This is a genomic window from Streptomyces inhibens, from assembly GCF_022221585.1.
Classification (GTDB): Bacteria; Actinomycetota; Actinomycetes; order Streptomycetales; family Streptomycetaceae; genus Streptomyces; species Streptomyces inhibens.
The window spans coordinates 7,172,220-7,287,562 of sequence record NZ_CP084681.1 but is presented as its reverse complement, the minus strand read 5'-3'; the positions used below and the strand labels follow the sequence as shown (position 1 = coordinate 7,287,562).

The following is a 115,343-nucleotide window of genomic DNA, read 5'->3' as shown; positions in this document are numbered from 1 at the left end:
GCCCGGCGCTCGGCCAGATAGGCGAAGCCGGTCCCCAGCAGCGCCTGGGAGAGCGGCGGCGCGGGCCGGTGGTGAAGGCGCTCGCCGTTGTTGAACGCGCCACGGCCCAGGACAGCCTGGTAGGTCTCGCCGCGCATCGGGGCGGCGACGACCCCGACGACCGCCTCGCCGTCCTTCTCGGCCGCGATGGACACGGCCCAGGACGGCAGGCCGTAGAGGTAGTTGACGGTGCCGTCGATGGGGTCGATGACCCAGCGGATGCCGCTGGTGCCGTCGGTGCTGGCGCCCTCCTCCCCCAGGAAGCCGTCGTCCGGGCGGCGCTCCCCCAGGAAGCCGGTGATCAGCTTCTCCGAGGCGATGTCCATCTCGGTGACGACGTCGATGGGGCTGCTCTTGGTCGCGGCCACACCGAGGTCGGCGGGCCGGCCGTCGCGCAGCAGCGCCCCGGCACGGCGGGCGGCCTCCAGGGCCAGCTCGAGGAGTTCGTCGTAGAGCGCTTCGGTCTGCGTGGGGTCGGTCGGCGCGGCGTCGGGGTGCAGCGGGTCGGACACGATGCTCCTTGCTCGGACGAGCGGTGGTCGGGCGTACGGCCGGCGCGGGCGTGCGGGCTTCACGCGGGCGTACGTACGGGCGTGCGGGCGGCGTACGGGCTTACGCGGAGGCTTCCGCGACCGGGCCCCGCCAGTCGGCGCCGGCGGCGGCCGGGCGCGGTGCCCGCGCGGGGCAGCAGCCGACCGGGCACAGGTCGTGGCCGGCGGCGAGCGCGCCCAGTGCGCAGCGTTCCGGGGCGAGGCCCCGTTCGGTCGCCGCGCGCTCCAGGAGGAGGTCACGGACGGCCGCGGCGAACCGCGGGTCGGCGCCCACGGTGGCCGACCTGACAACCGGCAGGCCCAGCTCGGCGGCCTTGGCGGTGGCTTCGGTGTCGAGGTCGTACTTGACCTCCATGTGGTCCGAGACGAACCCGATGGGGGCCATGACGACGGCGGGGACACCGGCGGCGTGCCGCTCCTCCAGGTGGTCGCAGATGTCCGGCTCCAGCCAGGGGATGTGCGGGGCACCGCTGCGGGACTGGTAGACGAGCCGCCAGGGGTGGTCCACACCTGTCTCCGCACGCACCGTGTCCGCGATCACCCGCGCCACGTCCAGGTGCTGAGCGACATAGGCGCCGCCCTCACCGTCCTGGGTGTGGTCCGCGGGCGTACCGGAGGTGTCGGCGGCGGCCGTAGGGATGGAGTGCGTGGTGAAGGCGATATGGGCGCCGTCCCGTGCCTCCTGGGGCAGTTCGGCGAGGGATGCCAGCACGCCGTCGATCATCGGACGGACGAAGCCGGGGTGGTTGAAGTAGTGCCGCAACTTGTCGACCTGCGGCACCGGGAGGCCCTCGGCCTGCAGGGCGGCGAGCGCGTCGGCGAGGTTCTCGCGGTACTGCCGGCAGCCCGAGTACGAGGCGTAGGCGCTGGTCGCCAGGACGGCGATGCAGCGGTGGCCGTCCTGGACCATCGTGCGCAGGGTGTCGGTCAGGTAGGGCGCCCAGTTGCGGTTGCCCCAGTAGACCGGCAGGTCCAGGCCGTGTTCGGCGAAGTCCTTGCGCAGCGCGTCCAGCAGTTCCCGGTTCTGGGCGTTGATGGGGCTGACGCCGCCGAACAGGAAGTAGTGCTGACCCACCTCCTTGAGGCGCTCACGGGGGATGCCGCGGCCACGGGTGACGTTCTCCAGGAACGGGACGACATCGTCGGGGCCTTCGGGGCCGCCGAAGGACAGCAGCAGCAGGGCGTCATAAGGGCGGGGGTCGCACTGTTCGGGCATGCCATCGATCCTGCCACCCCTCCCCCGGATGCGGCGGGCAGGTCCCGGTGCGGAGGCGGCCGGCGGGCCGGGTGCGGAGGCGGGCCGGCGGACCCGGTGCGGCGACCGAAACTCGGAGGCGCCGGATGTCGCACCGCCCGTAAGCTGTATCGGCCATAGACATTCCTTACCGATCTTCGGTCCTCGATCCGGCGGAGCGCCCCCGTTGCCCAGTCCCTATCGCGCCATTTTCGGCCGCCCCGGCACCAAGTCGTTCTCCGCCGCCGGACTGCTGGGCCGGATGCCCCTGTCGATGATGGGCATCGGGATCGTCACGATGATTTCCCAACTGACCGGCCGCTACGGCCTGGCGGGCGCGCTGTCCGCGACCCTCGCACTGTCCGCCGCGGTCATCGGCCCGCAGATCTCCCGGCTGGTGGACCGGCACGGCCAGCGCCGGGTGCTGCGCCCGGCGACCCTGGTCTCGATCGCCGCGGTCGCCGGTCTGCTGCTGAGCGCGCAGCAGCGCTGGGCGGACTGGATGCTGTTCGTCTTCGCGGCCTGTGTGGGCTGTGTGCCGAGCGTCGGCTCGATGATCCGGGCGCGCTGGGCAGAGCTCTACCGGGGCTCCCCGCGCATGCTGCACGCGGCGTATTCGTGGGAGTCGATCGTCGATGAGATGTGCTTCATCGTCGGGCCGATCCTGTCGATCGGCCTGTCCACGGCGTGGTTCCCGGAGGCCGGGCCGCTGCTGGCCGCCGGCTTCCTGGCGGCCGGTGTCTTCTGGCTGACGGCGCAGCGTCGTACGGAGCCGGTGCCGCATCCGCGTGAGCAGCACGCCAAGGGCTCGGCTCTGCGCTCGCGGGGGCTGCAGGTGCTGGTGGTGACGTTTGTGGCGACCGGCGCGATTTTCGGGGCGATCGACGTGGTGACCGTGGCGTTCGCCGAGGAGGTCGGGCACAAGGCCGCGGCCAGTCTGGTGCTGGCCGTCTATGCGCTGGGCTCGTGTGCCGCCGGTGCCGTCTTCGGACTGCTGCACCTCAAGGGGCATGCCTCCCGCCGCTGGGTGGTGGGCGTGTGTGCGATGGCCGTGAGCATGGTGCCGCTCCAACTGGTGGGCACGCTGCCGCTGCTGGCGGCCGCGCTGTTCCTCGCGGGGCTGTCCATCGCGCCGACGATGGTGACCACGATGGCGCTGATCGAGGAGCATGTGCCGCGGGCGAAGCTGACCGAGGGCATGACCTGGACCAGCACCGGTCTGGCGGTGGGCGTCGCGCTGGGTTCGTCGGCCGCGGGCTGGGTGGTGGACGCCGCCGGGGCCGCCCGGGGCTATCTGGTACCGGGTGTGGCGGGTGTGCTCGCCGCACTGGTGGCGTTCGCGGGCTACCGATGGCTCCGTCCGCGGCCCGCCTCTCCGGTGGCGGGTCCGGCCGCGGCCGGGGGTCTGCCCGCCCAGGGCGGTCCGGTCACCGAGCGGCAGGGCGAGGAGCGCGTCGCGTAGCGCCGCCCGGCCCGGTGCGCCGACTCGCGCCGCCCGCCGGCGAGTTACCGGCGGTACGACATGTCCGGGAGCCGGGCGATTCCGGCCGATTCCTTGATCATGTGATTCCCGTCACCCCCTCTGGATGTCGCGTCGGTGACTGACATCATGCGCTCACACCAACGGCGGCCGAACGCGGCCGGCCCGCGAGGGAGGGGACGTCACCATGGCAGTCAGCAACGCCGTCGGCGGCTCGGGAGGGCGCGGCTCGTCAGCCGGGCCCTGGCGCAACTGGGCGGGCAATGTCACCGCCCGCCCCGCCCGCAGCGTGGCCCCGGCGAGCACCGAGGAGCTGGCGGCCGCGGTCCGCGCCGCCGCCACGGACGGGCTGACGATCAAGGCCGCCGGCACCGGCCACTCCTTCACCCCGGCGGCCGCCACCGACGGACTGCTGATCCGCCCCGACCGGCTGACCGGGGTACGCAAGATCGACCGCGAGGCCGGGACGGTGACGGTGGCCGCCGGTACGCCGCTCAAGCACCTCAACGAGACGCTGGCCACGCACGGGCTGTCGCTGACCAACATGGGCGACATCATGGAGCAGACCGTCTCGGGGGCGACCAGCACCGGCACCCACGGCACCGGCCGCGACTCGGCATCGATCGCCGCTCAGATCACCGCTCTCGAACTGATCACCGCCGACGGTTCCGTCCTGACCTGCTCCGCCGAGGAGAACCCGGACGTCTTCGCCGTGGCGCGGCTGGGCCTGGGCGCGCTGGGTGTGATCAGCGAGCTCACCTTCGCCGTGGAGCCGGAGTTCTTGCTGACCGCCCGCGAGGAGCCGATGCCCTTCGACGAGGTGACGGGCCGGTTCGACGAGCTGGTCGCCGAGAACGAGCACTTCGAGTTCTACTGGTTCCCGCACACCGGCAGCTGCAACACCAAGCGCAACAACCGCAGCCAGGGCCCCGCCGCGCCGCCCGGCAAGGTCAGCGGCTGGGTGGAGGACGAGCTGCTGTCCAACGGTGTCTTCCAGCTCGCCTGCACCGTAGGGCGGGCGGTACCGGCCGCCATACCGGGCATCGCCAAGATCTCCAGCCGCGCGCTGTCGGCCCGTACGTACACCGACATCCCCTACAAGGTGTTCACCTCACCGCGCCGGGTGCGGTTCGTGGAGATGGAGTACGCGCTGCCGCGCGCGGCCGCGGTCGCTGCGCTGGGTGAGCTGAAGGCGCTGGTGGAGCGCTCTGACTTCAAGGTCAGCTTCCCCGTGGAGGTGCGCACCGCGCCGGCCGACGACCTCGCGCTGTCCACCGCCTCGGGCCGGGACACCGCCTACATCGCCGTACACATGTACCGCGGGACACCCTTCGAGGCGTACTTCGCAGCCGCCGAGCGGATCATGACGGCGCACGATGGGCGCCCGCACTGGGGGAAGCTGCACACCCGCGACGCCGGCCATCTGGCCGACGCCTATCCGCGGTTCGGCGAGTTCACCGCGGTACGCGACCGGCTGGACCCGGAGCGCCGGTTCGCCAACGCGTATCTGCGGCGGGTGCTGGGCGACTGACCGACGACGACGGCCGCGACCCGGTGCCCTGAGGGGACACCGGGTCGCGGCCGTCGCACGTGGCGGGTCCGCCCCGGGTCAGGAAGCGTCGGCGCCGGGAGACTGCTGGGCGCCGGACTCCTGCTGCTGGCTTCCCTGGTTCTCGCCGCCGGTCGAGCCGTCGCCGGTGTCGGTGCCACCGCCGCTGTCGGTGGAGCCGCTCGGGGAGGGGTTCGGGGACGGGGACGTGGAGGGGTCCGGCGAGTTCTTGCCGCCGTCGGACGGACTCGGGGTCGGCGAGGGGGTGCCCTGCTCATCGCCCTTGCCGTTACCGCTCTCACCGGACCGGCCGGGGTCCGGGGTCGGCTCGTCGCTGCTGCCGTGCCGCCTGCCGTCACCCGTGGAGTGACCGGGGTCGGGCGACTGCGGGGTACTGGGCTGGTGCCGGCTCGATCCCCCGGTACGGGTGAGGTTGCTCAGCGTGGTGCCCTGTTCGCCGCTCGGCGTCTCCCCGGCGATCAGCTCGGTACCGGTGACCGCCCCCATGGCGAGCACGAAGACCGCGAGCGCACCGAGCGCCGGCCGCTTCCAGCCGCGCAGCCGCGTGCCGTACGTCGTGGTGCTGAGCTCCTCGGGCTGTCCGGCCATGGGCCACGCACCGGCGGCGGCCGGGCGGGCGGGCGCCTGGTCCACCAGCGCCATGGTCCGCTCGTCGAGACGCGGCACCAGCTGCGTCCTGTCCGTGGGCCGGCCCGGTCCGGCGCCGTCCGCCGTGCGCAGTGCGCGGGTCGCGTCGGCGTCGGCGGGGTGCAGCATCCGCGTCGCCTCGTCGGCCGGCGGAACGGGGTGGGCACTCGCCGGGTCGCGGCGGCGGGCCTGTTCGGCCCGCGGAATCAGCTGGGTACGGGCCGTGCCGGGCCCGGAGGTCTTCGCGGCGACGGAGGTGACCTTGTCCTCCGTGCCCTGCTTGTCGAAGGTCGGCAACACCATGGTGGGGCCGGCCTGCGGTGCGTGCGGTGTGGTGGATCGATGACGGGTGGAGGAGGAGCGGCGTGGCTTCGGCCGGGTGGTGACCGTCGCCTCCTTGATCTGTTCGCCGGTGCGGCGGAACAGGTGCTGGAATATCGAGCCGCCGGTCGTGGCCACGACACTGACCACACCCGCGCCGATGATGGTTCCGTAGACGCCGAGGCGTCCCGCGAGGAACGCGGCGACGGCCGCAGCAAGGGCGCTGCCTGCTACCTGAGCAACGCTCAGGTCTATCCGCTTCTCCTTCTTCTTCGTGGCGCTTTCGGTTTCTTCGTCCATCTCCAACCTTTGATAGCCCCTTCGATCCATCTTGCATAGAGAAGTGACCAATTGGCGGAGTGATTAGTTCCGAATTTGGGGAATCTGTGAAACTCGCCACCCGTGTGCCTGGTAGAGAGGTCGACAAGGCGACTCAACTCCGTTGTCCGCCCATAAGTTCAGCGGCGCGGCGGTCCACCTCGGTGGCCCGAATGGAGTACTGTGGCGAGCCCTGGCCCCGGTTCCCGTCCGGCTGCCCGGAACCCGCGGGAGGGGCCCTTGAGGCGGCACTCACCCGGGGCGCCGCCGCTCGGCACGGGTGATCGGCACAGGACAAGCGGCATGGTCACTGAGCGTTGCGAACAGGTAACCGTGTCATAACGGCGTTTCAGGGCCAAGCCCCGACACGCCGGGCAACTCGGCAATGTTGTGGCAGGCTGCACCCGGGCAGGCCACACTCGACTAGCGGAAGCAGCGACGCACGTGACGTCGGCAGGCACCACCCGGGAGGTCCCCATGCCCGAACTGCGTGTCGTGGCCGTCTCCAACGACGGCACACGGCTGGTGCTCAAAGCTGCGGACAGCACCGAGTACACGCTTCCGATCGACGAACGGCTGCGCGCCGCCGTCCGCAACGACCGTGCGCGGCTGGGCCAGATCGAGATCGAGGTCGAGAGCCATCTGCGCCCGCGGGACATCCAGGCGCGGATAAGAGCCGGAGCCTCCGCCGAAGAGGTCGCCCAGCTCGCCGGCATCCCCGTCGACCGGGTGCGCCGCTTCGAGGGCCCGGTGCTCGCCGAGCGTGCCTTCATGGCCGAGCGGGCCCGTAAGACCCCGGTGCGCCGGCCCGGCGAGAACACCGGTCCTCAGCTCGGCGAGGCGGTCGCGGAGCGGCTGCTGCTGCGCGGCGCCGACAAGGAAAGCGTCCAGTGGGACTCCTGGCGCCGGGACGACGGCACCTGGGAGGTGCTGCTGGTCTACCGCGTCGCGACCGAACCGCACTCGGCGAGCTGGACCTACGACCCGCCCCGGCGACTCGTCCAGGCCGTGGACGACGAGGCACGGGCGCTGATCGGCGAGAGCGACGACACGCCCGAGCCGAGCTTCCCGTTCGTACCCCGGATCGCGCGGCTGCCGCGCGACCGGCCGCTGGACCGCGCCCTGGACCGGCAGACGCCCGAACGCGGCGAGCGTGCGCAGCAGTCCGGCGGGGACGACGGCGAGCCGCGGGTCGCCGAGGAGGCCGTCGGTGAGCGGGAGCGCGAGCGGGATTCGCTGACCAGCCTGCTGGAGGCGGTACCGAGCTTCCGTGGCGACATGGTCGTACCGGACAGCGCCAAGGCGCCGCAGACCGACGAGGAGCCCGCGGCCGAGGTCGAGGAGCCGCCCGCCCCGGCGGCGAGTGCGGGCGCGGGTTCCGCGTACGCCGATGTACTGATGCCGCGGGCCGTGGCCGGCCACCGCGACCGGCTGACGGGGACGACGGACCGGCAGGCCGAGGCCGACGGCGTACGGCCCGGACGCCGGGCCGCAGTGCCCAGCTGGGACGAGATCGTCTTCGGCACCCGGCGAAAGAAACCGGAGTAGCGGGGCGGCCTGCCCGGCAGCTCCCCACGGCAAAGACCCGTCCGCCCGCCCCCTGCTTCCAGGGGGCGGGCGGACGGCGTCGTACGGGGCCCGTTACCGGCCCCTTACGGGCCCCGGCTGGGGCTCAGCCGGGCTGCGGGCCGGTGGCGACCGGACGGGACGGGTCGGCGGACCATTCGCTCCAGGAGCCGACGTACAGGGCCGCGGGGATGCCCGCGACCGCGAGGGCCAGCACCTGTTGGGCCGCCGAGACGCCGGAGCCGCAGTAGACGCCGACCTCCGCGTCCGGCGTGGCGCCCAGCGACGCGAACCGCTCGGCCAGTTCGGACGCGTCGCGGAAGACCGTGTCGCCCTCGGCGATGTTCTCGGTCGTCGGCGCGGACACGGCGCCCGGGATGTGGCCGGCGACCCGGTCGATGGGCTCGACCTCGCCGCGGTAGCGCTCGGCGGCCCGCGCGTCCAGGAGGACACCGCGGCGGGCCAGCGCGGCCGCGTCGTCAGCCGTCAGCAGCGGCAGCGCCCCGGGCGCGGGCGTGAAGTCACCTGCCGACGGAGTCGACTTGTCGATGCTCATGGCTCCACCGGATGCCTGCCAGGCAGCGAGGCCGCCGTCCAGGACACGCACATCCGGGTGACCCGCCCAGCGCAGCAGCCACCAGGCGCGGGCGGCGGCCCACCCCTGGCCGCCGTCGTAGACGACCACGGAACGGTCCGCGCGGACACCGGCGGCCCGCATCGCCGCGGCGAAGACCTCGAGGTCCGGGAGCGGGTGCCGGCCGGCCGGGCCGGGGGGTGAGGCCAGTTCGCCGTCGAGATCGACATAGACCGCGCCGGGCACATGGCCGGCCTCGTACTCGGGGCGGCCGGGCGGGCCGCCGAGTTGGTAACGGACGTCCAGGAGCACCGGAGCGGTGGGCTGTGCCAACTCGCTCGCGAGTTCGGTAGCGGTGATGATGGCATTCATGGGACTCATCCTTGCGTAGCGACGACTACGTACAGAAGGCGGGTGCCCACCCTCCGTATGACGCAGTTACGCCGTGGCGTAACGTCGCCGAAACGGATGGGAAACGTCAAAACGGGCATTCTCCCTCGCGAACGTGCCGTGGACGGCGCGGCCGGGGCGCACAGCAGGTCACAGGGTGCGAGCATCTGCTCGGGACCCGCGCCCGTACCGCACGTACCGCACATGGTCAGCACACCGACGCTCCGAGGAGAGAGTGACAATGACGACCGAGGCAGCGACTCGGCGGATGCCCGGCGCGCCCTGCTGGGTGAGCCTCCTGGCAAACAGTCTGTCCACGACGCAGGAGTTCTACGGCGCGCTGTTCGGTTGGGAGTTCCGCCCGGGGCCGCAGCATTTCGGTCCGTACGCCCGGGCCTTCCTCGACGGCAGAGAAGTCGCCGGGGTCGGCGAACTGGCGCCCGACCGCCATCTCCCGGTCTCCTGGACCACGTATCTGGCCAGCGATGACGCGGATGTGACCGCCGAACAGATCCGTTGCTGCGGCGGGACGGTGGGCGTCGGCCCGTTGGACGCGGACGACGACGCCGGGCGGATGGCGATCGGCTCCGACCCGCAGGGCGCGATCTTCGGCATCTGGCAGGGCAGGTCGATGATGGGCACCGCGATCACCGGGGAACCGGGCACCCCGGTGTGGAACGAACTGGTCACTCAGGACACCGAATCCGTCGGGCCGTTCTACGAGCATGTCTTCGGCTTCGAGGCGGAGCCGTCGGCCTCGGCCGACTTCGACTATCTGACGCTGCAACTCAAGGGGCAGGCGGTGGCCGGCATCCACGGGGTGGGCAACGCGCTGCCGCGCGACCGCGGATCCCACTGGATGACGTACTTCGCCGTCTCCGACACCGACGCGGCGTCCCGCCGGGTCACCGAACTGGGCGGCCATGTGCTGCAACCGCCCCGGGACTCCGCACACGGCCGGCTGGCGACGGTCGCCGACAGCGAGGGCGCGGTCTTCACGATCCTCCAGCAGCGCTGACCGCCGGTCACGACAGCTTGTACCCCGCTTCGGCGGCCGCGCCGTCGGTGTGCGGCCTCTTGCCACGAGCCTCTCCGCCGATGCCGACGGCCTCGCCGGCTACTTCGTGCTGTCGACCGGCAGTACGTCCGGCGAGAGCGCGGCCGCGCGGGCGGTCGCCGAGGTCTGGCGGCGGCGGTGGTGGCGCCGGCACAGCACCTCGTAACCGACCTCGGCCGGCGGGCTGTCCACGTCAGCGACGACATCGCCGACGACGACCTGTGCGCCCTCGACGACCATCCGGCCGTCCACCGTGCGGGCGTTGTGCGTGGCGCGGGCGCCACACCAGCACAGCGCCTCGACCTGCAGCACCTCTATCCGGTCGGCGAGTTCGACCAGGCGCTGGGAGCCGGGGAACAGCTTGCTGCGGAAGTCGGTGGTGATGCCGAAGGCGAAGACGTCCAGTTCGAGGTCGTCGACCACGCGGGCGAGCTGGTCCACCTGTTCGGGGGCGAGGAACTGCGCCTCGTCGGCGATCACGTAGTCGACCCGGCCGCCGGAGGAGAGCTGGCCGACGACGTGGGCGTAGAAGTCCATGCCGTCCGCCGCCTCGACGGCCTCGGTGACCAGGCCGATGCGGGAGGAGAGTTTGCCGCGGCCGGCCCTGTCGTTGCGGCTGTATATGAGGCCTTGCAGTCCACGGGATGAGCGGTTGTGCTCGATCTGCAGAGCGAGTGTCGACTTTCCGCAGTCCATCGTTCCGGAGAAGAACACCAGCTCGGGCATGGGAAGTTGCGGGCCTTTCGGGCTCGTGGGGAGGGGCGGGGCGGGAGGCCATCGGCGGGGCTGGGGGCCGGTGGTCGGTGGGCGGGCGGCGGGAGCCGTAGGGGTCAGGTACGGACTTCCAGGAGCGGCACCAGCTGCTCCATCGGCGTCATCGAGCCGTGCATCCCGACCATCTCCGACTCCCGGGGCTCCTGTTCGGTCGCGATGATCACCATGTCGGCGTGCGCGGCCGCCACCACATCACCGATCCGGGCGCGCACCCGGTCGTCGACATGCGGTCCGAACCATCCCGCGGCGATGGCCTCTTCACGGCTCGCCACCCACATCTGCTCACCGACCACCTCGCGCCATACGGCGAGCACATCGGCGGCCGCACCCTTGTGCGCGTACACATGCCGGGCCCGGCCCTCGCCGCCCAACAGGCGTACGCCGGCGCGCAGTTCCCAGTCCTCGTCGAAGTCGATCCGGGACTCCGGGTCGAAGGGGATGTCGATCATGCCGTGGTCGGCGGTGATGTAGAGCGCGCTGCGCGGCGGGAGCTGCTCGGCCAGCCGCTGCGCCAGCCGGTCGACGTACATCAACTGGCCGCGCCAGGCATCGGAGTCGACGCCGTAGCGGTGCCCCTTGCCGTCGACCTCGGAGTAGTACGTGTAGACCAGCGAACGGTCGCCGACGGCGAGCTGCTGGGCGGCGAGGTCCATCCGGTCCTCGCCGGAGAGCCGACCGTGGAAGGTGCCGCCGCTGAGCGCGACCTTGGTGAGCGGGGTGTGCTGGAAGTTCGGCGCGGAGACCTGGCAGGTGTGGATGCCGGCGGCGTCCGCGAGCTGGAAGACCGTCGGATACGGCTGCCAGACATACGGGTCGGTCCACGGATACCAGCGCAGCTGGTTCATCAGGGCGCCGGTGGCCGGGTCCTCGCAGGTGTATCCGGGCAGTCCGTGGGCGCCCGGCGGCAGGCCGGTGCCGACCGAGGCGAGCGAGGTGGCCGTGGTGGAGGGGAAGCCCGCGGTGAGCGGGCGGCCGGTGCCGTTGAACGACGTCCCCAGGAGCGAGCCGAGAAACGGCGCCTCCTCCGGGTGGGCGCGCAGCAGCTCCCAGCCGAGGCCGTCGATCAGGAAGACGCAGGCCCGGTCTGCGGGGGCCAGCTCCATCGTCGTGGCGAGGTCGGCCACCCCCAGCCCGGCGACGATGGTGGGCAGCAGATCGGCGAGTGAGGCGGTGCCGTACTGCGGCACCGGGGCGCCGAGGGGGTCGAGCGGTTCGGGTTCCGGCCAGGCGGGGGCGATGTGGACCATCAGCGGGCAGTGGTGGTGGCCGCGGTGGCCTCGGAGAGCGCCTGGGCGAAGGTGAGCGTCTCGCGCACCGAGTCCGGTCCGTCGCCGGCCTCGCTGACCCGCAGCGAGAGATCGTCGGCGGTGGAGGAGCCCGTGTAGCCGTGGTCCGCCTCGCAGTTGGGGTCGCCGCAGGCGGCGGGCTCCAGGTCCAGGCGGGCGACGGCGCCCCAGCCGATGGTCAGCACGACTTCGCGGGGCAGCTGGCCCGGGGTGTACGACTCGGGGTTGGCGACCACGCGGCTGAGCACCACGGAGGAGATCCGGCCCAGCTTGACGGACTCGGTGGAGGTGGTGGCGTACGGCGACGGGGAGGTGGCGTCGGCTGCCTGCTCGTCGGTGTGGCTGACGATGAAGCGGGTGCCGGTCAGGACCAGGACGGTGACATGGCGGCGGACCTCGTTGGCGTCGAAGGTCGTCTCCTGATGGACGAGGTACGACACCACCGGCTCCCCGCCGACCGCGGCCTGCACCGCCTCGGCCACGAGCGTCGGGTAGTAGCCACTGCGCTCGATCGCCGCGCGCAGCCCCTGGGTCGTCGTACCGGTCTTAGCCATGAGGTCCATCCTACGGGGCCTGCCGGCCTCTACGGCCCCCAGCGGTAACGGCGACGGGCTCCTCAGTACGTGGGCAGCCGGCGGGGGCCCAGGTCGGTCGTGGCGGGGGCCCGGGCCAGCCGGACGGTGGCTCCCAGGACGGAGAGGCCGTGCGGGGCGACGACGACCGGTTCGAGGTCCACACCGACGACCTCGGGATGATCGTCGACGAGCCGGGAGACCCTCAGCAGCAGCTCCTCCAGGGCGGCGGTGTCCACGGGCTGGGAGCCGCGCCAGCCGAACAGCAGGGGCGCAGCCCGGATCGAGCGGATCTGCTCGGCGACCTCACGGTCGGTGGCGGGGATGAGGCGATGGGCGATGTCGCCGAGCAGCTCGGAGGGGGCTCCGGCCAGGCCGAAGGAGAGGACGGCGCCGGCGGCCGGGTCGATGGCGGCGCGGATGACCGTGTCGACGCCGCGCGGCACCATCGACTGCACGACCGGGCGCAGCTCTTCGGGAGAGCCGAGGAAGTCGGTCAATTCGCTGTACGTGCGGCGGAGTTCGGCCTCGCCGGCGATGTCCAGGCGGACGCCGCCAAGGTCGGCGCGGTGGCGTAGATGGGGGGCGGTGGTCTTGAGGGCCACCGGATAGCCGAGCCGGGCGGCGGCGCGGACGGCGGTGTCCGGGTCGGGGGCCGGGAGGACGGGTCGGGTGTGGATGCCGTAGCGGGCGAGCAGGGCCTCGGCGTCCAAGGGCGGCACGGGGACGGAGCGGCCGGTGGGGGCATCCGGGGTGAGCCGGTCCAGGAGGCGTTCGATGTCGGCGCCGGCGGCCGCCTCCTGGATGTCGTCGTACTCGGGCACCCGGCCCGGTTCGGCGGCCTCCCTGCGCCAGGCGGCGTAGCGGACGGCCTCGGCGAGCGCGCGCACGGCGCGCTCGGCGGCGGGGTAGGCGGGGATACGGAGGGGGGCGAGCCGGCGCGGGGCCGGGGTCTCGACCTCGCGGGCCGGCGGCGCCTGGGCGGCGGCAGAGGGGGGCGGCGGGCCCGGGGGCACTACGGGGCGGGGGTGAGTGACCGGGTTCGGGGAATGCGGCGGGGGTGTCTGGGCCGGGCCCTCGGGGCGGGCCGAGGCGTCGGGGCGGGCGGCTGCCCGGGGGCCGGACGAGGGTGCCGGTGCCGGTGCCGGTGCCGGTGCCGGTGCCGGTGCCGGTGCCGGTGCCGGTGCCGGTGCCGGTGCCGCGAGTGTCTCGGCCAGGTCGTCCATCGCCAGGTGGACGACCGTGACCGGCTTCTCCGGGTGGGCCTCGGCCGCGGTACGCAGAGCGGCGGCGAGCGCGGCGCCCTCGCCGGCACCGGGGGAGGCGGTGTCCCCCTCCCCCACCCAGGGAATGGCCGTGACGACCACGGCATCGCAGGCGTCGCCGGACAGCGTTTCGGCGAGCGCGGCACGGAAGTCGTCGGGCGCCGCCGCGGAGGGCAGCACATGGGGGCGCTGCGGGCGCAGCCCTTCGGTCAGGCAGGCGTCGTACGCCAGCAGGGCCAGCGACTCGGAGTTGCCGAGGATGGCGATGCGCGAGCCGGCCGGCAGCGGCTGGGAGGCCAGCAGCAGACCGGCGTCGATCAGCTCGGTGACCGTGTCGACGCGGATCACGCCGGCCTGGCGCATCAGGGCGGCGACGGTGCTGTCCGGGACCCGGACCGTGGGCACGGCGTGGCCGGGCGGGGCGGTGCCGTTGTGCCGGGCTCCCTTGGCGACCACGACCGGTTTGACGGCGGCGGTACGGCGGGCGAGCCGGGCGAACTTGCGCGGGTTGCCGATGGACTCCAGGTAGAGGATCACGACATCGGTGTCAGGGTCGTCGTACCAGTACTGGAGCAGGTCGTTGCCGGAGACATCGGCGCGGTTGCCGGCCGAGACGAAGGCGGAGATACCGGCGATGCCGCCGTCACCGGGGCCGCGCGCATGCAGTCCGCTGAGCAGGGCGATGCCGATGGCACCGGACTGGGTGAACAGGCCGATGTGGCCGGCGCCGGGCATCTGCGGGGCGAGCGAGGCGTTCAGCCGGACGTCGGGGGCGGTGTTGATCAGGCCGAAGGCGTTGGGCCCGATGAGCCGCATGCCGTACGAGCGGGCCTGGCGGAGCACGGCGCGCTGCTGCTCACGCCCCTCCGGGCCGGCCTCGGCGTAACCGGAGGACAGGATCAGCAGGCCCTGGACCCCGTGTTCGCCGCAGTCGCGGACCACGTCGGGGACGCTGTCCGCGGGGACGGCGATGACCGCCAGGTCGACCGGCTCGGGGATCTCCCGCAGGGCACGGACGGCCGGCACACCCTCGGGGTCGAGCCGCTGCGTGCCCTCGGGGAAGGCGTGGTTGACGGCGTGCACACGGCCCGTGAAGCCGGAGTCGAGGAGGTTGCGCAGCGCGGTGCGGCCGACGCCGCCGGGGGCGCGGCCGGCGCCGATGACGGCGACCGAGCCGGGCGCGAGCAGCCGCTGCACGGAGCGGGCCTCGGCGCGCTGCTCGCGGCCGCGCATCACGGCCATGGACTGCTCGGTCGGCTCCAGGTCGAACTCGAGCCGGACCACGCCGTCTTCGAAGGTGCGCTTCTGGGTGTACCCGGCGTCCGTGAACACCTTGATCATCTTGGAGTTCGCGGGCAGCACCTCGGCGGCGAACCGGCGGATACCGCGCTCGCGGGCGACGGCCGCGATGTGCTCCAGGAGGGCGGAGGCGACGCCGCGCCCCTGATGGGCGTCCTGGACCAGGAAGGCGACCTCGGCCTGGTCGTCCTCGGGGTCCTTGGCGGGCAGCCCCTGGTCGTTGATCCGGTCGTAGCGGACGGTGGCAATGAACTCGCCGCCTACGGTGGCGGCGAGCCCGACCCGGTCGACGTAGTCGTGATGGGTGAAGCGGTGCACATCACGGTCGGACAGGCGCGGATACGGCGCGAAGAAGCGGTAGTACTTCGACTCGTCCGAGACCTGCTCGTAGAAGGAGACCAGCCGGTGGGCGTCGTCCGGGGTGATGGGGCGGATCCGCGCCGTACCGCCGTCGCGCAGCACCACGTCAGCTTCCCAGTGGGTCGGGTATGCGTGGTCCGGCGGCTTCTGCATGCGGACAGCGTACGACCGGGCACTGACAACCGACCCCGCGCGCGTACGCTCGGGATGCGGGGCAGGCCGGGAACGCCGTGGGAACCATTACGGTACCGACCTGGCCCGCCTGGCCTCCCTCGGGACCAAAGGCCGGAAGGCCTGGACAAATGGGCCGCCGGAGCACTCCCGACACCGTGAGAGACTGGTCTAGACAACAGTCACGACTTTGAAGGGCAACACCATGGCTGAGCGCCGCGTCAATGTCGGTTGGGCCGAGGGCCTGCACGCCCGCCCCGCGTCGATCTTCGTCCGTGCGGCCACCGCCTCCGGCGTGCCGATGACGATCGCCAAGGCTGATGGCAACCCCGTCAACGCGGCCTCCATGCTCGCGGTGCTGGGCCTGGGTGCCCAGGGTGGCGAGGAGATCGTGCTGGCCTCCGACGCCGAGGGCGCCGAGATCGCGCTCGACCGCCTGGCGAAGCTCGTCGCCGAGGGCCTCGAGGAGCTCCCGGAGACCGTCTGAGTCCGCCAGGACCTCTGCTGTACGCGGCGGCCCCGCCGCGGTGACCGGGACACGGTTGCCGCGACGGGGCCGTTTCGTTGCGTCTGAAAAAATCGGGTGGCGGTTTGCCCGGTCGATGCATGGATGGTCGCCGGATGCGCGGATGCGGGATGCCCGGTCGCCGGATGAATGGTCGCCGGATTCGGCGTACGGGTATTGCCTACACCCTTCGGACATTACTTCAGGGACGCACACCGAATTTCCGGGTGCCCGATATCCAAGAGGTGCCAGAAAAACGCGCGCACTCATTAAGCACCCTGGACGGCATAAAGCGGAGCGCCGAATAGGGGATGCCACCCCCATCGGCCCCCGCCCCGCCGAAGCCCATTCCGCGCCTCTTTGTATACGGGGTGATTGTTAAGGGCGGACGCGTGCCGTGTTGACGGACCGTTTCGGATCCCTCACCTCTGTCGTGGCGCTGCGCCGCAGCCGGTACACCGGTAGGGAGCGCTCGATATGAGCCGCCATCAGGGCGCGGGCCCGTTCCGCATCGCCCCGGGCCACCGCGTCCAGCACCGCGCCGTGTTCGTCCCACGACTCACCCACCCGGGCCGGCAGTTCGACGACGTACATCCACTCGATCTTGCGCCGCAGTTGGGTCAACAGCGCCGTCAGGCTGGGGCTGCCGGCCGCCTGGGCGAGCGTTTCGTGGAACCAGCCGTCCAGTTGGCGCAGGTCCGCGGGGTTGCCGTGGCGCGCCCGCTCGCGGCCGAGCCGGACCAGGCCGCGCAGCACCTTGAGATGGGCCGGGCTGCGACGGGCGGCCGCGCGGGCGGCGCCCAGCGGCTCCAACAGGCCGCGGACGTCCAGGAGATCGGCGGCCTCCTGCTCGGTGGGCTCGGCGACACAGGCGCCCGCGTGGTGGCGGGTGGTGACGAACCCCTCGGACTGCAGGGTGCGCAGCGCTTCACGGACCGGCACTCTCGAGACGCCGTAGCGGGCCGCCAGGATCTCCTCGATCAGCCTGCTCCCCGGCGCCAGCGCACCGGACACAATGTCCTCGCGAATCGCCGTGCACACCGCATGCGCGGAAATATGGCCTCGCATCGTCCGTGCCTCCGCCGTAATCTCCTGGAAACGCCGCCGGTCGGCGACTTTTCCGTGACTCTATTCGACCGGGACGGCTTTTCCGGCGGACTCCTGTTATTCATGGTTATTTTTTGGCCAGTCGCAGGCCGTCATCGATGTATCCGGCGTGCATGGACCGCTCGCCGGATATACCGAAGCCCCGGCTGGGGGACCGGGGCTTCGGAAGACGGTGCGAGGCGGGGTGCCGGACAAGGCCGACACCGACGAGGCGGCGCCTCGGACACCGACGAGGCGGCGCCTCGGACACCGACGAGGCGGCGCCTCGGACAGTGACGAGGCGGTGCCTCAGGCGTCGGCGAGGCGGCGCCTCAGACGTTGACGCCGTGGGAGCGCAGATACGCGATCGGGTCGATGTCCGAGCCGTAGTCGGGGCCGGTGCGGGCCTCGAAGTGCAGGTGCGGGCCGGTGACGTTGCCGGTGGCGCCGGAGAGGCCGATCTGCTCGCCCGGGGCGACGGTCTGGCCGACCGAGACGCCGAGCGACGACAGGTGGCCGTACTGGGTGTACGTACCGTCGTGCATCTTGATCACGATGTTGTTGCCGTACGCGCCGCCCCAGCCGGCCTCGACGACAGTGCCCGCGCCCACGGCGTGGACGGAGGTGCCGGAGGCCGCGTGGAAGTCGATGCCGGTGTGGCTGCCCGAGGACCACAGGCCGCTGGAGGCCTTGTACGCGGTGGAGACGTAGGAGTCGGCGATGGGGACGACGAAGGCGTTGAGGCGCTTGCGCTCCGCGTCGCGGGCGGCGCGGACCTTGGCCTCGTGGGCGGCCTTGGCCTTCTTCCGGGCCTCCTCGGCGCGCCGCTCGGCCTCCTTCTTGGCGACGGCCTCGGCCTTCGCCTTGGCGGCGGCGACCTCGGCGGCGGCCTGCTGCGCGTCGGCCTGGGCCTCGATGCTGTTGGCGAGCTCGTCACCCAGCACGACGGCCTGCTGCAGACCGGTGTCGTGGGTGCGCGCCTCGTCCGTGGCGGCCAGCGCCGGCGAGGCCACGGAGGCGACAACGCCGCCGGCCGCGAGGGTGGCTATGCCGGCGATCTTGCGGGTCGTCCGAGCGGTGCGGCTCGCACGACGGTGCTTCCCGGTGGCACGGGTGAACGCCATGTGCTGGCTTGTCCTTTCCTTCCTTCTCGCCTACCGGGTTAGCTGACGGGTTCGGAGCAGGAAGGTCTCCTACGGGCTCCTCCGAAGAGGAGTCCGATTCACCCCAGGGGACATGTGGGTCCCCGGCTCCCCTGGCTCGCGCCGTACGGGGACTCGGCGATGACTGTTCGGTGCCACTGTTGTGGCGGACTTGTGACGAACAGCCGGACCGACGCTAATCGGGGCAACTTTCAATCGGCAAACAGAACCGCTTTTTTGTGCGGGATGCCACAAGAATCCGGCAACCAGCCGTGATAAACCGGACATACAGCGGCTCCCGCGGTGAACGAGCACCACGGGAGCCGCTTTGTCGATATGTGACCATCCGTCACATGACGGGCTAGCCGCTGACGACCGTCACCTCACCGATGCCCAGCGCCTTGACGGGCTCGGCGATCTGCGCCGCGTCACCCACCAGGACCGTGACCAGTCGGTCCACCGGGAAGGCGTTGACCGCCGCCGCGGTCGCCTCGACCGTGCCGGTCTCCGCGAGACGGACGTACAACTGCGCCTGGAAGTCGTCCGGGAGCTGCTGCTCCACCTGGTCGGCGAGAGTGCCCGCGACGGCCGCCGCGGTCTCGTACTTGAGCGGCGCGACCCCGACGAGGTTCTGCACGGCGACATCCCGCTCCTCGTCCGTCAGCCCCCCTGCCGCGAGGGTCCGCAGCACCTGCCACAGGTCCTCCAGCGCCGGGACGGTGGAGGCGGTGTCCACCGAGCCACTGATGGCGAGCAGCGAGGCGCCGGTGGCTCCCTCGGGAGACGTGGGGGCGGTGGAGCGCAGCACCTGGCCGAAGGCGCGCACCCCGTAGGTGTAGCCCTTCTCCTCACGCAGCACGCGGTCCAGCCGCGAGGTGAGGGTGCCGCCCAGGCAGTACGTGCCGAGGACCTGCGCGGGCCACACCCGGTCGTGCCGGTCTGCACCGATACGGCCGATGAGCAGCTGCGTCTGGACGGCACCGGGGCGGTCCACGATCACCACACGGCCGGTGTCGTCGGCGATGATCGGCGAGGCCTTCAGCGGCTCGGCGGTGGAGCCGCTCCAGGCGCCGAGGGTGTCGGCGAGCGCCGCGCCCAGGTCGATGCCGGTGAAGTCACCGACGATGACGGCGGTGGCCGTGGCGGGCCGTACATGGGCGTCGTAGAAGGCGCGGACGGCCGCGGCGTCGACGCGGGCGACGGTCTCCTCGGTGCCCTGACGGGGCCGCGACATGCGAGAGGTGGCCGGAAACAGTTCCTTGGACAGCGCCATCGCGGCACGCCGGGCCGGGTTGGCGAGCTCGTGCGGGATCTCGTCGAGGCGGTTGCGCACCAGCCGCTCGACCTCGCTGTCCGGGAACGCGGGGGCGCGCAGCGCGTCGGCGAGCAGGCCGAGCGCGCGGTGCAGCCGGGAGGCCGGCACCTCGAGGGAGACCCGTACGCCGGGGTGGTCGGCGTGTGCGTCCAGGGTGGCGCCGCAGCGTTCCAGCTCGGCGGCGAACTCCTCCGCGTCGTGCTTGTCGGTGCCCTCGGACAGGGCGCGCGCCATGATCGTGGCGACGCCGTCCAGGGCCTCGGGCTCGGCGTCCAGAGGGGCGACGAGATTGATCTCGACGGCGACGACCTGCTGGCCGGGGCGGTGGCTGGTCAGCAGGGTGAGCCCGTTGGGCAGTTGGCTGCGCTCGGGGGCCGGGAAGGCCCACGGCTTGGGCGCGCCGCCCTGGGGCTGCGGGTGGAAGTCCATGGTGCTCGCGGGGGAACCCGCGTGGGTGGTGGCGTCGCTCACTGGTCCGCCTCCCCTTCCTCGGTGTCGGCGGCGTCGGTCGGCTCGGTGGGCTCGTAGACGAGCACCGCGCGGTTGTCGGGGCGCAGCCGGGCCTTGGCGACCGCCTGCACCTCCTCGGGGGTGACGTCCAGGACCCGCTGGACGGCGGTCAGCGCGAGCTGCGGGTCGCCGAACAGGACGGCGAAGCGGCACAGTTCGTCGGCGCGGCCGCTGACCGTCGCCAGACGGTCCAGCCATTCGCGCTCCAACTGGGCCTGCGCCCGCTCCATCTCCTCCGGGGTCGGCCCCTCGGCGGCGAAGCGGGCCAGCTCCTCGTCGACCGCGCGCTCGATGTCGGGGACCTCCACCCCACCGGACGTCTTCACGTCCAGCCAGCCCAGCGAGGGCGCGCCGGCCAGCCGCAGCAGGCCGAAGCCTGCGGCCACGGCGCTGCGGTCGCGCCGCACCAGCCGGTTGTACAGGCGGGAGGACTCGCCGCCGCCCAGGACGGTCAGCGCGAGGTCCGCGGCGTCCGCCTCACGGGTGCCGTCGTGCGGCAGGCGGTAGGCCGCCATCAGGGCACGCGAGGGCACATCCTCCTCGACGACCTCGCGCAGCTCGCCGCCGATGTTGTCGGGCAGCGTGCCGTCCCTCGGCGGCTGCTTGCCGTCGTGCGAGGGGATCGAGCCGAAGTACTTCTCCACCCAGGCCAGCGTGTGTGCGGAGTCGATGTCACCGACGATCGACAGGACGGCGTTGTTGGGCGCGTAGTACGTGCGGAAGAACGCCCGCGCGTCCTCCAGGGACGCCGCGTCCAGGTCGGCCATCGACCCGATGGGCGTGTGGTGGTACGGGTGGCCCTCGGGGTACGCCATGGCCGTCAGCTTCTCGAAGGCCGTGCCGTAGGGGACGTTGTCGTAGCGCTGGCGGCGCTCGTTCTTGACGACGTCGCGCTGGTTCTCCATGGACTCGTCGTCGAGCGCGGTCAGCAGCGAGCCCATCCGGTCCGCCTCCAGCCAGAGCGCGAGCTCCAGCTCATGGGCGGGCATGGTCTCGAAGTAGTTGGTGCGCTCGAAGCTCGTGGTGCCGTTGAGCGAGCCGCCGGCGCCCTGCACCAGCTCGAAGTGGCCGTTGCCCTTCACCTGCGCGGAGCCCTGGAACATCAGGTGCTCGAAGAGGTGAGCCAGGCCCGTACGGCCCTTGACCTCGTGGCGGGAACCGACGTCGTACCACAGGCAGACCGCTGCGACCGGTGTCAGGTGGTCTTCGGAGAGCACCACGCGCAGGCCGTTGGCCAGCCGGTGCTCGGTTGCTGTCAGGCCGCCGGAGCCGGCTTGTTCTGTGGCCGTGTGACCCATGGGCATGTACGTCCCTTCGATCCGCTTGCGAGGAAGTTCTGTCACTGTATGCAAGCGCGTCGGCATCTGGCGAAGTTCCCGTGCGACCGGCCCCGAACGTGCCCCGCGCTCGGCGCCCGGAGTCGCCGAAGGGGGAGTCGCGGTCGGCGTTGTCAGTGGGGCGGTCCACAATGGTCCGCGTCAGACTCAGAGATACTCGCGGGTTGATCCCACAGCTGGTTGACCCGACCGATTGACCGACGTCGTCCCGACGTCGCCTCCCCGACCTCGGCAGTAGACGCAGCAGAAGGAGCCGCAGCCGCGATGGCCCGCCGCAGCACGAAGACCCCGCCGCCGGACGACTTCGAGGAGAGGATCCTCGACATCGACGTCGTCGACGAGATGCAGGGTTCCTTCCTCGAGTACGCGTATTCGGTCATCTACTCGCGCGCCCTGCCGGACGCCCGCGACGGTCTCAAGCCCGTGCACCGCCGGATCCTGTACCAAATGAACGAGATGGGCCTGCGGCCCGACCGCGGCTACGTCAAGTGCGCCCGGGTCGTCGGCGAGGTGATGGGTAAGCTCCATCCGCACGGCGACGCGTCGATCTACGACGCCCTGGTGCGCATGGCGCAGCCGTTCTCCATGCGGGTCCCGCTGGTGGACGGCCACGGCAACTTCGGCTCGCTGGGCAACGACGACCCGCCCGCCGCGATGCGGTACACCGAGTGCCGGATGGCGTCCGCGACGTCCCTGATGACGGAGTCCATCGACGAGGACACCGTCGACTTCGCGCCGAACTACGACGGCCAGGAGCAGGAGCCGGTCGCACTCCCCGCCGCGTACCCGAACCTCCTCGTCAACGGCACTTCCGGCATCGCCGTCGGTATGGCGACGAACATGCCGCCGCACAACCTGGGCGAGGTCATCGCCGCGGCCCGCCACCTGATCAAGCATCCGAACGCCGATCTCGACACCCTGATGCGCTTCGTGCCGGGTCCCGACCTGCCGACGGGTGGCCGGATCGTGGGCCTCGGCGGCGTACGGGACGCGTACGAGAAGGGCCGCGGCACGTTCAAGATCCGCGCGACGGTCACGGTGGAGAGTGTCACCGCCCGCCGCAAGGGCCTGGTTGTCACCGAACTCCCCTTCGCAGTCGGCCCCGAGAAGGTCATCTCCAAGATCAAGGACCTGGTCGGCTCCAAGAAGCTGCAGGGCATCGCGGACGTCAAGGACCTCACCGACCGTGAGCACGGCCTACGGCTGGTGATCGAGGTCAAGAACGGCTTCAACCCCGAGGCCGTCCTGGAGCAGCTCTACAAGCTCACGCCGATGGAGGAGTCCTTCGGCATCAACAACGTCGCGCTGGTGGACGGCCAGCCGCTGACGCTGGGCCTCAAGGAGCTGCTGGAGGTCTACGTCGACCACCGCTTCGAGGTGGTGCGCCGGCGCAGCGAGTTCCGGCGGACCAAGCGGCGTGACCGTCTCCACCTGGTCGAGGGCCTGCTGACGGCCCTGGTGGACATCGACGAGGTGATCCGCCTCATCCGCTCCAGCGAGAACAGCGCACAGGCCAAGGAGCGGCTGATCGAGCGCTTCTCTCTCAGCGACATCCAGACGCAGTACATCCTCGACACCCCGCTGCGCCGGCTGACCAAGTTCGACCGTATCGAGCTGGAGTCGGAGCGTGACCGGCTGCAGGACGAGATCGAGAAGCTGACGCAGATCCTCGAGTCGGACGCGGAGCTGCGCAAGCTGGTCTCCAACGAGCTGGCCGCGGTCGCGAAGAAGTACGGCACGGACCGGCGGACGGTCCTGCTGGAGTCGGCCGGCACCACGGTCGGCGCGGTGCCGCTGGAGGTCTCCGACGACCCGTGCCGGGTGCTGCTGTCCTCGACGGGCCTGCTGGCGCGTACGGTCACCGGCGAGGTGCCCTTCGACGCCGAGGCCAAGCGCGTCAAGCATGACGTGATCATCTCGGCGGTGCCGGCGACGACCCGTGGCGAGGTGGGCGCGGTGACGTCCACGGGCCGGCTGCTGCGGATCTCGGTGATCGATCTGCCGCAGCTCCCGGAGACGGCGGCGGCGCCCAATCTCTCCGGTGGCGCGCAGCTGTCCGAGTTCCTGACGCTGCAGAACGGCGAGGAAGTGATCTGTCTGACGACGCTGGACGAGTCCTCGCCGGGCCTGGCGCTCGGTACGGAGCAGGGCGTCGTCAAGCGGGTGGTGCCCGACTACCCCGCCAACAAGGAGGAGTTGGAGGTCATCACCCTCAAGGACGGCGACCGCATCGTGGGCGCGGCCGAGCTGCGTACGGGTGAGGAGGACCTGGTCTTCATCACCAACGAGGCGCAACTGCTCCGCTTCCCGGCGTCGCAGGTGCGGCCGCAGGGCCGGCCCGCGGGCGGTATGGCGGGCGTCAAGCTGGGCGAGGGCGCGAAGGTGATCTCGTTCGCGGCGGTCGATCCGGCCGCCGACGCCATGGTGTTCACGGTCGCCGGCTCGCACGGCACGCTGGACGACTCGGTGGCGACGGCCAAGATCACCCCGTTCGATCAGTATCCGCGCAAGGGCCGGGCGACCGGCGGTGTGCGCTGCCAGCGGTTCCTGAAGGGCGAGGACTGCCTGACCCAGGCGTGGGCCGGGCCGGCGCCGGTCCGGGCCGCGGATGCCAAGGGCTCCCCGGTCGAGCTGCCGGAGACGGATCCGCGGCGGGACGGCTCGGGTGTGCCGCTGGCGAAGCCCGTGGCGTCGCTGGCGGGGCCGGTGTAACCGGTAGTCGCTGTTGCGTGGAGGCCGACGCCGTCGGGCCGGTGAAGAACCGGCCCGACGGCGTCACTCGTCGTCCTCGCGCGCGGCCACATACCGCAGCACGCCCCACATGCTGTTCACATCGGCATCCGACGGTGCGGTCTCCCGGCAGTTCTCCAGCTCCTTGCGCAGCGCCGGTGCGTCGATGCCACTGCCGATCATGACGAGTTGGGTGCAGCGTTCCTCGCCCTTCGGCCACGGTGCGGGGTAGAAGCGCAGGAAGTCGCCGACGGCGTGCAGCGTGAACTTCTGGCGGTTCTCCGGAACGTCGAAGTGGACGAAGCCCTTGATGCGGTAGAGGCCGGCCGGGCGGCTGTCGAGAAAGTCCATGAGGCGGCGCGGGTGCATCGGCTCGGAGGAAGTGAACTCCACGCTCTGGTAGGCGGCGTGGAGGTGGCCCGCGTGGTGGTGGACATGGTCGGGGTGGTCACAGTCGGGGCCGTGCTCGCCCTGGGTGCAGGACGTGCCGGGCGTGCTGTCGTGGTGGCTGTCGGCGATGTCGCGGCCGGGCTCCCGGTTCGCTGCGGCCTCGCGCAGCAGGTCCTCGAAGGACAGCTGACGCACGGCCGGGTCGTAGTCTTCCCCCGGTCCCCGGTCGAAGAACAGCTCCGGGTCGACCCGCCCGTATGCCGTGCAGATCACCGGCCTGCCGGGAGCGAGGTCCGCGAGAGTGTCCATGAGTTCCTGGCGTGCCACATCGGCGATGCGGTCGGCCTTGTTGAGCACCACGATGTCGGCGATGCTCACATGCCGGTCCAGTTCGGGGTGCCGGGCCCGCGTGTCATCGAACTCGGCGGCGTCCACGACCTCGATCAGCCCGCCGTAGACGATCCGCTCGTTGTCGCTGGCGAGGATCATCCGGATGAGTTCCTGCGGCTCGGCCAGCCCGCTGGCCTCGATGACGATCACGTCGATACGGGCGGCGGGCCGGGCCAGCCGCTCCAGGTAGGTGTCCAGTTCGCTGGTGTCGACCGCGCAGCACAGACAGCCGTTGCCGAGCGAGACCATCGAGTCCACCTGGCCCGCGACGGTCATGGCGTCGATCTCGATGCTGCCGAAGTCGTTGACGATCGCGCCGATACGGGTGCCGTCGCCGGCGCTGAGCAGGTGGTTGAGGAGGGTCGTCTTGCCCGACCCGAGGAAGCCCGCGAGGACGACGACCGGGATCTGTGGCGTGGCCAAGGGGGCGCCTCCATGGTGCGGGTGGCGGGCCGCGCGGACCGGCGGCGGACGAGCTGTCGATCGTAACGGACCGCCGGCGGTGCGGGCTCTGTCGCCCCGCACCGCCTCAACGCCTCCCGTCTAGCGGGCTGCGACAGCAGGCAGCGGCTGCGGCGGGCGCGGGCCGACGTACCGGGCCGCCGGGCGGATGATCTTCGAGTCCTCCGCCTGCTCCAGGATGTTGGCGCTCCAGCCGACCACGCGGGCCGCGCAGAAGGTGGGCGTGAACATCTCGCGCGGCAGTCCGCACAGCTCCATGACGACGCCCGCATAGAACTCCACGTTGGTGTGCAGCTCGCGGCCGGGCTTGAGCTCGGCCAGCAGCGCCTCGACCCGGGCCTCCACCTGGACGGCGAATTCCACCAGCGGGCCGCCGAAGCCCTCAGCGATACCGCGCAGCATCCGGGAGCGCGGGTCCTCGGTGCGGTAGACGGGGTGCCCGAAGCCCATGATCCGGTCACCGCGCAGGACACGGTCGCGGATCCAGGCATCGATCCGGTCCGGTGTGCCGATGGCGTCGAGGGTGTCCAGCGCACGGCTGGGTGCGCCGCCGTGCAGCGGCCCGGAGAGCGCACCGACGGCGCCGACGAGGCAGGCGGCGAGATCGGCGCCGGTGGAGGTGATGACGCGGGCCGTGAAGGTCGAGGCGTTGAAGCCGTGGTCAATGGTGGAGATCAGATACGCCTCGATCGCCCGGACCCGGTCGGGCTCCGGCTCCTCGCCGGTGAGCATGTAGAGGTAGTTGGCGGCGTAGCCGAGATCCGCGCGTGGCTCCACGGGCTGCTGCCCCTGGCCTAGCCGGTGGAGCGCGGTGAGCAGGGTCGGTACAGCGGCGCAGGCGGCGAGGGCGTCGGCTCGGCGGCGGTCGGCGTCGATGTCGTACAGCGGCCGGAAGCCGGCCGTCGCGCCGAGCAGGGAGAGCGCGGTACGCAGCCCGGCGAGCGGGCCGGAGAGTGCGCCGGCGTGGGCGATGGCGGGCAAGGCGTCGCGTACGGCCGCGGGCAGCGGGCGCAGGGCGGCGGTCTCGGCCCGGAAGGCCGCCAGCTGCGCCGCGTCCGGCAACGCGCCGTGAAACATCAGGTACCAGACGTCCTCGAAACTGCGGGTCGTGGCCAGCTCGACGGCGGAGTACTGGCGGTAGTGGTAGAAGCCCTCGATGCCCCGGACGTCGCCGAGTTGGGTCTCGGTGACGATGACGCCCGCGAGTCCGCGGGGCGCGTCGAAGGGTGCGTTCGCCTCGGCGATCGGCATGGCGGATCTCCTTGTTCTTCCTCCCTGAATATTGATTCGACTGTCTATGCTTGACTCAACATTGTCAATGTTGATTGAATCAATATGGATGAGCCTGGATACGGTGGCCCCATGGCGGATCAGGAAACGGCGCAGGACACGGGCGGGCAGCGGCTGAGCACCCGGGAGGCGGCCGACCGGCTGGGCGTGAAGCCCGAGACGGTGTACGCCTACGTAAGCCGCGGCCAGCTCACCAGCCGTCGCGAGCCGGGCGGCCGGGGCAGCACCTTCGACGCCAAGGAGGTCGACGCACTCGCCCGCCGAGGCGGCCGGCGCGAACCCGCGGCCTCGGGTGGCGAGTTGGCGGTCCGTACCGGCATCACACTGATCGACCGCGACCACTGCTACTTCCGCGGCGTCGACACATCGGAGCTCGCCGCCCACTACAGCTACGAGGAAGTCGCCGAGTGGCTGTGGACCGGTGACCTGCACCGCGGCACCCACTTCGCAGCACCGCACGACGCGCTGTCCGCTGCCCGCCGCGCCGTACAGGCACTGCCGGCACACAGCGGTCCGATGGACCGGCTGCGGGTCGCCCTGATCGCCGCGGCGGCCGCCGACCCCCTGCGCTTCGATCTGTCCGAGGACGCCGTCCTCAACACCGCCCGCAGCCTCATCCCGACCCTCGTCGACGCCTTGCCGTCACAGTTCCCTGAGCAGCACGCCGCGGACTCGCTAGCGCCGCGCCTGTGGTCGCGACTTACGTCCGAGCCGGCCGACGCTGCGTCATTGCGCGTCCTGGATGCCGCACTGGTCCTGCTCATCGACCACGACCTCGCCGCCTCCACACTCGCGGTCCGGGTCGCCGCCTCCGCACGCGCCCATCCGTACGCGATCGTCTCGGCCGGCTTCGGGGCACTGGACGGCACGCTGCACGGCGCGGCGAGCGGACTCGCCCACCGGATGCTGGTGGAGGTGCTGGAACGCGGCAGCGCAGCCGCCGTCGTCGCCGACCACCTGCGGGCAGGTCGCCGGGTGCCGGGCCTCGGCCACCGTCTCTACCCGGGCGAGGACCCGCGGGCCCGCACCCTCTTCCGGCTTCTGCAGGACGTACCGCGGGCACACCCCGCCCTGCAGGCCGCACGCGAAGTGATCACCACGACGGCCAGACACACGGAACTGCACGCCAACGTCGACCTCGCGCTGGCCGTGCTGACGGTTTCGACAGGCATGCCGACCGAGGCGGGCGAAACAATTTTCGCCATTGCCCGGACGGCCGGCTGGGTCGCGCACGCACTGGAGGAGTACGGCGAACGCCCACTCCGCATGCGCCCCAGCGGGCAGTACCACGGCCCCCGCCCGCCGCAGCCGCTTCCCTGATAGGAAGGCTGCGGGTTGCCCACCGGCTCCCTTGGGAGACTCCCGCGATCCGACTGCGGGCGAATGAGGTTAGGCTCACCTTTGTGAGTACCTGCGCCACCACTTCCCGTGAATCGGCCGAACCTCTCGCCGGGACCGCCGCCACCGCCCGGACCTGGCTGCTCATCGAGCAGACAGGGCCCTGGGGAGCCAAGGCACTGACGGACAGTCACCTCGACCCTGACGTCGGCCGGGCTCTGGAAGCCGCGGCAGAGGGGACGGGCGTACGCGTCGCCCTCATCCGCAGGCCCGGGCGCCACGCCGACTGTCACGGCGTCTCCCGGCGCCGGCTGTTCCTTGCGCACACCACCCCGGGGCGCTCCTGGATCCGCACGACCAGCGTCACCGACCCGCGAGCGGCCCTCGGCCTGAACTTCTCCGCCCTCGGGGCAGGAGAGCATGACGGCCTCTGGGAGCCGTACACCGGTGAGCCGCTGGTCCTCGTGTGCACCAACGGCAAGCGGGACCGCTGCTGCGCCCTCCTCGGCCGCCCGCTGGCCGCCGAGCTCGTCGCCGGCGGAACCGAGGCCTGGGAGGTCACCCACATCGGAGGACACCGCTTCTCCCCCACCCTCTTCGTCCTCCCCTACGGCTACGCCTACGGACGCGCCGCGGCCCCTTTGGTCAAGGACGCCGTGGAGGCGGCGCGCGACGGACGGATCACGAGGGACCACTGCCGCGGCCGCTCGGCGTGGGACCGGCCGGCCCAGGCCGCCGACCTCGCGGTCCGTGCGCTGATCGGAGAGGACCGGGCGGACGCACTCGACGTCGTACGGACCGACACGGTGCGGCCCGAACCGGTGGCGACCGACAGCCTGGCGCCCGTCAGCGGGACGGCTACGGGAACCTCCCCCGCGTGGACCGTTACCGTCGGGCACGCGGACGGCCGCATGTGGCGGGTGGCTGTCGAAGAGCGGGCCGATGGTGCTCCGGCGCCCGCTAGCTGTGGTGCGCCGCTCGGTCCACCGGCGCGAATGGCGGTTGTCTCCTTGACCGAGATGAGCGGCGTGTTGACCGAGATGAGCGGCGTGCCTCCTGTGAGGGCAGCAACAGCAATGAGTCGCTCTTGAGGACTGCCGCTCGTCGAGTCGCTCTTGGCGGGGCGTCGCTTGCCTTGCCTTGCGACCTGCGACGCTGAGCGCCACGCCCCGTAGCCAATCCCCCGCCGCCCACATAACGGCTCCTCTCCGCGCGCCCCTCGCACGCATCCCCCTGCACGTCATCGGCCCTGGCGGCCCGCGCAAGACCCGGCTTCACAATGCGAGGCTAAGCGCACACAATCCGCGACCGACAGGCCTGTGGATAACTCCTCGCGGCCCTCTCTCGTCGTTCGCACCCCGCTGCGCGTCGCCGCCCGGACACCCTCCGCATTCGGTCCGTCGAGGGATTACCCGCCCGACCGGCGCCGCCCTTACTGTTCGTTCGTATGGGCGAAAAGGAAGCGTCGGCTCCGCGCCCGAGCGCCGCAGGGCTCTCGGGTTCCGCGACGTTTCCGGCCGACCGCAGACCGGCCGCCACCAAACTGCGCGTGCCCCTGCCGCGCCTGGGCTGGCCTCGGCGCGTGTTCTCCCAGGTGCTGATGGTGCAATTGGCCATCGCCACCGGTGTGACAGCGTTGGCCACCGGCCTGTTCCTCGCCCCTCTCAGCGCCCAGCTCGACGATCAGGCGATGCGCCGCGCCCTCGCCATTGCGCAGACCACCGCCGCCCAGCCGCGGCTCGACGACGCCCTGGAGTCCTCCCGCCCGACACGGCACGGCCCCGTCCAGAACGAGGCGGAACGCATTCGCGCCGCCACTGGTGCCGAGTACGTAGTGATCATGGACAAGCGAGGAGTGCGCTGGTCCCACACCGACCCGGACGAGATCGGCCACCATGTCTCGACCGACCCGAGCGTCGCACTCTCCGGCCGGGAGGTCATGCAGATCGACGAGGGCACCCTCGGCCGTTCCGCGCGCGGCAAGGTCCCGCTGCGCGACGAGAACGGCGAGGTCGTGGGCGCCGTCTCCGTCGGTATCGCGTACGAGAGCGTCCAGGAACGGCTACTCTCCACCGTCCCCCAGCTGCTCGCCTACGCGGGCGGGGCGCTCGCCGTCGGCGCACTCGCCGCCTATCTCGTCTCCCGCCGCCTCCAGCGCCGTACGCACGACCTGGCGTTCTCCGACATCTCCGCGCTGCTCACCGAGCGCGAGGCCATGCTGCACGGCATCCGTGAGGGCTTCCTCGCGCTCGACAAGAACGGCCGCATCCGCCTCATGAACGACGAGGCGCAGCGCCTCCTCGACCTGCGTGCCGAGGACGCCGGCCGCCCCTTGGACGCGGCCCTCCCGCCCGGCCGTACGACGGACGTGCTGGCCGGCCGGGTTTCCGGCGCGGACCTGCTGGCCGTCAGCGGGCACCGGGTCCTGGTGGCGAACCGCATGCCGACTGACGACGGCGGCGCCGTGGTCACCCTTCGCGACCGCACCGAGCTGGAACGGCTCGGCCGCGAACTGGACGGCACCCGCGGCCTCATCGATGCCCTCCGCGCCCAGGACCACGAGCACGCCAACCGGCTGCACACCCTCCTCGGCCTGCTCGAACTGGGGCTGCACGAGGAGGCCGTGGACTTTGTGACACAGGCCGTGGGTGTGCACCGAGCGACGGCGGAACAGGTCACCGAGCGCATCCACGATCCGCTGCTCGCCGCCCTCCTGGTGGGCAAGGCCACCGTCGCCACCGAGCGCGGCGTCTCCTTGAGCATCTCCCCCGATACGCATCTGCCCGACCGTCTGGTCGACCCGCACAGCCTGGTCACCGTCCTGGGAAACCTCGTCGACAACGCCCTGGACGCCACGTCGGGTGAGCGCGACGCGCAACTGGAGGTGGCGGTCCGCGCCGACGGCCGGACCGCCGTTGTACGCGTGAGCGACAACGGGCCGGGCGTGCCCGAGGCACGTCGCGCGGAGATCTTCACCGAGGGCTGGACGACCAAGGAGCCGCCCGCCCACGGGCAGCGCGGCATCGGCCTGGCGCTCGTACGGCGTCTCGCCGAGCGCTACGGAGGTGGCGTCGAGGTCGGCGACCGCCCCGGTGGCGGCGCGATGTTCACCGTGACGGTCCCCGACGCGCTGTCCGAGGAGCTGCCCGGGTCACGTTCAGCGACCCGCCAGGAAGCGGTCGCAGACAGCCACGCCACCGGGCGAGCCGAAGCCGCCGAGGGCTCTCGCCACCCCGAAGACGCCACGGAGGCCGGCCGATGATCGACGTACTGGTCGTGGACGACGATGTGCGGGTCGCGCAGATCAACGCGGCATACGTCGCCAAGGTCGAGGGATTCCGGGTCAGTTGCCTCGCGTACACCGCCACAGAGGCCCTTACCGCCCTGGAAACACACCCCGTCGACCTGATCCTTCTGGACCACTATCTCCCCGACAGAACCGGGCTCCAACTGGTCGGCGATCTGCGGCGGCGCGGTCTGCTCACCGACGTGATCATGGTGACGGCGGCCCGGGACATCGCCACCGTGCAGGCGGCCATGCGCCACGGTGCGCTTCAGTACCTGGTCAAGCCGTTCACCTTCGCGGGTCTGCGCTCCAAGTTGGAGGGGTACGCGGCGCTGCACCGTACGTTTGCGGGTGGCGGGCAAGCGGAGCAGTCCGAAGTGGACCGGATCTTCGGGGCGTTGGGAGCCGCCAACGCAGGCCCCGCCGAGTTGCCCAAGGGGCACTCCACCGCCACCGCCGACCGGGTGCGCTCGGTGCTGCGCTCCGCGGAGGCCCCGCTGTCCGCCCAGGACGTCGCCCTCCGGGCAGGGCTGAGCCGGCAGACCGCCCAGCGCTACCTCAAGCTCCTGGAACGCACCGGGCGGGTGCGCCTCACCCTCAAGTACGGCGAGACCGGCCGCCCCGAGCACCGTTACGAGTGGGTCTAGGAACCGTCCGACGGAGCAGCATCGGCAACGCCCTAAGCCGCTCCTGCCCCCGTGAGCGCCCGTACCTCCGTCTCTGCGTGCCGGGCCTCGTCGGCGGGCTCTGGGGAGAGCACCGTTCCCAGCCAGCCCATCAGGAAGCCCAGCGGGATGGATACGACCCCGGGGTTGTCGAGGGGGAAGAGGGCGAAGTCCAGTCGGGGGAAGAGTGACTGCGGACTGCCGGAGACCACCGGTGAGAGGACGACCAGGGTGATCGCCGGGATCAGACCGCCGTACACGGACCAGACCGCGCCCCGGGTCGTGAAGCGGCGCCAGAAGAGGGCGTACAGCAGAGCCGGCAGGTTGGCCGACGCGGCGACGGCGAATGCCAGGCCCACCAGGAAGGCGACGTTCAAGTCCTGGGCGAGCAGGGCGAGGCCGATGGCGACCGCGCCGACGGCCACCGCCGCGATGCGTGCCACGGCCACCTCACGACGTTGTGCGTCGCGCGCCGTGCCGCGTGGGCGTCGCAGCGAGGCGTACAGGTCGTGTGCCACGGAGGCCGACGAGGCGAGCGTGATGCCGGCGACCACGGCCAGGATGGTGGCGAACGCGACCGCGGCCACCACGGCGAAGAGAACTGTTCCCCCCGTCGAACCGGCGCCGCCTCCCAGGTCGAGGGCGAGGAGTGGGACGGCGGTGTTGCCGGCCGTGTTGGACGTGCGGACGGCGTCGCTGCCGAGCACCGCGGCGGCGCCGAAGCCGAGCACGATGGTCATCAGGTAGAAGCCACCGATCAGGCCGATGGACCAGACGACGGAGCGCCGGGCGGCGCGCGCCGTGGGGACGGTGTAGAAGCGGGACAGGATGTGCGGCAGCCCGGCCGTCCCCAGCACGAGCGCCATGCCGAGGCTGATGAAATCGAGCCGCGAGGTCCAGTCGCCGCCGTATTTGAGGCCGGGTGCGAGGAAGTCCCGTCCGTGGCCGCTGCGTTCGGCTGCGGTGTTCAGCAGTGCGTTGATGTCGCCGTGGAAACGGATGACCACCAGGACGGTCAGTGTGATGGCGCCGCCCATGAGGAGCACGGCTTTCACGACCTGGATCCAGGTCGTGGCCCGCATGCCGCCGAGGGCGACGTAGACCACCATCAGCGCGCCGACCCCGATCACCATCCAGGTACGGGCCTGCGGGCCCGCTCCACCGAGGAGAAGCGCGACCAGGCTGCCGGCGCCGACCATCTGTGCCACCAGGTAGAGCACGGACACGGTGACGGACGCCGCGCCGGCCGCGATGCGGACGGGGCGTTCGCGCATCCGGGCGGCGACGACATCGGCGAGGGTGAACCTGCCGCAGTTGCGGACCAGTTCGGCGACGAGGAAGAGGACGACGAGCCAGGCGACGAGGAAGCCGACCGAGTACAGCAGGCCGTCGTAGCCGTAGAGGGCGATCAGTCCGGAGATGCCGAGGAAGGATGCGGCGGACATGTAGTCACCGGCGATGGCGAACCCGTTCTCCATGGGCGAGAAGAGCCTGCCGCCCGCGTAGAACTCCTCGGTGGAGCCGCGCCTGCGGCGGCTCACCCAGGTGGTGATCGCGAGGGTGACCGCGATGAACACGCTGAACAGGACCAGCGCGAGAGTCTGGTGGTCGCCGGTCACCGGGCGTTCCCTCCGGTCAGTTCCTGGGTCTCCCAGCGGAGGTCGAGCGCCGCACGGTCCCGGCGCAGCCGCGCATGGCGTGCGTATGCCCAGGTGAGCAGAAATGTTGTGGCGAACTGGCCGAGCCCGGCGAGCATCGCGACGTTGAGGGCACCAGCAACGCGGTGCGCCATGAGACCCGGCGCGGCAATCGCGGCGGTCACGTAGGCGAGGTACCAGGCCAGGAAGGCTGCCGTGGCGGGCACAACGAATCGTCGGTAGCGGCGGCGCACCTCCTGGAAGGCCGCGCTCCGCTGCACCGCCAGATAGACCTCACCGTACGGCGTGGGCCGCGGTTCCGGTTCCGGTTCCGGCAGCGGCGCCTGGGCGCGGTCCCGCTCACCCGTTGCGTCCGCCGTGCCGTCCAGATCGCCCCACCCGGAGGCGAGAGCGTCGTACCAGGGCTCATCGAGCCGTACGGCCCCTGGTTCACCGGCCGAGCGGCCGTCCTGCTTGTCCACCGAACTCTCCTTGGTGCACGGGTCTGTTGTCCGTGCGGCCCAAGGGTGGACAGAAAGGAGGATCTCGGATGCTCCATTCCGGACCCTTCACCCCATCAGGTGATGAATCATCCGGGCGGCTGTGCGAGTCCGTGGCGGTAGGCGTAGTGGATGGCTTGGGCCCGGTCCCGCAGCCCCGCTTTGGCGAAGAGATTGTTGATGTGGGTCTTCACGGTCGCGGTGGAGACATGCAGCGTGCGTGCGATCTCCGGATTCGACCGGCCCTCGGCGACCAGCCGCAGCACCTCCACTTCGCGGGCGGTCAGCCCGTCCGGGGGCTCGGCCGGCGGCTGTGGCGGGGTCCGTACGGGCTCCGTGAAGCGTTCCAGCAGTCTGCGCTGGATCTTCGGCGACAGTCCGGCCTCGCCCGACAGCACATCGTCGATGGCGCGGACGATCTCGTCGCCGTCCGCGTCCTTGGTCAGATAGCCGCGGGCACCGGCCTGCAGGGCCGGGAAGAGCGAGTCGTCGTCGGCGTAGGTGGTGAGCACCACGATCTGGGTGCCGGGGTGATCGGTGCGGATCCGGCGGGTGGCCTCGACGCCGTCGCAGCGTGGCATGCGTAGGTCCATCAGGACGACGTCGGGGGCGAGTTCGGCGACCATACGGACCGCTTCCTCGCCGTCCGGGGCCGATCCGACGACCTCGATTCCCGGCAGCAGCCCCAGCAGCATCACGATTCCCTCGCGCACCACCGTCTGGTCATCGGCGACCACGACACGCGCCACCGTGCGTGCCGTCATGCAGGCACCCGCAGCCGCACCACGAAACCCTCCTCGTCGGGGCCGGACTCCAGCGTTCCGCCGAGGAGTTCGGCGCGCTCGCGCATCCCGAGCAGACCGTACCCGGAACCGCTCTTCGCGAGTTCACCGGGCTTGCCGCGGCCACCGGAGTCACGCACCTCGAGTCCTACGTCGTCCACCGCGTACTCCAGCCGCACATGCACCCGGGCGCCCGGGGCGTGCTTGCGTACGTTCGTCAGCGCCTCCTGGACGACCCTGCGGACCGCGAGCCCCGCTTCGGCCGGCAAAGGGCGGGCCTCGCCCGAGACGTCCAGCTGAGCGCCCTCAGCGCTGGTCAGACGGCGCAGAAAGTCTTCGACCGGGATCACCTCCCCGCGGAGGGCGGAAAGCGCCTCACGCGTGCCGTCCAGCCCTTCTCGGGCCATTCCCCGGCACGCCACCACCCGCTCCAGGAGATGGTCACGGTCGGCCTCGAGGTCGGTGCTGCGCTGGATCAGCAGTCGCGCCGCCTCCAGGTGAACCAGCTGGGCGCTGAGGCTGTGGGCGAGCACGTCGTGGATCTCGCGTGCGATGCGCCCCCGTTCGGTGAGGGCCGCCGTTTCGGCTTCGGCCTTACGGGCCGCGCGTTCCTGGGCCAGCAGCCGATGGGCGTTGCCACGTGCCTCGGCGTCCAGCCGTGTGACATAGCCCGCCAGCGCCAGGCCCACGGTGGTCGCGGCGGTCGCCATCCAGTTGTCGGTGTTGACCGCTGCGTACGCGCCGAGGGCGGCGGCGGAGCAGGGCACGGCGACGCTCAGCGGCAGCCGCCCCATGGCGGTGATGGCGCAGGCGCACCACAGGACGATCGCAGGTGTCCGTGCCCCGGCGAACTCGAAGCCGAAAGCCGCGGCCTCCAGTACGGCGAACAGTGCGACGGACGGCCACAGGCGGCGTTCCAGCGTCGTACGGAAGAAGCCGCGGAAGGCCAGCACGGTAATGGCCATCCCGGCGACGGCCGCCACCAGGCCCCACCCTCGGAAGCCCGGCCCCGCCAGGGTGGTCCACACCAGCCCGGCGACCACCAGGACACGCACCGACCGGCCGATCCACAGCCGGGTGCCGCTGATGCCTTCATGGGACAGTGACTCCCGCAGGGGCCAGCTCGTCCAGGAGTTCAGCGGCACGTACGGTCCCTCCGATGGCGCGCGCCGGGCATCAGCCGGCGACAGGAACACGGTACGTCTGCTGCACCGCCTGGGCCCGCCAGGCGGTGACGCCGGCCCGGGTCATCAGCATCGCGGCGACGGAGAGCATGATGGCCGCGCTGCTCTGGTGGATGCCTATGACCGCGGCGATGCCCATGAGTCCGACGCGCAGCGCCATACCGCAGAGCCATACGCCGGCCGCGGCCCAGCCGCCCTTGGTCCACACCGCGCCGTCCGCGTCCGTCCAGATCTGCGTCGTCCAGGCCCAGCCGGCGCCGCAGGCCAGCCCGATCAGTAACTCCACGGCGAGCAGGGCGGCGGATGCCGTGGGGTGCCCGGCGTCCAGGAGGCTGCCCTGCCGCACCGCCATGACCGTCAGGACGGCAGGGATCAGCCACCACTTCTTGCCCTCGGAGGTGATGCGCTGCGCCTTGAACTGCCGGATGAACACGACCGCGACAGCCGCGATGATCACAACGATGTTGAGCAAGCCGCTCATGACCTGAGCCTCCTCGGGGCGGGGATTCGACGCTTTTGACGCTATGGAGAGCGGCGGTCGCGCGGATCGGAGCCAGGGTGGGGCCCGGGTGGAAATGGCGACGGGCGCCTGTCCACCCAGGGGTGGAGAGGCGCCCGTCGGGAGCTGCGGTCTGCTCAGGTGTCGATGCGGGAACGGTCCAGGGTGGCCGCGGAGTTGGTGATGAACTCCTTACGGGGGGCGACTTCGTTGCCCATGAGGAGGTCGAAGGCCTTCTCCGCCGCTTCGAGATCGCTGATGTTGATGCGGCGCAGGGTGCGGTGCCGCGGGTCCATGGTCGTCTCGGCGAGCTGGTCAGCGTCCATTTCACCCAGGCCCTTGTAGCGCTGAATGCTGTCCTTGTAGCGGACCTTCTTGCGCTGGAGCTCGAGCAGCGTCTGGCGCAGCTCGTTGTCCGAGTAGGTGTAGATGTACTTGTCCTGGCCCTTTTTGGGGTTGATCAGTTCGACGCGGTGCAGCGGCGGGACGGCCGAGAAGACCCGGCCCTGCTCCACCATGGGGCGCATATAGCGCTGGAAGAGGGTCAGCAGCAGACAGCGGATGTGGGCGCCGTCGACGTCCGCGTCGGCCAGGAAGATGACCTTGCCGTAGCGGGCGGCGTCGATGTCGAAGGTGCGGCCGGATCCGGCCCCTATGACCTGGATGATGGCGCCGCACTCGGCGTTCTTGAGCATGTCCGAGACCGACGACTTCTGGACATTCAGAATCTTGCCGCGGATCGGCAGCAGTGCCTGGAACTCCGAATTCCGCGCCAGTTTCGCGGTGCCCAGCGCCGAGTCGCCCTCGACGATGAACAGTTCGCTGCGGTCGACGTCGTCGCTGCGGCAGTCCGCGAGCTTGGCCGGCAGCGAGGAGGACTCCAGCGCCGTCTTCCGCCGCTGGGCCTCCTTGTGCTGACGGGCGGCGATGCGCGTACGGGCCGCGGCGACGACCTTCTCCAGGACGGAGCGCGCCTGCTGCTTGGCATCCCGCTTCGTGGAGGTCAGGAACGCCTTGAGTTCCCTGCTCACCACCTGGGCGACGATCCGGGAGGCGGCGGAGGTGCCGAGCACTTCCTTGGTCTGCCCCTCGAACTGCGGCTCCGCGAGCCGTACGGTCACGACGGCGGTGAGGCCCTCCATGGCGTCGTCCTTGACGACGTCGTCCTCGGCGACCCGGAGCAGCTTGCTCGACCGCAGCACCTCGTTGACGGTCTTGGCGACCGCGCGCTCGAAACCGGAGACGTGGGTGCCGCCCTTGGGCGTCGCGATGATGTTGACGAACGACTTGACCGTCGCGTCGTAGCCGGTGCCCCAGCGCAGCGCGATGTCGACGCCCAGTTCCCGGGTGACTTCGGTCGGTGTCATGTGACCGCGGTCGTCGAGGACCGGCACGGTCTCCTTGAAGGTGCCCTGTCCGGTCAGCCGCAGCACGTCGCAGACGGCCTTGTCCTGGGCGAGGTACTCGCAGAATTCGCTGATGCCGCCGTCGTAGCGGAACATCTCTTCCGTCTTGCCGGCGCCGTCGATGCCACGCTCGTCACGGACGACGAGGGTGAGGCCCGGTACGAGGAAGGCGGTCTGGCGGGCGCGGGCGTACAGCGTCTCCAGGGAGAGCTTGGCGTCCTTGAGGAAGATCTGCCGGTCGGCCCAGTAACGGACCCGGGTGCCGGTCTTCAATTTGTTGATCCGCTTGCCCTTGAGCAGCCCGTTGCCCGGGTCGAAGGGGGCGTCGGGCCCCGATTCGGTGAAGATGCCGGGGACGCCGCGGCGGAAGCTGATCGAGTGTGTCCTGCTGTTGCGGACCACCTCGACGTCGAGCCGGGCGGAGAGGGCGTTGACGACCGAGGCACCGACGCCGTGCAGGCCGCCGGAGGCCGCGTACGAGCCGCCGCCGAACTTTCCGCCGGCGTGCAGCTTGGTCATCACGACCTCGACGCCGCTGAGACCGGTCTTGGGCTCGACGTCGACGGGGATGCCGCGGCCGTTGTCGCGGACCTCCACCGACCCGTCGTCGTGGAGGATCACCTCGATGTGGTCGCAGTAGCCGCCCAGCGCCTCATCGACCGAATTGTCGATGATCTCCCAGAGGCAGTGCATCAGGCCGCGACTGTCCGTCGAGCCGATGTACATGCCGGGACGCTTCCGGACGGCCTCAAGGCCCTCGAGGACGAGCAGATGCCGCGCGGTGTAGTTGGAACCGTCCCGGTCTGCCCCGGTCAGCACTGCGGTGGACGGCACGGACATCTCGGCGGTCACGCGGTTCGCTCCTCGCTGAATTTCTGGCAGTCCGCATTCCGCGGACTCGGTTGTGGCGGTGTCGCCGGTCAGAGGGTACCGAGGCCTAGTAGAGCCGATGTGACGCCACCCGTAAGCATGCCCATGGTAGTAGAATTTCGCTCGTACGTTCGATCCCTCGAAGAGGTGACGTCCGAGTGACGTGCACATCACGTTCCCTTCGAGGCATGAACCATTTAGGCTCCGGGCACGTCCTCATCAACAACCGGCAAGCCAGCCGGGGGGACAGACCAACAACCAACGTGAATCAGACCACCAAGCAATACGGCTCATTCGCCGCCACCCGGCAGCACCCGGCCCCCTCCGAGAATTTTTTTCGAGGAAAAGGCACGAGCGGGAACGTTTTCGGCCTGGTTGGATGTTGACCCTGGTACGACAGCTCGTCGAGCTAGAGAAGAGGCGACGTGACTACTGTTCTGACACCCGCGAGCCCGCTGACGGCCGCTGACCGCTGCGACCGCTGCGGCGCCCAGGCATACCTGCGCGTCGTCCTGATGTCCGGCGGAGAACTGCTCTTCTGCGCCCACCACGGTCGCAAGTTCGAGCCAGAACTCAAGAAGATCGCCGCGGAAATACAGGACGAGACGGAGCGGCTGACCGCCCCTCCGGCGTCTGCGTCCGATGAGGAACGCTGACACTTCGCATCCACGACGAGCGAGCAGCGGCCCAGCGCCGTGCAGCGGGCGGTCACCCCGGCACCACCGGGAGACCGCCCGCACTCGTACGCGCACCCATGCGGGTCGGCTCCCCGTGCCGCTCAGCCGGCCCCGTGTGCGGACACGGCCGGGACCAGCGCCGACGCCCGCGTATAGACCCCGGGGCTGCCTGCCTGACCGCAGCCGGTCCCCCATGACACCAGCCCCACCAGCCGTCCACGCACGACCAGCGGCCCGCCACTGTCCCCCTGGCAGGCGTCCCGGCCACCCTCAGGCTCCCCCGCGCAGACCATCGACCGCGGCCTGTATTTGCCGTCGGCGTTGCCCGGGTAGGCCCGCGCGCAGACCTCGTCGCGCAGCACGTTGACGTGCGCCGACCGCAGCCGTGACGCGTAGCTGCCGCCGCCGGTGGTGTCCCCCCAGCCGTAGACCGTGGCCCTGCTGCCCGGCTGATAGGCGCTGTCATGCCGTCCCGCTATCGGGATGGGCCGGTTGGGGACGGGCTTGTCCAGCGTGAGGACTGCCATATCGCCCTCGTTGGTCCAGCTGTCGTAGCGCGGGTTCACCCATACCTTCGCGGGCTTGAGCTCCTGCCCGCCACCGCCGGTGAGGTTGTCGCGTCCGATGACCACCCGCAGATCCCGCACCTGCCGCCAGGGGACGCCCAGTACCTCCTTGCTCAGGCAGTGCGCGGCCGTCACCACCGTCGAGTGCCCGACGAGCACGCCGCCGCAGAACTGTCCGGAGCGCTGGGCCCCGAAGCGGTCGTGGGAGGCCAGCGCGACCGCCCAGGGACTCCGTGACAGCGCGACGGGCTTTCCGCCGATCACTGCCTCGTCCGCGGCCGCCGACGTCGGCAGGGCGAGAGCCACCGCAAGGGCTCCGAGGGCAGCGTGTGCGGTCGAACGCATGCGAACTCCTGACTCTGGGGCAATGCTCGCCTACTTAGAGTGACCCAAACGGCGGCCCGGCGCACCCGGACGGCCGTGAGCCCGGCCCCTCCACCAAGGAGAGACCGGGCTCACGGCGTTGTCCGGGCCGGCTGGACTAGTCGAGGTAGTCGCGCAGCACCTGGGAGCGCGACGGGTGACGCAGCTTCGACATCGTCTTGGACTCGATCTGACGGATCCGCTCACGGGTGACGCCGTAAACCTTGCCGATCTCGTCCAGCGTCTTGGGCTGGCCGTCGGTGAGGCCGAAGCGCATGGACACCACGCCGGCCTCACGCTCGGAGAGGGTGTCCAGCACCGAGTGCAGCTGCTCCTGCAGAAGCGTGAAGCTGACCGCGTCGGCCGGGACGACCGCCTCGGAGTCTTCGATGAGGTCACCGAACTCGCTGTCGCCGTCCTCACCCAGGGGGGTGTGCAGCGAGATGGGCTCACGACCGTACTTCTGGACCTCGATGACCTTTTCAGGGGTCATGTCGAGCTCCTTGGCCAGCTCCTCCGGGGTGGGCTCGCGGCCCAGGTCCTGGAGCATCTGGCGCTGGACGCGCGCGAGCTTGTTGATGACCTCGACCATGTGCACCGGGATACGGATGGTGCGGGCCTGGTCGGCCATGGCGCGGGTGATGGCCTGGCGGATCCACCACGTCGCGTAGGTCGAGAACTTGTAGCCCTTGGTGTAGTCGAACTTCTCGACCGCACGGATCAGACCGAGGTTGCCCTCCTGGATCAGGTCCAGGAAGAGCATGCCACGGCCGGTGTACCGCTTGGCCAGGGAGACGACCAGTCGGAGGTTGGCCTCCAGGAGGTGGTTCTTCGCCCGGCGGCCGTCCTCGGCAATGATCTCCAGCTCGCGCTTGAGCTTCGGCGCGAGCTTGTCGGAGTTCGCCAGCTTGTCCTCGGCGAACAGACCCGCCTCGATGCGCTTGGCGAGCTCCACCTCCTGCTCGGCGTTGAGGAGCGGAACCTTTCCGATCTGCTTGAGGTAGTCCTTGACCGGGTCGGCGGTGGCGCCGGCCGCGGCGACCTGCTGCGCGGGGGCGTCGTCCTCGTCGTCGTCGGACAGGACGAAACCGGCGCTCTCCGCGCCCTCGGCGGCCTCGGGAGCGTCACCCTTGCCGGGCGCCGAGGTCTCCTCGGTCGCCTCGTCGTCGAGCAGCTCGTCGACGTCCTTCTTGGAGCCGGTCTTCTTGGCCGTGGCCTTCTTGGCCGTGACCTTCTTCGCGGTCGCCTTCTTGGCGGTCGTCTTCTTCGCCGCTGCCTTCTTTGCGGGCGCGGACTCGGACTCACCGGCCGACGGGTCCCCCACAGATGCGGGGGCGGCGGCGGTGGTCTTCTTGACCGTGGCGGCCTTTGCCGCGACGGTCTTGGTGGCGGTGCGCTTCGCCGGACTCTTCGCTGCGACGCTCTTGCGGGTGCGCTTGGGCGCCTCTGCGGCACTGACCATCAGCGTCACACCCTCCTCGTCGAGGATCTGGTTGAGGCTGCGCAGAACGTTCTTCCACTGGGTTGGCGGAATCTGGTCAGCCTCGAAGGCCCGACGCACGTCATCGCCGGCGATCTGCCCATCAGCCTTTCCCCGCTCGATGAGCGCCATCACAGACTCGGACTCGGCGATCTCCGGCGGGAGCGTACGGGATGTGCTGGCCGACACGAACAACCTCTCGGAACGATGGAAACGGCTTCCGACCCCGTCCACTGTGGATCGGGGCCGACGACCGCCGGTGGGGATGGACCGACGGCGCAGGGGCAACCGGGGAGTTGAACAGCGTCACGAACGCCGTCCGTATTCCCTCCTCGGCTATCACCTCTTAAGTCATCGCGCTTCCCGGAAGAGCGTTACGCCCAATCTGCGTGGCCCGAGTCACACCCCATAACGACCCATTCCCAGTCATATGACATGCAACCCTCCCAAGGTCTCTCGCCGGATCCGGTCGACGCCCCGGATCCGGCGATCTTGTGCGCCTTCGCCGCGTACGGCGTGCCCCGCCCGAGGGGGACGCGGGGCACGGGGGCCGCGCGGCGCCTACGGTCCGTACACGGTCGAGTACGGGCCTTCAGTGCTCGCGGGGCGCGGGGACGACGTGGTCCACGGGCGCCCCGGGGCCGTGGCCGACGGCCTCGCCGTGAGCGGCGAGGAGCTGGCGCATCGCGGATTCGGCCGCCGTGGCGTCGCCGGAGCCGATGGCGTCGACGACCCTCATGTGCTGACCCACGGACGTCTCGACCGGCCGCTCGCAGCCGCCGGCAGAGCCGCCGGAGACGTGCAGGGCGGCGGAGACGATGCCCGAGAGGTGCTCGAGCATGCGGTTGCCGGCGAGCTGCAGGAGCAGCGAGTGGAACTCCGCGTCGGCACGGGAGAAGGTCATGGTGTCGCCCTGGGCCGCGGAGTGGCCCATGATCTCGACCATGTCGGCGAGCCGCTGCTGGATGTCCTCGCGGCCGTGGCCGGCGGCGAGGCGGGCGGCGAGTGGCTCGATCGTCCAGCGCAGCTCACACAGCTCGCGGCGCTGATCATCGCGCTGTGGGCCGTAGGCCCGCCATTCGATGATGTCGGGGTCGAGGAGGTTCCAGTCGCTGACCGGGCGCACCCGGGTGCCCACGTTGGGTCGGGCGCTGACCAGGCCCTTGGCCTCGAGGACGCGCAGCGACTCACGGACGACGGTGCGGGAGACCTCGAAGCGCTGGCCGATCTCCTCAGGGACGAGCGGGCGGTCGGCGCCGAGATCGCCGGAGACGATCATCTGGCCGAGCTGTTGGACGAGTTGGCCGTGCAGGCCGCGGCCGCGACTGCCGGCCGCGCGACGGCCGACCCGGCCGATGTCTGCTTCGGAGCCGTCCCAGACCTGCGAAACGCGCTCGGCACGGTCCGGGCCTGCTGCGTTGGTGGCGTTCGCGGCGTTGGCGGCGTTCGCGTAGGGGTAGCGGTCAAGCTCGCCCGGGCCTGCGAGGCCGGTGTCGCCAGGGCGAGCCGCGGTCATCATGGTGTGCGCAAGGGTACTCACGCATCCTTTGTCGGCGACACCCTGAACACCCTTGAGGTCTTTGGTGAAAAGCACACGAAAGGGTGATCGCCCCCCATCCCCGAATTGACGCTTTATCGGAAAGAAATGCGCTCTCCGTGGCGAGTTATGGGCAGCAGCCATAACAACACTGCGCCGAAACAGGCGCCTTACTCGATCAGAACATAAAACCAGGCCGCACCGCACCCACATCACCGCAGGCCAGGACGGCTGGCGGCAACATCGTTGCGCTGCCCACGGATTGGATCGCGCACTACCTCACGATCGATACGCGTCGGTCGATTCCGGACTGGCGCTTGACGGCCGCCGGATGACCACTTGACGGCCTCCGACCCGGATTATGGCGAGACTCCGAGGCATTGGCGGTAACCCTGTTGCGGTGGACTCGAGTACGTAGCAGGGCGGCACCTTCCGTCCAATATGGAGCGCCGCCGCACCCATCGCCCAACCGGCGACAAGAGGAAGCCATTCGATGGCGTCGGCGGCGGCAGGCGGACCGAACAGGGCAGGGATCGCGGCCTCGTTACCCGCGGGGGCCGTACAGCCGGCGAATACAGCCAGGCAGGGAAGGTCAGTTGATCGGGCCGGGCCGCCCCGTGAACGCAGCGGGGCGTCGAACCGTCACCGGATCGCGCCAACAGCGGTGCGGGGGCCGGGGGTTCGAGGATCGGGGCGGCAATTATGGGCGGGCGGGCCGGCGCGGTCGCTATGGGGCCGCGCTTCGGACGGGCACCCTCGCGGGGCGTGAGGCCGGTGGGGAGCTGTCGGGGATATGAGGGGACCCGCACGACCAAGGTACCGCGATATGTCCTATTTTCTCGTTATTGTTCAATCATGACGGTTCGTCGTGTCCATGCGAGCGCCTTCCGGCCCCTCCGGCAGCTCGACATGCGGCGTCGGCTCAGACTTCCGGACGCAGCATCGGCGGATTGAGCAGCGTCGCGCCGCCGGCCCTGAACAGTTGTGCGGGGCGGCCACCCTGGCGGGTTGTCGTGCCGCCCGTGGGCACCAGGAATCCGGGGGTGCCGGTCACCTTGCGGTGGAAGTTGCGGGGGTCCAGGGCGACACCCCAGACCGCCTCGTAGACCCGGCGCAGCTCGCCCACGGTGAACTCCTGCGGGCAGAAGGCCGTGGCGAGCGAGGAGTATTCGATCTTGGAACGGGCGCGCTCCACGCCGTCGCCGAGGATCCGGGCGTGGTCGAAGGCGAGCGGGGCCGTCAGCTCATCCTCGCGGGCGTCGTCCTGCTCCAGGAGGGTCTCCACCGGTGCCCAGCGCGCGCTGTGGGCGTCACCACCGGCCGTGGGGGCGGGCAGGTCGGGGGCGAGGACCAGGTGCGCGACGCTGACGACCCGCATCCGGGGGTCGCGCTTGGGGTCTCCGTATGTGGCGAGCTGTTCGAGGTGTGCGCCGTAGGCGGGTGCCGGGCCCGTCGGGGACTGGGCGTGCAGACCGGTCTCCTCGGCGAGCTCCCGGGCGGCCGCGTCCTCGAGGTCCTCGTCGGCCCGGACGAAGCCACCGGGCAGCGCCCAGCGGCCCTGGAACGGCGGCTCACCGCGGCGCACGGCCAGCGCGCACAGGGCGTGGCGGCGCACGGTGAGCACGACCAGGTCGACGGTTACGGCGAAGGGCGGGAAGGCCGACGGGTCGTAGGGAGGCATGGCGTGATCATAGTCGTCCGCTTGACGATAAACAGGCCCCGAAGCGCTTCAGGAGCCCAGTTGCAGACCATCCGCCGCCGCCTCCACCATCCCCATGCCGAGTCTGCTGATCCGTATGGCGAACGGCTGCTCCGCGACGCTCAGGCCGGTGAGCTGTATCGCGCCGAGCGGGGCCGTGCCGAGCGGCCGCAGGGCCACCGTCCCGGCGGGGACGTCGGGGCGCAGACCGGCGAGCGCGAGCAGTATGTGCACCGCGCCGGCCGCGGCCAGCGCCGCGGGACGGCAGGCGGCCGGGTGCGGGACGGGGGCGCCGTGGGAGGTGCGCTGCTCCCCCGCGTACATCTCCGGGAGCCGGTGCCCGAAGTTGTCGGCGGCGTCGAGGACGCCTTTGGTCAGGACGCCGGCTGCCCGCTCGTGGCCGGCCGCGGCCAGTCCGGCGGCGGCGATCACCGTTTCGTGGACGCGGACCGCGCCGCTGCGGTGGCCGAACGGGTTGTAACCGCTCTCCTTGGCGCCCAGCCCCCGCAGGCCCCACCCGGAGTCCATGGCCGGGCCACCGAGCAGCCTGGCCAGCTGGTCGGTCTGTGCCGCGTCCAGCAGGCCGGGGGCGAGGGCGCCGCCGCCGAGCAGTCCGGTGTCGAGGAGATGCGCGGTGGTGGAGCCGAACTGTGGGACGGGCCGCCCGTCGGCGGTGAGCAGGGCCGCGGGGCGGCCGCCCGCGCGGTCCTCCAGCCAGAAGTCCGTACGGAACCGGGTGCGCAGGTCCGCGGCCCAGTCCCGTAGTGCCGCCGCGTCGGACGATCCGATGGCGTCGAGGAGATCGCCGCCCAGGAGGGCGGCACGGTGGGCGTGGGCCTGGGTCTCGCAGCGGTACGGCCCGTCGGGCGCGGGGTCGGGGACGTAGCCGCGTCCGCCCCCCGCTGGGTCGGTGGCGATCCTCAGCCATCTCAGGCAGCGCTCCGCGGCAGGCAGCAGCCGCTCGGTCTCCTGGTCGGGCAGTCCCCAGCGGCGCGCCTCCGCGAGCACGGTGGGGAACAGAAGGGTTGCCTCGATGCCGGTGCAGCTCGGTGGGGCGTGCGGTCCCGCGTCGCGGAGAGCGCCGGGAATTCGGCCGAAATCCGCCCCTGGTGCGGCTTGTTGGCTGCGGGCGAGCGCGCGCAGTGTGCCCGCGGCGAGCCGGGTGCCCAGTGGTAGCAGCATCCGGGCGGTCCACAGTGCCTCGGCCGGTGCAAAGCCGCAGCGCCAAGGGAATCCACCGGCCACGTACATGTCGGTGGGTGCGACCGGGTCGCGCATCACCAGGCCGTGCAGATCGTCGAGGCTGCCCGCCATGAGGGCATCGGCCCGCCGGTCGTCGCACTCCAGCCGGGCGGCCGTCCAGGGGCGCGGTGGCCGGTCGGTGCGGGTCCGCGGAGCGAGCGTCCCGGAGCGCGGGCCGGGGATGCGGGCATCGCCGGGGCGCCGGTGGTTGCCGGCGGGTCCGGTGCCGGGCCGTCGGCCGGCGTCGTGTTCCAGCGCGACGCGCAGTTCGATGGTGCGGCGGCCGCCGGGTGGCAGGTCCACTTCCCAGCGCAGCAGGCCTGCCGAGGCCAGCGCATCCTCGGGCGTCGGCGTTGCGGACACCACGGCGTGCACACCGGGCCCGGACCAGCGGAGCCCGGAGCCGTGGACCGCGGCCCGCAGTTCGGGGCCGCGGAGGCCGACCGCGACGGCTCCGAGTTCCGCGAGGTCCGTGCCCAGATGGATCTCGACCGGCAGCCGGACGGGCCGTGTGGCGCTGCTGCACAACGTGATCCGCTCGGTGCCGTCGGCGGACCGCAGCCGCTCCATGCGGATCTCCGGGTCCGGTCCGCGCTCGCCGGTCCTGCGGATCGTCCCGACGAAGCGGGCACGGTCCGCGCCGGTCAAGCGCCCCTGGAGGACGAGCGGTTCGCCGCCCGCGACCCGCAGTTCGCAGCGGGACAGGACCCGTCGGCCGTCACGGTAGAAGCCGTCCAGGCCGTGGCCGGTCAGCTGCCCCGAGGCCGGGGATACGGCGAGGGCCGGCAGTGCCACGCAGACCAGTGAGGAGTGGACGGGTTGCGGTTGAGGGGCCGGAGGTGGTGCCGGGCGCCGCTCTCCGGACGGCCGGCGGACCGGTTGAGTGGTGCGGACGATGCCTGGCACGCTCTGCGCTCCCTGGTGAGGTCGGGGCTCCGTACGGCCTGCGCCATACAGGTGAACGGTCCGGCCGGCGCCCAGGTCACGCCAGCCACGCAGCGCCGGCGCGCTCACCGCCGGCTCCGGTCGCTGTCCCGCCCGGCCCGGCGCCGGCCGCGCCCGTCGGTCGTACGGGTGCCGGGACCGGTGCCACCGCGGGGGCCGCGGGGACGGCCGGCAGGTCCGGGCCGGGGCGGTCCCGTTCGCTTCGCGGGCTGCGGTACCTCCTTTGCCGCGGGTGCGGGCCCATCGTCGGCGCTCGCCGCTTCCCGGTGCTGCTCGCGCAGACAGCGGCGCAGCGGCTCCGGATCGAGGCCTTCGTTGATGGCGCGGTGCAGCAACTGGGCGAAGGTGTAGTTGGGGTCGATGGCCAGGGCGCAGCCGAGGGCGACGCGCGCCGAGGGCCCGTCATCGGTGGACCAGCAGACCCACCCGGTGAGGGTGAGCGGTGCCACCGCGTGTTCGGAGTAGCTGCCGGCGCAGCGGCGGGCGAGGGCACGCCAGAGCCGGAGGGCAGGGGCAGCGGCGGGACCGTCCATCCACTCGGCCGCCCGGTCACGGGTGACCCGGTCCTGGAGCCCGAGGATGAGATCAGCAGCCTCGGCGTCGGTGATCAGCGCGTCGTCGCAGGCGTCCCTGGCCCGGTTGCTGCCCGAGGGGGTGTCCTGACGGAATCGGTGGATCATGGCCGCGGCCAGGTCGAGGGTCTCCCGGCGGACGGCCATCGCACCGTCCCGCCGGAGCATCCGCGGGACGAGCGCGCCGGCTGCCGCGTCCAGCGTCTGCTCCTGTTCGGCGGCCCGCGGGCCGGTGCGGGGCGCCAGCCTGGCCTCCATCTCCTTGAGCGAGCCGCGTACCTGCATTCCCGCGTACGCGGCGGCCGCGGCCATCACGGACGTGCCCGGCATGACCATCGGTGTGCCGTCGACGGGGCAGCACCGGAAGTCTGGACAGCAGTAGGACCAGAAGCGTCCGTTGGAGAGGCACAGGGCCTCTAGGACGGGTACGTCGAGCGCGCCGCAGGCGGTGCGCAGCCGCTGGGCGAGCGGCCGCAGCCGGTCCTTGACGTCCTTGCCGCTCTCGCCCGCCGCGGGCTCCTGGCAGAGGTAGACGATGATCGCCGCGGGCCGGGCATCACGCTCCTGACCTGCCGAGATCAGACAGTCGGCGAGTTGGTCGGCGACGTCCGGCCACTGCGCGGTGTCCGTCGGGATCCCGAGCCGGACCCTGCCTCCGAAGCGTCCTCGCTCGCCGTGCAGCGCGACCATCACGATGCTGTCGTCCGGATAGAAGCCCATGAGATACGGCAGGGCGTCGGCGAGCTCGGCCGGGCCGCGCAGGGTGACCCGGGGTTCGGCGGGCGGGGTCGTGGCCGCGCCGGAGGGGGCTGAGGAATGGGAGGAGTGGGAGCTGCCGGAGGGGTTGGACTCATTGGGCGGGGTCGGGGAGCTGGTGATGTGGTCGGGGCCGGAGGAACCAGAGGGGTTGGAGTGAGGAGAGGAGGTGGAGGGATTGGTGGCTTTGGCAGGACCAGTGGGGCTGGAGGTTTCTACACGGTCTGTGGTGCTGGTGGGGCCGATGTGTTCAGTGAGGCCGGATGAGCCGGATGCGTTTGTGGGGTTGTCAGGGGCCGACGGCTCGGTGGTGTGGGAGGCGGTGGGGGAATGCAAGGTGTTCGCGTTGTCCGGGGTGGAGGAGGCGGACGAGGCGGACGAGGCGGACGAGGCGGACGAGGCGGAGGGTGTCGCGGCGGAGTCGGAGTCGATGTCAGTGATGCGCTTGCGCGGTTCGCTGTGCGGATTCATGGCTCGAAGATCCCGCGTCCGGCCGCCGAGCCGCGACCCCTGTGGATAACTCGCGGGCGACGAGGTTATCCACAGCTTCGGGCCGGGGTTCGCGCGATGTCAGTGGCATCGGGTTGCATGGGGGCATGAGCAACGAAGAGCTGCGTGCCGCAGCCGATGCCGTCCTGACCCGTCTCGTCGGGGATTCCAGCGGCACGGCCCGGCTGCGCGAAGATCAGTGGCGGGCGATCGAGGCGCTGGTCGCCGACCACCGCCGCGCGCTGGTCGTGCAGCGCACGGGCTGGGGCAAGTCCGCGGTCTATTTCGTCGCGACGGCGCTGCTGCGGGAGCGCGGCAGCGGACCGACCGTGATCGTCTCCCCGCTGCTCGCGCTGATGCGTAATCAGGTCGAGGCGGCCGCGCGGGCCGGGATCCGCGCGCGCACGATCAACTCCGCCAACACCGAGGAGTGGGACACCGTCCAGGCCGAGGTGGCGGCCGGCGACGTGGATGTCCTGCTGGTGAGCCCGGAGCGGCTGAACAACCCCGATTTCCGTGATCAGGTGCTGCCCAAGCTCGCGGCGGCGACCGGCCTGCTGGTCGTCGACGAGGCGCACTGCATCTCGGACTGGGGTCATGACTTCCGGCCGGACTACCGACGGCTGCGCACGATGCTCGCCGACCTTCCGCCGGGTGTGCCCGTGCTCGCCACCACGGCCACGGCCAACGCCCGGGTGACCGCCGACGTCGCCGAGCAGCTCGGTACGGGTGAGGGCTCCACCGAGGCGCTGGTGCTGCGCGGGCCGCTGGACCGGGAGAGTCTGAGCCTGGGCGTGCTGCCGCTGCCGGACGCCGCACACCGGCTCGCCTGGCTCGCGGACCATCTTCACGAGCTGCCGGGCTCGGGGATCATCTACACACTCACCGTCGCCGCGGCCGAGGAGGTCACGGCCTTCCTGCGGCACCGGGGGCACACGGTCTCCTCGTACACGGGCAAGACGGAGAACGCCGACCGTCAGCAGGCGGAGGACGATCTGCTCGCCAACCGCGTCAAGGCGCTGGTGGCGACCTCCGCGCTGGGCATGGGCTTCGACAAGCCCGACCTGGGATTCGTGGTGCATCTGGGCTCGCCGTCGTCCCCGATCGCGTACTACCAGCAGGTGGGCCGCGCCGGCCGTGGGGTCGAGCACGCCGAGGTGCTGCTGTTGCCGGGGCGTGAGGACGAGGCGATCTGGAAGTACTTCGCGTCGTTGGCGTTCCCGCCGGAGGAGCAGGTGCGGCAGACGCTGGACGTCCTGGCGGCCGCCGGGCGGCCGGTGTCGCTGCCGGCGCTGGAGCCGCAGGTCGAACTGCGCCGCTCGCGCCTGGAGATCATGCTCAAGGTGCTCGACGTGGACGAGGCCGTACAGCGCGTCAAGGGTGGCTGGACGGCCACCGGGCGGCCGTGGTCGTACGACGCCGAACGCTATGCGTGGGTGGCGCGTCAGCGCGAGACCGAACAGCAGGCGATGCGGGAGTACGCCTCCACGACGGGCTGCCGGATGGAGTTTCTGCGGCGGCAGTTGGACGACGAGGCGGCGGTGGCGTGCGGCCGTTGCGACAACTGTGGCGGGGCGCGGTTCACCACCGAGGTGTCCGCCGCATCGCTGGATGCGGCGCGCGGTGAGCTGGGACGCCCGGGCGTGGAGGTGGAGCCGCGACGGATGTGGCCGACGGGACTGCCGGCGGTCGGTGTGGACCTCAAGGGGCGTATCCCGGCGGGCGAGCTGGCCTCCACCGGCCGGGCCCTGGGGCGACTTTCGGACATCGGCTGGGGCAATCGGCTGCGGCCGATGCTGGCGCCGCAGTCGCCGGACGGACCGGTCCCCGACGATGTGGCGGCCGCGGTGGTCACGGTGCTCGCCGACTGGGCCAAGGGCCCTGGGGGTTGGGCATCCGGTGCGGCGGACGCCCCTCCCCGCCCGGTGGGCGTGGTGTGCCTCTCGTCGAGCAGCCGCCCACAGCTGATCCGGTCGCTCGCCGAGCGGATCGCCGCGGTCGGCCGGATGCCGTTCCTGGGCGTGGTGACCTCGGTGGACGACGGTGCCGACGGCAGGATTCCGCGCAGCAACAGCGCCCAGCGGCTGCGGGCCCTGCACAGTTCGTTGGACGTGCCGCCGGAGCTGGCGCAGGCCCTGGCGTCGGCGGGCGGCCCGGTGCTCTTGGTGGACGACTACGCCGACACCGGCTGGACGCTGGCCGTGGCCGCGCGGCTGCTGCGCAGGGCCGGAGCAGCGGGGGTGTTCCCGCTGGTCCTCGCCGTACAGGCCTAGAGGCCGTAGCCCCGCCCGGTGCAGCGGGCAGGGATATTTGCGAAGTACCGGGTGATTGCGGGCGGCTGCGGAAATTGCTCGTTGCCGCATGACTGTACGACCGCGAGAATTGGGGTTGCTTCCCCGTACACCGGCCGTCCGTGGTCAGGCAGGGCCATGTCGTGGTGCGTACGCGCGCCCGGTCGCCGCCCGACCTGCGGACGCGTAGACGAAGGGAGGAACGTGACCTTCGGCTTCGGCCCGCCCCCGCATGTGTCCCCGCCCGCGTCCGCCGATCCCGCCGCCCGACTGGGCCGGATGCTGGAGCCCGCAGAGTGGGCCTCGGCCGGTATTCCGTTGCTGCGCAACCCTCGTGAGGTCGTCGCCGGCCTGCACGATCGTCATCGCCCGGGGCCGTCGACGGCCATTGTCGCGGTGCTTGATCCGCAGGAGCGGTTGACGGCCAGTGCGTCCTTCACCGAGTTCGCGGCCGCACCCGACGGCTGGGAGTTCCGCAATGCCCTGCTGGCGCATCTGCGCCGGGTCACCCCGCACGACCTGCGGCTGCGCGCCCCGGTCCGGACGGCCGTGCTGCTCTACTGCCGTGAGGGCGAGCCCCGTTGGACGGAGACGGACGGCGCGTGGATGTGGGGGCTGCGCGACGCCTGCACCCTGCACGGGCTCCGTTGCGGCGCGTACATCGCGCTGACTCCCGACCGCTGGCAAGTACTGGGCGAGGGTCGTGGCGGGCGCCGTCCCAGGCCGTCTCCCATGGACAAGCCGGCCACGGAACCACGCCGTACGGGGGCGGTTCGTATGACGGCGGCCCGTCGCCCGGCGGCGCCGCGTCCTGATGTGCAGCGCACGGCCGCGAATCTTTCCGTCGCACAGAGCCGCTCGGCGCCCCGGCGCACCGGTGGTGGTGCCCCGGAAGCCCATCGGCACACGGCAGCGCGCTGACCGAGGAGAGGCGGACGTAGCCCTCGCGAGAAGGAGGCGGGCCCCCTCGGCCGGCACGGCCGGACAGCCCGCCGAACCGGACCGCTCACCGAAGAGGACAGGGGCATACCGGCTCGCGCAGGTGTACGCCCCCTCGAGTCCGGGTGCGCGAGCGAGCCCGACGGCCTCAGGGGCCGACGGGCTGCTACGAGCGACAGCGGTCAGGCGTTCGCGCCGAGAACGCTGTTGATCCGCTGCGGGTCACCGCAGACGATCAGCAACGCTCCGGCACGGGCCATCGCGGTGGGCAGCGCCCGCGCGGTGACCTCGTCCGTACCGCCGTTGACGGCGACGACCACGACCGGCCGGCCGGTGGCCCGCTCGGCGGTGGCGTCCGCGTAGAACACATCGTCCACGGCGTCGTGTTGGGCCCAGTAGGACGCCTCACCGAAGGACAGTTCATGCGCGGCCCACGGGTGGGTCTCGCCGGTGGTCAGCACCAGGATGTCGCCCGGCGCACGCCCGGAGTCCAGCAGCAGGTCGACGGCCTCGTCGGCAGCGTCGACGGCGCCGGCGGCGGGTGCCGGAATGAGCTGGAGCTGCGCTCCCGCGGTGCCGGTCGGGTCGGCGGGAGGCTGCGGGGAGCCGGTGCGCTGCGCCGGCGGAGCGGCGACAGGCCCACGCGGCGGGGCAGCGGGTCCGGGCTTGCCCGGACGGGCACTGGACGCGGGGGCGCCACGCGGAGGCGCGGGGCGGGGACCGGGGCCAGGAACGGGACGGGGGGTCGGCGCGGTACGGCCGGCGGCCGGGGTTGCGCGGGGACCCGGGACACTCTCGTGAATCTGAGGCTCCTCGGGGATGAGAGGCATAAAGGGATGTCTATCAAACGTAAGTGCGGAACACGTCATCGGGTACCGAATTGATGTCCGCACCGCTCAGAAGTCGAAGCCGAGTTGGCCACCGGCCTCCAGAGCGGCTGCTTCGGGGGTGACGCGCACCTTCTTCAGATGCCGCCACCGGGGCAGGGCGTCCATGTAGGACCACGACACTCGGTGGTGCGGCGTAGGACCGTACTCCTCCAGGGCGATGCGATGGGTCGGCGAGGGGTAGCCGGCGTTGGCCGCGAAGTCGAAGTCGGCGTATTCCAGGCCCAGTTCGGCCATCATCGCGTCGCGTCGCACCTTGGCGATCACGGACGCGGCGGCGACCGCGATGCAGGACTGGTCTCCCTTGATGACCGTGCGGACCCGCCATGGCGCGCCCAGGTAGTTGTGCTTGCCGTCGAGGATGATCGCGTCCGGCCGGACCGGCAGCGCCTCCAGGGCGCGTACGGCCGCGAGCCGCAGTGCCGCGGTCATGCCGAGTTCGTCGATCTCCTCCGGTGAGGAGTGCCCGAGGGCGTACGACGTGACCCAATCGCCGAGCACAGCGCACAGTTCGGCGCGGCGCTTGGGGGTCAGCAGCTTGGAATCGGTGAGACCGTCGGGCGGCCGGCGCAGGCCGGTGACGGCGGCGCAGACGCTGACCGGGCCGGCCCACGCTCCGCGCCCGACCTCGTCGATACCTGCAACGATCTTGGCGCCCGTCGTGGCGCGCAATGATCGTTCGACGGTATGGGTGGGGGGCTCGTACGGCATGGCGCCAGCAAGGTTACGCCTATTCGGCCCAGGCGTCCGCATCGGATCCGAACCTGGTGACAACCGGTCCCGGTGACCGCGGGAGGCGGACCGGCCGGTTCCGCTACCGACGGGTATGCGAGGGGGCGCGGGGGCCTGGTGGGGCCCGCGCCGGAGGCCGCTGTTCCCCGGGGCGCGCGTGACCGTACGGGGGTGAAGTCGCCGCCCGGCGCCGCCCGTTGGGGTCAGGGGCGCGCACGGGAGCGGACGCGGACGATCATCGCGTGTCGGGTGAGGAGAAGGGCGGTGCTGCGGTGATCAGCCGGCGAGGGTGGGGGCCCAGGACGGGAGGGGCTCGGTGCTCTCCAGCCATGGCTCGGGCGGGGTGCCGGCGCGGCCGGCGGCAACGATGCCGCCGACGATGGCGCAGGTGGTGTCGACGTCTCCGCCCGCCTGGACGGTGGTCCAAAACGCCCGCTCGTAGTTACCGAGGTGCTGGGCCGCGGCCCAGAGGGTGAAGGGCACCGTGTCGTGGGCGCTGGTGCGCCGTCCGCAGCCCAGGACGGCGGCGACGGTCCCAGGGTCGGCGTAGTCGAGCATGTCGCGGGCCCGGCGCAGTCCGGCTTGTACGGCGCTGCGCGGGATCAGCTCCAGCACTCCGTTCAGCAGCTGTTCGGGGCCGATCTCGCGCGTCGGGTCGGCCACCAGGGCAGCCGCGGCGGCCACGGCCATGGCGCCGACGACGGCCTCGCGGTGCTGGTGGGTGGTGTAGGCGGAGATCTCCGCCTGGTGCGTGGCCTGCTCGGGGTCGTCGGCGTACCAGGCGCCGAGGGGAGCGATCCGCATGGCGGCGCCGTTGCCCCACGAGCCCTGACCGTTGAAGAGTCCGGACGCCAGCTCGCGCCAGTCGCCGCCCTCGCGGATCAGCCGGAGCATGCGGTTGACGGCGGGGCCGTAGCCACGGTCGAAGTCGTGGTGGTCGGCGAAGGAGTGGGCGAGGGCGTCCTGGTCGATCCGGCCGTGGGTGGTGAGCACGGCCAGGACGGAGCAGGCCATCTCGGTGTCGTCGGTCCACTGCCAGGGAGCGGGGGGCAGCTCGCGGCGCTTGAGAGAGGGGTAATGGGCGGGGACGAAGAACTGGGATCCGAGGGCGTCGCCCACGGAAAGTCCGCGCAGGCTCGCCAGAGCCCGCGCACAGCGGTCTGCGTCACGATGGTCGAGGGTCATCGCTGTGCACTCTAACCGGTGACGCCATAAGGCTCGGGTTTACACCAGCGGTCAAAGGGCCGGTCGAGGGTGTAGCGGCCGTCCGGGCCGAGCAGCAGGGTGCGCCATTCCGCGTTGCCCGGGTTGGACAGCGACTCGAAGTCGGCCACCGTCCAGTGGAACCAGCGCATGCAGAACAGCCGCATGGTGAGGCCGTGCGTGACGATCAGGACGTTCGGCGGATGGTGGGGGTCCTCGAAGCTGCGCCACAGGCTCTCCAGGAACGCTCCGACCCGGTCGTAGACGTCCGCGCCGGACTCGCCCTGGGCGAAGCGGTAGAAGAAGTGGCCGTAGGCGTCGCGGTAGGCCTTCTGCCGTCGTACGTCGTCACGGTCCTGCCAGTTGCCCCAGTCCTGCTCGCGCAGCCGGGGTTCCTCGCGCACCCGGACCTTGTCGGGGTCCAGGCCGAGCTCGTGGAAGGTCTGGTGGGTGCGGCGGTAGGGCGAGACATACGCGGAGATCTGCTCGTCGCCGAACATCTCGCGCAGTGGGCCACCGGCCTCCTCCGCCTGCCGCCGCCCGGTCTTCGTGAGGGAGAGCGCATGATCGGGTTCCCGCTCGTAGACGGTGTCGTCGACATTCCCCTCCGATTCTCCGTGCCGGATGAGAACGATGCGTCGGGGCCGAGCCATGCCGCCAGCCTAGGCGCCTGCCCTGTACACGTCGCACGCAGCTGTGGTCGCAACCGTGTCCCCTTACGCACGGGAGCCGGCCGTGACCTGCCGGCTCTCGGGGCTGCGGCTGCGGTCGATCGTTCATGCGGGATCGGGGCGCGCGACGTTGGGTCGGCAGGCGTGCGTGCGGTCAGTGGGCGGCCAGGGCCGGGCGGCCTTCACATATCTCGTAGAGGCGTCCGTCGAAGCGCCGCCGGAGCAGCCGGTCGTGGGAGACGACGACCAGCGCGCCGGGCCACACGGCCAGGGCCGCTTCGAGCTCTTCGACAAGGTCGAGCGCCAGGTGGTTGGTGGGCTCGTCGAGCAGCAGCAGGTCCGCCGGGCGGGCCAGCAGGCGGGCCAGCGCGAGCCGGCGTCGCTGGCCGGCCGAGAGAGCCCCGACGGGCACCTGAAGGTCGCGCTCCCGGAACAGGCCGAACGAGAGCAGCAGGGCGGTCAGCTCTTCCGTGTCCCCGGCCAGGCCCCGGCAGAACGCGGTCAGCAGGGGCTCGGCGGGGCGGGAGACGGGTATTTCCTGCGCGAGGTAGCCGATCCGCCCTCGGCGCTGGACCGTCCCGCTGTCCGGTGCGGTGACGCCGGCCAGGACCCGGAGCAGCGTGGTCTTGCCCGCGCCGTTGGCGCCGTGGATCACGAGGCGTTCGCCGGCGGCGACGGTGAGGGAGTCCACCGCGAGCCGGTCCCCGACCCGCACCCCGTCGAGCCGGACGAGGGTGCCCTCGGCCTCGCCGATGCCCGGCGCCGCCCGGAAGCGGAGCGGCTCGGGGGGCTTGGGGACAGGCTTCTCGCGGAGCCTACGCAGTCGTTCCTGGGCGTTGCGCACGCGGCCGGCCACCGAGGCCTGGACGCGCCCCTTGTCCCGGTCGTACGCCATTTTGTTGCCGTCCTTGATGGCTCGGCCAGGGGCCACGTCGCGTGCGGTGCCCGCCGCGAAGTCGGTGAGCTGGGCGATCTGTTCGCACCACTGGGCGTAGTCCTGCTGCCAGCGCCGGCGGGCGGCGGCCTTGGTGGCGACGAAGGTGCCGTAGCCGTCGCCGTAGCGGACGATGCCGCGGCGGTCGGCGTCGACCTCGACGATCGCGGTCGCGATCCGCTGGAGGAAGAGCCGGTCGTGCGAGACGGTGAGGACCGTGCCGCGATGGGCGAGCAGGGCGTCCTCCAGCCAGTCGAGGGCCGCGGCGTCGAGGTGGTTGGTGGGTTCGTCGAGGAGCATGATCTCGGGTGCCGCGGCGATCAGGCAGGCGAGCCCCAGCCTGGCCTGTTCGCCTCCGGAGAGGCTGCCGAGCAGCCGGTCGTGGTCCACCTGGGCCAGGCCCAGGGCATGCAGCGCCTTGTCGACGCGGGCGTCGGCCTCATAGCCGCCACGCAGCTCGAAGAGGGTGAGCAGATCGCCGTACTCCGCCAGCCTGCCGGGCGTGGCGTCGCCGAGCCCGCTCTCCAGCGACCGCAGCCTGCGCTCCATGTCCCTGAGGTCCGCCAGGGCGGCGTCGATCGCGTCCTGCACGGTGCTGTCGGGCGGGAGGTCGGGGGTCTGGCCGAGGTAGCCGATGCCGCCGTCGGCGCAGAGCACCACTTGGCCCTCGTCGGGCTGCTCGGCGCCCGCGATGATGCGCAGCAGCGTCGACTTTCCGGCGCCGTTCTCCCCCACGATCCCGATGCGGTCGCCGGGGCGTATCGACAGTGAGACGCCGTCGAGCAGCAGTCGGTCGGCGTAGGACTTGGTGATGTCACGCAAGGAGATCTGAGTGGGCAATCCATCCTCCAAAGGCAAATGCAACCCGAGTTGCGTTACGATGAGAATGGCACACGAAACCCACTAACGCAACAGGAGTTGCACTTGTCTGGCGAGACGGCGAACGAGAAGGTGAACGAGAACGCGGGCGGGACCGGCGACGGCGCGCCCACGCCCGGCACCCGGCGCCCCGGCGGCCGCACGGCACGCACCCGCGCCGCCGTCCGCGACGCCGTGCTGGCAGGCCTCACCGAGCACGGCTACCCCGGCCTGACGGTCGAATATGTCGCCGAGCACTCCGGCGTGCACAAGACGACGCTCTATCGCCGCTGGAAGGACGTCGAGGGCCTGGTGGCGGACGCCCTGGACCTGGCGGGCGAGGACAGCTGGGTCCCGCCCGACACCGGTTCCCTGGAGGGCGATCTGCGCGCCCTCGCCCGCGAGGTCGTGGCGTCCTTCACCGATCCGGCGGTGGCCGCGTCAGGCTCCGCGATGATCGCCGCCGGCTTCCAGTCGGAGCGGGCGGCCGCCGCGCTGCGCGCGTACTACGCCGAGCGGTTCGCGCGCTGCGAGGTCATCGTCGAACGCGCGGTCCACCGCGGGGAGTTGCCTGCGGCACCGGGTCCGGGCCGTGCGCCGACGGGCGCTGCCGCCGACGCCGCCCGGTACGACGACTCCGCCCCGCACAGCACCATCGATGCCGGCGCGCTCGTCCGTTCCGTCTCGGCGCCGCTGTTCTTCCGTCTGTTCATCACCCGGGAGCCGGTCGACGACGCGCTCGCCGACCAGGCCGCGGCGGCAGCGCTGGCCGCGGCCCGCGCAGGGGTGTTCACCACCCGCGGCCCCGTCGATACCATCCCCGGCGCGGCTCCCTGAGCCCGCTCACCCGAAGGCCTCCGCCGTTCACACCGTCCACGACGGTTCGAGCTGCACCACATCTCCCGCGATCGCCCGGACGTCCGCGGCTATCTGGGCACGCAGCGCCAGCCGCTCCACCCGTTCGGGCCGGTACTTGCCCCGCTCGGCCGCCGACTGCCACATCGACAGCACCAAGAACTCCTCCCCCGGAGCCCGCCCCAGCATCCCCCGCAGCATTCCCGGCGAACCCGCCATCGCCGGGTTCCAGACCTTCTCCTGCATCAGCATGAAGTGATCCACGCGGTCCTGGCGCACCTGGCAGTGCGCCAGCCGCAGCACATCCACGTCCATGAACACGGGGCGGAAGCCGACCTTCACATCAAACTCGTGCTCGAACAGCCGTACTTGGGCGTCCTTGTACGTGCCGACCTGGGCGGCCGCCAGCCGGTCGTGCGAGCGCGCCATGAAGGAGTCGTAGAACGCCCGGCTCTCCCAGAAGGCCACCAGATGCGCGACGCCCGGCCGCCCCCGGCTCCACCCCCCGCCCTGCCCTCGAAACCCCGGCTCACCCAGCAGCCCCGCCCATTTCCGCTGCCCCCGCTCGAACCCTCGACGGTCCACAACGGTGAGGCGAATCCACTTGACCAGCACCGCGCCATCGTACGGCCCGAGAGCAAACCGGGATCACTGCGCGTCACATTCCGACCACCCCGAACTTCCTTACGGGCGCGGGTCGATGGGCGTCAGCACGCCCAGCCGCCGCTCCACCGCCTCGGCCGCCTCCAGACACAGGTCCTCCCGGTAGGAGCGCCCGATCACCTGCACCCCGTACGGGAGCCCGTCCACCACCCCGGTGGGCACGGCCACCGCGGGCACGCCGACGAAGCTCGTCGCGGTGCACAGCCGCATGGCGTGCTGCACCCGCTGATGGCTCTCCTCGTCGCGCACCTCCTCGTCCGGCGCGAACGGCGGATCGGTGAACACCGGCCCCAGGACCAGCGGATACTCGTCCAGGAACACCGCCCAGTCCCGTTGGATGCCCATGCGCACCCCGGTCAGCCGCAGATACTCCGCCAGCTCCACAGGGGCGGATTTCGCCATCCCCATCTCGATATAGCGATGGCCACCCTCCCCGAGAAGCGGCTTGACGACGGGCCAGGTGGTGGCGAACTCCGTGCGGGTCATCCGGCCGTAGACCTCAAGGGCATCGTCCAGCCGCGGTACGTCGGCGACCTCGCACACCTCGTACCCGGCATCCCGGAGCGCGCCCGCGGCGCTCTCCACGGCCTTGCGCACCGCGGGGTGTACCCCGCGCCCACCGGGGTCCGTCACCATCGCCACCTTCGGGGGACGGGTCAACGGCTCGCCGTGGAGCGGCACCGGCACCGTCCGTGGGTCGCGCGGATCGGCCCCGGCCAGCACCTCGTACGCGAGCCGGAGATCATCGACCGTACGGGCCAAGGGGCCGTCGACCACGAGGACCTGCGCGGCGAGCGCGGGATCGTCCGGTCCGATGCGGTGATCGGCGGCGAACCGCCCGTAGGTCGGCTTCAGTCCCGCGACGCCGCAGAAGGACGCGGGGATGCGCACCGACCCTCCGGAGTCGTTGCCGAGCCCCAGTGCGACCATCCCGCTCGCCACGGCAGCGCCGTCGCCGCCGCTGCTCCCGCCCGGAGTGACCGCACCGCTCCACGGATTCGCGGTGTCTCCGAACAGCTCGCTGCGTGTGTGGACACCGGCCAGGATGAGCGTCGGCATATTGCTGTGCCCGATGGGGATGCCGTCCGCCGCGCGCAGCCGCGCCACCGGGGGCGCATCGGAGCGCGCGACAAAGTCGCGGAAGCGCTTTGCGCCGTAGGTCGTCGGCACACCCTCGATGGCGGTGGTCTCCTTGACGGTGAACGGCACACCGGCCAGTGGCCCCAGTTCGTCGCCCGCCGCTCGTCTGCGGTCGATCTCCGCCGCATCGGCCCGTGCCCGCTCGGCGAGCAGCTGGGTGACGGCGTTGACGGCCGGATTGACCGTCGCGATCCGCTCCAGATGGGCGTCGACCAGCTCCACCGCCGACACCTCTCCGCTGCGTACCGCCGTCGCCTGGGCGCGAGCCGCCATTTTCCACAGCGCGTTGCGCATGACCTCCCCTTCTCCCCGGCCCCTGGGGCCCTCCTGGATGCCTCATCCGCGTACCCCGGCGCAGAGGGCCGCAGTTCCCGGCACGAAGACGTTCCGATGCGCTTGCATCACTTCGGCATCGTAACCTTGTCACCGATACGTACGCATCGAATAACCGGAGTGCGCGGCATGCCCAAGCAGGTCGACCACGAGAGCCGACGCCGACAGATCGCCGAGGCCGTGTGTCAACTCGCCGACGAGAGCGGCCTGGAAGGTGTGACGCTGCGCGATGTGGCGGCCCGCGCGGAGGTGTCCATGGGGGCCGTCCAGCGCTGCTTCGCCACCAAGGAGGAGATGCTGGTCTTCGCGCTCGGCCACATCGGCGAACGGATCGCCGCACGGGTGACGGCCCGGCTCGTCGAATCGCCCGCCCAGTCGGCCCGTACGGCACTGGGGCACGCCACCACCGAGGTCTCGCTGCTCCAGGAGGAGCATCGCGCCGAGGCCCGGGTCTGGCTCGCCTTTGTCGCCCAGGCCGCCGTCAGCCCGTCGCTGGCCGAAATTCTGCGCTCCAACTACGCCGGCCTGCAGACGGCGTTCGCCCGGCTGATCACCGAGGCCGCCGACACCCCGGACCCGGACCGCGCGGCCCGCACCCTCCTCGCCCTCGCCGACGGCCTCACCACCCACGTCCTGATCGGCCATCTCTCCCCCGCCATGGCGCTGGACGTGCTCGACGGCCACCTCAACCGCCTCTGGAACGAGCGCGCATCCTGATCCGGACCCCCGCGACCCAACTGGCCGGACGGCACTTTCAAGCCATCTGAACCAGCCTCAATCCGCCTCTGACCAGGGACAGTTCATCCCACCCCACGGGGCGTCAGGCGTGGCACGATGGTCAGCCAACGGGAAGTCCCGGGAGATTGGCCGCGTGACCGCGCAGGTCGGGCCGCATCCCCGGGAGATGAAGGAAGGGAAGCCCGGTGAGCACGCTCAGCAAAGGGATCGAAAAGGTCGAGGTAACGCTCAAGTGGGACCCCAGCCCCATCGGCACCCCGGACAATGACCTCGACATCGTCGCGGCGACCTACACGGCCGACGCACCGCACGGCGACCCGGCCTATCTGGTGCACTTCGACAGCCGGTCACCCGACGGGACCATCACCCTCAACCGGGACAGCCGGACCGGCCAGGGGTTCGGTTTCGACGAGATCATGACGCTGGAACTGGACCGGCTGGCCGACACCTACAGCCGGGTCGTCGTCGGAGTGGCCATCCAGCAGGGCGAGGGCCGCAAGGTCTTCGGCGACATAGAGAACACCGCCGTTCGGATCCGCGAGGGGTACACCGACCTGGCGCAGAGCGACTTCACCGAGGTCGCCGGGGCCACCGCGGCGACGGTCGCCGAGTTCACCCGGGACGAGACGGGCAACTGGCGATTCCGTGCGGCGCTCCGGGGCTTCGACACCGACCCGGAGGCGTTCGCCGGGCTGATGGGGCGCTGAAGGAACCGCACCACGGCAAGCGAGGGGAGGCGGCAGACGACCGCCCCCCTTCGCGCCGTTAGGCGCCCTCCCTCTTGCGGCGGCGATGGGCCGCGACCCGCGCCCGTGAGGCGCAGGCGGTCGAGCAGTAGCGGCGCGCGCTCCCGGGGCCGGTGCCCAGGTAGAGAGTGGTGCACCGGGAGGCCGCGCATTCTCCCCACGGGACGCGCCCGTATTCGGTGAGAATCTGAGCCAGCGCCAGGGCACTGGAGGCGAGGAACCAGTCCGCCCAGCTCGCATCGTCACCGCGATCGACATGCAGATGCCAGGCGTGCCCGCCGTGCCGGGAGAGGCGCGGCCGGGCACCGCATGCCGCGAGCAGCGCATTGATGGCGTGGGCCGCCCGGTCGGTGTCGGTCTCGGTGAGGACCGCGGCCAGACGGGCGGCGGCCGTCCGCAGGCCGTCGGCATCGTCCGCCGAGAACGCCTGCTCGGTGAGATCGTCGGGGCTCTCCCCGTGGCGCGCGAGCAGTCCGGCCAGTGCGTCCCTGGAGAGATCCGGATCCGCGCGGACCGCGTTCGCGAGATCGATCAGCCGCTCGGCAGGCCGGAAGCCTGGCTCGATCACCGCACCATTTTTCACGATCCGCCCACTCCTCAAACCGCATTCCCCTGCCCCATGGGCTCGTGCACCCCTCCAATGTAACGTCTTGAACAAAGAAGCCGTTACCCCACGGAAATCGGACCTGGAGATGCGCATGCCCCGGCGCCCCGCCGCCTCAGGAGCACGATCAGGATTACCGCTCTACCTGGCCACCGCCTTCTTCGCCCGCCTCGCGGAGGAGGGCATGGCAGTGGCGATGGTGCTGCTGGCACTGCAGCGCGTCGGAAGCGCGGCCCAGGGCGCGTTCGTCCTCACCGCCTGGATGGCGCCGCATGTGGTCGCCGCGCCCCTGGTGGGCGCCCTTACCACCCGGATACGGCGCCCCCGGCTGTGCTATCTCGGCGCCCTGGGCGGCTTCGCCACCGCCATCGCGGCGCTGTCCCGGCTCGTCGGATGTGCCCCCGCCCCGCTGACGCTCGCCGTCGCCCTGATCGGCGGCGGCTGCGGTCCGGTCGTCTCCGGCGGGCTCTCCAGCCTGATCGCCGGGTTGCTGCCACCGGGCGCGCGGCGCGACCGTGCGTACGCGCTGGATGCGGCGGTCTACAACGCCGCCTCGGTGGCCGGTCCCGCCGCGGTCAGCGTGGTGGCTGTCCTGGCGTCGCCCGGCGCGGCGATGATGCTGCTCGGCTGCGCGGCAGCCACCGCGGCGGCGCTGGTCGCCGGGCTGCCGTACGGGCGCGCCGAGCAGGCCTCGGCGGGCCCCGCGCCGGCCACCTCGCTGCGGGCGGACCTGGCGGCGGGGCTGGCAGCCGTCTGGCGCACCGCTGAACTGCGCGCGATCACCGCGGGCACCTGTCTGGCCTTCGGCGGTATCGGCGGCCTGACGACCACCACGGTGCTGCTCGCCGGCCACCGGGGCCATCCGGGAGCGGGCGGCATCCTGATGACCGCGTTCGCCATCGGGGCACTCCTCGGCTCGCTGGCCGTGGCCCGGTGGCAGCCGCCCCTCTCGGACCAGCGCCTGGCCACGCTCGCCCTGTGCGGCACCGGCCTCGCGCTGGCCACCGCCGCGCTCGTACCGTCACCGACGGCCGGTGCGGCGCTGTTCGTCCTGGCGGGCGTGTGCGACGGTCCGCTGCTGACCGCGACCCTCCGCATCCGAGCCAGGTACGCCCCGCCGCGTACCCGGGCGCAGGTCTTCACCCTGGGGGCCGGGCTGAAGATCACGGCCGCGGCCTGCGGAGCCACCCTCGTCGGCGCGACCGCCGCCCCTGTTGCTGCTCGGGATCGCCGCTGTCCAGCTAGCCGCCGCGCTCCTGTACACGCTGATCCGTCGTGGGGCACGCCCCGGCGGCGACGCCCCGCACCCGCCGGCCCGGGTGCCGCAGGCGCCCCACCGGGCCCTCCCCTGAGCTCTCCCCGGACAGCCGCCGGTTCCATGACCCCGGGCACGACGAAGGGGACCGGCACTCGGCCGGTCCCCTTCAAAGCCCACGAGCTACCTCAGCCCGCGCCGCGGTCCGCGCGGGAGAAGCTCTCCCGCGCGGGCCCGCTCATGCTCAGCTGCAGCCGCTGGTCGACCCGCAGCCCTCGCACAGGTAGCAGCTGCCGGCCCGCTGCATCTTCGTCCCGCAGGAGAAGCACAGCGGTGCGTCGGCGTTGATGCCCAGCTGCATCTCGACCAGTTCGGCGTTGGTGTGCGCCTGCTTGGGAGCCGGCGCGGCGGCCTCCTCGACGATCTTCATCGCCGGGGCGGACTCCTTCACCGATTCCGTCTGGCGCGGCGCCGACTGGGCCAGGCCCTCGACGTCGACCTCGTCCTCGGACGGCTCGTAGGAGCCGGTCTCCAGGTGGCGCGTGCGCTCCTCGACGGAGTGGATGCCGAGCGCCGAGCGGGTCTCGAACGGCAGGAAGTCCAGCGCCAGGCGGCGGAAGATGTAGTCGACGATCGACTGCGCCATCCGCACGTCCGGGTCGTCCGTCATACCGGCCGGCTCGAAGCGCATGTTGGTGAACTTCGAGACGTAGGTCTCCAGCGGCACGCCGTACTGGAGGCCGACCGACACCGCGATGGAGAAGGCGTCCATCATGCCCGCGAGGGTCGAGCCCTGCTTGGACATCTTCAGGAAGACCTCACCGAGACCGTCGTCCGGGTAGGAGTTGGCGGTCATGTAGCCCTCGGCACCGCCGACCGTGAAGGAGGTGGTGATCCCCGGACGGCCCTTGGGGAGGCGCTTGCGCACCGGGCGGTACTCGACGACCTTCTTCTCCGCCGGGGCCTTCGCCTCGACCTTGGTCTCTTCCTTCTTCTTGGCGGAGAGGGGCTGGCCGACCTTGCAGTTGTCGCGGTAGATCGCGAGCGCCTTCAGGCCGAGCTTCCAGCCCTCGAAGTAGACCTCCTCGATCTCCTCGACGGTGGCCGTCTCCGGGACGTTGACAGTCTTGGAGATCGCACCGGAGAGGAAGGGCTGAGCGGCGGCCATCATGCGCACATGGCCCATGGCGGAGATCGACCGGACACCCATGGCGCAGTCGAAGACCTCGTAGTGCGCCGGCTTGAGGCCGGGGGCGTCGACGACATTGCCGTGGTCGGCGATGTGGGCGACGATCGCCTCGACCTGCTCGGGCTGGTAGCCGAGCCGCTTGAGCGCCTTGGGGACCGTGTTGTTCACGATCTGCATGGAGCCGCCGCCGACCAGCTTCTTGAACTTGACCAGGGCCAGGTCCGGCTCGACGCCCGTGGTGTCGCAGTCCATCATCAGGCCGATGGTGCCGGTCGGCGCCAGGACGGAGGCCTGGGCGTTACGGAAGCCGTTCTTCTCGCCGAGGCGCAGCACGTCCTGCCAGGCCTCGGTCGCCGCGGCCCACACCGGGGTGTCCAGGTCGTCCATGCGCACCGCGGAGCCGTTGGCGTCGGAGTGCTGCTTCATGACGCGCTTGTGGGCGTCGGCGTTACGGGCGTAGCCGTCGTACGGGCCGACGACCGCGGCCAGTTCGGCGGAGCGCTTGTAGGAGGTGCCGGTCATCAGGGAGGTGATGGCACCGGCCAGCGCGCGGCCGCCGTCGGAGTCGTAGGCGTGGCCGGTGGCCATCAGCAGGGCGCCGAGGTTGGCGTAGCCGATGCCCAGCTGGCGGTAGGCGCGGGTGGTCTCGCCGATCTTCTCGGTGGGGAAGTCGGCGAAGCAGATGGAGATGTCCATCGCGGTGATGACCAGCTCGACGACCTTGGCGAAGCGCTCGGCGTCGAAGGACTGGTTGCCCAGGTCGTCGTCGCGCAGGAACTTCAGGAGGTTGAGCGAGGCGAGGTTGCACGAGGAGTTGTCCAGGTGCATGTACTCGCTGCAGGGGTTGGACGCGGTGATCCGGCCCGACTCCGGCGAGGTGTGCCAGTGGTTGATGGTGTCGTCGTACTGGATGCCGGGGTCGGCGCACGCCCAGGCGGCCTCCGCCATCTTGCGGAACAGGCCCTTGGCGTCGACCTCTTCGATGACCTCACCGGTCATCCGGCCGCGCAGCCCGAACTTCGAGCCGGCCTCGACGGCCTTCATGAACTCGTCGTTCACCCGGACCGAGTTGTTGGCGTTCTGGTACTGGACGGACGTGATGTCGTCGCCGCCCAGGTCCATGTCGAAGCCCGCGTCGCGCAGCGCGCGGATCTTCTCCTCCTCCTTCACCTTGGTCTCGATGAAGGCCTCGACGTCCGGGTGGTCGACGTCCAGGACGACCATCTTGGCCGCGCGGCGGGTGGCGCCGCCCGACTTGATCGTTCCGGCCGACGCATCGGCGCCGCGCATGAAGGAGACCGGGCCGGAGGCGTTGCCGCCGGAGGAGAGCAGCTCCTTGGAGGAGCGGATACGGGAGAGGTTCAGGCCGGCACCGGAGCCGCCCTTGAAGATCATCCCCTCTTCCTTGTACCAGTCCAGGATCGACTCCATGGAGTCGTCCACGGAGAGGATGAAGCAGGCGCTGACCTGCTGCGGCTGCTGGGTGCCGACGTTGAACCACACCGGCGAGTTGAAGCTGAAGACCTGGTGCAGCAGCGCGTAGGCCAGCTCGTGCTCGAAGATCTCGGCGTCCGCCGGGGAGGCGAAGTAACCGTTCTCCTCGCCGCTCTTCCGGTACGTCTTGACCACACGGTCGATGAGCTGCTTGAGGCTCGACTCCCGGGTCGGGGAGCCCACCGCGCCGCGGAAGTACTTGCTGGTGACGATGTTGACCGCGTTCACCGACCAGAAGTCGGGGAACTCGACGCCACGCTGCTCGAAGTTGACCGAGCCGTCGCGCCAGTTGGTCATGACGACGTCACGGCGCGCCCACTCCACCTCGTCGTACGGATGCACGCCGGGTGTGGTGTGGATGCGCTCGATACGCAGACCCTTGCTCGCCTTGCTGCCCTTGGCGCGGGAGCCTCGTGCCGGGCCGCTCGTCGTCTCTGTCATGCCGCCTCCCTGTATACGGGCAAACGCCCATATGTGCGCACTCATTCCGTGGCACGGTGTATGTCTTTCTGATACCGGGACGCCCTGCTCGCGCCCCGATACAGGTCCTGGATGCGCGCCGAGCTCAGTCGGCGGCGGTGGCGGGCACGGGGACTGCCGGACCGCCGGCCTCCCCGTCGATCCCGCAGTCCTGCCCGGGCGGTCCCTGCTCGCGCTGCTCCCGCAGCTCGGCGATGGCCGCCTCGAAGTCCTCAAGTGAATCGAACGCCCGGTAAACGGACGCGAAGCGCAGGTACGCGACGAGGTCGAGTTCCTGCAGCGGGCCCAGTATGGCGAGGCCGACGTCATGGGTGGACAGTTCGGCACTGCCGGTGGCACGCACCGCCTCCTCGACCCGCTGGCCGAGCTTGGCGAGGGCGTCCTCGGTGACCGGGCGCCCCTGGCATGCCTTGCGCACTCCCGCGATGACCTTGTTGCGGCTGAAGGGCTCGGTGACCCCACTCCGCTTGATCACCATCAGCGATGCCGTCTCGATGGTGGTGAAACGGCGGGAGCAGTCGGGGCACTGGCGGCGCCGGCGGATCGCCGTCCCGTCGTCCGTGGTGCGACTGTCGACGACCCGGCTGTCCGGGTGCCTGCAGAAGGGGCAGTGCATCGCTCCACCCTCCTCAACACTCGCTATACGGACGTACGTACGCCATCGATCCCGGCGTACGACGAATAACCCCCGGCCGGTCCGTACGGGCCCTCCGAAGCAGCCACCAGCATAGGCGATACCGGGGCCTTGAAGGACCAGGCACCACAACTTCTGGGCGACCGACCGCATCCAACCACTAGATGTGGTGTCGGGCCGCTTACATCTGCCTACCGCGTGTCGCGGTGGAGGCGGGCCGGACGGTCGCCCACGAGGGTACGGGAAGCCACCCGGGCGGCGGTGCGGCGGGGCCGGGATGACAGAATCGGCCGGGCCGCGGCGGCCCGGCCGGCGCGGGCTCCCTACGTCGTCGATACGTCGCCGATCCGGCTCGCCGGCCGACCGGACGTGCCGGACGAAAGCGTGCGGCGAAGGCCCGGAATGCCCTTCGGCCATACACCCAGCCACTTGATCGGGTCAGCAAATCGGTGAATATTTCACTCGAACGTGTGTTTGGCGCAACCTTTCGAAAGCAACTACCGTTGGCTAACTAGGGAGAACATTTCGAGAGGGGCCGACGTGACCACCACCGCAGACAGCGCGACCATCACCGCACAAAGCCACTCCCAGAGCCGGTTCGAGCATCCGCAGAAGGCACAGCGGCCACCGATGGACGACGCCACGTTGGACTCCGAAGAGCAGAAGCCCGCCCGCTCGCTGCCCGGCCGACCGCCGGGAATCCGAGCCGACAGTTCCGGACTCACCGACCGCCAGCGCAGGGTGATCGAAGTGATCCGGGATTCGGTACAGCGACGCGGCTATCCACCGTCGATGCGCGAGATCGGCCAGGCCGTCGGTCTGTCCAGCACCTCGTCCGTCGCCCACCAGCTCATGGCCCTCGAACGCAAGGGCTTCCTGCGGCGCGACCCGCACCGCCCCCGGGCGTACGAGGTCCGCGGCTCCGACCAGACCTCCACCGCGGCGACGGAGACCGCCGGCAAACCCGCCGCGTCCTACGTCCCGCTGGTCGGCCGGATCGCCGCCGGCGGCCCGATCCTCGCGGAGGAATCGGTCGAGGACGTCTTCCCGCTCCCCCGCCAGCTCGTCGGTGACGGCGAACTCTTCGTGCTGAAGGTCGTCGGCGACTCCATGATCGAAGCCGCGATCTGCGACGGCGACTGGGTCACGGTCCGCCGCCAGCCGGTCGCCGAGAACGGCGACATCGTCGCCGCCATGCTGGACGGCGAAGCCACCGTCAAGCGTTTCAAGCGCGAGGACGGCCATGTGTGGCTGCTGCCGCACAACTCCGCATACCAGCCGATCCCCGGCGACGAGGCGACCATCCTCGGCAAGGTGGTGGCGGTACTCCGCCGCGTCTGACCCACCCCTCACGACCGAGCCCCGGAACCACTGCGCCGGTTCCGGGGCTTGGTTATTGCTGCCCTCTGCCGCTAAGCCGCGGCCGCTTTCGCGGAAGGGGTTGTTGTCCGGTGGGGTTGCTCCATTGATGGTTGCGGTACAAGACCGGACTTGGCGACGTCTCAGGATTCGGGCTGGGCCTTTGCTGCCGCATCGATGGCGGCGAGGGAGCGGCGGACCTGGTTGCGGTCGGTGGTGTACCAGAAGTCGGGCATCGACTTGCGGAGGAAGGAGCCGTAGCGGGCGCGCTCGACGCGGGGGTCGAGGACGGCGACCACGCCTCGGTCGCCGGTGGCCCGGACCAGACGGCCGGCGCCCTGGGCCATCAGCAGGGCCGCATGCGTCGCCGCGACCGCCATGAAGCCATTGCCGCCGGCCTCCTCCACGGCCTTCTGGCGGGCGCTCATCAGCGGGTCGTCCGGGCGCGGGAACGGCACCCGGTCCATCACCACCAGCTGGCAGTTCACGCCGGGCACATCGACGCCCTGCCAGAGGGACAGCGTGCCGAACAGACACGTACGGGCATCCGAGGCGAAGGTCCGGATCAGCTCGCCAAGAGTCTCCTCGCCCTGGAGCAGGATCGGCACGTCGAGACGGCCCCGCAGCTCCTCGGCCGCCGCCTGGGCGGCGCGCATGGAGGAGAACAGGCCGAGGGTGCGGCCGCCGGCCGCCTCGATCAGCTCGGCGAGCTCATCGAGCATGTCGGTGCGGCTGCCCTCGCGGCCCGGCTGGGCCAGATGCTTGGCGACGTACAGGATCCCCTGCTTCGCATAGTCGAAGGGGGAGCCGACGTCCAGGCCCTTCCAGACCGGGATGTCCTCGCCTTCCGTCCCCTCGGGGGCCAGGCCCATGGAGGCCGCGACACCGTTGAAGTCGCCGCCCAGCTTGAGGGTGGCGGAGGTGAGGACCACCGAGCGGTCGTCGAAGAGCTTCTCGCGAAGGAGCCCGGAGACCGAGAGCGGCGCCACCCGCAGGGACGCGCCGAAGCGGTCATGGCGCTCGTACCAGACCACGTCGTACTCGGAGCCGTTCGCGATGCGCTCGGCGACGGCATGGACGGTCTCCAGCGAGGCGAGGGCCTGCTTGCGGACGGCGTCCTCGTCCTGGACCGACTTGTCGCGGGTCGAGCCGAGCGCGGAGATGACCGTACGGGCCGCGTCGCGCAGCGCCATCAGGCAGTAGCCGAGGTCCTCGGGGATCTCTTCGAGGCGGCCGGGCAGCGCCAGCTCCATGAGGCGCTCGAAGGTCTCGGACGCGGTCTGCAGCTGGTCGGCGGCCTTTTCGTTGACGAGCTTGGAGGCCCGGCGGACGGCGCGGTTGACCTGGCCGGGGGTGAGCTCGCCGGTGGCGACGCCGGTGACCCGGGACACCAGCTCATGGCCCTCGTCGATGATCAGGACCTCGTGCTGCGGAAGGACCGGCGCGCCCTCGATCGCGTCGATGGCGAGCAGCGCGTGATTGGTGACGACGACATCGGCCAGCTTGGCCCGCTCCCTGGCGGCCTCGGCGAAGCACTCCGCCCCGTACGCGCATTTCGAGGCGCCCAGGCACTCCCGGGAGGAGACCGAGACCTGGCCCCAGGCGCGGTCGGAGACGCCCGGGGTGAGGTCGTCGCGGTCGCCGGTCTCCGTCTCGTCCGCCCACTCCCGCAGGCGCAGCAGGTCCTTGCCGAGCTTGCTGGTCGGGGTCGCCTGCTCGAAGACGTCGAAGAGGCCGTCCTCCTCTTCCTGCGGGACGCCTTCGTTGAGGCGATGCCGGCAGAGGTAATTGGCGCGGCCCTTGAGCATGGCGAACTCGGGGCGGCGGCGCAGCAGCGGATGCAGCGCGTCGACCGTGCGGGGCAGATCGCGCTCGACCAGCTGGCGCTGCAGCGCGAGGGTGGCCGTGGCGACGACGACCCTTTCGCCATGGGCGAGCGCCGGGACCAGATAGCCGAGGGACTTTCCGGTGCCGGTGCCCGCCTGGACGAGCAGATGGGAGGCGTCGTCCACGGCGCCGGCGACGGCCTCAGCCATCGCCACCTGGCCGGGGCGCTCAGTGCCGCCGACGGCGGTGACGGCGGCATGGAGCAGATCGGGGAGGGAGGGCTTCGTCATAGCGCTGCAAGCCTACGCGGGACCACTGACAATCGGCCCGGTCACGGGACGTGCAGGGGGTTGGGGACGGTGCCGTGCACGGCGGCGTGCGGGCGGTCACACCGATCGCGGTAACCGTCCACATGCAGACGGTTACGGTTCAGACACAGCCGCTCGATCCGCGGGGTGAGCAGGTCGAAGGTCTCGTGCCGCTCCTTGAGGGCCGGGAAGCGTTCGTGGTGACGCAGGATCTCCGCCCGTACGAGTGACCAGAACTCGGCCTCGGGAACGTCCAGTTGGTCCTCGCACAGCGGGGCGAGATAGCGGAACACCCCGACGAAGAGGCCGGAGTGGATGAACTGGGTGAGGAAGGCGGGCGGTTCGGTGAGCAGCACCGTGCGGACGTCCTCCGGCATGGAGTCGTGCTCCGGGAGCGGCCGGGAGCTGGTGTTGACGTCGTCGACGAAGTCCTTGACCGCGAGGCGGGTGGGGACGTCGTGCTCGTCGAAGACGACGATGGCGTTCTCGCCGTGCGGGGAGAAGACCGTGCCGTACTGGTAGAGGAAGTGCAGCAGGGGCGGCAGCAGCGCGGCGAACAGCCGGCCGAGCCAGTCGCGCGGGGCCAGGCCGGAGCGGTGCACCAGCTCCGCGGTCAGGGCGCGGCCCCGGGGGTCGGTCTGCAGCAGCGCGGCCAGGGTGCGGGCGCGTTCGCCGGGGTCGAGATGGCCGCCGATCGGTTCGCGCCAGATGCAGCCCAGGAGCTCCTTGAACTGGTACGGGACGCCGGGGAGCCGGTCGTAGAGGGGGTGCTCGACGGTGACCGAGGCGGTCTCGCCGAGCAGGATCACCCGGGTCTCGTCGCGCAGATACGGGTCGGCGTCGCGCAGGCCGTGGACCCAGCGGGTGACGGCGGGGGCGGCGAGGGTGCGCTCGGTGGGCAGGCCGCGCCAGACCAGGGTGTTGAGGATGGACAGCGGCAGTTTGACCGTGCGGGCCCGGGGGCGGCTGACGTTGAGGAAGGTGCGGATCGACTGCTGTGGCAGGCGGAGGTCATTGTCGGTGGGCAGCGCGATGATGGATCTGTCGGCGAGTTGCGGGGCGAAGAGCGGGGCGATGGTCTCGTCCCATTGCCAGGGGTGGACGGGCAGGTAGAGGTAGTCGGCGGGGTCGTGGCCCTGGTCGGTGATGGTGCGGGCGAACGTGTGCCGGGTGGCGGGGGCGAGTTCCTCGCCGTAGAGACGGTCGGGGGTGGCGAGCGCGGGGATGCCGCGGTAGTGGGCGATGCTGTGGTGCGCGGCGAGCCAGGGCAGGCGCTGGGCGGTGCGGGCTTCCGGGGCCCAGGTGGCCGCGTCGGTGGCGGAGAAGCCGAGCCGGCCCTTGTTCGCGACGAGCCAGGGGTGGCCGGTCTGGTGGCCTTCGAGGTCGGCGTAGTCCAGGTCGGCGAGGTCGGCGGCGCTGACGGCGGTGGCGTCCAGGCGGGTGTCGGCGGCGAGGGTGGCGGTCAGCTCGCGGATGAGATGGCCGGTGGTGTCGCCGGACAGGCCCAGGACGGTGTCATGGGCGTGGGTGAGGAAGCGGAAGGGATCGGTGTCGGGGGTGATCGAGTCGGGGTCGATGCGCCAGTGTCCGTAGGCGCCGCGGCGGGCGCGGAAGCGGTAGACCAGGTCGTCGGTGACCGACAGGCGGTACTGCGGGGTGCCGTCGGGGGCGGTGCCGTCGGGCTCGGGGGTGAGGACTTCCTCGTACGCGAACTCCGCCAGGGTCTTGGCGAACAGTCGGCGGGCGGCGTGCTGCCAGGCGCGGCGTGAAGGCTGGGGCTCAGGAGACAAGGCGGGACTCCTCGAAGCGGGACCGGCCCGGCACGTACGGGGGACAACCGGGGCGGCGGGGTGGACGGCGGACCGGAGCGGGGCCGTCGACGGACGGCCCCGGGGTCAGAGCAGAGGGCGATGGGCGCGGTCGCGGACCATCAACGCCGCGCGTTTGCCGGGAAGTTCGATCTCATCGGCGTAGCGGAAGCCCGCGGTCAGGAAGGCCGCGACGGAGGCGGTGTTGCGCAGATCGGGCTCGGCGACCACGCGCGCGCAGTGCGGGCGGTGGTCGAGTACGAGATCGGCGGTGGCCCGCAGCAGGGTGCTGCCCAGGCCCCGGCCGCGGTCGCTGACGCCTCCGATGAGCAGATGGACGCCGGTGTCCTGGGGCCGGGCCGGGTAGTAGCGGGCGAGGGGGTCCAGGTCGGCGCGGTAGATCTCCCAGTAGCTCATCGGGGCGCCGGCCAGGACGCCCAGGCAGGGCACGCTGCGGCCGTCGCCGTCGAGCTGGCCCCGCAGATGGGCCGCGGTGATCTCCGGCGGGCCCGCCAGCTCCCAGAAGGCCGCGACGGCAGGATCGTTCATCCAGCCGGTGATCCGGTCGAGATCGCGGGCCGGCTCGACGGGGACGAGCTCGAACGGCCCGGCGGGGGTGTCGGCCGCTCCCCAGCCCGCCAGGTTGTCGAGCAGCGGGCCGGCGGCCGGGACGTCGGGGGACGCCGGCTGCCGCCCGCCGTCGGCGAACAACGCACTGAACTCCGGCGGTAGCTGGAGGTCGAGGGTGTCGTCGGAGCTGGAGCTGAGGCCGGAATCGGTGGATGGCACGGCAACTCTCTCCTCTGGGGGCGGGGGCCGCGTGGCCTTGTGGGTCGCGTCGGCGCCGGGGACGGGGGGGGCGGAAGGTGCGGTCGGGGGTGGTGGGCGGCTACGGGGCGAGGGGGTTGGGCAGGGTGACGTAGACGGACTGGGTTTCGACCGGGCCGACGAGTTCGTCCAGGCCGTGCAGCCGGGTCGCGAGGTTGGCCTTGCAGCGCAGCGTGCGGGCGGCCAGCAGCTGCTCGGGCAGCGGCGAGCGGTGCGCGCGAGGGGCCGCGGCGGCATCGGCGAGGAACCGCCGGAAGGCGGCGAGCAGGATCTCCTCGCGGATCAGGCGCTGGGCGCCGAAGGCCCCGATCAGGCCGAGGACGTTGTTGATGCCGAGGTAGTAGGCGAACCGTTCGTCGGTGACGTCGTCGGCGACGAACGTGTCGCTGACCATGCCGATACCGGGCAGCCGGCGCTCCAGCTCGGCGCGGCGCGAGGTGCGGAAGTAGTAGCCCTGGTTGTCGCGGTAGCGGCCGCCGACCGGCCAGCCGTCGGGGTCCAGCAGCACCAGGGTGTTCTGCTGGTGGGCCTCCAGGACGATGCCGGCGGTGCCGTCCAGCCACAGCAAGGGCCGTACGACCGCTTCGAGGTAGCGCAGGAACCACTCGGTGGCCACCGCGCCCAGGGTGCGGCCGGTACGGGTACTGAGCGCGGCGACGAGATCTTCGAGGCGGGAACGGACTCCGGAGTGGCCGGGCCAGGGCCGGGGAGAGGTGAGGCCGGCGATACAGACGGCGTCGTCGGTGCGGCTGAAGGGGTTGTGCCGGATGACGACGTCGAGGCCTTGGACGGGTTCGCCGTCGGGACCGTCGACGGCGAGATAGGCCGGGTCGCGGACGATGTCGAAGCGGGGGTGGACGGCCTGCCACTCCTCGGCGAGACCGGTGCGCAGCAGCCGGTGCACCTCGACACCGCGGACCAGTTCCTTACGGAGGTTCTCCCGGCGGGAGTTGGTGATGCGCAGCCCGAGGGAGAGTTTGAGCATGGCATCCGCGTCGGGGCGGTGGACCGTGCGGACGGAGGAGGTGGGGTGCCAGAGCGGGCCGTGGGGGCCCAGGTCGTGCAGCAGGCCGGCGTCGCGGAGGGCGGCGATGTCGGGGCGGCCTGCGAGTTCCCGGGCCTGCCAGGGGTGCAGCGGCAACGGCACGGTCTGGTCGGGGAGTTCGAGGCCGTCCCCGGCGAGGTCCCTGGCGAGCTGCTCGGCCGGTACGGGCTTGCCGCGTTCGGTCCAGGCGGAGTCGGCGGCGACGGCGGAGCGGTGCACGGCCATCCAGTGCAGCGGGAAGGCGCCGCGCAGTTCGGGCGAATAGGCGCGGGTCTCGGCGTCGGAGAGGCCCTCGCGGCTCTTGGGTGTGGGGTGCAGGGGGTGGCCGAAGAGCAGGGACTGTTCGGCTTCGAGGAAGAGCGCGCCGTGGTCGTCGGCGGGGCGGGCGCGCCGGTCGGCGAGGAATGCGGCGACATGGCGTACGGAGTCGGCGACCCGGCCGACGAGTTCGGCGCCGTCGCCGTCCGGTGTCCGCTGCTGAGCGCCGTCCGTGTCCGTGCGCTCGCCGGCGTCCGCCACGCGGTGCTCGCCGCCGTCCGAGGCCCGGCGGTCGCCGCCGTGCGCGGCCTCCCGGCGCAGCAGCGCGGCGAGGGTGACGGCGTCCAGCGGGGCGGCGCCGGCCGGGGCGCCTTCGAGGGTGGGGGCGCCCAGGCGGTGCCAGCCGGTGGGTGACCAGTAGCGGACGGGGATGTGCAGGGCGTTCGCGGTAGCCGTCAGGGGGACGCGGAGCCGGCCGCCGGGCGGGCGGGGGGTGCCGTTCTCGCGGAGCCAGCAGCGCAGGAGGTGCTCGATGCCCGCGGCGTCGGCGGCGACCGCCGGATCCGGGTGGTCGAGCGGGTCGTGGTCGCCGGTCCGGGTCCGGTCGTAGGAAGCGGGGGCGTCGTGGCCGGCGGTCTGCGCCGGGTCCTCGTGGGTCTGCTGGTGGCAGGTGTCGTCCGGGGCGCGGCGCTGCTGGCGCGGTACGGACTCGATGGTGCCCGCGCCCTGGTGGTGAACGGGGATGCACTCGGCGGGCTGGGCGTTGTCGGGGCCGGGGCGTTCGGTCATGGGGAGGTGCCTCGCAGTGTCGTGGGGGACGAGCCCGTCGGCCCGGGGGTGGTGCGGACCGCCGCCGTGATGGCGTCGGCGAGGCGGTCGAGGATCGCGTCCGCCTGTTCGTCGGTGATGGTCAGGGGTGGCAGCAGCCGGACGACGGCGGAGTGCCGGCCGCCCAGTTCGACGATCAGGCCGCGGTCCAGACAGGCGTGCTGGACGGCGGCGGCGAGCTGTGGGTCGGCGGGGCGGGCGCCCGTGGCGTCGGCGTCGGCCGCCCGGTCGACGAGTTCGACGCCGAGCATCAGTCCGCGGCCGCGGACGTCGCCGATGCAGTCGTGGGCGGCGGCGAGGGCGCGGAGCCGGGTGAGCATCCGGTCGCCGAGCTCCCCGGCGCGCTCGGCGAGTCCGTTCGCGCGGACGTAGGCGAGGGTGGCTCTGCCCGCGGCCATGGCGAGTTGGTTGCCGCGGAAGGTGCCGGCGTGTGCGCCGGGCTGCCAGGCGTCCAGTTCCTCCCGGTAGACGATCACCGCGAGCGGCAGGCTGCCGCCGATCGCCTTCGACAGGACGAGCACGTCGGGCACGATGCCGCTGTGTTCGACCGCCCAGAAGGTGCCGGTGCGGCCGACGCCGGTCTGCACCTCGTCCACGATCAGCGGGATCTGCCGGGCGGTGGTGATCTCCCGCATCCGGCGCAGCCAGCGGTCCGGTGCGGGGATCACCCCGCCCTCCCCCTGGACGGGTTCCAGGATCATCGCGGCCGGCCTGGGCACCCCGCTCCTGTCGTCGTCGAGCAGGCTCTCGGTCCAGCGTGCGGAGAGTTCGGCGCCGCGCTCGCCGCCGGTGCCGAAGGGGCAGCGGTAGTTGTAGGGGTAGGGCAGCCGGACCACGCCGGTGTGCTGCGCTCCTCCGGAGGCGGCGAGCGCCTGTGAGGTCATCCCGTGGTACGCGCCGGAGAAGGCCATCAGGCCGTCCCGGCCGGTCGCGGTGCGAACGAGTGTGAAGGCGGCCTCGACGGCGTCCGTGCCGGCCGGGCTACAGAACTGGATGCGCGCCTTTTCGGCCAACTCCCCGGGCAGGGTGGCGAAGAGCTCGGTGGTGAAGGCGTCCTTGACGGGCGTGGCCAGGTCGAGGATGTGCAGCGGTGCGCCGGAGTCGAGGACCGTACGGATCGCTTCGAGCACCACCGGGTGGTTGTGGCCGAGCGCCAAGGTGCCGGCGCCGGAGAGGCAGTCGAGATAGCGGCGGCCGTCGGCGCCCTCGATGGTCAGCCCACGGGCGCGCACCGGGACGATGGGCAGCGAGCGCGCGTAGGTTCGGGCAGCGGACTCACGCAGGGACTGCCGGCGCAGGATCCCCTCGTGGGCCGGCGGCGCGGCCGCCGGCACGGTTTCGGTCAACGCCACGGCAGTTGTGTCCTCCTGCTGGTGAGCTGCTGAATACCGCGCGGGCCCTACGGGCGGCCCGGCCGTCCCCCGTACGTACCAACGACGAGGCCGACGCCGGATCACGGCTGATGGCAAGATCCTTGTTGGCGCGGAACCGGGGACCCGAGTACCGCCGTCCCCCTCGACACCGGCATCATGGGGTGCTGCGCCGGGATCTTGAGGTTCATGACAAGCTCCCCACGGCGCGACTCCGTTCAAGCCACATGGTTCAGTTCGAATTCTTCAGGGGGACCCACCCATGCGATCCATACGTCGGCCAGTCCTGGCCGCCGCCGCTCTCACCGCCGTTGTGGCGCTGACCGCAACCGGCTGCGGCCCGGAGGGCGACAACGCGGACGCCAAGCCGAGCCAGTCCGCGGCACAGGACACGGGCGGGGGTGAAATCAAGATCCCCCAGGACATCCAGGACAAGCTCAAGGAACACGGCATCGACCTGGACAAGTGGAAGAACGGCGAGTGGAAGAACTGGGACAAGGACAAGTGGCTCCGGGAGGCCGGGGAGTTCATCAACCCGATCATCAAGAACTTCTGGGACCCGGACAAGATCGACAAGGTCAAGCCGCCCCAGGACCCCAGCAAGCCCGAGGACATCTCGGAGGACCAGGGCAAGACCGACCCTGAGCCGGCCGCCGTCGACGCTCAGCCCGTCAAGACCCCGTACACCGCCACCGCCCCCGGCGTGGGCCTGCTGCTGTTCAGCACCCCCGAGGGCGAGTCGCGTTGCTCGGCCACCGTCGTCAAGGACCCGGCGCACCCCGGTAAGTCCAACCTCGTGTGGACCGCCGCGCACTGTGTGCACGCCGGCAAGAACGGCGGTTGGTACCGCAACATGATGTTCGTGCCGAACTTCAACAAGAACGGTGTCGCCGCCGACAAGTTGAAGGCCGCGCCCTTCGAGGACCGCGTCCCGTCGGGCAAGTGGTGGGCGGACGACATGGCGACGTCCAACGAGTGGATCAAGGGCGGCGGCGCCGTTCCGGGCGTGCCGATGGCCCCGTACGACTTCGCGCTGATGCATGTGAAGCCGGAGCAGAACACCGGCGGCAAGTCGCTGGAAGAGATTGCCGGCGCCGCCTACACCGTCGACTTCAACGCCCCGGCGATGGCCAAGATCCCGAGCCTGACCGCGCAGGGCTACCCGGCCGAGCCGCCGTTCGACGGTGCGGCCCAGCAGCAGTGCACCGACAAGCCGACCCGCCTGTCGATGGACGCCAAGCCGACCATGTACCGGATCGGCTGCACCATGACCGGTGGCTCCTCCGGTGGCCCCTGGTTCATCAAGGGCGCCGACGGCAAGCCGGTGCTGGTCTCCAACATGTCGATGGGGCCGCGTCCGGCCCGTTGGTCGGCCGGCCCGCACCTGGGCCCCGAGGCCAAGAGCATGTTCGACACCATGAGCAAGAAGTGGGCGACCAAGCAGTAGTCAGCTGAGGCGGGTGGTGCCGGTGACGGCGCTGCCCGCCCCGCCCATGGGTACGACGAAGGCCCGCCTCCGGGAGACCGGGGGCGGGCCTTCGTCGTATGCGGGTCGTTCGGCGCCCGGGGCCGCTACGCCGCCGGCACGAACGGCTGGAACTCGGCGGCCAGCTCCTCGTGCACCCGCGCCTTGAGGACCGTGCCCTCGGCGGTGTGCTCCTCGGAGATGACCTCGCCCTCGGCGTGCGCCCGCGAGACCAGGGCGCCCTGGGTGTAGGGCACAAGGACCTCGATCTCGACCTGCGGCCGGGGAAGTTCCTCGTCGAGCAGGGCCAGCAGCTCCGTCATGCCCTGGCCCGTACGGGCCGAGACCGCGATGGCGTGCTTCTCCTGGCGCAGCAGGCGCTGCAGCACCAGCGGATCGGCCGCGTCGGCCTTGTTGACGACCACGATCTCGGGCACGTTCGTCGCGCCCACGTCGCGGATCACCTCGCGTACGGCGGCCAGCTGCTCCTCCGGCACCGGATGCGAACCGTCGACCACATGCAGGATGAGATCGGACTCGCCGACCTCCTCCATCGTGGAGCGGAACGCCTCGACGAGGTGGTGCGGCAGGTGCCGGACGAAGCCGACGGTGTCGGCGAGGGTGTAGAGCCGCCCGCTGGGCGTCTCGGCCCGCCGGACGGTCGGGTCCAGGGTGGCGAACAGGGCGTTCTCCACCAGCACGCCGGCGCCGGTGAGGCGGTTGAGCAGGGAGGACTTGCCGGCGTTGGTGTAGCCGGCGATGGCGACCGAGGGGACCTTGTTGCGCCGGCGTTCCTGGCGCTTGATGTCCCGGCCGGTCTTCATCTCCGCGATCTCCCGGCGCATCTTCGCCATGCGCTCGCGGATCCGCCGCCGGTCCGTCTCGATCTTGGTCTCACCGGGGCCACGGGTGGCCATACCGCCGCCCGCGGAACCGGAGCCACCGCCACCCATCTGCCGGGACAGCGACTGGCCCCAGCCACGGAGCCTGGGGAGCATGTACTGCATCTGCGCCAGGGAGACCTGCGCCTTGCCCTCCCGGGACTTGGCGTGCTGGGCGAAGATGTCGAGGATCAGCGCGGTCCGGTCGACCACCTTGACCTTGACGACATCCTCGAGATGGATCAGCTGGCCCGGGGAGAGCTCACCGTCGCACACCACGGTGTCCGCCCCGGATTCGAGCACGATGTCGCGCAGCTCCAGTGCCTTGCCCGAGCCGATGTAGGTGGCCGGGTCCGGCTTGTCGCGGCGCTGGATGACGCCGTCGAGCACGAGGGCGCCGGCGGTCTCCGCCAGCGCGGCGAGCTCGGCGAGCGAATTCTCCGCGTCGTTCACCGTCCCCGTGGTCCATACGCCGACGAGCACCACCCGCTCCAGCCGGAGCTGCCGGTACTCGACCTCGGTGATGTCCTCGAGCTCGGTGGACAGGCCCGCCACGCGGCGCAGCGCCGCACGGGCCGAGCGGTCGTACTGGTCGCCGTCACGCTCCCCGTCGATCTCGTGGCTCCAGGCGACGTCCTCTTCCATCAGGGCGTCGGCCCGAAGGCTCTCGGGGAGGCGCTGCCGGTCCTGCGGAAGGGAAGAAGAGGAGGTCATTTGATCCTTTGCGTCGTTGGGAAGCCCTCAGGGGGGCCGGGTGGTCCCACCAGGACTGTCGGTGATGCTGCCTCGGTGATGCTGCCGTTGTCGATGATGTCAACGTCCGAGCCGGCCCGGAGATTCCCGGACCCGTCGGCGTCGACCTGTTGATGGTCCCACGGCCGCGGAGGGCCGTCACGCGGGTTTTCCGGGGGTTTCGGGCGTGCCCGCGGGCCGCCACTCCGCGCGCCCCGGCATCGGCGGTGTCCGGGCTCCGTAGAGCCACTCCTGGAAGAAACCGGCGAGGTTCTGTCCGGCGGCCTGGGAGGACAGCGCGATGAAGTCGGCGGTGTCGGCCACGCCGTCATGGTGCCGGGCCACCCACTCGCGTTCGAGGCGCTCGAAGGCGGTGGGGCCGATCTTCTGCCGCAGGGCGTACAGGACCAGTGCGCTGCCGTCGTAGACGATCGGGCGGAAGATGCTGATCTTCTGGCCGGGGCGGGGTGCCTTGGGCGCGGCGGGCGGCCCGCCCTCGGCGCGCCAGCCGTCCGACTGCTGGTACGCCCGGTGCATACGGTCCTCCAGGGAGGCCCGGTGGTCGCCCTTCTCCTGGGCGTAGAGGGCCTCGTACCAGGTGGCATGGGCCTCGTTGAGCCAGACGTCGGACCAGCGGCGCGGGCTGACGCTGTCGCCGAACCACTGGTGGGACAGCTCGTGCACTATCACCGACTCGACGTACCAGTCGGGCAGGTGATCGGCGCTGAACAGGGCTTTTTCGAAGAGCGACAGGGTCTGGGTCTCCAGCTCGAAGCCGGTCCTGGCGTTGGCGATCAGCACCCCGTACGTCTCGAAGGGGTAGGGGCCGACCTTCTGCTCCATCCAGGCCAGGTGGTCGGGGGTTTTGGCGAGCCAGCGCGCGAGGACGGTGCGGTCCGCGGTCGGTACGACATCGCGGATCGGCAGACCGTGCGGCCCGCGGCGCAGCAGCACGCTGGACTTCCCGATGGAGACCTGCGCCAGCTCGGTGGCCATGGGGTGGGCGGTGCGGTAGGTCCAGGTGCGGCCCGCGGCGCGGGGGGCGGCGCCCAGGGGCAGTCCGTTGGCGACGGCGGTCAGCTCCTGGGGCGCGGTGATGTGGAAGGTGAAGAGCGCCTTGTCGGAGGGGTGGTCGTTGCAGGGGAAGACGCGGTGCGCGGCGTCCGCCTGGTTGGCCATCGCCAGCCCGTCGGCGGTGCGAATCCAGCCGCCGTCACGCTTGCCGCCGGGGTCGCTGGTGTGCTCGACGGAGATCTTCACCTCCTGCCCCCGGGAGATGTGGAAGGCCGGGGTGAGCACCAGGTCCTCGCCGTGCTGCTCGTGCCGCGCGGGCAGGCCGCCGATCCGTACGGAGCGCACGGTGCCGCGGGCGAAGTCGAGATTCAGGTGGTCGAGCTCGGTGGTGGCCCGGGCGGTGATCTCGGTGGTGGCGTTCAGCGGCTGGTCGTTGTGGCCGGAGTAGTCCAGCGTGACGTCGTAGGACGTGACGTCGTAGCCGGTGTTGCCGAGCGTGGGGAAGAGGCGGTCACCGAGGCCCTGCGGCCCTACGGCCGGCGGCTCGGCCATGCCGAGGGTGGCGATGGCGGCCAGCCCGAGGGCGGCCGCCTTGCGGCCGGACCACCGGATCCGGCCGCTCGGGCCACGGGGCAGGACGCGGACGGGGACGGGACCGTCGGGGTCGCGGGACGGGCGGCGCAAGGGAAGGGACATGCACTACGGCTACCAACGCGGCCGCCTCACCCGTGGGCGAGCCGGAAAACGGCACCCGAACGGGCGGCGGATCGTGCGTCCGTCTCAGGCCCTGTCCGAGGGTCCGGGCCACCGGTCCGGATGTTGCCGACGGCCCGTCAGCAGACCGGCCGTACCGCCGTTCAGGGGCGCATCGCCGCGGCTTGGCGGGCCCGGCCGGCCCGCAACACGTCGAAGACGCCGGGCACTTGGCGCATGGCGCGCATCAGGGACGGCAGCCCCGAGGCGTTCGGCAGATGCAGCGTGTAGGTGTGGCGGACCCGCTGTTCGTGCGGGGGTTCGACGGCGGCCGACACCACGGCGGCGCCCTGGGAGGCGATCGCTTCGGTGAGGTCGGCCAGGAGATGCGGGCGGCTGAAGGCCTCGGCCAGGAGGGTGACCCGGCAGCCGTGGCCACCCTGGCCGGCGCCCCGCCAGCGCACCCCGACGGGCTGACGGCCGGTGGCCGCCATCCGCGCCACCACGGGGCACAGGGCGCGGTGCACGGTGACCGTGCCGCCCCGTACGGCGAATCCGGTGACGGCGTCCGGCGGCACCGGGGTACAACAGCCGGCCAGCCGGACCGCGGCGCCGGGCAGATCCGCCACCGCGAGGACCGAGCCGGGGGTGACCGAGCCCGCTCCGGAGCGGTGGTGATCCACCGTGGGGCGGCCCGTAAGGGGCGTCTCGGCGGGCGCCTCGCCGGGGCTTGCCGGGCGGGCGCCGGGCTCTGGCGACCCGGCCAGCCACCGGGCGATGGCGAGCCGGGCGGCGGGTGTACGGGCGTGGTCGAGCCATTCGGGCGAGGGGCCGGCCGCGGAGTCCGGGGCCATCAGCAGCTGCAGGCTGTCGCCGTCGTGCAGGACGGTGGCGAGCGTGGCGAGCCGGCCGTTGACCCGGGCGCCGATGCAGCAGTGCGCCCCCTCGCCGTGCCGTTCGTAGGCCGCGTCGACACAACTCGCCCCGGCGGGCAGGCCGATGGTGCCGCCCGCGGCGCCGGACGGGCCGCCCGTGCCGTCCGAGGCGGCGTCGGCGCAGAAGACGGTGATCTCCCGGTCCTGGGCGAGGTCGTCGCGCAGCGAGGTCCAGAACGTGTCCGGGTCGGGGGTGGTGCGCTGCCACTCCAGCAGCCGGGAGAGCCATCCGGGGCGGGTCGGGTCGGCCCGCTCGCCCTCGGGGGCGTCCGCGCCGTCCGTGGGGGCGTACGGGTTGCCCAGCGCGATCACCCCGGCCTCGGCGACCCGGTGCATCTGGTGCGTACGGATCAGGGTCTCGGCGATCTCCCCGGACGGGCCGGCGACGGCGGTGTGCAGCGACTGGTAGAGGTTGAACTTGGGGGCCGCGATGAAGTCCTTGAATTCGGAGATCACCGGTGTGAAGCAGGTGTGCAGCTCGCCGAGGACGGCATAGCAGTCGGCGTCCTCTGTCACCAGCACCAGCAGCCGCCCCAGGTCCGCGCCGGTCAGCTCGCGGCGCGCCAGGCGCACGCGGTGCACGGAGACGAAGTGCCGGGGCCGGACGAGGACTTCGGCGTCGATGCCGGCCTCGTCCAGGACCGTACGCACCCGCTGGGCGATCGCGGCGAGCGGATCGGGCCGGGCGGCGTACTCCATGACCAGGCTCCGGGTCGTCGCGTACTCCTCCGGATGCAGGATCGCGAAGACCAGGTCCTCCAGCTCGGCCTTGAGCGCCTGGACGCCGAGGCGTTCGGCGAGCGGGATCAGCACATCGCGGGTCACCTTGGCGATCCGGGCCTGCTTCTCGGGGCGCATCACCCCGAGGGTGCGCATGTTGTGCAGCCGGTCGGCGAGCTTGATGGACATCACCCGGACGTCGTTGCCGGTGGCCACCAGCATCTTGCGGAAGGTCTCCGGCTCGGCGGCCGCGCCGTAGTCGACCTTCTCCAGCTTGGTGACGCCGTCGACGAGATAGCAGACCTCCGCGCCGAACAGGTCCCGGACCTGATCGAGCGTCACTTCCGTGTCCTCGACGGTGTCGTGGAGCAGGGATGCGGTCAAGGTCGTGGTCTCCGCGCCGAGTTCGGCGAGGATGAGGGTCACCGCGAGCGGGTGGGTGATGTACGGCTCACCGCTTTTGCGCAGCTGACCGCGGTGCGAGGACTCGGCGAGCAGATAGGCCTTGGCAAGGGTGTCCAGGTCGGCGTCCGGGTGGTGGCCACGGTGCACCTTGGCGACGTGTTCGAGGGCGTGCGGGAGGCCGTCGCGCGGGGCCGGACCGAGGAGCGCGGCGCGCCCGATGCGGCGCAGCCCTCTGAGTTCCAGTCGGCGGCGGCCGCGCTTGCGGCCCGCTGCTCCAGGGTTACCAGGGTTAGTGGCCTCTGCGCTCATGGGCACCTCCGGCAGCGTCGACCGGCGGTGGGACGCGTCAGTTCGGACGTCCGGGCCGGTGCTTGTATGCTATCGAGCCCATCACGCAGCGCTGTCCGCCTCTCGCTCAGAGTGATACGGATCACCCGTTCGAGCGAATCTTTTGGCCGGAACCGTTTCACCCGGGCCGGACCGGCCCAGGTCCGCCACGGGCCCCGTCAGGCGAGCGCGGCGGTCAGCCAGGCGGGGTCGAAGGTGCCCTCGGCGACGATCTCGGCCGGGCCGGTCATCTCGACCGTGCCGTCGGGCAGCTCGGTGATCGTCAGGCTGCCGCCGAGCACATCGACCCGGTACGTGACGGGCGCGCCGGTCTCGGCCGGGTCCAGGCCGTCCCTGCGTGCGGCGGCGACGGCGACCGCGCAGGCGCCGGTCCCGCACGAGCGGGTCTCGCCCGAGCCGCGCTCATGGACCCGCATCGCCACATGGCGCGGACCGCGGTCGACGACGAACTCGATGTTCACGCCGTGGGGATAAACCGACGCTGGGCCGAACGGCGGTACGGCCAGCAGGTCACCGGCGTGGGCCAGCTCCTCGACGAACGCGACGGCGTGCGGATTGCCCATGTTCACATTGCGGGCCGGCCAGCTGCGGCCGTCGAGCGTGACGACGACGCTCTCCTCGGGGAGCTCGGCGCGGCCCATGGAGACCGTGACATCGCCGGTCTTGGCGAGGTGCACGCGGCGCACTCCGGCGCGGGTGGCGATGGCGAGATCGCCGGCCTCGACCAGGCCGGCGTGCAGCAGATAGCGCGCGAAGACCCGGGTGCCGTTGCCGCACATCTCGGCGATCGAGCCGTCGCCGTTGCGGTAGTCCATGAACCACTCGGCCTCGTCGGCCTGGGCGTGCGCCTCGGGGTGCGCGGCGGAGCGTACGACGCGCAGAAGGCCGTCGCCGCCGAGGCCGGCACGCCGGTCACAGATCCTCGCGACGGCGGTCGCGGGCAGATCGAGCCGGCCGTCCGGGTCGGGGACGATCACAAAGTCGTTCTCGGTGCCGTGGCCCTTGAGGAAGGCGAGGCGCTGCGTGCTGGTCACCCTTGCATCGTACGGGGAGGCGGGGGAAACGGAGCCCCGGGGGGAAACGCGCTCATACACCCGCCCACCCCCCGAAGGGGGGTGGGCGGCGGGGAAAAAGGTGGGGTGGGGAAAAAGGGTGGGAGGTGAGGAAAGGCAGGAGGCGCGGAATACGGGCGCTCAGCGCAGCCGCGCCACGCGCCAGATGGCCAGCGACGCGGGGATGGCCACCAGGACCGCGTAGATCAGCACCACGCGCCAGTTGGCGCGGCGGCCGGAGCCGCGTACGGGGAGACCGGGCCAGGTGTGGCCGACGCGGCGGGCGGCCATCATGCCCCAGCCGGCGGCGCAGCAGCACAGCAGCAGGCCGAGCATCGCGATCACCGCGCCGCCGTCGCCGCCGAATTCGAAGGCGAGGGGGAAGGCGAACATCAACGAGCCGACGGCGGCGAGCCCGACGATCGGCGCGAGCTGCCACAGTCGCAGCCGGCGCGGCGGCCGCAGTTCCCGGAAGGACTCGCCGCCCTCACCGGGCCCGTCGGTCCCGGCGCCCGGGCCGTCGGAGTCGTCCAGGGTGTCCGGGTCGGTGAGCGGGTCGCCGCCGATGCCACCGGCGCCGGACAGACCGTCCTGCGCGTCCGGTCCGTCGTCGGTCAGCGCTGCCGTGTCAGCGTCGCTGTCCGGTTGCTGCGCTCTGTTGCGAGGGCCGGCCTCCATTGCCACGCGCCCTCCCCACTCCAGACTGCACGCCTCGATCGAAGGTCGATGATGACACGCCCTCAGGGGGCCGGATGACGGCCGGAGCGTCCCGATGCCATGACGTGATCAGGCTGTGACCGGTCGTTCGAGCAACGCCAGCGCCTGCCTGGGAAGTTCCGCGCGGTGGTCGGCGGCGCCGCTGAGCCAGTGGACCCGCGGGTCCCGGCGGAACCACGAGTCCTGACGGCGCGCGAAGCGCTTGGTGGCGCGCACCGTCTCATCGCGCGCCTCCTGTTCGGTGCACTCCCCCGCCAGCTGGGCGAGCACCTGCTGATAGCCGAGCGCCCGGGAGGCCGTACGGCCCTCGCGCAGCCCCTCGCCCTCCAGGCGGCGCACCTCGTCGACCAGGCCGGCCTCCCACATACGGTCGACCCGTCGCGCGATCCGCTCGTCGAGCTCGGGGCGCTCGACATCGACACCGATCTGCAGGGTGTCGTAGACCGCTTCATGGCCGGGGAGGTTGGCGGTGAAGGGGCGGCCGGTGATCTCGATGACCTCCAGGGCGCGCACGATGCGGCGGCCGTTGCTCGCCAGGATCGCGCGGCCGGCCTCGGGGTCCGCGGCAGCCAGCCGGGCGTGCAGGGCGCCGCTGCCCTGTTCGGCCAGTTCGGCCTCCAGACGCGCGCGCACGTCGGGGTCGGTGCCGGGGAATTCGAGGGCGTCGATGGCACCGCGTACGTACAGGCCGGAGCCGCCGACGAGGACCGGGGTGCGGCCCTCGGCGAGCAGCCGGTCGATCTCGGCGCGGGCCAGCCGCTGGTACTCGGCGACGCTGGCGGCGCGGGTCACGTCCCAGATGTCCAGGAGGCGGTGCGGGACGCCCTGCTGCTCCTCGGGTGTGAGTTTGGCGGTGCCGATGTCCATGCCGCGGTAGAGCTGCATGGAGTCGGCGTTGATGACCTCGCCGCCCACGTGTTGGGCGAGCGCGACGCCCAGATCGGACTTTCCGGCCGCGGTGGGGCCGACGACGGCGATGACCCGCGGAGCGGGGACGGCGGTGTTCACCCCGTCAGTCTCGCAAACATCACGCCCCCATCTCGAACGAGCGACGTGACGGGCTACCGATGACGTCGTTGCCTGTTGCGAGGTCCCGAGAGCCGGTTGCAGTACCGGCGCCCGTGGGTGGCGCAACGGTCCGCTCCGGGCGGCACGGGGTTTCGCCCACATGAAGAGCGTAGGAGCAGTTATGGGCGTGTTTTCGCGGTTTCGTCGCCGTAAGGCCGAAGCGTCGACGGAGGAGAGTGCCGCTGCGGCGGTGACGGCCGAGTCGGAGACGGCGGAACCGGCGGAGGCGGCCGCTCCGGCGGACGCCAAGGGAGCCGAGGAGGCCGAGGGCGCCAAGGACGTCCAGGACACCGTCGACGACGGCGGGTCCTCGGCGGATGCCGCGGCTCCGGAGGCGTCCGACGACGCGGAGGGGACGACGGCCGCCGACGGCGGGCCGCGCGCGGAGAAGGCCGCCGAGAGCGCCGGGATTCCCCGGCAGCAGTCGGCGGAGGCCGCGGCGGACAGCGAGTCCGGCGAGGGCGCGCGGAAGTAGTCCGGCGCGGACGGAACGGGCAGGCGCAGCGGCCGCGGGGTGACTCACCCCGCGGCCGCTGCCGTGCGAGGGCCATGGCGCCCGCCCGTCATAGCGGCGATGCGCTCGTCGTGCCGGCACGGGCTCCCGCGACCGCTTCCCGACGGCCGCCTACGACCAGGCCGCCACGAAGTAGCCCACGCCGTACGGGGCCTCCTCGCGCAGCAGCCGGCCACCTAGGCTCGCACCCTCGGCCGCGCCCGCAAGGACCTGCCAGCAGGCCCGCCCGGACGCCTGGAGGTCGAAGGCCAGCTCCTCGTCGAGCGCGGTCAGCGCGGCGAGGTCGGCGGCCCCCAGGGCGCTTGCCGCGGCGGCGTCGAAGGCCTCGGCCCGCTCGTCGAAGTAGCCGGGCGCCTTCACCGTCCGGCAGGCGCTTCCGTCGCCCATCACCAGCAGCGCCACCCGCGGCGCGGACACGGCGATCTCCCGGCCCACCGGCAGACAGCGGTCACGCGGCAGCGGCTCCCCCACGCCCAGCCCCTCCACGGGGGCATCGGCCCAGTCCGCACGGGACAGCAGCCACGCGCCGACGGCCAGCGACGGCGGAAGCTCCCGTTCGCGCACGGCCTCCGCGGCGCCCAGCGACACCTCCAGGTCCACCCCGAAGCCGCGGAAGGAGCCGACGGCGCCCTGCGGGTGCGGGCCCCGGCCGGCCTGATCGGCGGGGCCCAGGACGACCAGCCGGTCGGGACGGGCCGCGGCGAGCACGCCGACCGCGTCCAGGCAGGAGGCGCGCAGCGCGTCCAGCTCGGGCGCCGCGCCGGCGGCCACCTCCGGGACGAGCAGCGGCGGGCAGGGGCAGATGGCGGCGGCTACGAGCATGCGACGCAGCGTAACGCCCCCGGTGCGGAGCCGGTCTCCCTGCCCTGATGTCGCGCCTGGCGCGCCTGCTGTCGTACCTGACGCGCGGCCGGGTCAGTCGCAGCCGCAGCCCGCGGCGGGCGCGGGGCTGGGCGCCGGGGCGCCGATGGTGGGCAGGCCCAGCAGCACTCCCTTGGGCTTCTCCGCCGGGGCGGCGTTGCGCTTCTCCCAGGCGTCGCCGGCACGCGTACGGCGGACCGCCTTGGTCGGCCCCTCCGCCAGGAGGTGGTGCGGAGCGGCGTACGTCACCTCGACGGTCACGACATCGCCGGGACGGACCGGCTGCTCGGGGCGGGTGAAGTGCACAAGGCGGTTGTCGGGGGCCCGGCCGGACAGACGGTGGGTCGCGTCGTCCTTGCGGCCCTCGCCCTCGGCGACCAGTACCTCGATCGTGCGGCCGACCTGCTTCTTGTTCTCCTCCCAGGAGATCTCCTCCTGGAGGGCGACCAGGCGCTCGTAGCGCTTCTGGACGACGGCCTTGGGGATCTGGTCCTCCATGTCGGCCGCCGGGGTGCCGGGGCGCTTGGAGTACTGGAAGGTGAAGGCCTGGGCGAAGCGGGACTCGCGGACCGTGTGCAGGGTCTGCTCGAAGTCCTCCTCGGTCTCGCCCGGGAAGCCGACGATGATGTCCGTGGAGATGGCGGCGTCCGGCATCGCGGCGCGTACCTTCTCGATGATGCCGAGGAAGCGCTCCTGGCGGTACGAGCGGCGCATCGCCTTGAGGACGCGGTCGGAACCGGACTGCAGCGGCATGTGCAGCTGCGGCATGACGTTCGGCGTCTCGGCCATGGCGGCGATGACGTCGTCGGTGAAGTCGCGGGGGTGCGGGGAGGTGAAGCGGACCCGCTCCAGGCCCTCGATCCGCCCGCAGGCGCGCAGCAGCTTGCTGAACGCCTCGCGGTCGCCGATGTCGGACCCGTAGGCGTTGACGTTCTGGCCGAGCAGGGTGATCTCGCTGACGCCCTCGGCGACCAGCGCCTCGACCTCGGCGAGGATGTCGCCGGGCCGGCGGTCCTTCTCCTTGCCGCGCAGCGCGGGCACGATACAGAACGTACAGGTGTTGTTACAGCCCACGGAGATGGAGACCCAGGCCGCGTACGCGCTCTCCCGCCGGGTCGGCAGGGTCGAGGGGAACGCCTCCAGCGACTCGGCGATCTCGACCTGTGCCTCCTCCAGGATGCGGGCGCGCTCCAGGAGTACGGGCAGCTTGCCGATGTTGTGCGTCCCGAACACCACATCGACCCAGGGGGCCTTCTTGACGATGGTGTCCCGGTCCTTCTGCGCGAGACAGCCGCCCACGGCGATCTGCATACCGGGGCGCGCGGCCTTCTTCGGCGCGAGCTGCCCGAGGTTGCCGTAGAGCCGGTTGTCGGCGTTCTCCCGCACCGCGCAGGTGTTGAACACGACGACATCGGCACCGTCGGCGTCCTTGGGCGCGGGCACGTATCCGGCGTCCTCCAGCAGGCCCGACAAACGCTCGGAGTCGTGGACGTTCATCTGACACCCGTAGGTGCGCACCTCGTACGTTTTCACACTGTCCACTGCCTGGCTCCGGTCGCTGCTGGTCATGCGACAAGGGTAGGCGGTGCTCGGAGTGGCACCGCCCGGTGCGCCGGGCAGACCACGTGTTCCTCACTTACGCCGGCCAGGACACCGCACATCTGGTCGTCCTCAGCTCCCCGAACCGAGTGCTGCTTCATCCCGCCTTCGGCGCCGCCCGCATGCCGATGTAGCAGCACATGGTGCCGTCGGTCAGGGTGGAGAAGACCACCGGCATCCAGTCCTCGCTGAAGGAGGGGCCGGCGCCCGAGGCGGCGAAGACCGTGTCCGAGACGGGGGTCAGGTTCATTTCGAGCGGCGGGGAGAAGTCCTTCATGCCGTCGACGAACTCGTACACCAGGTGGGGTGTGCCGTCGTGCTCGGTGACGGTGATGACGACGCCTTCGCGCCGGTAGGTGCCGAGGAACGGTGCCATGTCCACCGTGGGCGGCTGTGCCGCCGGCTCGAAGGCGTCCGGCATGCGCACGTCGGCCAGTTCGTCGAGGAGTTCACGGAAGAGGGTGGCGTACAGCCGGCGGGCGCCTCCGCCGTTGGTCAGCAGGGCGATGGCCACCCCTGCTTCCGGTGCCACCCGCAGGTAGGCGTACTGGCCGATCGAGGCGCCGTCGTGGCCGAAGCCCGGGGTGCCGAACCAGTCGTACAGCGTCCAGCCCAGGCCCCAGCCGTCGGAGCTGACGGTCCACTTGTCGGGGCAGTCGACCTCGCGCCGCTGCATCGCCGCGACGGTCCCGGGGGCGAGGACACGGGTGCCGTCCTGCGCCGTGCCGCCGTCGAGGTGCATCCGTGCGAGGCGGACCACATCGCCGGCGGAGGCGATGACCCTGCCGTACGGGCCCGCCGAGCGCGGCATCAGGTCCCACGCGGGCGCCGGGTCGGGGTCCTGCCCGGGCTCTCCCAGGTGGCCCATCGCGGCGCGGAAGCGCAGTACCTCCTCGGGCAGCGTCATGGTGTGCGTGAGGCCGAGCGGGGTGAGGAGCCTGTCCTTGAGGGCCTCGTCCCAGGTCTGGCCGGTCAGCACCTCGATGATGCGACCGAGGACGTTGTAGCCGACGCTGCTGTAGGAGACCGCGGTGCCGGGCGGGCAGTCCAGCGCCACCCCCTGGGCGGCCTCGACGTACTTGGCGAGGCAGTCGTCACCGCGACCGGTGTCATGGGTGAAGTCGCAGGTCAGGCCGCTGGTGTGGCTGAGCAGCTGGCGGGTGGTGATCTTCTTGGTGGCCTCCGCGTCGGCGACGGCGAAGTCCGGCAGTACGGTCACGACCGGTGCGTCGAGGTCCAGGTCGCCGGATTCGGCCAGCCGCATCACCAGCGTGGCGGTGTAGATCTTGGCGATCGAGCCGAGCTGGAACACCGAGTCGGTCGTCGCCTCTACCCCGGTTCCACGGTGCAGTACGCCGCTGGCCAGCTCGTGGAGGTGCCCGCCGGTGAGCACGGCCAGGGTGGCGCCCGGCACGTGGTGGGTGGCGCGCAGCTCGTCGAGCCGGGTCTGCCAGTGCGCAAGGTCGAAGGTCATCGTGCTGCTCCTCAAGTTGGTTGCGTGCAAAGGGATTGCGTACGCCGTGCTCTCGATGCGCACACTGTACGCACAGCGGAACGGCGTACGCAACGGCGTACGGCGTGCCCTATCGTGGGCGGCCGAGGAAGAGGAGGTCGCATGTCAGCCGACAAGCAGCAGGTCCCCTCGGTGTGGACCCGTCCGCGCCGACAGCGGGAACAGCCGGCGCTGAGCCGGGAGCAGATCGTGTCCGAGGCCGTGGCCCTGCTCGACGCCGAGGGGCTGGAGGCCCTGAGCATGCGGAAGCTGGGCACCCGGATGGGCGCCGGGGCCACCTCGCTCTACCGGCATGTGGCCAACAAGGACGAGCTGATCGAACTGGTCGTGGACGAGGTCTACGGCGAGCTGGAGGTGCCGGAGGCCGACGCTCCGGAGGGCTGGCGGGCGGCGGTCGGCGCCAGCGCCCACAGCCTGCGGGCGATGGCGCTCCGGCACCCCTGGGTCGCCTCCGTGCTCGGTCAGGTCGGCCTCGCCCATCTCGGGCCGAACCTGATGAACATGTCGGACCGCATGCTCGCCCTGTTCAGGGCGGCGGGCTTCGACGGAGGCGAGGCCGATCAAGCCATGAAGACGGTCATCGCCTATGTCATCGGGACGGCGACCAGCGAGGCCGCGTATCTGTCCCTGCTCGCCCGCAGCGGCCAGGACGAGCGCGACTGGCTGGAGAGCCTGCGGCCGGCCTCCGAGCAGGCCATGCAGGACCACCCGCGGCTGCGGGAGGGGCAGTCCGCACGGCAGGGGAAGGACCCGCGCACGGTCCGCGAGGAGAACTTCGACTACGGCCTCCAGCGGGTCCTCGACGGCCTGGCGGCCCGGCTCGACCGCCGCTGACATCCGGGGGCCGGGCCCCGCCCCTCCCTTTTGCGCCGCGCTACTGGCAGGATCCCGCCCATGGTCACAGCACTCCCCCGCACCACCGGCCGCCGGACCGTCCTGACGGCGATCGCGGCACTGGTCGCCCTCGGGCCGGCGCTGTGGTGGCTGTTCTCGATGGGCGGTGCACCCTCCCCCGGTGGGCGCGTGACGCTGGCGACGGGCGTGCCGACCGGGGTGTACGCGCGCTACGGGGAGCTGCTGAAGCAGGATCTGGCCCATGACCTGCCGGGTGTGGATCTTCGGCTGACGCGCAGCGAGGGGTCGATCGACAATCTGCGCCAGCTGGTGGCGGGGCGTGCGGAGTTCACCATCGCGACGGCGGACGCGGTCGCCACGTACAAGATCCGGGGCGAACGGGGTGCGGACCGGCTGCGGGCCTGCGCGCGGCTGTACGACGACTACATGCAGCTGGTGGTGCCGAAGAAGTCCGCGGTGCGGTCGACGAAGGATCTGCGGCGGCTACGGGTGGGCGTCGGTGCCGACGGCTCCGGCGTCCAGCTGATCACCCGGCGGCTGCTGGAGGCGGCCGGGCTGGACTTCGACAAGGACATCACGCCGGTGCGGGTCGGCATCGACCGGATGCCCAAGCTGCTGGAGCGCGGCAAGCTGGACGCCTTCTTCTGGTCGGGCGGGTTGCCGACGACGGCCGTGCAGCATCTGGCGCAGCACTTCCCCGTACGGCTGGTCCAGCTCGGGGATCTGAGCCAGGCGCTGCACCGGCAGGGCGAGCGCACCCGCCACTACCGGGCGGCCGTGATGCCCGCCGACGCCTATCCGCTGGCCCAGGACGGGGAGGCGGTGAAGACGATCGCGGTGGCGAATCTGCTGGTGACACTGGACCGGGAGGATGCCGCGCTGACCGAGGGCATCACCCGGACCGTGATCAACAGCCGGGACTGGATCGGGCGCGAGGTGCATGCCGCACAGAAGGTGGATCTGCGGACCGCGGTGTTCACCGATCCGCTGGAGCTGCACGAGGGCGCCCGGCGCTATTACGTGTCCGTCAAGCCCTGACGACCGCGTGGCCGGCCGGCACTGACGGTTGCGTGGCCGCCAGGCCCTGAGGCGGGACGCCGAACGGGTCGGGGCCCGCACCGGACAGTCCGGTGCGGGCCCCGATCGCGGGACGCGAGGTGCGTCAGGCGGGGACGATGTTCTCCGCCTGCGGGCCCTTGGGGCCCTGGGTCACGTCGAAGGTGACCTTCTGGCCCTCGAGGAGCTCACGGAAGCCCTGCGACTGGATGTTCGAGTAGTGGGCGAAGACGTCGGGGCCGCCGCCGTCCTGCTCGATGAAGCCGAAGCCCTTTTCCGAGTTGAACCACTTGACGGTGCCGGAAGCCATGTTTTTCTCCTTCATGGGGCAAGCCGAAGACCACACTGCGCGGCCTCCTTGTCGCCGAGATGATCGCCCCACACCGGAACAGGTCCGTAAACAAGGAACGCCCGGGGCATCCAGCCTCCGGGCGCGCACAAAGTTTCATGGGTACCACAACTGCAACGCCGTCAACGTTAGCACAGGAGTACGGCGCCGCCGTGTGCACACCCCGTCACGGTGCGGTACGCGGCACGGTCACGGTGACCTTCAGACCGTGCGGAGCGTGCGGCGCATAGGCGATGGTGGCGCCGCCCGCGGCGAGCAGTGCGCGGGTGATCGACAGGCCGAGGCCGGAACCGGAGATGTTCTGGTGGCGGCCGCTGCGCCAGAAGCGGTCGCCGACCCGGGCCAGCTCGTCGTCGGTCAGGCCGGGGCCGCGGTCGGCGACGGTGATGTGGACGTGCTCGCCGTCCGGCGCCACGGCGACGGTCACCGGCTCGTCGGCCGGGGTGAACTTCAGGGCGTTGTCGACGACGGCGTCCAGGGCGCTGGAGAGGGCGACCGGGTCGGCCCAGCCGGTGACGGCGCCCAGGCCCTCGTAGGTGAGGCGGACGCCCTTGTCGTCGGCCAGCGGGCGCCAGGAGTCGACGCGCTCGGCGGCCAGCGCCGCGACATCGGTGAGCTGGAGGTCGGCGGCGGTGTGTTCGGCCAGCGCGAGGTCGAGCAGATCGTCCAGGACGCGGGCCAGCCGTTTGCCCTCGGTACGGACCGAGGCGATCTCCTCGTTGCCCTCGGGGAGTTCGAGGGCCAGCAGCTCGATCCGCAGCAACAGCGCGGACAGCGGGTTGCGCAGCTGGTGGGAGGCGTCGGCGACAAAGGCGCGCTGCTGCTCCAGGACGTCTTCGACGTTGTCGGCCATCTCGTTGAACGAGCGGGCCAGCCGGCGCAGTTCGGGCGGGCCGGCGGTGGCGGCGACGCGGGCGTTCATCCGGCCGGTGGCGATGTCGTGGCTGGCCGCGTCCAGGACCCGTACGGGCCGCAGGACCCAGCCGGTGAGCCGGAAGGCCGCGGCGACGGCGACGAGCATGGCCGCGCATTCGCCGGCCGCGATGAGCAGCCACCAGCGCAGGATGCGCGGGCGCAGTTGTCCGGTGGGCGAGTCGGTGAAGACCACGGCGACCACATCGCCGTCGCGGATGACGGGTGAGGCGACCGGGATGCGGCCGGTGTCGTCCCAGGGCCAGATCTGGTGCGGGTCATGGCTGCGGCGGCCGGCCAGCGCCTCGCTGAACGCCTGGGCGCCCTCACCCTCGCGGGGCACCGGCAGGCCCTGCGGTGCGGCGGCCATCGGGGTGTGGTCGCGGTAGAAGACGCCGGCGCGTATGCCGTAGAGGCCGTAGTAGCGGGCCAGTTCGGCGCGGAGGGTGGCGCGGCGCTCGTCCTCTTCGGGGGTTTTGTTCTTTTCATCCGCTTCGGGGCGGGCGGTGACGAACTGGGCGAGCGAGGCGAACCGGGCGGCATCGTCGATCCGGTCCACGACCACCCGCTGCTGCTCCACCCCGGCCGTGATGACCCCGAGCGGGACGCCGAGCGCGAGCAGCACACCGGCCATGAGGACGATGAGGAGCGGGAGGAGTCGGGTGCGCACGTGGTGGTAACGACCGTCAGGGCGCCGGGGAGGCGGGCGGCCGCGCGGCCGCCGAGGCGCCGGAGGCCGGGATGACGAGGCGGTAGCCGACGCCGCGCACCGTCTCGATCAGGGCGGGCATGCGCAGTTTGGCCCGGAGTGAGGCGATATGCACCTCCAGGGTCCGGCCGGTACCCTCCCAACTCGTCCGCCATACCTCGCTGATGATCTGTTCCCGGCGGAAGACCACGCCGGGGCGCTGGGCGAGCAGCGCGAGCAGGTCGAACTCCTTGCGGGTCAGCGGGACCGCGGTGCCGTCCACGGACACCTGGCGGGTGGGGAGTTCGACGGTGACCGCGCCCAGCCGCAGCCCCTCGTCGGCGGCGCTCTCCTCGGCCGGCTGCTCCCCGCCGCCGGACGCGTTGCGCCGGCTCACCGCATGGATACGGGCCAGCAGCTCACCGGTGTCGTACGGCTTGACGACATAGTCGTCCGCGCCGAGATTGAGGCCGTGGATGCGGGAGCGCACATCGGACCGCGCGGTGACCATGATGACGGGGGTGGCACAGATCTTGCGGATCCGGCCGCACACCTCGAAGCCGTCCTGGTCGGGCAGCCCGAGATCGAGCAGCACCACCGCGAACGGTTCGGCGTTGTCGGGCAGCAGGGCCTTGAGCGCCTCCTCGCCGTTGCGCGCGTGCACGACGGCCAGGCCGTGCTTGGCGAGCACCGCGGACAGCGCCGCGGCCACATGATCGTCGTCCTCGACCAGCAGCAGTCTCATCAGCCCTCCTTCCCGGGTGCGTGTGTACAGGCCACAGGGCATCTACGGCGATAGGAGGTGTGCGCGTCAAGAGGAGGCCACCTCCCGGCCGCCATCCGTTACCCAGCCGGTACGCCCGGGGCACTTCATCACAGCGCGCAGCCCCCGATACCCGGCTTCACACAGAGTTCTCCTCTGCGACCGGATCGTTATGCTCAAGTTCCCCTCAGATGTAATGACGCTGGTCGAGGGGCGTCACTAGGGTCCTCCCCAACCGAGGAGGACGGAGCTACACGCCGATGAGCGAAGTATCGGTGACCAAGAACGCCGAGGGTCCCGCGGCGGCAGCGGACCAGCTGGTCGTGCTGGACAACGTGAACAAGCACTTCGGCGCGCTGCACGTGCTCCAGGACATCGACCTGACGATCGCCCGGGGCGAGGTCGTCGTCGTGATCGGGCCCTCGGGCTCGGGCAAGTCGACGCTCTGCCGCACGATCAACCGCCTGGAGACCATCGACTCCGGCAGCATCACCATCGACGGGAAGCCGTTGCCGCAGGAAGGCCGCGAGCTGGCCAGGCTGCGCGCCGACGTGGGCATGGTCTTCCAGTCCTTCAATCTCTTCGCACACAAGACGGTGCTGGAGAATGTGATGCTCGGCCAGACCAAGGTCCGCAAGACGGACAAGGCGGCGGCCGAACAGAAGGCCCGCGCCCTGCTGGACCGGGTCGGCGTCGGTACCCAGGCGGACAAGTACCCCGCACAGCTTTCCGGTGGCCAGCAGCAGCGCGTGGCGATCGCCCGGGCACTGGCGATGGACCCGAAGGTGATGCTGTTCGACGAGCCGACCTCCGCGCTGGACCCGGAGATGATCAACGAGGTGCTGGACGTGATGCAGCAGCTCGCCCGGGACGGCATGACGATGGTCGTGGTCACCCATGAGATGGGGTTCGCGCGCTCCGCAGCGAACCGGGTCGTCTTCATGGCGGACGGCCGCATCATCGAAGAGGCCGAGCCGAACCAGTTCTTCAACAACCCGCGCAGCGACCGCGCCAAGGACTTCCTGTCGAAGATCCTCCACCACTGAGGCCGTGGTTGGGCCACCATGATTGCCAACACCTGTTGAACCAAAGGATGTTCACCATGAGGATTCGTAAGACGGCCACGGCCGGTGCGGTGGTGCTCGCGCTGGCGGCGACGGCAACCGCGTGCGGCGGCGAGTCGGGTTCGGCAGGCGACAAGCCGGCCGGCGGCGAGGTCTACAGCGGCGATTACAAGGTCGCCTCGGCGCCGAAGATCGACTCGGCGGTGCTGAAGAAGGCACAGCAGGCCAAGAAGATCGTCATCGGCGTCAAGGCCGACCAGCCCTTCCTGGGCTTCAAGGACCCGGCCACCGGCAAGTACTCCGGGTTCGACATCGAGATCGCCAAGATGATCGCGGCCGACCTGGGCTTCTCCAAGGACCAGATCAAGTTCCAGACGATCGACTCCAACGTCCGTGAGACCACCATCTCCAAGGGACAGGTCGACTACTACGTCGGTACGTACACCATCAACGAAGAGCGCAAGAAGCAGGTCGGCTTCGCGGGCCCGTACTACACGGCCGGCGCCGACCTCCTGGTGCGCAAGGACGACAAGTCCATCACCGGACCGGAGACCCTCAAGGGCAAGAAGGTCTGCTCGATCACCGGCTCCACCCCGCTCCAGGAGATCAAGAAGGCGAAGTACGGCGCCGACACCACCGAGCTGTCGAAGTACTCGGACTGTGTGAAGCTCCTGCTGGACGGCGGGGCCGACGCGGTCACCACCGACGACGCGATCCTCAAGGGCTACGCCGCCCAGCGTTCCGAGAAGCTCCGGGTGGTCGAGAAGCCGTTCACCAAGGAGCCCTACGGCGTCGGTATGAACAAGGACGACAAGGCCCTGCGCGACGCGATCACCAAGGCCCTGGAGAACCACATCAAGAACGGTGACTACGAGAAGGCGTACAAGGGCACGCTCGGCAAGTCCGGCGCGAAGTACGTCGCCCCGGAGACCCCGCTGCCGACGTACTGAGGCATCGGGCACCCACCGGACCGCGCCGCCCCGTACGCCCGCCGCGGCGGGTGTGCGGGGCGCGCTGCCTTCCCCCGCTTCTGACTCTCATCCCGCCGTCGACCTGATGACCGCTACCGCGGAGACCCCATGAACGTACTCCTCGATTATCTGCCCGAGTTCCGGGACGGATTCCTCGGAACCCTGGCGATCACCGCGTCCAGCGCCCTGCTCGCGCTGGTACTCGGCGTTCTCATAGCCGGTTTCCGGGTCTCTCCGATTCCGCCGCTGCGCGCCTTCGGGACGGCCTGGGTCACGGTGCTGCGCAACACGCCGCTGACGCTGCTCTTCCTGGTCGCGTTCTTCGTCATTCCGCAGATCCTCTTCCAGGGCGCGAGCCCCTTCGTGCTCGCCACGCTGGCGCTCGGCTTCTACACCTCCTCCTTCGTCTGCGAGGCGGTGCGGTCCGGCATCAACACCGTCCCGCTGGGACAGGCGGAGGCCGCGCGCAGCCTCGGCATGACGTTCGGCCAGACGCTGCGCATGATCGTGCTGCCGCAGGCGACGCGCACCGTACTCCCCCCGCTGAGCAGCATCTTCATCGCGCTGACGAAGAACTCCGCGATCGCCGGCGCCTTCAGCTTCGGCGAGCTGTTCAACGTCTCCAAGCTCCTCAACGACAAGGGATACGCGGTCGCCTGGATCTTCCTGTGGGTCGCGCTCGCCTACCTCGTCATCACCTTCGCCATCAGCGGCATCTTCCGGCTGCTGGAGCGCCGGATGGGGGTCGCCCGATGAGCCGATGCGACCGGCGGATCAGCACGACGTGGGTGCCACGCGCAGGCGGGGCGGAACAAAGCGAGGTAAGGGCATGATCGGCGCCAGCGTTCTCTACGACGTACCGGGACCGAAGGCGAAGGCACGCAACCGCGTCTACACCGTCCTCGGCACCCTCGCGGTACTCGCGCTGATCGCGTTCGCCGTGCTGCGGCTGAGCGCCAAGGGCCAGCTCGACCCCGAGGTGTGGAACATCTTCAACAACGCCGGTGTGCGGACCAGCATCCGCGACGGTGTACTGACGACGCTTCAGGTCTTCGCGGTCGCCGCGGTGCTGTCGCTGGCCCTGGGCGTGCTGCTCGCAGTGGCGCGGCTGTCGGACCACAAGCCGGTCCGCTGGTTCGCGACCGGGTTCGTCGAGCTCTTCCGCGCCGTCCCGCTGCTGATCACCATCTACGCGGTGTGGGTGATCCTCCTCAGCAACCGGGACGCCCTCGGCCTCTCCGGCAGCCAGCCGCAGTTCTGGGCGCTGGTCCTCGGGCTGACGGTCTACAACGGTTCGGTGCAGGCCGAGGTGCTGCGGGCCGGTATCAACTCCGTGCCCACGGGGCAGCGCGAGGCCGCCTACGCGCTGGGCATGAGCAAGACACAGGTCATGACGACGGTGCTGATCCCGCAGGCCGTCCGGGCGATGCTGCCGACGATCATCAGCCAGCTCGTAGTGACCCTGAAGGACACCTCCCTCGGCTACATCATCACCTTCGAGGAACTCCTCTTCACCGCCCGCCAGATGAGCACCAACATCATCGTCAACGGCAACGACACCTACGTCCCGGTCATCATCGTGGTCGGCAGCATCTACGTCGCGATGTGCCTGGCGCTGTCCGCCCTCGCCAACTGGATCGAGCGGCGCGGCCGGCGGGCCAAGACGGGTATCGGGGTCGCCACGGCCGGTGAGCCGGTGGCCGCCACCGACGCGATGGAGGTCTCCGACGCGGTGCCCGACGGGCCGGTCACCAAGAAGGGCTGACGGCACGACAGGCCGTTCCGCGGCTGATACCGAACCGTCCGGAGGCGGTGGCACCCTCGCCACCGCCTCCGTCACTTGACGCGAGCGGCCGCAGTGGGTTGCATACGCTGTGTGATCACGCACCGGGCTCCAACTGCCAGTTCCCGCACGACCCGTACGAACCAGCGGCCCCAGGGAGCTGCGCCGTGGACCCGGTGATCGTCGTCGGGGCCGGCCCGGTCGGCCTCTCGCTCGCGCTCGCCCTCGCGCGGCTCGACGTCCCCTCCATCGTCCTCGACGAGACCACCGGCCAGGAGGATTCCCGGCCCGCCCGCACCGCCGTACTCCGCCAGGACACCGCGGCCTTCGTCGGCCGGATCGGCTGCGCCGACACCCTGGAGAGCGCCGGCACCCGCTGGACGGCCTGGCGCACCATGCGCCGCCGGCGCCTGCTCGAACGCATCCCCTTCGCCCCGCGGACCCCGGACGGCGCGGCCGGCCCCGCCACCGCGTCCCCGGTGCACCTCCCCCAGCACGCACTGACCCGCGCACTGCGCGCCGCCCTGGCCCACGAGAAGCTGGCCACGATCGTCACCGACAGCCGGCTGGCCGATCTGGAGCAGGACGAGCACGGCGTCAGCGCTCAGACCCGCGGCCCCAACGGGACGTGGTGGCGCGGGAGTTACCTCATCGGGTGCGACGGCCCGCGCTCGACCGTCCGCAAGCTGCTGGACATCCGCTTCCCGGGACGTACGGCCGTCGAACGGCATGCGGTGGCCGCGCTGCGCTGTGAGCTCCCCTGGCCCGGCGAGGCCCTGCTGCACCGCTCGCCGCCCCGGCACGGCGGCGGCCCGGGCAGCGAGGTCTCCGCCCGTCCGCTGGCCGACGGCCTCTGGCGGCTGGACTGGCTGCTGCCACCGGGGCGCGAACTGGTCACACCGGACGCCCTGGTCGCCCGGATCCGCGACTCGCTGGCCGGCTGGACCGTCGAATCCCCGGCGGACCCGGCCGACGGGACCGGGGCGGAGGGCGGCGAGCCGCTCGCGCGGGGCCGCGGCCACGGCCGGCTGGTCCCGCCGTACGAGCTCCTCGACACCGGCGTGCACACCGTCCACCACCGGCTGGCCCGGTGCTGGCGGCAGGGCCGCGCCTTTCTCGCCGGCGACGCCGCGCACCTCCTGGGCGCGCTCGGCACTCAAGGCCTCGACGAGGGACTGCGGGACGCCGAGAACCTCGCCTGGAAGCTGGGACTGGCCTGGCACCACGGCGCCTCCGAGATGCTGCTCGACAGCTACCAGGCCGAGCGCCGGGGCGCGGTCGCGGCCCGGCTGCGCGCCGCGGACCAGGCGCTGCCGCTGCTCCGGGACGGGCGCGCGGCCCGCTGGCGGACCGTACTTCCGGGCGCGGCGCGCGGCCGCAGCACCCTGCTGACCGACGGCCACCTGGGCCGCGGCCCGCTGGGCGCACCGCCGGTCTACGCCCGCACCCCGCTCGCACCGCCCGCCGAGCACACCGGCGGGCCGCTCGTCGAGACGTTCCCCGGTGCACCGGTGACGGATGTGGCGGTGACCGCGCCCGACGGCTCGGTGGTGCGGCTGCGCGACCGCCTCGGACACGGCCTGCTGGTGGTGCTGGTGGCGCCGGGCACCGGCGTCTGGGACCGGCGGCACTGGCAGTCGGCGGGCCTGATGCCGGGGCTGACCGACGCGGTCACCGCACTGCCGATGGACGCCGAGATCCTGGTGACCGAGGCCTACCCGGGCGCGGCGGCGCACACCGTGCTGCTCGTACGGCCGGACGGCCATCTGGTCACGGCGTTCTCGGGCGTCCGACCGGCCGAGATGCACGCGTGCGCGGACGCGGTACGGGGCGGGGCGCACGGGCGGGAGGCCGAGGCGGCGCGACCGAGCGACGACTCGGCTCGACGGACCGGCGACGCGGTTCGGCGGACCGACGAAGCCGAGGAGTACGAGGATTCCGAGGCGTCCGGGCGGCGCGAAGCCGGCGAGGACGGCGCATCCGCTGTTGACCCTGTGGGAACCTCCATGCTTCACTCCGAGAGTGACTGATCACAGCTCGCGATTCTGGCGGAGGGTCCATCTGGACCTGGTCCGCTATGCGGGCTGTATGTGTCGTCCGTCCTGTTGATCCGCAGCTCCTTCCCCGCGCGGCCGCCTGCCTCTGTCCGGCAGCCGCGTCTCTTCGCGATCACTCAGGACGGTTTCCGTGCCCGATGTACGTACCCCTGCGCGCCCGCAAGCCACCGGCCATGACGGCGGGCCCAGCGCATCCGAACTCCTCGACTTCGCCCGCCGCAGCGCCACGGACCCGGCGCTCGTCGCCTCGCTCCCGCTCGACCCCGAAGGCCGTACCTGGATCCGGCTGGACGGACCGGGCGGCAGTGAGGCATGGCTGATCGGCTGGCCGCCCGGCACCGGCACCGGCTGGCACGACCACGGCGGCTCGCGCGGCGCCTTCGCGGCGGCCACGGGCGAGCTGACGGAACAGTCGCTCGCCGCCCAACTGCCCACCGAGGGGTGGAAGACCCTGGAACTCGCCGACGGCGTGGACCGGGAGCGCAAGCTCAGCGACGGCCACGGCCGGGCGTTCGGCCCGCACCATGTCCACCAGGTGCTCAACACCTCCGAGGACACCCATGCGGTGTCGGTGCACGCCTACTACCCGCCGCTGCCGCTGATGCGCCGCTACAGCCGCACCGGTCAGGTACTGCGGCTCGAAGCGGTCGAGCAGCCGGAGGAGTGGACATGAGCGCCGTCGACGCATTGCTGGCGCGGGCCCGGCGCGAACTGGGCCGGCGGGTCGGCCCCCGGGAAGCCGCCGCCGTCCAGGAGGCCGGCGGGCTGCTGGTCGACATCCGGTACGCAAAGCTGCGGGAGCGTGACGGTACGATCCCCGGCGCGCTGATCGTGGAGCGCAATGAGCTCGAATGGCGGCTCGACCCGACGGGCGAACACCGCGCCCCCGAGGCGACCCACCACGATCTTCCGGTCGTGGTCATCTGCAACGAGGGCTATGCGTCCAGCCTCGCGGCGCTCTCACTGCGCGAGTTGGGCCTCCGCCGGGCGACGGACCTGGTGGGCGGGTTCCAGGCCTGGCGGGGGGGGCGGGGCTGGCGGTACGGGGCTGACACCCGACCCCGGCTTCTCTCTCCCCCGCCCCTCCCCCACCCCCGCTCCAGCCCTGGCGTCCACCCATGGCGTCCACCCATGGCCGGCTCACTCGCCCCCCGGGGTCTCGCGCCCCCGCACCTGGGCTCTGCGCCTCAGCCACCACGCCTCCGGCTCAAGCCTCCGGCAGATGCTGCTCCAGCAGTTCCGGATCCTCGCCTTCCTCCTCCAGGGCCCGTTTGACGACGCGGAGGGCGAGGCCCTCCGGGTAGCCCTTGCGGGCCAGCATTCCGGCCAGGCGGCGGAGGCGTTTTTCACGGTCCAGGCCTCTGGTGGCGCGCAGTTTGCGGTCGACCAGCTCGCGGGCGGTGGACTCCTCCTGTTCGGAATCGAGGCGACCGACGGCCACATCGATCAGAGCGGAGTCCACGCCCTTGGTGCGCAGTTCGCGGGCCAGGGCACGGCGGGCCAGGCCGCGCCCATGGTGGCGGGACTCCACCCAGGCGTCGGCGAAGGCCGCGTCGTCGATCAGTCCGACGTCCTCGAAGCGGGAGAGCACTTCCTCGGCGGCCTCCTCGGGGATGCCCCGCTGGTGCAGGGCGTCCGCGAGCTGCTTGCGTGTACGCGGGCTCCCGGTGAGCAGGCGCAGGCAGATGGCCCGCGCCTGCTCCTCGGGCGTACGCGGTGGTCCCGTCTCGGCCCTCGACGAGGAGGGACCACCGCCGTCCTCACGGCCACGACGGCCCCGGCGGCCGTTACGGGTCTCGGCGTCGCCGGCAGCGCTGCTGGTGTCGTCCGCGCTGTCCGGCCATTCCGTTCGCCGTGTCATGGCGGGCTAGCTCTTGGCCGCGGCGGCCTTGGAAGCCTTGGCGCCCTTGGCTGCCGGAGCCGCGGTGGCCGGGTCGGCCGCCGCCCCCGCGGCGTCCGCGCCGGGATCCGCCGCCGGGTCCTGCGGCTTCACACCGATGCCGAGCTTCTCCTTGATCTTCTTCTCGATCTCGTTGGCGAGATCCGGGTTGTCCTTGAGGAAGTTACGGGCGTTCTCCTTGCCCTGGCCGAGCTGGTCGCCTTCGTAGGTGTACCAAGCGCCGGACTTGCGGATGAAGCCGTGCTCCACACCCATGTCGATCAGGCCGCCCTCACGGCTGATGCCCTGGCCGTAGAGGATGTCGAACTCGGCCTGCTTGAACGGCGGGGAGACCTTGTTCTTGACGACCTTGACGCGGGTGCGGTTACCGACCGCGTCCGTGCCGTCCTTGAGGGTTTCGATGCGGCGGATGTCGAGGCGCACCGAGGCGTAGAACTTCAGCGCGCGGCCACCGGTCGTGGTCTCCGGCGAGCCGAACATCACACCGATCTTCTCGCGGAGCTGGTTGATGAAGATCGCGGTGGTCTTGGACTGGTTGAGCGCGCTGGTGATCTTGCGCAGGGCCTGGCTCATCAGCCGGGCCTGGAGGCCGACGTGGGAGTCGCCCATCTCGCCCTCGATCTCGGCCCGCGGCACCAGGGCGGCGACGGAGTCGATCACGATGAGGTCGAGCGCGCCGGAGCGGACCAGCATGTCCACGATTTCCAGGGCCTGCTCGCCGTTGTCCGGCTGGGACAGGATCAGGGCGTCGGTGTCCACGCCGAGCTTCTTGGCGTACTCGGGGTCGAGGGCGTGCTCGGCGTCGATGAACGCGACGGCGCCACCGGCCCGCTGGGCGTTCGCGACGGCGTGCAGGGTCAGGGTCGTCTTACCGGAGGACTCCGGGCCGTAGACCTCGATGACGCGGCCTCGCGGGAGGCCGCCGACGCCGAGCGCGACGTCGAGTGCGGTGGATCCGGTCGGGATGACCTCGATGGGTTCGTTCGGGCGCTCCCCCATGCGCATCACGGCGCCCTTGCCGAATTGCCGTTCAATCTGTGCGAGCGCGGCGTCCAGCGCCTTCTCGCGGTCAGTGCCTGCCATGGGTTCCACCCGATTTGCTTGAGTCGATCGCTTCACGTCCATGACGCTAACGCCTGCCACTGACAATGCGCCCGGACCCGGCTGCGACCTGTGGATAACTCCGCGGAAAGCCCGGAAACACAGGCCGGATCCCCTATGAGAATGGATGTTCGATTTTGGTGTCAAGCGCATCCCCACGACGGACCGCTCCGGTTGTCCCGTGCCATCGAAGCTTGATCACTGTCACTGAAGGTTGATGACCAGTAGGTTCGTGCCATGGAAGTTTGAGCGAACAGGGATTCAGGAGTGTCGGTGGAGGACCTGGCGGATCCGCCCGCGTCAGCGGGCTTCGTCTTCATCAGTGATGAGTCCCCTGGTTACCTGAAGACGGCGACGGCCGGCACAAGGGTGACGCTTCCTGTGTTCACGCCGCCGTGGATCGTGGTCGATCACGCGCTGGAACGAGTGCCTGTCACCGGATGGCCGGGGCGGCTTTTCCGGGTGCAGGCGGTGCCTCCGACGACAGACGAGGAGCGTGCCGCGATGGCACGAGCCGCCGCGGGCCTGGCTTCGCACGCCGGCTACACACGTGCCATCGCCGTCGACCTGCTGGAGGAGCTTTCCTCATCCGTGCTCTTCGGCCCCCATGGCGACGCTGTCCGCCACATCATCGAGGCCGGAAGCGCCCTGGATGAGGGACGTGCACGGGCACTTGAGTCCGCTCGCCATCCCGCAGCCGAGGGGGAGTACGGCAGGGCATGGGACCGGTGGCTCGCTGAACAGCCAGAAGGCGCGGCCTACCGAAACCAGGATCACGTATGGACCCTGTCGATCCCCGGGGCCGGCCCTTCGGGATCACCGATCGGGGACGGATTCTCCCTGATCTGGAGGATGGTCGGCACAGCCGCCCAGGATCGAGGCAGCGCGGGGTCCTTCACCCTCGATGAGGACGGCGATCAGGCTCTGGCGGACCCATGGGACACAGCCCTGGGCGCGCTCCTGGATGCCGCTATGGCCCTCGGCGCACCGCACCTGACGGACAGCGACGCCGTCACGGTGCTGACCGCGGCCTGGAACAGGGTGTTCGAGCCACGGAAACACGCTGGCACCGATGCACCGCAAGAGCAGGCTTGACCGGCGCCGCTCAAACTTCGATGGCACGCTCAAAGTTCGTTGTCACAGGACACCGGTGGCCGCCCCGGAAAATTCTCAGAAGAATTCCCGAGGAGCTGTCGATCCGGCCGTCTCCCGTTCGACGCAAGGGTGAGAGGCAGGGAGAGCCCCCGCCCTCCGCACCGAGGAGTCACCATGCCGCGCTATCTGTCGATGATCCGTATCGACGAGCAGAACGCCCCCGCCGAGGACCCCGGCCCCGAGTTCGCGGAGCGCATGGGCGCGCTGTTCGAGGAGATCACCAAGGCCGGGGTCATGCTGGACACGGCCGGGCTCACCCCGACCTCCAAAGGTACCCGGGTCACCTGGTCCGGCGGCAAGCTGAGCTACACCGACGGGCCCTTCACCGAGAGCAAGGAGGTCATCGGCGGCTACGCCATCATGCAGACCAAGGACAAGGCCGAGGCGCTGGAGTGGACCAACCGGTTCCTCCGGATCCACCCGGAACACTGGACCGTCACCGCCGAGCTCCGCGAGATCACCGAGGGCTGACCCGACCGCGCTCGCCCCTCCGGTCACGGCTGCGCGCAGCCGTGACCGGAGCCGGGTGCCCCGGGACAAGCCGGCCGGGACAGCTGTGCCCGGGTTCGGCCTTCAGGCCGGTCGACCTTCAGGCCGGTCGACCTCAGGCCAGTCGACCGGCAATTCGGCGCGGCAGAGAGGGCGCGTGCGGAGCCAGTAGGAGCGGGCGGCGAGGATCAGGGCGCCGCCGTAGAGGGCGAAGGCGCCGAACCCGATCCAGCCCACCAGCAGGACGTCCGACGAGGAGTGGAAATCGCCGCGCCGGACGGGCACCACACCGGCCGTCGCCAGGGCCGTGTAGCCGGTGCCTATCAGGCCGTACGGCGCGAGCGTGGCGGCGCCGATGAGAGCCGGGGTGAGGGGGAGCCGGCGGGGAACCCTTCTGCCGGCGAGGACGAGGGTCCAGCGGGGGAAGACCTGGCCCCAGGGGCGGATCAGTCCGAAGAGCAGGAACACCCCGAGCGCGGCGAGCAGCGTGGTGCCGTCCAGGCCCCAGGACTCCAGGGTGAGCCACACCCCGGAGGCGCCGTTGCGCCTGGAGGCCGCGAGCATCTCCGCACTGCTGACCCCGGCGAACGTTCCGCCCACCGCCCAGGTCACCTTCATCCCCACGAACGGAAGGAACGCCAGGGCCCCCGCACAGCAGGCGAGGCGCACGGGGCGCGGTGCCCGGGAGGGCTCGGGCCTGACCACGGTCTCGTGCACCGTGCCGCAGCGGGCGCAGACGGCGGACCCGTACGAGCGGGCGGTGGCGGCCAGCAGCACCGCACCGAGCAGCCCGAGCGCGTGCAGCACGGCGGCGGCCGGACTGTCGACCCCCTGGGCGAACAACAGCCTCACCACGTCCATCAGCAGACTGAACGCCGAGACCAGCGACAGCCCGCAGGCCACCCACAAGAGCGCCCGCACCACGGGCCGGTTCCCGAGGCGCACCGCGGCCACCGCCGCGACCGCCGCCAGCGCGGCCACCACGACGACGAAGCGGCCCAGTCCGGCCGGGCCGAAGCTCCGGTCGGCGGGCGAAGCGGCGGTCAGCGCGCAGTGCAGCGCAAACCCGCCCTGGACCACCGCCCAGCAGATCGTCGCGTACCCCGCCCGGTGCGGCTTCGCCGTTCGTGTGTCATCGGTTGCGGCATCAGTCATGTGCCGAACGTCGCATCCACCGCGGCCCGGGGACGTCGCCCGCCCGGATGATCCCCCTCCGCCTGACGGGCGAGGCCCGCCGGCGAGGCCCGCGACGAACCGAGACCGTCAGCGGACGTCCCGGTCGTCCCCCTGGTCGCCGCCGGCCGCCCGCTCCGCCAGCGGGGCCGTCGGCTGCTCGTCGCGCAGGGTCCGCCGGACGCGGGCGAGCACCCTGGCACCGCGCATACGGCGCGTCCTGCCGTGGACCCGCAGATCGTCGGTGACCTCGTACCGCTTGACGTACGCACCGAGGAACGCCTGCAGCGTCGCCGTCGCCGGGATGGCGATCAGTGCGCCCACCGCGCCCATCAGGGCCGTGCCGGCGATGACCGACCCGAAGGCGACGGCGGGGTGGATGTCCACCGTCTTGGCGGTGATCCGCGGCTGCAGGAGGTAGTTTTCGAACTGCTGGTAGATCACGACGAAACCGAAGACCCACAGCGCGTACCAGGGGTTGACGGTGAAGGCGATCAGGATCGGCAGCGCGCCCGCGAGATATGTGCCGATGGTCGGGATGAACTGGGAGACCAGGCCCACCCAGATGCCCAGCGCCGGGGCGTTCGGCACGCCCAGCATCTCCAGCAGGACGTAGTGCGCACCGCCGGATATCAGCGCCATCAGGCCGCGGGAGTAGAGATATCCGCCGGTCTTGGCGACCGCGATCTCCCAGGCGCGCAGCACCTCCGTCTGCCGGTGCGGCGGCAGGACCGAGCACAGCGCGCGGCGCAGCCGGGGGCCGTCGGCGGCGAAGTAGAACGAGAACAGGGCGACCGTCAGAAGGTTGAACAGGCTGCCCAGCACCGTCGCGGAGACGGCCAGGACGTTGTTGGCGCTGTCCTGGACGTACTTCTGCAGCCAGTCGGACTTGAGCAGGTTGTTCTGCACCTCGACCCGCGAGAGGTGGGTGTGGAAGGTGCTGTTGATCCAGCTGATCACGGAGTCCAGATACTGCGGGAACTCCTCGACCATGGTGGCTATCTGGCCGGCGAGCATGGAGCCCAGCAGCGCGAAGAAACCGGCCGCGGTGACGAGGAAGCCCAGGAAGACCACAGCGGTGGCCAGCCCGCGCCGCATGCCCCGGGCGGCCATCCAGTCGACGGCCGGTTCGACGGCCAGCGCCAGGAAGAACGCGATCAGCACATTCAGCAGCAGCGTGATCAGCTGGTGGAATCCCCAGGTGGCGAGCTGGTAGCAGGCCACCAGGGCGAGTGCGAGCACCATGGCGCGCGGCAGCCAGCGCGGCATCCGCGCATCGGACCGGCCCTCGGGTCGGGGGATGTCGTTGCTGGTGATCTCATCAGGCGCAGGCACAAAGCCAAGTGTGTCGCACGGCGCCGGCATCCCCGGTCCCAGCCCGTGCAACCGTCCGCCATGCCCGGCCGCCAAGGGCGCTTCCGTCCAGGTCAGGGCCCCGCGCCCGGCCCCCGAGGGCCCCGCTCAGCGCTTTTCGTGTGGCACATCCATCACCGAGCAGACCACCCGCCACACCTCTTTGGCGCTCCACCCCGCGTCCAGCGCCTCGTGGACGGTCCGGCCGCCGAGGCCGGACATCACATGATCGCGCGCAAAGGACTCGGCGTACGCCGCACCGAAGTGGTCCGCCATCCGCTCCCAGAAGACCGTCAACCGCATGAATTCCGCTCCATACCCGCTCTGACCTGAATTTTCCCATATATCCCGCCCCTGCACGGCCGTCAGGGGAGCCCAGGGAGTTCACCTCCCCGCCGGACCAAGCATCCATGGCGGCGCGACCTCGCGTGCCTGCGTCGGGCATGAAGTGCGTGTAGGTACGCAGAGTAAAGCCAGGGCCGGCGCTCCCAAGCCAGCGGGCAAGGGAGACGATCGACTCGCCGGCTTCGAGCTGGACGCCGGCGTAGGTGTGACGCAGGGCAGGGAAGCCGAGCTCGCGCGACGGCTCCCACTTGCTCCCGTCGGAATCGGGTTGTCAGGCGTCCGACATCCCCGAAGTGTTGATCACTTGGCGAATCGCCCGCCCGGACGCCAGTTCCTCCAGCGCCGCATTGATGTCGGTCAGCCGTAGCGTGCCGGTGTGCATCTCCTCCACCGGCATCAGGCCGGCCCGCCACATGTCCAGGTATCTCGGTATGTCGCGGCGTGGCACTGCGTCGCCCATGTAGGAGCCCAGCAGGGACTTGCCCTCGCCCGCGAAGGCCAGCGCCGGGACTTCGAGTACACGATCGGGAGCCGGTAGGCCCACCGAGACGACCTTGCCGCCCCGGGCCACGGCTGTCAGGCACACGGCCATCACGTTGGGACTGCCTACCGCTTCCACCGCCAGCTCCGCTCCCCCGGACGTAAGTTCGCGTATGGCCTCGACCGCATCGCCGGGGGTGTACGCCTGTGTCGCGCCCAGCCGTAGAGCCAGATCGCGCTTCTCGGCCACCGGGTCCACGGCGACGATCGGGTACGCCCCCGCCGCGCGTGCGCCGAGAACCGCGGAGAGGCCCACGCCACCCAGGCCGTAGACCACCGCCGACTGTCCGGGGCGGAGTGCGGCCGTGTTGATGACCGCGCCGGCGCCCGTCAGGACCGCGCAGCCGAACATCGATGCCACGGAGAAGGGGACGTCCGGGGGAATCGGGACCACCGACTCCTGCGCCACCACCGCATATTCGGAGAATGCGGAGACTCCCAGTTGGTGGTGGACCGTGCCGCCGACCGCGTCCTTCAGGAGCGACGGGCCGTGCAGCAGGGCCCCCGAGCCGTTCGCCGCTGCCGCCCGCCCGCACAGGGCGGGGCGGCCCTGTGCGCAGTCGTGACAGAAGCCGCAGCTCGGGACGAAGACCAGGGCGACGTGGTCACCGGGCGAGACCCGGTGGACGCCCGGCCCTGTCTCCTCGATCACGCCCACCGCCTCGTGGCCGAGTGCCATGGGCAAGGGGCGGACCCGGTCGCCGTTGACGACCGAGAGGTCCGAGTGGCAGAGCGAGGCCGCGGCGACACGGACCAGCACCTCGCCCTCCCGGGGCGGGCCGAGGTGGAGTTCTTCGACCTGGACGGGGCGGGATGCGGAGTAGGGGCGGGCCGTCGACGTCCCGCGCAGCACCGCCGCACGGGTCTTCACGCCACCACCTCCGGGCGCGGCTCGCAACGCAGTACGTCGCGGCTCTCCAGCAGCGGTACGACCGTGCCCAGCACGATCTCCTGGAAATGGGGGGACGCGCAGTGTGCGGTGAAGTCGGCCTCGGAGGCGTACTCCTCGTACAGCACGATCGTCCGCGGGTCCTCGATGCCTTGGTGAACCCGGTAGCAGAGGCAGCCGGGTTCCTGGCGGGAGAGGGTGGCCATGACGTCGAGGAGCGGGAGGACGGTGCGCTCCGCGTCGGGCCGGGTGCGGTAGCGGGCTATGACGACGTAGGTCACGGGGGATTACTCCTGGGTGTGCCGGGCCTCTTCAGGGCGGACGGCGGGACCGGGGGCAGCTGGTCGCGGCGCAGGTGCCAGAGGCGGGGGTCGGATGTGGCGGCCGCGGCTGAGCCGAGGGCCAGTGCCGTTGCCACGTCCGCGGGCGTTTCGACGAAGCCCGCGGCGACCGACGGGGACATCGCCTGCAGCGCCTGCGCACTCATCCAGCCGATGATCGGGGCGGGCATGATCTGGACCAGGTCCGGTGCCCCGCGCGAGATCGCGTCCATGGAGCGGCGCAGGTTGGACCGGTCGGTGACGAACACCTTCATCATGGTCAGCAGGCCGAGCGGGCGGCCCTTCTCCGTGAGGGAGAGCCGGGTGCTCACCACGCCGTGCGCGCCCATGTTCTTGATGAATTCCAGCGCGCCCCGGTCCTGAGCCAGACCGGGGCTGCTGTCCACGTTCACGAACACGGTCTTCCCCGCCCGGGCCAGCGTCGGCACGACCTGGGGCAACTGCCCCACCGCGAACGACGCGAGGATGCACGCTTTCGCCGGTGCGGTCAGGAACTGCCGCAGTAGTTGAGGGCCGAAGACCGAAGCGACGATCGGGACCTCGGCGAAGGCCGGGGCGATCCGGGGGTCGAGTGCGGCGCCGGACCGGGAGGAAGGATTCATGGCGACAGCCTGCCTGACGGGGGAAGGGGCGTGACCGCTGAGGTCAGTTCAGCGGAGACGTACCGAATCGACTGGGAAGGCCGAGTTTGCCTGGGTTGAGAATCCCGGCCGGGTCCAGGGCCGTCTTCACCGCGACGAAGGTCGCGAAGCCGGCTCCGAGGGATTCCTCCAGGTAGGGGCCACGCAGCAGTCCGCAGCCGTGGTGGTGGCTGATCGCCGCCCGGTGCTTGATGAGGACGGCGTTGGCCGCGTCCCACACCGAGCGGTACCAGTCGCGGCGTGACTCGGGCGCCACCTCACCGCGCAACGAGAAGTACACGCAGGCGCCGTCGGTGTAGGCGTGGGACTGGTGGGCCGAAGCCGCCAGCGTGCCGGGCACCGACTGGATCGCGGCGACCACTTCGTCGTAGATGACCGGCAGGGCTGTCCAGGACGCGGCCATCTCCAGGGTGTCGGCGACGAAGCCCGGCCCCGGTGTGAAGCCGTCCGCCGACTTTCCGACCAACATCCGCTCGTCCAGCCAGCGTTCGAAGACCGCCTTGCTGTCCAGCTCGGGGCCGTACGCGGCGCACACCTCGCCCGCCACCTTGATCGACGCGTCGACGATCGCCGGGTCGCCCTCGTCGGCGATCAGGAGCAGGTTGGTCTCCGGGTGACCGAAGTGGGTACCGGATTCCAGGGTGTCGTACAGGCGCAGCACCGCCGGGGTCGCGCCGCGCTGCAGGATCTTTCGGCAGGCGTCCAGTCCCTCCGCGAAGGTCTGGAAGCCGAACGCGAGCGCGGCGGCGTACTCCGGCAGCGGGTGAACGCGCAGGCGGGCGGAGACGATGACGCCGAGTGTGCCCTCGGAGCCGACGAACAGCTGGCGCAGGTCCGGGCCGACCGCGGCGCGGGCGTAGTCGCCGTACGTGGCGCGGGTACCGTCCGCGTGCACGACGTCGATGCCGACGACCATGTCCTCGATCTTGCCGTACCGGGTGGAGAGCTGACCTGCGCCGCGGCAGGCGATCCAGCCGCCGACCGTGGAGACCGCGAACGCCGAGGGCCAGTGGCCCGTCGTGACGCCGTACTCCTCCTGGAGCTGCTTCTCGAAGAGGTCACCGAACATGCCGGCCTCGACGTCCACCACGTTCGACTCGGCGTCGAAGCCGGTGATGCGGTTCAGCGCACAGACGTCCAGGACCACACCGCCGAAGACGGGGAGCGCCGCGCCTGTGACATTCGAGCGGCCGGCCGACGGGGTGACCGGAACGCCGGCGTCGTGGCAGATCCGCAGGACGGCCGCCACCTGGTCCGCGTCTGCCGCCTCGACGATCACGGCGTGCGGCGTCGCGGGGCGGCCCTCGGTCTCGCCGATCATCGAACCGGCCCACCAGTCACGGGTCCGGGTGACGACCTCGTCGCGGTCGGTATGCACGGCGTGCGCGGCCGCGCGCAGCGCCTCGACCACCGGCTCGGGGACCTCGACCGGTTCGGTCTGGAGCGCGGCCTCGCCCTCGCCGATGGGGGTGTTCTGCGCCCACTTGGCCGGGCTGGGGGCGCCGACGGTGTAGCGGCCCCGGTTGAACGGGTGGGTGATGGTCTGACGGCTGATCACGCTGCTGCTCCTTCGAGGAGGACGGACTTTTCGTGACGGACGGCTTCGAGGTACTCGGCGACCGAGCGGTCCACCTCGGTCTCCGTGAGGTTCAGTTCCCGGCCGAGGATCGTTCCGACGGCGGCTGCCGCGTCGGCGGAGGCGTCCCGGGCGAACAGGCGGGCGCGCAGTCGGCGGGACAGGATGTCGTCGACGGAGCGGGCCAGTTCAGCGCGGGCCGCGTACACGACCTCCGCCTTGGTGTACGGCAGTCCCGCGACGATCGGCTCGGCCAGCGTGGGGTCGTCGGCGATGAGGTCACCGACGAAACGGGCCTCGGTGCCGTAGCGCTCGCCCAGGTGCGCGGCCAGGCCGCCGGACGCGGCGACCGCCTCGGCGTCGTAGCCCGCGCCGCCGAGCAGCGGGAGTTTCGCGGTACGGCTGGCGCCCTTGCGGCCGAGCACCGTCATCACCTTGTCGATGACGAGTTCACCCATGTGACGGCTCGTGGTGAGCTTGCCTCCGGTCACCGTCACCATCCCGGTGCCGCCGATGGTGATGTGATGGTCGCGGCGCATGTCGAGCGTCGCACCCTCCTTGCCGCCGACCAGCGGGCGCAGACCACCGATGGAGCCGACCACGTCGTCCGGGGTGAGCTTCCCGTCGAAGGCGGTGTTGGCGCCCTCCAGCAGGAAGTCCATTTCCGCGCGCGTGCAGTGCACCTCGTCGGGGGATCCCTCGAAGTCCTCGTCCGTGGTGCCGAGGACCACGCTGTTGCCCCAGCGGGTGCAGGTCGCGCGGCGGGCCCGGCCGGGGATCGGCACGGTGACCGTGCAGTTGATCCGCACCCTGTCCCACGGCACCACGATGTGGACGCCCTTGGCGGGGCGGATCTGCGGCATGTGCCCGTCGTCGGCCATCGCGTCGACGTGGTCGGCCCACACCCCGGTGGCGTTGACGACCGCGTGCGCCCGGATGTCGAGGGTGTCGCCGTCCGCGGTGACCTGGGCGCCGGACGCCTTGCCGCTCCGCATCAGCAGGCCCTCGGCCTTGGCACCGTTGAGGATCGTCGCACCGAGCGCGGCGGCGGTCCGGAGGACGGTGAGGACGAGCCGGGCGTCGTCGGTGCGGGCGTCGAAGTACATCAGCCCGCCCTTGAGGTTCTCCGCGCGCAACGTCGGCGCCTGCGCGAGGACCTCGGGGACCGTGAGCCGCTGGTGCAGCTTGCCGATCCGCCAGCCGCCGACCAGGTCGTACGTCCACAGCAGACCCTCGAAGCCCTTGGCGAGGCGGGCGTCGAAGATGCCCTCCTTCTCCAGGACCGGGAAGAGGAACGGCAGCCGGTGCACCAGATGCGGGGCGTTCTTGCGGAACCGGTGGCGCTCCAGGAGCGAGTGGCGTACGAGATTGACGTTGCCCTGCTCGATGTAGCGCAGACCGCCGTGCACCATCTTCGAGGACTTCGACGACGTGCCGGAGGCGA

94 protein-coding genes, 1 pseudogene and 1 riboswitch (2 of these 96 cut by a window edge) are annotated in these 115,343 nt (G+C 71.3%); of the genes and pseudogenes, 32 read left to right on the top strand and 63 right to left on the bottom strand.

The features are described from left to right. Together KI385_RS32905 and KI385_RS32900 are read right to left on the bottom strand one after the other, a co-directional pair. On the bottom strand, positions 1 to 551 hold the 5' portion of the coding sequence (locus KI385_RS32905) for an inositol monophosphatase family protein (protein WP_238575698.1). It extends 295 nt beyond the left edge of the window; 551 of the gene's 846 nt are visible here — the first part of the coding sequence; its start codon is at positions 549 to 551; the stop codon falls past the left edge of the window. Between the two features lie 100 nt (positions 552 to 651). Beyond that, complete coding sequence (locus KI385_RS32900) at positions 652 to 1,806, bottom strand: ferrochelatase (protein WP_238575697.1); 1,155 nt, start codon at positions 1,804 to 1,806, stop codon at positions 652 to 654. Positions 1,807 to 2,011: 205 nt separating this feature from the next. Between KI385_RS32900 and KI385_RS32895 the strand changes: the two genes are divergently transcribed. Further along, the gene (locus KI385_RS32895; RefSeq protein WP_238575696.1) at positions 2,012 to 3,286 is read left to right on the top strand and encodes an MFS transporter; all 1,275 of its coding nucleotides are present in this window, start codon (positions 2,012 to 2,014) and stop codon (positions 3,284 to 3,286) included. A gap of 205 nt (positions 3,287 to 3,491) precedes the next feature. Further along, positions 3,492 to 4,835, top strand: a complete 1,344-nt coding sequence (locus KI385_RS32890; RefSeq protein ID WP_238575695.1) for a D-arabinono-1,4-lactone oxidase — start codon at positions 3,492 to 3,494, stop codon at positions 4,833 to 4,835. A gap of 78 nt (positions 4,836 to 4,913) precedes the next feature. Here KI385_RS32890 and KI385_RS32885 read toward each other — a convergent pair whose 3' ends face one another. Then, complete coding sequence (locus KI385_RS32885) at positions 4,914 to 6,122, bottom strand: hypothetical protein (protein ID WP_238575694.1); 1,209 nt, start codon at positions 6,120 to 6,122, stop codon at positions 4,914 to 4,916. Between the two features lie 495 nt (positions 6,123 to 6,617). On the opposite strand from KI385_RS32885, the gene sepH reads away from it, so the two are divergent. Further along, positions 6,618 to 7,688 (top strand): septation protein SepH, encoded by a 1,071-nt coding sequence (gene sepH / locus KI385_RS32880; protein WP_238575693.1) that lies wholly within the window; start codon positions 6,618 to 6,620, stop codon positions 7,686 to 7,688. A gap of 124 nt (positions 7,689 to 7,812) precedes the next feature. On the opposite strand, the gene KI385_RS32875 is transcribed toward sepH, so the two are convergent. Continuing rightward, entirely contained in the window at positions 7,813 to 8,652 is an 840-nt protein-coding gene (locus KI385_RS32875; protein WP_238575692.1) for a sulfurtransferase, read from the bottom strand. A gap of 259 nt (positions 8,653 to 8,911) precedes the next feature. On the opposite strand from KI385_RS32875, the gene KI385_RS32870 reads away from it, so the two are divergent. Next, the gene (locus KI385_RS32870) at positions 8,912 to 9,688 is read left to right on the top strand and encodes a VOC family protein (RefSeq protein WP_238575691.1); all 777 of its coding nucleotides are present in this window, start codon (positions 8,912 to 8,914) and stop codon (positions 9,686 to 9,688) included. Positions 9,689 to 9,787: 99 nt separating this feature from the next. Here the strand turns inward: KI385_RS32870 and KI385_RS32865 are convergent, their stop codons facing one another. The 4 genes from KI385_RS32865 to KI385_RS32850 all read right to left on the bottom strand — a co-directional run bounded on the left by KI385_RS32865 (position 9,788) and on the right by KI385_RS32850 (position 15,436). Beyond that, the gene (locus tag KI385_RS32865; protein WP_238575690.1) at positions 9,788 to 10,453 is read right to left on the bottom strand and encodes a thymidine kinase; all 666 of its coding nucleotides are present in this window, start codon (positions 10,451 to 10,453) and stop codon (positions 9,788 to 9,790) included. 104 nt (positions 10,454 to 10,557) lie between these two features. Next, entirely contained in the window at positions 10,558 to 11,748 is a 1,191-nt protein-coding gene (locus tag KI385_RS32860; protein WP_238575689.1) for an alkaline phosphatase family protein, read from the bottom strand. Continuing rightward, positions 11,748 to 12,341, bottom strand: a complete 594-nt coding sequence (locus KI385_RS32855) for a DUF5998 family protein (RefSeq protein WP_128511174.1) — start codon at positions 12,339 to 12,341, stop codon at positions 11,748 to 11,750. Before KI385_RS32855 ends, KI385_RS32860 begins: the two co-directional genes overlap by 1 nt. Positions 12,342 to 12,403: 62 nt before the next feature. Then, positions 12,404 to 15,436, bottom strand: a complete 3,033-nt coding sequence (locus KI385_RS32850; RefSeq protein ID WP_238575688.1) for a bifunctional acetate--CoA ligase family protein/GNAT family N-acetyltransferase — start codon at positions 15,434 to 15,436, stop codon at positions 12,404 to 12,406. Positions 15,437 to 15,659: 223 nt separating this feature from the next. On the opposite strand from KI385_RS32850, the gene KI385_RS32845 reads away from it, so the two are divergent. Beyond that, a complete protein-coding gene (locus tag KI385_RS32845) occupies positions 15,660 to 15,941 on the top strand; it encodes an HPr family phosphocarrier protein (protein ID WP_238575687.1) in 282 nt (93 codons plus the stop codon). A 396-nt stretch (positions 15,942 to 16,337) separates the two neighbouring features. On the opposite strand, the gene KI385_RS32840 is transcribed toward KI385_RS32845, so the two are convergent. The 4 genes from KI385_RS32840 to KI385_RS32825 form a co-directional block, all read right to left on the bottom strand. Continuing rightward, positions 16,338 to 17,027 carry a GntR family transcriptional regulator gene (locus tag KI385_RS32840; RefSeq protein WP_238575686.1) on the bottom strand — a complete coding sequence of 230 codons (690 nt, stop codon included), beginning with the start codon at positions 17,025 to 17,027 and terminating at the stop codon, positions 16,338 to 16,340. Between the two features lie 350 nt (positions 17,028 to 17,377). Then, entirely contained in the window at positions 17,378 to 18,169 is a 792-nt protein-coding gene (locus KI385_RS32835; protein ID WP_238575685.1) for a M23 family metallopeptidase, read from the bottom strand. A 12-nt stretch (positions 18,170 to 18,181) separates the two neighbouring features. Continuing rightward, positions 18,182 to 18,338: riboswitch (cyclic di-AMP (ydaO/yuaA leader) on the bottom strand. A gap of 210 nt (positions 18,339 to 18,548) precedes the next feature. After that, positions 18,549 to 19,931: a M16 family metallopeptidase gene (locus tag KI385_RS32830; protein WP_238577959.1), complete on the bottom strand. Its 1,383-nt coding sequence runs from the start codon at positions 19,929 to 19,931 to the stop codon at positions 18,549 to 18,551. Between the two features lie 38 nt (positions 19,932 to 19,969). Next, entirely contained in the window at positions 19,970 to 21,310 is a 1,341-nt protein-coding gene (locus tag KI385_RS32825; RefSeq protein WP_238577958.1) for a M16 family metallopeptidase, read from the bottom strand. Between the two features lie 303 nt (positions 21,311 to 21,613). On the opposite strand from KI385_RS32825, the gene KI385_RS32820 reads away from it, so the two are divergent. Beyond that, positions 21,614 to 24,061: a DNA gyrase/topoisomerase IV subunit A gene (locus KI385_RS32820; protein ID WP_238575684.1), complete on the top strand. Its 2,448-nt coding sequence runs from the start codon at positions 21,614 to 21,616 to the stop codon at positions 24,059 to 24,061. A gap of 63 nt (positions 24,062 to 24,124) precedes the next feature. On the opposite strand, the gene KI385_RS32815 is transcribed toward KI385_RS32820, so the two are convergent. Next, entirely contained in the window at positions 24,125 to 25,282 is a 1,158-nt protein-coding gene (locus KI385_RS32815; RefSeq protein ID WP_238575683.1) for a CobW family GTP-binding protein, read from the bottom strand. Positions 25,283 to 25,402: 120 nt separating this feature from the next. Then, a complete protein-coding gene (locus KI385_RS32810) occupies positions 25,403 to 26,572 on the bottom strand; it encodes a citrate synthase/methylcitrate synthase (RefSeq protein WP_238575682.1) in 1,170 nt (389 codons plus the stop codon). 111 nt (positions 26,573 to 26,683) lie between these two features. Between KI385_RS32810 and KI385_RS32805 the strand changes: the two genes are divergently transcribed. The 4 genes from KI385_RS32805 (at position 26,684) to KI385_RS32790 (ending at position 31,882) form a co-directional block, all read left to right on the top strand. Beyond that, positions 26,684 to 27,931 (top strand): citrate synthase, encoded by a 1,248-nt coding sequence (locus tag KI385_RS32805; RefSeq protein ID WP_238575681.1) that lies wholly within the window; start codon positions 26,684 to 26,686, stop codon positions 27,929 to 27,931. Positions 27,932 to 28,014: 83 nt separating this feature from the next. After that, entirely contained in the window at positions 28,015 to 29,040 is a 1,026-nt protein-coding gene (locus KI385_RS32800; RefSeq protein ID WP_238575680.1) for a ferredoxin family protein, read from the top strand. Between the two features lie 509 nt (positions 29,041 to 29,549). Then, a complete protein-coding gene (locus KI385_RS32795) occupies positions 29,550 to 31,211 on the top strand; it encodes an ATP-binding protein (RefSeq protein ID WP_238577957.1) in 1,662 nt (553 codons plus the stop codon). Then, entirely contained in the window at positions 31,208 to 31,882 is a 675-nt protein-coding gene (locus KI385_RS32790) for a DUF7342 family protein (RefSeq protein ID WP_238575679.1), read from the top strand. Before KI385_RS32795 ends, KI385_RS32790 begins: the two co-directional genes overlap by 4 nt. A gap of 32 nt (positions 31,883 to 31,914) precedes the next feature. On the opposite strand, the gene KI385_RS32785 is transcribed toward KI385_RS32790, so the two are convergent. The 6 genes from KI385_RS32785 to KI385_RS32760 form a co-directional block, all read right to left on the bottom strand. After that, the gene (locus tag KI385_RS32785) at positions 31,915 to 33,519 is read right to left on the bottom strand and encodes a solute symporter family protein (protein ID WP_238575678.1); all 1,605 of its coding nucleotides are present in this window, start codon (positions 33,517 to 33,519) and stop codon (positions 31,915 to 31,917) included. Continuing rightward, positions 33,516 to 34,019 (bottom strand): DUF485 domain-containing protein, encoded by a 504-nt coding sequence (locus KI385_RS32780; RefSeq protein ID WP_238575677.1) that lies wholly within the window; start codon positions 34,017 to 34,019, stop codon positions 33,516 to 33,518. The genes KI385_RS32785 and KI385_RS32780 overlap by 4 nt, the downstream gene beginning before the upstream one ends. A 107-nt stretch (positions 34,020 to 34,126) precedes the next feature. After that, entirely contained in the window at positions 34,127 to 34,801 is a 675-nt protein-coding gene (locus tag KI385_RS32775) for a response regulator transcription factor (protein WP_238575676.1), read from the bottom strand. Then, positions 34,798 to 35,964: a sensor histidine kinase gene (locus KI385_RS32770; RefSeq protein WP_238575675.1), complete on the bottom strand. Its 1,167-nt coding sequence runs from the start codon at positions 35,962 to 35,964 to the stop codon at positions 34,798 to 34,800. Before KI385_RS32770 ends, KI385_RS32775 begins: the two co-directional genes overlap by 4 nt. Before the next feature lie 31 nt (positions 35,965 to 35,995). Further along, positions 35,996 to 36,484, bottom strand: coding sequence for a DUF1453 domain-containing protein (locus tag KI385_RS32765; protein WP_238575674.1), 489 nt, complete (start codon positions 36,482 to 36,484; stop codon positions 35,996 to 35,998). Positions 36,485 to 36,639: 155 nt separating this feature from the next. Then, complete coding sequence (locus KI385_RS32760) at positions 36,640 to 38,760, bottom strand: DNA gyrase/topoisomerase IV subunit B (RefSeq protein WP_238575673.1); 2,121 nt, start codon at positions 38,758 to 38,760, stop codon at positions 36,640 to 36,642. Positions 38,761 to 39,203: 443 nt separating this feature from the next. On the opposite strand from KI385_RS32760, the gene KI385_RS32755 reads away from it, so the two are divergent. Next, complete coding sequence (locus KI385_RS32755) at positions 39,204 to 39,434, top strand: DUF7455 domain-containing protein (protein WP_033267354.1); 231 nt, start codon at positions 39,204 to 39,206, stop codon at positions 39,432 to 39,434. A 122-nt stretch (positions 39,435 to 39,556) separates the two neighbouring features. On the opposite strand, the gene KI385_RS32750 is transcribed toward KI385_RS32755, so the two are convergent. From KI385_RS32750 to KI385_RS32725, 6 genes are all read right to left on the bottom strand, one after another. After that, positions 39,557 to 40,366, bottom strand: a complete 810-nt coding sequence (locus KI385_RS32750; RefSeq protein WP_238575672.1) for a serine protease — start codon at positions 40,364 to 40,366, stop codon at positions 39,557 to 39,559. Between the two features lie 136 nt (positions 40,367 to 40,502). Further along, positions 40,503 to 42,053, bottom strand: coding sequence for an RNA polymerase sigma factor (locus KI385_RS32745; RefSeq protein ID WP_281066929.1), 1,551 nt, complete (start codon positions 42,051 to 42,053; stop codon positions 40,503 to 40,505). A 403-nt stretch (positions 42,054 to 42,456) separates the two neighbouring features. Continuing rightward, the gene (locus KI385_RS32740; RefSeq protein WP_281066928.1) at positions 42,457 to 43,458 is read right to left on the bottom strand and encodes a FadR/GntR family transcriptional regulator; all 1,002 of its coding nucleotides are present in this window, start codon (positions 43,456 to 43,458) and stop codon (positions 42,457 to 42,459) included. An 865-nt stretch (positions 43,459 to 44,323) separates the two neighbouring features. Continuing rightward, on the bottom strand, positions 44,324 to 45,082 hold the full coding sequence (locus KI385_RS32735; RefSeq protein WP_238575670.1) for an NUDIX hydrolase: 759 nt from the start codon (positions 45,080 to 45,082) through the stop codon (positions 44,324 to 44,326). Positions 45,083 to 45,130: 48 nt separating this feature from the next. Next, positions 45,131 to 47,137, bottom strand: coding sequence for a glycogen debranching N-terminal domain-containing protein (locus KI385_RS32730; RefSeq protein ID WP_238575669.1), 2,007 nt, complete (start codon positions 47,135 to 47,137; stop codon positions 45,131 to 45,133). Positions 47,138 to 47,352: 215 nt separating this feature from the next. Next, positions 47,353 to 49,086 carry a DUF4192 domain-containing protein gene (locus tag KI385_RS32725; protein ID WP_425357002.1) on the bottom strand — a complete coding sequence of 578 codons (1,734 nt, stop codon included), beginning with the start codon at positions 49,084 to 49,086 and terminating at the stop codon, positions 47,353 to 47,355. Positions 49,087 to 49,211: 125 nt separating this feature from the next. Here KI385_RS32725 and KI385_RS32720 point away from each other — a divergent pair, with 125 nt between their 5' ends. Both KI385_RS32720 and KI385_RS32715 read left to right on the top strand, forming a co-directional pair. Then, positions 49,212 to 51,377 carry a RecQ family ATP-dependent DNA helicase gene (locus KI385_RS32720; RefSeq protein WP_238575668.1) on the top strand — a complete coding sequence of 722 codons (2,166 nt, stop codon included), beginning with the start codon at positions 49,212 to 49,214 and terminating at the stop codon, positions 51,375 to 51,377. Positions 51,378 to 51,599: 222 nt separating this feature from the next. After that, positions 51,600 to 52,316 carry a hypothetical protein gene (locus KI385_RS32715; protein WP_425357001.1) on the top strand — a complete coding sequence of 239 codons (717 nt, stop codon included), beginning with the start codon at positions 51,600 to 51,602 and terminating at the stop codon, positions 52,314 to 52,316. 200 nt (positions 52,317 to 52,516) lie between these two features. Here the strand turns inward: KI385_RS32715 and KI385_RS32710 are convergent, their stop codons facing one another. The 5 genes from KI385_RS32710 to abc-f all read right to left on the bottom strand — a co-directional run bounded on the left by KI385_RS32710 (position 52,517) and on the right by abc-f (position 57,601). Then, the gene (locus KI385_RS32710) at positions 52,517 to 53,164 is read right to left on the bottom strand and encodes a hypothetical protein (protein ID WP_238575667.1); all 648 of its coding nucleotides are present in this window, start codon (positions 53,162 to 53,164) and stop codon (positions 52,517 to 52,519) included. A gap of 66 nt (positions 53,165 to 53,230) precedes the next feature. Beyond that, positions 53,231 to 53,932, bottom strand: coding sequence for a ribonuclease HII (locus KI385_RS32705; protein ID WP_238575666.1), 702 nt, complete (start codon positions 53,930 to 53,932; stop codon positions 53,231 to 53,233). 297 nt (positions 53,933 to 54,229) lie between these two features. Further along, the gene (locus tag KI385_RS32700) at positions 54,230 to 55,138 is read right to left on the bottom strand and encodes an ADP-ribosylglycohydrolase family protein (RefSeq protein ID WP_238575665.1); all 909 of its coding nucleotides are present in this window, start codon (positions 55,136 to 55,138) and stop codon (positions 54,230 to 54,232) included. A gap of 11 nt (positions 55,139 to 55,149) precedes the next feature. Next, positions 55,150 to 55,809, bottom strand: coding sequence for a histidine phosphatase family protein (locus KI385_RS32695; RefSeq protein ID WP_238575664.1), 660 nt, complete (start codon positions 55,807 to 55,809; stop codon positions 55,150 to 55,152). A gap of 172 nt (positions 55,810 to 55,981) precedes the next feature. Further along, positions 55,982 to 57,601: a ribosomal protection-like ABC-F family protein gene (gene abc-f / locus KI385_RS32690; RefSeq protein WP_238575663.1), complete on the bottom strand. Its 1,620-nt coding sequence runs from the start codon at positions 57,599 to 57,601 to the stop codon at positions 55,982 to 55,984. 78 nt (positions 57,602 to 57,679) lie between these two features. Here abc-f and KI385_RS32685 point away from each other — a divergent pair, with 78 nt between their 5' ends. After that, positions 57,680 to 58,456 (top strand): TetR/AcrR family transcriptional regulator, encoded by a 777-nt coding sequence (locus tag KI385_RS32685; protein ID WP_425357000.1) that lies wholly within the window; start codon positions 57,680 to 57,682, stop codon positions 58,454 to 58,456. Between the two features lie 27 nt (positions 58,457 to 58,483). Here the strand turns inward: KI385_RS32685 and KI385_RS32680 are convergent, their stop codons facing one another. Then, entirely contained in the window at positions 58,484 to 59,089 is a 606-nt protein-coding gene (locus tag KI385_RS32680) for a YdbC family protein (RefSeq protein ID WP_238575662.1), read from the bottom strand. A gap of 69 nt (positions 59,090 to 59,158) precedes the next feature. Next, on the bottom strand, positions 59,159 to 60,571 hold the full coding sequence (locus KI385_RS32675) for an amidase (protein WP_238575661.1): 1,413 nt from the start codon (positions 60,569 to 60,571) through the stop codon (positions 59,159 to 59,161). A 168-nt stretch (positions 60,572 to 60,739) separates the two neighbouring features. Between KI385_RS32675 and KI385_RS32670 the strand changes: the two genes are divergently transcribed. Next, positions 60,740 to 61,327 (top strand): TetR/AcrR family transcriptional regulator, encoded by a 588-nt coding sequence (locus KI385_RS32670; protein WP_238575660.1) that lies wholly within the window; start codon positions 60,740 to 60,742, stop codon positions 61,325 to 61,327. Positions 61,328 to 61,533: 206 nt separating this feature from the next. Continuing rightward, a complete protein-coding gene (locus KI385_RS32665) occupies positions 61,534 to 62,055 on the top strand; it encodes a TerD family protein (RefSeq protein ID WP_238575659.1) in 522 nt (173 codons plus the stop codon). 58 nt (positions 62,056 to 62,113) lie between these two features. Here the strand turns inward: KI385_RS32665 and KI385_RS32660 are convergent, their stop codons facing one another. Continuing rightward, entirely contained in the window at positions 62,114 to 62,662 is a 549-nt protein-coding gene (locus KI385_RS32660; RefSeq protein ID WP_238575658.1) for a CGNR zinc finger domain-containing protein, read from the bottom strand. Between the two features lie 130 nt (positions 62,663 to 62,792). Here KI385_RS32660 and KI385_RS32655 point away from each other — a divergent pair, with 130 nt between their 5' ends. Next, on the top strand, positions 62,793 to 64,301 hold the full coding sequence (locus KI385_RS32655) for an MFS transporter (RefSeq protein WP_342593483.1): 1,509 nt from the start codon (positions 62,793 to 62,795) through the stop codon (positions 64,299 to 64,301). Here KI385_RS32655 and KI385_RS32650 read toward each other — a convergent pair. Further along, complete coding sequence (locus tag KI385_RS32650) at positions 64,198 to 67,077, bottom strand: vitamin B12-dependent ribonucleotide reductase (protein ID WP_238575657.1); 2,880 nt, start codon at positions 67,075 to 67,077, stop codon at positions 64,198 to 64,200. The two genes, KI385_RS32655 and KI385_RS32650, sit on opposite strands and share 104 nt — an antisense overlap. Positions 67,078 to 67,201: 124 nt before the next feature. Next, positions 67,202 to 67,732, bottom strand: a complete 531-nt coding sequence (nrdR, locus tag KI385_RS32645) for a transcriptional regulator NrdR (protein WP_128504244.1) — start codon at positions 67,730 to 67,732, stop codon at positions 67,202 to 67,204. A 558-nt stretch (positions 67,733 to 68,290) separates the two neighbouring features. Between nrdR and lexA the strand changes: the two genes are divergently transcribed. Beyond that, on the top strand, positions 68,291 to 69,091 hold the full coding sequence (lexA, locus tag KI385_RS32640) for a transcriptional repressor LexA (RefSeq protein WP_128504242.1): 801 nt from the start codon (positions 68,291 to 68,293) through the stop codon (positions 69,089 to 69,091). A 161-nt stretch (positions 69,092 to 69,252) separates the two neighbouring features. Here the strand turns inward: lexA and KI385_RS32635 are convergent, their stop codons facing one another. The 5 genes from KI385_RS32635 to KI385_RS32615 all read right to left on the bottom strand — a co-directional run bounded on the left by KI385_RS32635 (position 69,253) and on the right by KI385_RS32615 (position 77,363). Continuing rightward, the gene (locus KI385_RS32635) at positions 69,253 to 71,226 is read right to left on the bottom strand and encodes an ATP-dependent DNA helicase (protein WP_238575656.1); all 1,974 of its coding nucleotides are present in this window, start codon (positions 71,224 to 71,226) and stop codon (positions 69,253 to 69,255) included. Between the two features lie 41 nt (positions 71,227 to 71,267). Beyond that, complete coding sequence (locus KI385_RS32630; protein WP_238575655.1) at positions 71,268 to 73,034, bottom strand: IucA/IucC family protein; 1,767 nt, start codon at positions 73,032 to 73,034, stop codon at positions 71,268 to 71,270. 105 nt (positions 73,035 to 73,139) lie between these two features. Continuing rightward, positions 73,140 to 73,841, bottom strand: a complete 702-nt coding sequence (locus KI385_RS32625; protein ID WP_238575654.1) for a GNAT family N-acetyltransferase — start codon at positions 73,839 to 73,841, stop codon at positions 73,140 to 73,142. 100 nt (positions 73,842 to 73,941) lie between these two features. Beyond that, the gene (locus tag KI385_RS32620; protein WP_238575653.1) at positions 73,942 to 75,972 is read right to left on the bottom strand and encodes an IucA/IucC family protein; all 2,031 of its coding nucleotides are present in this window, start codon (positions 75,970 to 75,972) and stop codon (positions 73,942 to 73,944) included. After that, positions 75,969 to 77,363: a diaminobutyrate--2-oxoglutarate transaminase family protein gene (locus KI385_RS32615; RefSeq protein WP_238575652.1), complete on the bottom strand. Its 1,395-nt coding sequence runs from the start codon at positions 77,361 to 77,363 to the stop codon at positions 75,969 to 75,971. Before KI385_RS32615 ends, KI385_RS32620 begins: the two co-directional genes overlap by 4 nt. Positions 77,364 to 77,643: 280 nt before the next feature. Here KI385_RS32615 and KI385_RS32610 point away from each other — a divergent pair, with 280 nt between their 5' ends. Next, positions 77,644 to 78,828: a trypsin-like serine peptidase gene (locus KI385_RS32610; RefSeq protein WP_238575651.1), complete on the top strand. Its 1,185-nt coding sequence runs from the start codon at positions 77,644 to 77,646 to the stop codon at positions 78,826 to 78,828. A 125-nt stretch (positions 78,829 to 78,953) separates the two neighbouring features. Here the strand turns inward: KI385_RS32610 and hflX are convergent, their stop codons facing one another. The 6 genes from hflX to miaA form a co-directional block, all read right to left on the bottom strand. Then, the gene (gene hflX / locus KI385_RS32605) at positions 78,954 to 80,441 is read right to left on the bottom strand and encodes a GTPase HflX (RefSeq protein ID WP_238575650.1); all 1,488 of its coding nucleotides are present in this window, start codon (positions 80,439 to 80,441) and stop codon (positions 78,954 to 78,956) included. A 177-nt stretch (positions 80,442 to 80,618) separates the two neighbouring features. Next, complete coding sequence (locus KI385_RS32600) at positions 80,619 to 82,169, bottom strand: M1 family metallopeptidase (RefSeq protein ID WP_238575649.1); 1,551 nt, start codon at positions 82,167 to 82,169, stop codon at positions 80,619 to 80,621. A gap of 161 nt (positions 82,170 to 82,330) precedes the next feature. Continuing rightward, complete coding sequence (locus tag KI385_RS32595; RefSeq protein WP_238575648.1) at positions 82,331 to 84,535, bottom strand: RelA/SpoT family protein; 2,205 nt, start codon at positions 84,533 to 84,535, stop codon at positions 82,331 to 82,333. A gap of 197 nt (positions 84,536 to 84,732) precedes the next feature. Continuing rightward, the gene (gene dapF / locus KI385_RS32590; protein WP_238575647.1) at positions 84,733 to 85,608 is read right to left on the bottom strand and encodes a diaminopimelate epimerase; all 876 of its coding nucleotides are present in this window, start codon (positions 85,606 to 85,608) and stop codon (positions 84,733 to 84,735) included. Positions 85,609 to 85,767: 159 nt separating this feature from the next. Further along, on the bottom strand, positions 85,768 to 86,304 hold the full coding sequence (locus KI385_RS32585) for a hypothetical protein (protein WP_238575646.1): 537 nt from the start codon (positions 86,302 to 86,304) through the stop codon (positions 85,768 to 85,770). A gap of 108 nt (positions 86,305 to 86,412) precedes the next feature. Continuing rightward, positions 86,413 to 87,351, bottom strand: a complete 939-nt coding sequence (gene miaA, locus KI385_RS32580) for a tRNA (adenosine(37)-N6)-dimethylallyltransferase MiaA (protein ID WP_238575645.1) — start codon at positions 87,349 to 87,351, stop codon at positions 86,413 to 86,415. 181 nt (positions 87,352 to 87,532) lie between these two features. Here miaA and KI385_RS32575 point away from each other — a divergent pair, with 181 nt between their 5' ends. Beyond that, on the top strand, positions 87,533 to 87,886 hold the full coding sequence (locus KI385_RS32575; protein WP_238575644.1) for a hypothetical protein: 354 nt from the start codon (positions 87,533 to 87,535) through the stop codon (positions 87,884 to 87,886). Positions 87,887 to 88,036: 150 nt separating this feature from the next. Here KI385_RS32575 and KI385_RS32570 read toward each other — a convergent pair whose 3' ends face one another. The 3 genes from KI385_RS32570 to KI385_RS32560 form a co-directional block, all read right to left on the bottom strand. Continuing rightward, positions 88,037 to 88,747, bottom strand: a complete 711-nt coding sequence (locus KI385_RS32570; RefSeq protein WP_238575643.1) for a class III extradiol dioxygenase subunit B-like domain-containing protein — start codon at positions 88,745 to 88,747, stop codon at positions 88,037 to 88,039. Positions 88,748 to 88,840: 93 nt separating this feature from the next. After that, positions 88,841 to 90,355: a tRNA (N6-isopentenyl adenosine(37)-C2)-methylthiotransferase MiaB gene (gene miaB / locus KI385_RS32565; RefSeq protein WP_238575642.1), complete on the bottom strand. Its 1,515-nt coding sequence runs from the start codon at positions 90,353 to 90,355 to the stop codon at positions 88,841 to 88,843. Positions 90,356 to 90,482: 127 nt separating this feature from the next. Next, complete coding sequence (locus KI385_RS32560; protein WP_425356999.1) at positions 90,483 to 91,859, bottom strand: serine hydrolase domain-containing protein; 1,377 nt, start codon at positions 91,857 to 91,859, stop codon at positions 90,483 to 90,485. Positions 91,860 to 92,000: 141 nt separating this feature from the next. Between KI385_RS32560 and KI385_RS32555 the strand changes: the two genes are divergently transcribed. Both KI385_RS32555 and KI385_RS32550 read left to right on the top strand, forming a co-directional pair. Next, positions 92,001 to 92,732, top strand: coding sequence for a TetR/AcrR family transcriptional regulator (locus KI385_RS32555; protein ID WP_238575641.1), 732 nt, complete (start codon positions 92,001 to 92,003; stop codon positions 92,730 to 92,732). A 60-nt stretch (positions 92,733 to 92,792) separates the two neighbouring features. Beyond that, positions 92,793 to 93,791: a TAXI family TRAP transporter solute-binding subunit gene (locus tag KI385_RS32550; protein WP_238575640.1), complete on the top strand. Its 999-nt coding sequence runs from the start codon at positions 92,793 to 92,795 to the stop codon at positions 93,789 to 93,791. A gap of 124 nt (positions 93,792 to 93,915) precedes the next feature. Here the strand turns inward: KI385_RS32550 and KI385_RS32545 are convergent, their stop codons facing one another. The 3 genes from KI385_RS32545 to KI385_RS32535 form a co-directional block, all read right to left on the bottom strand. Beyond that, complete coding sequence (locus KI385_RS32545) at positions 93,916 to 94,119, bottom strand: cold-shock protein (protein WP_128509838.1); 204 nt, start codon at positions 94,117 to 94,119, stop codon at positions 93,916 to 93,918. Between the two features lie 205 nt (positions 94,120 to 94,324). Continuing rightward, a complete protein-coding gene (locus KI385_RS32540) occupies positions 94,325 to 95,740 on the bottom strand; it encodes an ATP-binding protein (protein ID WP_238575639.1) in 1,416 nt (471 codons plus the stop codon). A gap of 16 nt (positions 95,741 to 95,756) precedes the next feature. Next, the gene (locus KI385_RS32535; protein WP_238575638.1) at positions 95,757 to 96,503 is read right to left on the bottom strand and encodes a response regulator transcription factor; all 747 of its coding nucleotides are present in this window, start codon (positions 96,501 to 96,503) and stop codon (positions 95,757 to 95,759) included. 278 nt (positions 96,504 to 96,781) lie between these two features. Between KI385_RS32535 and KI385_RS32530 the strand changes: the two genes are divergently transcribed. The 8 genes and pseudogenes from KI385_RS32530 to KI385_RS44270 all read left to right on the top strand — a co-directional run. Next, complete coding sequence (locus KI385_RS32530; protein ID WP_238575637.1) at positions 96,782 to 97,567, top strand: amino acid ABC transporter ATP-binding protein; 786 nt, start codon at positions 96,782 to 96,784, stop codon at positions 97,565 to 97,567. 56 nt (positions 97,568 to 97,623) lie between these two features. After that, positions 97,624 to 98,535 (top strand): glutamate ABC transporter substrate-binding protein, encoded by a 912-nt coding sequence (locus KI385_RS32525; RefSeq protein WP_238575636.1) that lies wholly within the window; start codon positions 97,624 to 97,626, stop codon positions 98,533 to 98,535. Positions 98,536 to 98,664: 129 nt separating this feature from the next. Next, on the top strand, positions 98,665 to 99,312 hold the full coding sequence (locus KI385_RS32520) for an amino acid ABC transporter permease (protein ID WP_238575635.1): 648 nt from the start codon (positions 98,665 to 98,667) through the stop codon (positions 99,310 to 99,312). Positions 99,313 to 99,385: 73 nt separating this feature from the next. Next, complete coding sequence (locus KI385_RS32515) at positions 99,386 to 100,321, top strand: amino acid ABC transporter permease (RefSeq protein WP_238575634.1); 936 nt, start codon at positions 99,386 to 99,388, stop codon at positions 100,319 to 100,321. 185 nt (positions 100,322 to 100,506) lie between these two features. After that, positions 100,507 to 102,369 carry an FAD-dependent monooxygenase gene (locus KI385_RS32510; RefSeq protein ID WP_238575633.1) on the top strand — a complete coding sequence of 621 codons (1,863 nt, stop codon included), beginning with the start codon at positions 100,507 to 100,509 and terminating at the stop codon, positions 102,367 to 102,369. After that, entirely contained in the window at positions 102,362 to 102,448 is an 87-nt protein-coding gene (locus KI385_RS44275; protein WP_311044721.1) for a putative leader peptide, read from the top strand. Before KI385_RS32510 ends, KI385_RS44275 begins: the two co-directional genes overlap by 8 nt. 78 nt (positions 102,449 to 102,526) lie before the next feature. After that, a complete protein-coding gene (locus KI385_RS32505) occupies positions 102,527 to 103,069 on the top strand; it encodes a cupin domain-containing protein (RefSeq protein WP_238575632.1) in 543 nt (180 codons plus the stop codon). Continuing rightward, positions 103,066 to 103,419, top strand: a pseudogene (locus KI385_RS44270) (rhodanese-like domain-containing protein); the annotation flags it as partial. The gene KI385_RS32505 and the pseudogene KI385_RS44270, both read left to right, overlap by 4 nt. Positions 103,420 to 103,603: 184 nt before the next feature. Here the strand turns inward: KI385_RS44270 and recX are convergent. Together recX and recA are read right to left on the bottom strand one after the other, a co-directional pair. Then, positions 103,604 to 104,257 (bottom strand): recombination regulator RecX, encoded by a 654-nt coding sequence (gene recX / locus KI385_RS32495; protein WP_238575630.1) that lies wholly within the window; start codon positions 104,255 to 104,257, stop codon positions 103,604 to 103,606. Between the two features lie 6 nt (positions 104,258 to 104,263). Then, positions 104,264 to 105,379 (bottom strand): recombinase RecA, encoded by a 1,116-nt coding sequence (recA, locus tag KI385_RS32490; RefSeq protein ID WP_238575629.1) that lies wholly within the window; start codon positions 105,377 to 105,379, stop codon positions 104,264 to 104,266. Positions 105,380 to 105,670: 291 nt separating this feature from the next. Between recA and KI385_RS32485 the strand changes: the two genes are divergently transcribed. Both KI385_RS32485 and KI385_RS32480 read left to right on the top strand, forming a co-directional pair. Continuing rightward, positions 105,671 to 106,492: a hypothetical protein gene (locus KI385_RS32485; protein WP_238575628.1), complete on the top strand. Its 822-nt coding sequence runs from the start codon at positions 105,671 to 105,673 to the stop codon at positions 106,490 to 106,492. A 174-nt stretch (positions 106,493 to 106,666) separates the two neighbouring features. Further along, the gene (locus KI385_RS32480; RefSeq protein WP_238575627.1) at positions 106,667 to 107,023 is read left to right on the top strand and encodes a YciI family protein; all 357 of its coding nucleotides are present in this window, start codon (positions 106,667 to 106,669) and stop codon (positions 107,021 to 107,023) included. Between the two features lie 102 nt (positions 107,024 to 107,125). Here the strand turns inward: KI385_RS32480 and KI385_RS32475 are convergent, their stop codons facing one another. The 8 genes from KI385_RS32475 to KI385_RS32440 all read right to left on the bottom strand — a co-directional run. Then, the gene (locus KI385_RS32475; protein WP_238575626.1) at positions 107,126 to 108,196 is read right to left on the bottom strand and encodes a hypothetical protein; all 1,071 of its coding nucleotides are present in this window, start codon (positions 108,194 to 108,196) and stop codon (positions 107,126 to 107,128) included. A 108-nt stretch (positions 108,197 to 108,304) separates the two neighbouring features. Further along, the gene (locus tag KI385_RS32470; protein ID WP_238575625.1) at positions 108,305 to 109,549 is read right to left on the bottom strand and encodes an AI-2E family transporter; all 1,245 of its coding nucleotides are present in this window, start codon (positions 109,547 to 109,549) and stop codon (positions 108,305 to 108,307) included. A gap of 126 nt (positions 109,550 to 109,675) precedes the next feature. Further along, the gene (locus KI385_RS32465) at positions 109,676 to 109,870 is read right to left on the bottom strand and encodes a DUF3046 domain-containing protein (protein ID WP_238575624.1); all 195 of its coding nucleotides are present in this window, start codon (positions 109,868 to 109,870) and stop codon (positions 109,676 to 109,678) included. A 313-nt stretch (positions 109,871 to 110,183) separates the two neighbouring features. Then, positions 110,184 to 111,323 carry a zinc-binding dehydrogenase gene (locus tag KI385_RS32460; protein ID WP_238575623.1) on the bottom strand — a complete coding sequence of 380 codons (1,140 nt, stop codon included), beginning with the start codon at positions 111,321 to 111,323 and terminating at the stop codon, positions 110,184 to 110,186. Then, entirely contained in the window at positions 111,320 to 111,622 is a 303-nt protein-coding gene (locus tag KI385_RS32455) for a putative quinol monooxygenase (protein WP_238575622.1), read from the bottom strand. The genes KI385_RS32460 and KI385_RS32455 overlap by 4 nt, the downstream gene beginning before the upstream one ends. After that, entirely contained in the window at positions 111,619 to 112,284 is a 666-nt protein-coding gene (locus KI385_RS32450) for a glycerol-3-phosphate responsive antiterminator (protein WP_238575621.1), read from the bottom strand. The genes KI385_RS32455 and KI385_RS32450 overlap by 4 nt, the downstream gene beginning before the upstream one ends. Before the next feature lie 43 nt (positions 112,285 to 112,327). Further along, the gene (locus KI385_RS32445) at positions 112,328 to 113,881 is read right to left on the bottom strand and encodes an FAD-binding oxidoreductase (RefSeq protein ID WP_238575620.1); all 1,554 of its coding nucleotides are present in this window, start codon (positions 113,879 to 113,881) and stop codon (positions 112,328 to 112,330) included. Next, positions 113,878 to 115,343, bottom strand: the 3' portion of a protein-coding gene (locus tag KI385_RS32440) for a glycerol-3-phosphate dehydrogenase/oxidase (protein WP_238575619.1). The gene runs 208 nt beyond the window's last position; only the last 1,466 of its 1,674 coding nucleotides appear in the window; its start codon lies off the right edge, out of view; the stop codon is at positions 113,878 to 113,880. The genes KI385_RS32445 and KI385_RS32440 overlap by 4 nt, the downstream gene beginning before the upstream one ends.

Bases quoted from the DNA above. Each gene is read 5' to 3' on its own strand.
- KI385_RS32900 (WP_238575697.1), bottom strand. From the start codon at position 1,806: ATGCCCGAACAGTGCGACCCCCGCCCTTATGACGCCCTGCTGCTGCTG.
- KI385_RS32890 (WP_238575695.1), top strand. From the start codon at position 3,492: ATGGCAGTCAGCAACGCCGTCGGCGGCTCGGGAGGGCGCGGCTCGTCA.
- KI385_RS32885 (WP_238575694.1), bottom strand. From the start codon at position 6,122: ATGGACGAAGAAACCGAAAGCGCCACGAAGAAGAAGGAGAAGCGGATA.
- sepH (WP_238575693.1), top strand. From the start codon at position 6,618: ATGCCCGAACTGCGTGTCGTGGCCGTCTCCAACGACGGCACACGGCTG.
- KI385_RS32875 (WP_238575692.1), bottom strand. From the start codon at position 8,652: ATGAATGCCATCATCACCGCTACCGAACTCGCGAGCGAGTTGGCACAG.
- KI385_RS32870 (WP_238575691.1), top strand. From the start codon at position 8,912: ATGACGACCGAGGCAGCGACTCGGCGGATGCCCGGCGCGCCCTGCTGG.
- KI385_RS32865 (WP_238575690.1), bottom strand. From the start codon at position 10,453: ATGCCCGAGCTGGTGTTCTTCTCCGGAACGATGGACTGCGGAAAGTCG.
- KI385_RS32860 (WP_238575689.1), bottom strand. From the start codon at position 11,748: ATGGTCCACATCGCCCCCGCCTGGCCGGAACCCGAACCGCTCGACCCC.
- KI385_RS32855 (WP_128511174.1), bottom strand. From the start codon at position 12,341: ATGGCTAAGACCGGTACGACGACCCAGGGGCTGCGCGCGGCGATCGAG.
- KI385_RS32850 (WP_238575688.1), bottom strand. From the start codon at position 15,436: ATGCAGAAGCCGCCGGACCACGCATACCCGACCCACTGGGAAGCTGAC.
- KI385_RS32845 (WP_238575687.1), top strand. From the start codon at position 15,660: ATGGCTGAGCGCCGCGTCAATGTCGGTTGGGCCGAGGGCCTGCACGCC.
- KI385_RS32840 (WP_238575686.1), bottom strand. From the start codon at position 17,027: ATGCGAGGCCATATTTCCGCGCATGCGGTGTGCACGGCGATTCGCGAG.
- KI385_RS32835 (WP_238575685.1), bottom strand. From the start codon at position 18,169: ATGGCGTTCACCCGTGCCACCGGGAAGCACCGTCGTGCGAGCCGCACC.
- KI385_RS32830 (WP_238577959.1), bottom strand. From the start codon at position 19,931: ATGGACTTCCACCCGCAGCCCCAGGGCGGCGCGCCCAAGCCGTGGGCC.
- KI385_RS32825 (WP_238577958.1), bottom strand. From the start codon at position 21,310: ATGGGTCACACGGCCACAGAACAAGCCGGCTCCGGCGGCCTGACAGCA.
- KI385_RS32820 (WP_238575684.1), top strand. From the start codon at position 21,614: ATGGCCCGCCGCAGCACGAAGACCCCGCCGCCGGACGACTTCGAGGAG.
- KI385_RS32810 (WP_238575682.1), bottom strand. From the start codon at position 26,572: ATGCCGATCGCCGAGGCGAACGCACCCTTCGACGCGCCCCGCGGACTC.
- KI385_RS32805 (WP_238575681.1), top strand. From the start codon at position 26,684: ATGGCGGATCAGGAAACGGCGCAGGACACGGGCGGGCAGCGGCTGAGC.
- KI385_RS32795 (WP_238577957.1), top strand. From the start codon at position 29,550: ATGGTGCAATTGGCCATCGCCACCGGTGTGACAGCGTTGGCCACCGGC.
- KI385_RS32790 (WP_238575679.1), top strand. From the start codon at position 31,208: ATGATCGACGTACTGGTCGTGGACGACGATGTGCGGGTCGCGCAGATC.
- KI385_RS32775 (WP_238575676.1), bottom strand. From the start codon at position 34,801: ATGACGGCACGCACGGTGGCGCGTGTCGTGGTCGCCGATGACCAGACG.
- KI385_RS32765 (WP_238575674.1), bottom strand. From the start codon at position 36,484: ATGAGCGGCTTGCTCAACATCGTTGTGATCATCGCGGCTGTCGCGGTC.
- KI385_RS32750 (WP_238575672.1), bottom strand. From the start codon at position 40,366: ATGCGTTCGACCGCACACGCTGCCCTCGGAGCCCTTGCGGTGGCTCTC.
- KI385_RS32735 (WP_238575670.1), bottom strand. From the start codon at position 45,082: ATGCCTCCCTACGACCCGTCGGCCTTCCCGCCCTTCGCCGTAACCGTC.
- KI385_RS32725 (WP_425357002.1), bottom strand. From the start codon at position 49,086: ATGAATCCGCACAGCGAACCGCGCAAGCGCATCACTGACATCGACTCC.
- KI385_RS32720 (WP_238575668.1), top strand. From the start codon at position 49,212: ATGAGCAACGAAGAGCTGCGTGCCGCAGCCGATGCCGTCCTGACCCGT.
- KI385_RS32710 (WP_238575667.1), bottom strand. From the start codon at position 53,164: ATGCCTCTCATCCCCGAGGAGCCTCAGATTCACGAGAGTGTCCCGGGT.
- KI385_RS32705 (WP_238575666.1), bottom strand. From the start codon at position 53,932: ATGCCGTACGAGCCCCCCACCCATACCGTCGAACGATCATTGCGCGCC.
- KI385_RS32700 (WP_238575665.1), bottom strand. From the start codon at position 55,138: ATGACCCTCGACCATCGTGACGCAGACCGCTGTGCGCGGGCTCTGGCG.
- KI385_RS32695 (WP_238575664.1), bottom strand. From the start codon at position 55,809: ATGGCTCGGCCCCGACGCATCGTTCTCATCCGGCACGGAGAATCGGAG.
- KI385_RS32675 (WP_238575661.1), bottom strand. From the start codon at position 60,571: ATGCGCAACGCGCTGTGGAAAATGGCGGCTCGCGCCCAGGCGACGGCG.
- KI385_RS32670 (WP_238575660.1), top strand. From the start codon at position 60,740: ATGCCCAAGCAGGTCGACCACGAGAGCCGACGCCGACAGATCGCCGAG.
- KI385_RS32655 (WP_342593483.1), top strand. From the start codon at position 62,793: ATGCCCCGGCGCCCCGCCGCCTCAGGAGCACGATCAGGATTACCGCTC.
- KI385_RS32650 (WP_238575657.1), bottom strand. From the start codon at position 67,077: ATGACAGAGACGACGAGCGGCCCGGCACGAGGCTCCCGCGCCAAGGGC.
- nrdR (WP_128504244.1), bottom strand. From the start codon at position 67,732: ATGCACTGCCCCTTCTGCAGGCACCCGGACAGCCGGGTCGTCGACAGT.
- KI385_RS32635 (WP_238575656.1), bottom strand. From the start codon at position 71,226: ATGACGAAGCCCTCCCTCCCCGATCTGCTCCATGCCGCCGTCACCGCC.
- KI385_RS32620 (WP_238575653.1), bottom strand. From the start codon at position 75,972: ATGACCGAACGCCCCGGCCCCGACAACGCCCAGCCCGCCGAGTGCATC.
- KI385_RS32610 (WP_238575651.1), top strand. From the start codon at position 77,644: ATGCGATCCATACGTCGGCCAGTCCTGGCCGCCGCCGCTCTCACCGCC.
- hflX (WP_238575650.1), bottom strand. From the start codon at position 80,441: ATGACCTCCTCTTCTTCCCTTCCGCAGGACCGGCAGCGCCTCCCCGAG.
- KI385_RS32600 (WP_238575649.1), bottom strand. From the start codon at position 82,169: ATGTCCCTTCCCTTGCGCCGCCCGTCCCGCGACCCCGACGGTCCCGTC.
- KI385_RS32595 (WP_238575648.1), bottom strand. From the start codon at position 84,535: ATGAGCGCAGAGGCCACTAACCCTGGTAACCCTGGAGCAGCGGGCCGC.
- KI385_RS32585 (WP_238575646.1), bottom strand. From the start codon at position 86,304: ATGGAGGCCGGCCCTCGCAACAGAGCGCAGCAACCGGACAGCGACGCT.
- KI385_RS32575 (WP_238575644.1), top strand. From the start codon at position 87,533: ATGGGCGTGTTTTCGCGGTTTCGTCGCCGTAAGGCCGAAGCGTCGACG.
- KI385_RS32570 (WP_238575643.1), bottom strand. From the start codon at position 88,747: ATGCTCGTAGCCGCCGCCATCTGCCCCTGCCCGCCGCTGCTCGTCCCG.
- miaB (WP_238575642.1), bottom strand. From the start codon at position 90,355: ATGACCAGCAGCGACCGGAGCCAGGCAGTGGACAGTGTGAAAACGTAC.
- KI385_RS32560 (WP_425356999.1), bottom strand. From the start codon at position 91,859: ATGACCTTCGACCTTGCGCACTGGCAGACCCGGCTCGACGAGCTGCGC.
- KI385_RS32555 (WP_238575641.1), top strand. From the start codon at position 92,001: ATGTCAGCCGACAAGCAGCAGGTCCCCTCGGTGTGGACCCGTCCGCGC.
- KI385_RS32550 (WP_238575640.1), top strand. From the start codon at position 92,793: ATGGTCACAGCACTCCCCCGCACCACCGGCCGCCGGACCGTCCTGACG.
- KI385_RS32545 (WP_128509838.1), bottom strand. From the start codon at position 94,119: ATGGCTTCCGGCACCGTCAAGTGGTTCAACTCGGAAAAGGGCTTCGGC.
- KI385_RS32535 (WP_238575638.1), bottom strand. From the start codon at position 96,503: ATGAGACTGCTGCTGGTCGAGGACGACGATCATGTGGCCGCGGCGCTG.
- KI385_RS32530 (WP_238575637.1), top strand. From the start codon at position 96,782: ATGAGCGAAGTATCGGTGACCAAGAACGCCGAGGGTCCCGCGGCGGCA.
- KI385_RS32525 (WP_238575636.1), top strand. From the start codon at position 97,624: ATGAGGATTCGTAAGACGGCCACGGCCGGTGCGGTGGTGCTCGCGCTG.
- KI385_RS32520 (WP_238575635.1), top strand. From the start codon at position 98,665: ATGAACGTACTCCTCGATTATCTGCCCGAGTTCCGGGACGGATTCCTC.
- KI385_RS32515 (WP_238575634.1), top strand. From the start codon at position 99,386: ATGATCGGCGCCAGCGTTCTCTACGACGTACCGGGACCGAAGGCGAAG.
- recX (WP_238575630.1), bottom strand. From the start codon at position 104,257: ATGACACGGCGAACGGAATGGCCGGACAGCGCGGACGACACCAGCAGC.
- recA (WP_238575629.1), bottom strand. From the start codon at position 105,379: ATGGCAGGCACTGACCGCGAGAAGGCGCTGGACGCCGCGCTCGCACAG.
- KI385_RS32480 (WP_238575627.1), top strand. From the start codon at position 106,667: ATGCCGCGCTATCTGTCGATGATCCGTATCGACGAGCAGAACGCCCCC.
- KI385_RS32475 (WP_238575626.1), bottom strand. From the start codon at position 108,196: ATGACTGATGCCGCAACCGATGACACACGAACGGCGAAGCCGCACCGG.
- KI385_RS32465 (WP_238575624.1), bottom strand. From the start codon at position 109,870: ATGCGGTTGACGGTCTTCTGGGAGCGGATGGCGGACCACTTCGGTGCG.
- KI385_RS32450 (WP_238575621.1), bottom strand. From the start codon at position 112,284: ATGAATCCTTCCTCCCGGTCCGGCGCCGCACTCGACCCCCGGATCGCC.